The organism is Microbacterium sp. LWH3-1.2 (assembly GCF_040675855.1).
Lineage (GTDB): Bacteria > Actinomycetota > Actinomycetes > Actinomycetales > Microbacteriaceae > Microbacterium.
This window is the reverse complement of record NZ_JBEGIK010000001.1, coordinates 2,150,067-2,262,634: the sequence shown is the minus strand read 5'-3', so window position 1 is coordinate 2,262,634 and position 112,568 is coordinate 2,150,067. Positions and strand designations below refer to the sequence as shown.

Sequence of the window (112,568 nt, the reverse complement as noted above, 5' to 3'; positions counted from 1 at the left end):
GACGACGGCGTGGCTCGGGGTGAAGGGCATTCGTCAGCCGTCTACCCGCCGAGCCACGCCGGTCGTCACGGGGCGTCAGCCGACGAACACGCCCGCGAGGGTCTTCTTGCCGCGCCGCAGCACCGAGACTCCGCCGGGAAGCGCGCCCGACACGGTCGCCGATTCGTCCTCGACCTTCGCTCCGTCCAGCGACACACCGCCCTGCGCGATCGCACGGCGGCCCTCCGAGAGACTCGAGACGAGCCCCGTGTCGACGAGCGCCTGCACGACGTTGGTACCCGTCGCGACCGTCGCGTTGGGCAGCTCCTCGAGCGCATGGCGCAGCGTCGTCGCGTCGAGCGCTGCGAGGTCGCCGTGGCCGAAGAGAGCCTCAGAGGCGGCGATCACGGCGGCGGCAGCATCCGTGCCGTGCACGAAAGCCGTGACCTCGAGAGCCAGGCGCTTCTGCGCGGCGCGACGGAACGGCTCGTCGGCGACGAGGCGCTCGTACTCCTCGATCTCGGCGCGCGTCAGGAACGTGAAGATCTTCAGGCGCTGGATCACGTCGGCGTCATCCGTGTTGAGCCAGAACTGATACATCCGGTACGGGCTGCACATCGCGGCATCCAGCCAGATCGCATTGCCCTCGCTCTTGCCGAACTTCGTGCCGTCGCTGTTGGTGATCAGCGGCGTGCCGATCGCGTGCACCGAGACGCCCTCGACGCGGTGGATGAGATCGGTTCCGCTGGTGAGGTTGCCCCACTGGTCGCTGCCGCCGGTCTGCAGCACGCAGCCGTACTGGCGATAGAGCTCGAGGTAGTCCATCCCCTGCAGGATCTGGTAGCTGAACTCGGTGTAGCTGATGCCGGCCTCGGAGTTGAGGCGCGCAGCGACCGCGTCCTTCTTGAGCATCGTGCCCACGCGGTAGTGCTTGCCGATCTCGCGCAGGAAATCGATCGCGCTCATGGGCGCGGTCCAATCGAGGTTGTTGACGATGCGTGCCGCGTTGTCGCCCTCGAAGCTCAGGAACCGCTCGACCTGCGAGCGCAGGTAGCCGACCCATTCGGCGACCGTCTCGCGCGTGTTGAGGGTGCGCTCCGCAGAAGGACGCGGGTCGCCGACGAGGCCGGTCGAGCCGCCGACGAGGCCGAGGGGTTTGTGGCCGGCCAGCTGCAGGCGGCGCATGGTCAGCAGCTGCACGAGGTTGCCGAGGTGCAGGCTCGGGGCGGTCGGGTCGAAGCCGCAGTAATACGTGATCGGGTCCCCGGCGAGAAGGGCGCGCAGCGCCTCCTGATCGGTGGACACATGTACGAGCCCACGCCACACGATCTCGTCCCACACATTCTCGAACGCGGGGTCGATCGCGGGCGCGGTCGCGCTCACGACGGTTTCAGACACGCCCGCCAGGCTATCAGCGACGGATGCCTCGTCCCGCCTGTGCCGAGCCTGCTCGCTCCTCCGGCGCTGGCAGCAGACACACGCCAACACAGTTCAAGCCTCAGGACTTAATGCTGCCCTTCTTTAGCTTCCAAGCTTGTTCGACTGAAGTGTGTAGGCTAAACTAGGCCACACTTAAGTTCTCACACATAAGGATCGCCGATGTTCGTCATCACCAGCGACCAGCGCGACAGTCGCAGCGGCGCAGACCTCGTGCCCGCCGCCGTGGCCTCCGTCCACGCGCACGGGAGTCAGGGGATCGCACTCGCCCCCGAGCGCACCGCGGGCGATGAGGTGCAGGTCGCGGTCGCTGACGCCGAGGCGTTGCTGGCGATCGTGCTCGATTTGACCCGTTCGGGCCAGTGGAGCGTCGGCGTCGGCGTCGGGGAGGTCGAGTCGCCCCTGCCCGACAGCGTCCGGGCCGCGCGCGGCGAGGCCTTCGTGAACGCCCGCGACGCCGTGGACCGCGCGAAGAAAGCCGCCACCCGCATCGCGATCACGGCGCCCGACGGCGGGGCCGACGCCGAGGCGCTCGTGCGTCTGCTGGTGGAACTGCGCGATCGGCGCACTGCCGAAGGATGGGAGGTATACGACCTGCTCGCCGAAGGGATCACGCAACGCGAGGCCGCCGCACGCCTCGGCATCTCGGAGGGCGCCGTGAGCCTCCGTGTGAAGTCGGCAGGCCTGCGCACCGAGGAGGCCGCTCTGCCCGCGCTCGCCCGCGTGCTCGCCCGGCTGAGTCCGCGGCCCGTGCCAGACTGACGCCATGGTCTCCCCGGACGTGATCCTCGTGGCCGCGCTCACGATCTTCCTGCTCCTCGCGCTCTGTGGGGCGCTCGTACTGGTGGTGATCAGTCTTCGCAAGCCGACGACCATCCCCCTCATCGTCGCGGCCGTGCTGGTCGTCCTGTGCCTGCTCGCCGTGACGGTGTCGCCGGTGAACGTGCCGCTCCTGCTCGGCCTGGGCATCGCCATGCTCGGTACAGCCCTCGGCGTGCTCGGCGGCAACCCGATCACCCGCCGCATCCTCGAGATCGCGAGCCACGGGCGCGTCGAAGAGGGCGACAACGGCGGCATCCTCCTGCGCGCTCCCGCAGTCCCGGGAGCCGTCGCCGGCGAGGGCGCGGTGCGCGAGGTGATGCGCGGCGGAACCACGATCGGCTACCTCGAGCGCGTGGCGGTGACGCTCGGCATCGTCGCGGGGTTCCCCGAGGCGATCGCCGTGGTCGTGGCGGTCAAAGGCATCGGCCGGTTCTCGGAGCTCGCGACTGCCGAAGCGCGTGAGCGCTTCATCATCGGCACACTCGCGAGCCTGGTGTGGGCGTGCGTCGTCGCGGCCCTGGTGCGTCTCGCGATCTGGTGATCGCGAGGCACCATCGCGGCTGAGACTAGAGACCGAGGGAGTGCGCGGCGTCCTGCACGCGCTGGACCAGTTCCGCCCGCTGTTCGGCGACCCGGACGGGAGCGGTACCGCCGGCGCCGGTGCGACTCGCGACCGAGCCCTCCACGCTCAGCACCTCGCGCACCTCGGGCGTGAGGTGAGCCGAGACGCCCGCCAATTGAGCGTCTGAGACCTCGTCCAGCTCGAGGCCGTTCTCCTCGCACACCCGGACCAGGTGGCCCGAGATCTCGTGCGCGTCGCGGAACGGGACGCCCCGCTTCACGAGCCACTCGGCGACGTCGGTCGCGAGCGAGAAACCCTGCGGCGCGAGCGCCGCCATCCGCTCGGTGTGGAAGCGCATCGTCGCGACCATGCCTGCGAACGCAGGCAGCACGGTCTCGAGGGTGCGCACCGAGTCGAACACCGGCTCCTTGTCCTCCTGCAGGTCGCGGTTGTACGCGAGAGGGAGTGCCTTGAGGGTCGCGAGCAGTCCGCTGAGGTTGCCGATGAGCCGCCCCGTCTTTCCGCGCGCGAGCTCGGCGATGTCGGGGTTCTTCTTCTGCGGCATGATGCTCGAACCCGTCGAGTAGCCGTCGTCGAGCGTCACGAAGCCGAACTCTCGCGTGTTCCAGAGGATGATCTCCTCCGCAAACCGCGAGACATCGATGCCGATCATGGCTGTGACGAACGCGAACTCGGCGACCACGTCGCGCGAGGACGTGCCGTCGAGCGAGTTCTCGGCGGGACGATCGAGTCCGAGCTCGCGCGCGACGAGCTGCGGATCGAGCCCGAGGGTCGAACCGGCGAGCGCGCCGCCGCCGTACGGCGACACCGCCGCGCGTGCCGACCAGTCGCGCAGGCGCTCCAGGTCGCGCACGAGCGGCCACGCGTGGGCCTGCAGGTGGTGGGCGAGGAGCACGGGCTGCGCATGCTGCAGGTGGGTACGGCCCGGCAGGATCGCGTCGGGGTGCGCGTCGGCCTGCGCCACGAGCGCATCGACGAGGCGGAGGATCTCGCGGGCGATCGTGCGCGAGTGGTCGAGCAGGTACATGCGCACCAGCGTCGCGATCTGGTCGTTCCGGCTGCGGCCGGCGCGCAGCTTGCCGCCGAGTTCAGCGCCGACGACACCGATCAGCGCCTGCTCGAGTGCGCCGTGGACGTCTTCGTCCGATTGCGCGGGCCGAAGCGTCCCCTCGGTCACGCCCCGCGCGAGCTCATCGAGACCCTCGTGCATGGCTCTCTCTTCGTCGACGGTGAGATACCCCGCCGCGGCGAGCGCCTTGGCGTGCGCGTGGGAACCGGCGATGTCATACAGCGCGAGATCCCAGTCGAAATGGGTCGATCGGCTCAGTTCCGCCAGCTCCGGGGACGGTCCCGTCGAGAAACGGGCTCCCCACAGTGCGCCTTCGTTGGTGCCGTCGCCCTTCGATTCACTCACTCGACCAGCCTACCGACGCGTCACCGACCACGACGCCGCCGTGTCATCGCCGTCGATCGGCAGGGACGGCGAAGCGCGAGGCGGTGTCGAGCAGCGTCTCGAGCGGGCCGCGGCCGACGAGGAGAGCCCACGCCGTGCACAGCGCTACGGTGCCGATGGTGAGCGGCCAGAACGGCTCGAGAGCGCGGAAGCCGACGAGGTCGCCGACCCGGTCGAGCACCGCCGCGGCGACGACGGCCCACACCACGAGTTGCAGCGTGTAGGCGGTGAGCGGCATCGCGCCGACCGCCCGAAGGGGCAGCGCGACCCACACGAGCACGGTCCGGCAGGCGAGAAGGCACAGCCCCAACACGGCGAGCGCGAAGCCGCCGGAGCCGATCACCTCCAGCAGGCCGGTCGAGTGCGGCCGCACGGTCCAGAGCGCCCCGAGGTACGACGCGGCCTCGGCATCGGGATCCGAGCCGTTCGCCGCGCCGAGCCCGTACCCGACTGCCGCGAGCAGGACGCCGGCGACGACGAGCCAGACCTGCACCCGCAGCCGGGTGACGCCGGCACGGGCGACGCCGAGGCCGGCGACGACGAAGGCGATCCAGGTCAGGAACGGGTAGTGCCAGCCCAGGCCGAGAGACACCGGCTCTCCGAGCGGGGAGCTCCAGAACGGGAGGGCGTCGAGGACGACCTGCACGAACGGCAGGAAGAGGGCCAGCGCGCCCGCGAGCGGGAGGAGAACGCGCGCCGGAAGCGACGTCAGCGGGAGCGCCAGGAGGAACATGAGGGCGTACGCCGGAAGGATCACGAACACCGGCACGCCCGTGGCGATGAGCAGGATGCCGAGGACCCAGAGCAGTCCCGCCCGGACCGCGAGCCTGCCCCGCGCGGTGTTCATCGCGTCGCCCGTGAGCGCGGAGCGCCCGCCGGTCACGAGCCCGATCGAGACGCCCGCGAGCGTCGCGAACAGGATCGAGGAACGGCCCGACACGACGGCGACCCACGTTCCGGGGTCGAGCACGGCGAAGGGCTCGGTGATCCAGAGCAGGTGGGCGGCGAACATGCCGAGCACGGCCAGCCCGCGGGCGAGATCGACGCCGCCGATGCGGGCGGGGCCGTTCAGACGCTCCCAGCGCGTGGTGAGCCAGCCGTCGGCGGGTGGCGTGATGCGCTGTGTCTCGCTCGCCCCTCGCCCGCTCACCGACCCGGTGCTCTCAGTCCTGGCGGAGGAGCCACACGAGCAGGGCCTTCTGGGCGTGGAGGCGGTTCTCCGCCTCGTCCCACACGACGCTCTGCGGACCGTCGATCACCTCGGCGTCGACCTCGTAGCCGCGGTCGGCGGGGAGGCAGTGGATGAAGATCGCGTCGTTCTTCGCGAGCCCCATCAGCTCCTGGGTCACCTTGTACCCGCCGAGGTCGCGCAGGCGCTCGAGCTTCTCCTCCTCCTTGCCCATCGACACCCATGTGTCCGTCACGATGACATCGGCACCGGCCGCCGCCTCGTTCGCGTCGGTGTAGAGGGTGACCGATCCGCCCGTCTCGGCGGCGCGGCGGTCCGCGTCGACGAGCACGTCGTCGCGCGGCGCGTAGGCCTCCGGTGACGCGACGCGCACGTGCATCCCGGCGGTCACGCCGGCGAGCACGTAAGAGTGGGCCATGTTCGACTTGCCGTCCCCGAAGAACGCGAGCGTCAGACCGGTCAGGTCGCCCTTGTGCTCCTTGATGGTGAGCAGGTCGGCGAGCAGCTGGCACGGGTGGAAGTCGTCGCTCAGCGCGTTGACGACGGGCACCCGCGTGCCCTCCGCCATCTGCTCGAGCCCCGCCTGAGCGTACGTGCGCCAGACGATGGCCGCCACCTGGCGCTCCAGCACGCGGGCCGTGTCGGCCGGCGTCTCCTTGCCGCCGAGCTGGCTGTTCGCCGTCGAGATGATGAGCGGTGAGCCGCCCAGGTCGGCGATGCCGACCGCGAACGACACGCGCGTGCGAGTGGACGACTTGTCGAAGATCACGGCGACCGTCTGCGGGCCCTCGAGGGGCTTGAGCTTCCAGCGGTCCTTCTTGAGCGACACCGCGAGGTCGAGGATCTCGTCCTGCTCGGCCTGAGTCAGGTCGTCGTCGCGCAGCAGATGGCGGGTCATGCGGGAACCTCCGTCGGAGCATCGAGCACGAGCGCGTCCTCGACGGTGCGCAGCGAAGCGGTGAACAGCTCGATGAACTCGTCGATCTCGACGTCGCCGATCGTGAGGGCGGGGACGAGGCGGATCGTCTCGTCGTTCGGGGCGTTGATCACGAGTCCGTGCTCCTGCGCGGCGGCCACGAGGGCCTTCGAGACAGGATGCTTCAGCCCGATGCCGATCAGCAGGCCCGAGCCGCGGCATCCGTCGAGCAGATCCGAATCGATGCCCTCGATCGCCGCGCGCAGCTGGGCGCCGCGCTCCGCGGCGTTGCGCACCAGCTCTGCCCGCTCGATCTCGCCGAGCACGGCGCCCGCGACGGCGGTGCCGAGTGCGTTGCCGCCGAAGGTCGAGCCGTGGGTGCCCGGATAGAAGAGCTCGCTCGCGCTGCCGAAGGTGATCAGCGCACCGATCGGGAAGCCGCCGCCGATGCCCTTGGCGACCGTGATCGCGTCGGGGGTGATGCCGTCGTGCTGGAAGGCGAACCACTCCCCCGTGCGACCGGCGCCCGTCTGGATCTCGTCGATGATGAGCAGCGCACCGTGGCGCTCGGTGATCTCGCGGGCCGCGGCCAGGTAGCCCTCCGGCAGAGGCAGCACGCCGGCCTCGCCCTTGACGGGCTCGACGAACAGCGCCGCGACGCGGTCGTCGATCGCGGCCTCCAGTGCCTCGACGGTCGAGTCGATGAACTCGACGCCCGGAGTCATCGGCAGGAAGGGCTCCTGCATGTACGGCTTGCCGGTGAGGGCGAGCGTGCCCATGGTCCGGCCGTGGAAGGCATCGGTCAGCGCGAGGATGCGGGGCCGCTCGGTTCCGCCGTGGAGGCGAGCGAGCTTGAACGCCGCCTCGTTCGCCTCGGCGCCCGAGTTTCCGAAGTACACGCGGCCGGAGTCGCCTGTGCCGGCGAGTCGCTTCAGGGTCGCGGCGAGCGCGAGCTGCGGCGGTGTCGCGAAGTAGTTCGACACGTGCGCGAGCGTCGCGGCCTGCGTCGTTATCGCGTCGACGAACACCGGGTGCGCGTGGCCGAGCGAGTCGACCGCGATCCCGGCGAGAAAGTCCAGGTAGCGCTTGCCCTCGGCGTCCCACAGGTAGGACCCCTCACCCCGCACGAACATCTGCATTCGAGCTCCGAAGCTCTTCACGAGGTCGCGCCCCGCATCGTCCTGCCACGTCATCCGAGCACCACCTCTGTTCCGATTCCCTTGCTGGTGAAGACCTCCACGAGCACCGAATGCGGCACCCGCCCGTCGATGATGGCCGCGGTCTCGACGCCGCCTTCGACGGCCTCCAGGCACGCCGCCATCTTCGGGATCATGCCCGACTCGAGCGTCGGCAGCATCGCCTTCAGCTCCGTCGAGGTCAGGTGCGACACCAGCGAGTCGCGGTGGGGCCAGTCGGCATACAGCCCCGCGACGTCGGTGAGCACCACGAGCTTCGCCGCACCGAGTGCGACGGCGAGAGCGGATGCTGCGGCATCCGCGTTCACGTTCAGGGAATGTCCCGGGTGGTCGAGGTCGGGGGCGATGCTCGAGACCACGGGGATGCGGCCCGCTTCGATCTGATCGAGCACCGGCTGGGGGTCGACCTCGACGACGTCGCCGACGCGGCCCAGGTCGTGCTCGACGCCCTCGATGACGACGCCGCGGCGGCGGCCGCCGAAGAGGCCGGCGTCCTCACCGCTGAGTCCGGTCGCGACCGGGCCGTGGGCGTTGATCTTCGACACGAGCTGCGGGTTGATCTGCCCGGTGAGCACCATGCGCACCACCGAGATCGCCTCGGTCGAGGTGACGCGGTAGCCGCCCTTGAACTCGCTCGGGATCGCGAGACGGTCGAGCATCGACGAGATCTGCGGGCCGCCGCCGTGCACGACGACGGGCTTCACCCCGACGTACCGGAGGTAGGCGATGTCGGCGGCGAAGGCATCCTGCAGCTCCTCCGACACCATCGCGTTGCCGCCGTACTTCACGACGACGATCTGGTCGCGGAAGCGCTTGAGCCAGGGCAGCGACTCGATGAGAGTCACCGCCCGGGCGCTGGCTTCGCCGGGATCGGTCTCTTGCAGGTCGGTCATGAGGAGTAGGCGCTGTTCTCGTGGACGTAGTCGTGCGTGAGGTCGTTGGTGAGGATCGTCGCCGTCGCCGCGCCGACCTTCAGGTCGATCACGAGGTGCGTCGCCCGGGGCGTGAGGTCGACGGCTTCGCGCGGGGCGTCGGGGCCTCCGGCGCTGCACACGCGGACGCCGTTCATCCACACGTCGACGTCGTACGGGTCGAACGCGGCTGCGGTCGTGCCGATCGCGGCGAGCACGCGGCCCCAGTTCGGATCGTTGCCGAAGATGGCGGCCTTGAAGAGGTTGTTCCGGGCGACCGACCGGCCGACCTCCACCGCGTCGTCCTCCGAGGCGGCGTTGATGACCTCGATCGTGATGTCGTGGCTCGCGCCCTCGGCGTCGCCCTGCAGCTGCCGGGCGAGGTCCTGGCAGACGTCGGCGAGCGCGGCGGCGAACGCGTCGGGGTCTGGGGTGACGCCCGATGCCCCGCTGACCATGAGCGTGACCTGGTCGTTCGTCGACGTGCAGCCGTCCGAGTCCAGTCGGTCGAAAGTGCGACCCGTGGCGGCGCGCAGCACGGCGTCGGCCTGCGCCGCGTCGAGGACGGCGTCGGTCGTGATGACCACCAGCATCGTCGCGAGGCCGGGCGCCAGCATCCCGGCGCCCTTCGCCATGCCGCCGATCGACCAGCCGTCGCCGGTCGCGACGGAGCGCTTCGGCTTCGAATCCGTGGTCATGATGGCGAGGGATGCCGCTTCCCCGCCGTCCGCGGAGAGCTCGGCGATGCCCTGCTCGGTGCCCGCGAGCACCTTCGCGCGGAACGCCTCGTCACCGGTGCCGATCAGCCCCGTCGAGCACACCAGGATGTCGCCCGCGCTCACGGCCAGGAGCTCGGCGGCCCTCTCGGCCGTCTGGTGCGTGGTCTGGAAGCCGAAGGATCCGGTGAAGCAGTTGGCTCCGCCCGAGTTGAGGACGACCGCCTCCACCACGCCGTCGCGGACGACCTCCTGCGACCACAGGATCGGGTTCGCCTTCGCGCGGTTGCTGGTGAACACCGCGGCGCCGACCTTGAGCGGTCCGCGGTTGACGACCACGGCCACATCGGGCTTGCCGGTCGACTTGAGTCCGACGGCGACGCCGGCCGCCTCGAATCCCTGGGGCGCTGTGACGCTCACGGCGCGACTCCGTTCACGGTCAGCGCGGTGCCCTCGGCGAGCCCCAGCGCGATGTTCATGGACTGCACGGCGGCTCCGGCCGTGCCCTTGACGAGGTTGTCGACCGCCGTCACGACGGTCACGCGGTTCGCCGCGCGGTCGATCGCGAGACCCATCAGCGCGGTGTTCGCGCCCAGCACATCGGCGGTGCGCGGGAACTGGCCGGCGGGCAGCAGCTGCACGAAGGTCTCGTCGCCGTACGCCGACTCCCACGCGCCGCGGATCTCGTCGTCGGTCGCCCCCGGCGCGATCGGCGCCGTGGAGGTCGCGAGGATGCCCCGCGACATCGGCACCAGCACCGGGGTGAAGGAGATGCGGATGCCCTCGTCGGCGGTGGTGCTCTGTTCGGCGTCCGACGAGCGTGCGGCGGCAAGCGCTTGGCGGATCTCGGGGATGTGCCGGTGGGAGCCGCCCACGGCGTAGGGGTTGGCGGACCCGAGGATCTCGGCAGCCAGCAGATTCGTCTTGAGACTCTTGCCGGCGCCCGAGGGCCCGACCGCCAGCACCGTCACGATGTCGGAGGGGTCGATCACGCCGGCGGCGACACCCGGCGCGAGCGACAGGGAGACGGTGGAGGCGTTGCAGCCGGGCGCGGCGATGCGGGACGCCCCGACGAGCCGTTCGCGCTGCGTCGCACCTGCCACCGGAAGCTCGGGGACGCCGTAGACCCACGGCTCGTGGAAGTCGCCGCCGTAGAAGCGATCCCAGTCGGCCACCGACTCGAGCCGGTGGTCGGCGCCTGCGTCGATCACGAGGGGCGTGTCGCCGAGAGCGTCGGTGTACTGCCCCGACTGGCCGTGCGGCAGCGCCAGGAAGACGATGTCGTGACCGGCGAGCACCTCGGGCGAGGTCTCGGCGAGGGTCAGGTGGGCGAGGGAGCGCAGGTGGGGCTGATGCTGGATGAGCGGCTGTCCCGCGTTGGAGTGCGCGGTCACGGTGCGGATCTCGACGTCGGGATGCGCGGCGAGGATCCGCAGGATCTCGCCGCCCGCATAGCCGGATGCGCCGGAGACGGCGACCGAATATGTCATGGATTCCACCTTAGAGTCTGGGGCTGAGGGCCGGAGACGGCGACGCCCACTCGCGACGGTCCATGACAGGACGGCGTGCGGGGGTCGCCTAGAGTCGGCGCTCGCCCAGACGGCGTCGGCGCGCGGGAACGGCGCTCGGAACGAGCGTCGGGAGTCCCTGGGTCGCCGAAGGCATGCGCCGACGATAGCGGCCGGGCCGCGGCATCCGCAAATCGCTCGTCAGTGTCGAGGTCACGGGCGCGACCGCGAGCCGCGCAGGCGATGACATCGTGCGCTGCGAATGGCGGGGACTGCGGCCTCCTCATCGCCGCTGTTCATCGCCGCGAAGAGCTCCGCGCCCAGCGCCGGAGCGACGCCGCCACGGCTGAGGATGCCGGGCGCCGCGACCAGCCAGCCCTCGGTCGCGAAACGGTCGGCCACGTCAAGATATGTCCGACAGAAATGTCCGACCAGACCCCAGATCTCGTGGATGAGGACCAGTCCGCCGATCGGCGCGCCCGCCGGACGGGGGATGTAGACCTCGAGGACCTCGCCGTCGGCGAGCGGAACCGTGATCATCTCGGACATGGTGCCCTCCGATACGGATGCTACTCGCGCAGCGTCGCCCCGAAACGCTCGGTCGCCACTGCCACGCCCGCGAGCTTCGCCTCGGTCGCCTCGGCGGCCGTGAGCGTGCGGTCGGGGGCGCGGAAGCGCAGCGCGAACGTCAGGCTCTTCTCCCCCTCGGGCACGCCCCGTCCGCGATAGTCGTCGACCAGCCGGACGGACTCGAGCAGCTCCCCCGCACCCGTGACGAGCGCGGCGCTCACCTCGGCTGCCGGGACGTCGACGCCGAGCACGAGCGACACGTCCTGCGTCGCGGCCGGGAAGCCCGACAGCGACGCCGCGACGACCTTCTCGCCCGCGAGCGAGAGCACGAGGTCGAGATCGAGCTCGGCGACGAGGACGCGTCCCGGGAGATCGGATGCCTCGGCCACCGCGGGGAGCAGCTCACCGACGTAGCCGACCTCGGTGCCGTCGACGGACAGCACGCCGGCACGGCCAGGGTGCAGCGCGGCGCGCTCACCCTGCGCGACGTCGATCGTGACGCCCGCGGCCGCCGCGATCGTGCGGACCGCGTCGAGGGCGTCGGCGAGCTCCGCCGTCACGGGCGCGACACCGGGCTGCTTCGCGACGAGGCTGCCCGTGAGCAGGACGGCGACGTGGCGGTGCTGGGGCGGAATCGAGGCGTCGAGCTCCGCCAGGGTCGCCGCATCCGGTCGCACGGCCAAGGGCGGCACGAACGGGGTGCCGTACTGCGCACCCGGCTTCGGAAGGAACACCACGCCGGTCTCGAAGAGCGTGAGATCCGTGAAGCCGCGTGCCACGTTGCGATGCGCGACCTGCAGCAGACCGGGCACGAGCGAACGACGCAGGAACGGCGCCTGCCCGTCGAGGGCGTTCGCGAGTCTGACGCTCGGCAGGTGCTGCCCCGAGGCCGAGCCGTGCAGGTCGTTCTGCTCCTCGGTGGTGAACCCGAACGACGGTGTCTCGACGAACCCGGCGGCGGCGAGCGCGTTCGCCACGCGACGGCGGCCCTGCTGCGCGGCGGTGAGGCCGCGGCCCGACGGCGGCGTGGGCAGCACCGACGGGATGCGGTCGTAGCCCTCGATTCGGGCGACTTCCTCAGCGAGCGTCCACTTGTCGGTGAGGTCGGGACGCCACGACGGCGGGATGACCTGCCATCCGGCGGCGTCGTCCTCGGCCTCCACGACCTCGCAGCCGATCAGCCGCAGCGCGGCCTCGATCTGGTTCGGCGTGTAGTCGACCCCGATGAGGTGCTGCACGAACGTCGGCGGCAGATCGATGCCGGGGATGAACACCTCGGCGAACAGCGCGGCGCCGTATTCATCGTCGCTCGTGCCGCCGGCGTACTCGACCATGAGGTCGGCCACGCGACGCGCGGCGACGAACGGCACGAGCGGGTCGACGCCGCGTTCGAAGCGACGGGATGCCTCGCTCGGCAGCTTATGCCGGCGAGCCGTGCGCGCGATCGACACGGTGTCGAAGGTGGCCGCTTCGATGAGCACGTTGCGGGTCGCGTCGCCCATCTCCGTGGTGCCGCCGCCCATGACGCCGGCGAGGCCGATCGGCCCCGACTCGTCGGTGATGAGCAGGTCCTCGACATCGAGAGCGCGGACCTTGCCGTCGAGCGTCTCGAGCTTCTCACCGCGGGTCGCACGGCGCACCGTGATGCCGCCCTGCAGCTTGTCGAGGTCGTAGCCGTGGATCGGCTGGCCGAGTTCGAGCATCACGTAGTTGGTGATGTCGATGAGGATGCCGAGCGAGCGGATGCCCGCGAGCGAGAGTCGCGCGATCATCCAGGCGGGGGTGGGCTTGGTGGGGTCGACGTCGCGCACCACGCGCGCGACGAACTCGGTGACGCCGGCGCGGCCGCGGATCGGCGCGAGGTCGTCGGCGCTGACCGGGAATCCGGAGCCCGGAGCGAGCTCTTCCCACGCGCGATCGGCGGGGTCACGGAACGCCGCACCGGTCGAGTGCGAGTACTCACGCGCGACACCGCGGATCGACAGCGCATAGCCGCGGTCGGGGGTCACGTTGATCTCCACGGCGACGTCGTCGAGACCGAGAAGGCCGATCGCGTCGGTGCCGACCGGCGCGTCGATGCCGAGCTCCACGAGGCGCAGGATCCCGTTGTGCTCTTCGCCGAGACCCAGCTCGCGGGCCGAGGCGATCATGCCGTCCGATACATGGCCGTAGGTCTTGCGCGCGGCGATCGGGAACGGGCCGGGGAGCACCGCGCCGGGCAGCGTCACCACGACCTTGTCGCCGACGAAGAAGTTGCGCGCACCGCACACGACGCCGTGCACCGCGTCGCCGCCGTCCGCGGCGGTCTCGCCGTCGGGCGCGACACGCACCTGGACCCATCGGATCGTCTTGCCGTTGGACTGCGGCTCCTCCACGAACTCGAGCACCTCGCCCACGACGATCGGCCCCTGCAGCTCGAAGCGGTGCACGTCCTCCTCTTCGAACCCGACGCGCACGAGCGCCGCGAGGACGTCCTCGGGCGCAGCATCCGCAGGGACGTCGACGTACTCACGAAGCCATGAGAGCGGGACGCGCATCAGACCACCATTCCGAACTGCTCGCTGAAGCGGACATCGCCCTCGGCCATGTCGCGCATGTCCTGGACGTCGCTGCGGAACATCAGCGTCCGCTCGATGCCCATCCCGAACGCGAAGCCCGAGTACTCCTCCGGGTCGATCCCCGCCGCCCGCAGCACGTTCGGGTTGATCATGCCGCAACCGCCCCACTCGATCCATCGGGCGCCGCCCTTGAACGTGGGGTGCCACAGGTCGAGCTCTGCCGACGGCTCGGTGAAGGGGAAGAAGTTCGCGCGGAACCGCGTCTTGGCCTCCGCACCGAACAGCACCTTGGCGGCGTGGTCGAGCGTTCCCTTCAGGTGGGCCATCGTGATGCCCTTGTCGACGACGATGCCCTCGAACTGGGTGAAGACAGGCAGGTGCGTCGCGTCGAACTCGTCCGTGCGGTACACGCGTCCCGGGCACAGCACGTACAGCGGCAGATCGCGCTCGAGCATGGAGCGCACCTGGACCGGACTGGTGTGGGTGCGCATCACGAGGTGACGCTCCACCGGGTCGACGAAGAAGGTGTCCTGCATCTGGCGCGCGGGGTGGTCGACGTCGAAGTTCAGCGCGTCGAAGTTGAACCACTCGTGCTCGAGCTCGGGGCCTTCTGCGATCTCCCAGCCCATCCCGACGAAGATGTCGGCGATCTGCTCCTGCAGGAGGGAGATCGGATGCCGCGCCCCGACGCGCGCGCGGGCGGCGAGGGCTGTGATGTCGACGCGCTCCGCCTCGAGCTTGGCGGCGGTCTCGGCCGCGGCGAGCTCCTCCTCGCGGGCGGCGAAGGCCTGGTTCACGCGGCCGCGAGCCTGGCCGACGAGCTTGCCGAACTCGGCCTTCCTGTCGTTCGGCACGTCGCGCAGCCGAGCGTTGAGCTTCGCCAGCGGCGAGCCCTCGGCGGAGTGCGCGGAGCGGGCGGCCTTCAGAGCTGCGGTGTCGCCTGCAGCCGCGATGGCCTCGAGAGCGGCGTCGACGGCGGCGTTCACCGCCTCAGGCGTGATCTCGGTGGTTTCGGGAGCGTCGGACACGAGAGACGAGTCTACCGACGGCGCGCCGCCCCTCGCGGCCGGCGCGTCACCCGCCGCCGGTCTTGGGATCGTCGGGACCGAGAGCGCGCTGGGCGACGATGAGCTCGGTGTCGGTGCCGCCTTGGGGCGCCGCGCCCGCGCCGGCAACCGCGACGGCACGCGGCGATCGCCGCAGCCGCTTCTCGACGGTGTACGCCACGTAGGACAGGGCAAGGCACAGGGCCACGTAGATCGTTCCGGCGACGAGTGCGGCTGGGATCAGCGGCGATCCGAGCACGGCGTTCGACCCCAGCAGACGTGCGAAGTACAGCAGCTCGGGGTACGTGATGATGAAGCCCAGGGCGGTGTCCTTCAGCGTCACCACGAGCTGGGCGATGATGACGGGCATCATGGCGCGGATGGCCTGCGGCATGAGGATCAACCGCATGACGCCGGCCTTGCGGAGGCCGATCGCGTAGCCTGCCTCTCGCTGCCCCCTTGGCAGCGATTCCACGCCGGCGCGGATGACTTCGGCCAGCACCGAGCCGTTGTAGGCGATCAGCGCGATGACGACCGCCCAATAGGACGACATCTTTATCCCGATCACGGGGAGCCCGTAATACAGCAGGATCATGAAGATCAGCACCGGGATAGCGCGGAACACCTCGGTGATGCCGGTGATGGGCATCCGCACCCACGCGTGATCCGACAGCCGGCCGATCGCGAGGAGGAAGCCGAGGATCATCGCACCCACGGATGCCACGGCGAACGCGGCGAGCGTGCGCAGCGTCGCGAGCCCGAACTGCTCCCAGATGCGCGTGAAGGTGAACGCGTACCACTTCTCGGGGGTGAACTGGCCGGTCACCCAGAAACGCCACAGCACCCAGCCGAGGACCGCGAGCACGACGAGCACCGTGATCGCGCCCAGTATGCGGTTGCGGATGACCGCCCGTGGACCCGGGACGTCGTAGAGCACCGAACTCATCGCGCCACCCTCCATCGGTTCTCGAGTACTCGCTGCAGCCAGGCGAGCAGCAGCACCATCACGACGAAGAACACCATGACCCACACGATCGTGAGCAGCTGGTTCTCACCGTTCTCGCTCATCTCCGCACGGATGTTGCCGAGATTCACGACCGAAAAGCCGGCAGCCACCGTCGTGTTCTTCAGCAGCGCGATGAACACGCTCATCATGGGCGGGATGACCGAGCGCGCCGCCTGCGGAAGCACGATGAGCGACATGACCTGACCGAAGGTCAGCCCGAGAGCGCGGGCCGCCTCGGCCTGGCCGACCGGCACGGTATTGATGCCGGAGCGGATCGTCTCTGCCACATAGGTGGCCGTGTAGATGCCGAGCGCCCAGACCGCCAGCACGAGGAAGTTCGCGCGACCGGGCAGGAGGAGCGGCACGCAGAATGCGAAGAAGAACATCACGAGCGTGAGCGGGGTGTTGCGGATCCAGTTCACGTACACGGTGCCCACCGCCCGCGCCACCGGGATCGGCGACACCCTCATGGCGCCCACGATGACCCCCAGGATGAGCGCGATCACCGCGCCGCCGAAGAACAGCACGAGAGTGCCCACGAGAGCGTCGCGCCACAGATCCGGATAGTCCGTGATGATGTTCACCGACGCGTCCTCCTCCTCCTCGGATGAGGTGGCGGCACCCGGATGTCACACCGGATGTCGCCACCATCCGTTCTCAGTCGACCGGGTCGACGTCCGGCTGCTCACCCTCGACACCCGCGGCGCCGAGGTTGTTCTCGAAGATGGCTTGCCAGGTGTCGCCGCCGTCGGTGAACATCGTGTTGACGAACTCGACGAACGCCGTGTCGCCCTTCTGGATGCCGACGCCGTAGCGCTCCTCGCTGAACACGTCACCGACGACCTTCAGGTTGTCGGGATCCTGCGCGGCGTAGCCGATGAGGATCGCCTCGTCGGTGGTAACCGCGTCCACCTGGCCGCTCTTGAGCTGCTCGACGCACTGCGAGTACGTGTCGAACTCGGTGGTGGTGGCTTCCGGGTACTCGTCCTTGATCCGCTGGATCGAGGTCGATCCGGTCGCCGAACAGACGTTCTTGCCGGCGAGGTCGTCCGGACCCTCGATGTCGTCGTTGTCGGCGGCGACGAGGAGACCCTGGCCGGTGATGAAGTACGGCCCGGCGAAGGAGATCTGCTCCTTGCGCTTGTCGGTGATCGAATAAGTGCCGACGTAGTAGTCGATGTCGCCGTTCACGATGGCCTGCTCACGGTTGGCCGACGGGATCGCCGTGAACTCGATCTGGTCCTCGTCGTAGCCGAGCGACGCGGCGATCCAGCGCGCGATGTCGACGTCGAAGCCGGTGCGCTCGCCGGTGGTGGGATCGAGGTAGCCGAGACCCGGCTGGTCCTCCTTCACGCCGACTTTGACCGAGCCGCGCTCCGAGATCGCGTCGAACGTCGGGCTGCCCTCGATACTGACGTCGGTGGCCACCTCCCAGGGCGTGCTCGAGGTCTCCTCTTCGCCGGCGTCGCCCTCCTCCGTCGACGTTGCGCCGGGGGTGCCGCTGTTGCACGCCGTCAGCGCGAGCGCCGCGATCGCGATTCCCGCGAGCGCCCCGCCCATCCTGAGCTTTCGCATGTGATCCTCCAACTCCGTTGCGTGTGTTTCTTCGTTCGCCGCGCCGGTGCAGGCGCGGACATCAATGGGTGAGGAGTTTCGACAGGAAGTCCTTCGCGCGATCCGAACGCGGGTGGGTGAAGAACTCCTCCGGTGTCGACTCCTCCACGATCTGGCCGTCGGCCATGAAGACCACGCGGTCGGCCGCCTTGCGCGCGAATCCCATCTCGTGGGTGACGACGATCATCGTCATGCCGTCCTGAGCCAGGCCGACCATGACGTCGAGCACCTCGTTGATCATCTCCGGGTCGAGGGCGCTCGTCGGCTCGTCGAAGAGCATGACCTTCGGCTCCATCGCGAGCGCGCGTGCGATGGCGACGCGCTGCTGCTGACCGCCCGACAGCTGGGCCGGCAGCTTCGCTGCCTGATGACCGACGCCCACGCGATCGAGCAGACGCTTGGCCAGCGCCTCGGCCTCGGCCTTCTTCATGCCCTTGACCTTGATCGGGCCGAGCGTGACGTTGTCAAGGATCGTCAGGTGCGCGAAGAGGTTGAACGACTGGAACACCATCCCGACGTCCGCGCGCAGCGCGGCCAGCCCCTTGCCCTCCTTCGGCAGCTCCTTGCCGTCGATGGTGATCGTGCCGCTCGTGATCGTCTCGAGCCGGTTGATGGTGCGGCACAGGGTCGACTTTCCGGATCCTGAGGGACCGATCACGACGACGACCTCGCCGCGGTTGACGGTGAGGTCGATGTCTTTCAGCGCCTGGAAGTCGCCATAGTGCTTCTGGACGTTGGTGATCTGAACCAGCGGGTCGCCGCGACGGACGTTGATGTTCGACGTCTTCGGCGTGCTGTCATCGGGCGTCGTCATACCGTCACCCTAGGACCGGCGAGGACCGCACTGCCAGTAGCGTGCCGCGTCTTTACCGTGTTGTAACAGCGCAGGAACGAGCACTGTTCAGCCTGCGGCCCGCTGGGCGAAGGCGGTCTCGTACAGGCAGACACTCGCCGCGGTGGCCAGGTTCAGCGACTCGGCCGCACCGTAGATCGGGAGCCGCAGCGACAGGTCGGCCAGTGCGAGCGCGTCTTCCTCAAGACCGCGCGCCTCGTTGCCGAAGAGCCACGCCGTGGGCTCGGCGAGCACGTCGCGCGAGGCGAGGAAGTCCCCGCCCCCGACATCGGCGGCGACGACCCGGACGCGGGCCGCGTGCGCCTTCTCGACGGCTGTGGCGAGATCGACTCCGACCGCGACCGGCACGTGGAAGAGCGACCCTGTCGTCGCACGCACGACCTTGGGGTTGTACGGGTCCACGGTGCGCCCCGTGAGCACGACGGCATCCGCCCCGGCGGCATCGGCCGCGCGGATGATGGTGCCGAGGTTGCCCGGGTCGCGCACCTCCTCGCAGATCGCGACGAGGCGCGGCGAGGCGGCGAACACGTCGCGCAGGGATGTGGGCGACTGGTGGGCGACCGCGACGATGCCCTGCGGCGTCACCGTGTCGGCCATCGCGTCGAGGACTGCCTCGGTCGTGTAGACGACCTCGAGTCCGGCTGCCTTCGCGGCGTCGCGCACATCGTCGTGCTTCTCGAGCGCGCTCGGCGTGGCGAAGATCTCGACGAGCGTGTCGGGCCGGTACGCGAGCGCCTCGCGCGCGGCCTGCGGACCCTCCAGCAGGAACAGGCCGGTCTCCTGACGGGCGCTGCGCTTCGTCAGCTTCGCGACGGCGCGGACACGCGGAGAGCGAGGGTTCTCGAGCACGGCTCTCAGTCTAGAGTCGCGGCATCCGGTCTCCGGCATGCGTTTCTCGCCGTGCGCCGCCGGCGAACATGCGAAAGGGACGCCCTCGTGAAGGAGGGCGTCCCTTTCGAGGCGACGGATGCCGCGGGTCAGGCGCTCTTGGGAGCGTTGACGTTCTCGGGCAGGGCCTTCTTGGCGGTCTGGACGAGCGACGCGAACGTCTTGGGCTCGTTCACCGCGAGCTCGGCGAGCATGCGGCGGTCGACCTGCACGCCTGCGAGGCCGAGGCCCTGGATGAAGCGGTTGTACGTGATGCCGTTCTGACGGGCCGCGGCGTTGATGCGCTGGATCCACAGGCGACGGAAGTCGCCCTTGCGCTTGCGACGGTCGCGGTACGCGTAGACGAGCGAGTGGGTGACCTGCTCCTTCGCCTTGCGGTACAGGCGCGAACGCTGGCCACGGTAACCCGAGGCGCGCTCGAGGATGACGCGACGCTTCTTGTGGGCGTTGACGGCCCGCTTGACTCTAGCCATTTCTTGATGTTCCTAACTTGCGTCGGCGCGCGTCAGCGGCCGAGGAGCTTCTTCGCGACCTTGGCGTCGCCCGGGGCGAGGACCTGCTCCTGCGACAGGCGGCGGGTGCGGCGGCTGGGCTTGCCCTCGAAGTTGTGGCGAAGGTTCGCCTGCTGCTTCATGAGCTTCCCGCTGCCGGTGACCTTGAAGCGCTTCTTGGCGCCCGAGTGGGTCTTCTGCTTCGGCATCTCTTCTTCCTTCGTTTCACTTCCCGCCCAGGCGGGAGTCGGTATCCCGCGGTGCGGGAGTCTGTGGGGCCTACTCGGCCGGGGCTGCCTCGGTGGCGGCGGCCGGGGCGTCGGCTGCAGGTGCCTGTGCCGCTGCAGCCGGAGCGTCGGCCTGCGCCGCCCCGCCGCTGCGGGCGGAGCGGGCAGCTTCCTTGTTCGCGGCGCGCTGAGCGTTCTGCTCGGTCTTCACCTCGGACTTGTTCTTGTGCGGTGCGACCACCATCACCATGTTGCGGCCGTCGATCGTGGGGTTCGATTCGACGGTGCCGAACTCGGCGACGTCCTCCGCGAACTTGCGGAGCAGGCGCACACCCTGCTCGGGACGCGACTGCTCGCGACCGCGGAACAGGATCATCGCCTTGACCTTGTCGCCGGACTGGAGGAAGCCCTCGGCGCGCTTGAGCTTGGTGATGTAGTCGTGGGCCTCGATCTTCAGACGGAACCGGACCTCCTTGAGGACGGTGTTCGCCTGATTGCGACGCGCTTCCTTGGCCTTCTGCGCAGCCTCGTACTTGAACTTGCCGTAGTCCATGATCTTGACCACGGGCGGCTTCGAGTTCGGGGCCACCTCGACGAGATCGAGGTCGGCCTCCTGGGCCAGGCGCAGCGCCACCTCGATGCGGACGACGCCGACCTGCTCTCCGTTCGGGCCGACGAGGCGGACCTCGGGCACCCGGATGCGGTCGTTGGTGCGGGGATCGCTGATGCGGAACTCCTTGGGTATGTGGGCTGGACCACCGCGACACGCAGTCGTGTCGCGGGCGGAGGAAGATCCACTCCACCCGTCAGACGCTTCGAGCGCCGACTTCCTGCACCCTCTCCGGTGACGGAGTTCCCGCCCGGTCGCCCGGCCGGCTACCCCGGCCGCGGAACGGTCGGGGCGGAGTGCATGACCCGGTAGCCTGGAACGGCAAGCGCGGGTGGGATGTGATCCACTTTCCGATCCGGTGCAGAACGCACCGGAGACCGCAGCAGTCTATCAGAGAGAACGGCGTGGACACGATTCGAGACCAGGACGGCGATCCGACGAGCACGACGGCAGTGGATGCTGAGCGTCAGGCGCGCTGGGAAGAACAGGAGCGGGCGGCCGCCTCCGCCTCGCGCGACATCGCCGACGTGCCGGCCGTCGAGGTCATCACCACGGCCGCCGTGCACCTCATGAGCGCCGCCGCCGTCAAGGTCGGACTGGCCGATGACCCCGCGACGCAGACCGACCTCGACGAGGCGCGCAAGCTCATCAATGCGCTGGCCGGACTCATCACCGCCGGCGCGCCCGAGATCAGCGACATGCACGCCCGCTCACTCCGCGACGGACTGCGATCGGTTCAGCTCGCGTTCCGCGAGGCATCCGTCATTCCCGATCCCATCGGCAAGGGGCCGGGCGAGAAGTGGACCGGCCCGGTCACCTGACGCGCTGAAGCCCGCACACCTTTCGCGCCTCACTCGTCGACGCCGACCTCGGCCGCCCCGCGTGCCACGGCGTCGATCGTGCGGCGGACGGCCTCATCGTCGGTACCGTGGTTGCTCACCGCGAAGCGCACGACCGTGCGGCCGTGCCAGGTCGACGAGGACGCCCAGACCGTGCCCTCCGCGCGAAGCCACTCCCCCAGCGCGGCGGTCGACGCGTCGTCCCCCGCCGCGAGGCACACCTGCGTGAACACGACGTCATTGAGCACTTCGAGCCCCGGAATCGCCCGGAATCCGGCAGCAAGGGCGGTGGCAGCATCCGTCAGCCCGTCGATCAGTCGGACGACCCCTTGACGGCCGAGCGACCGCAGCGCCGCCCATACCGGCACTCCGCGCGCACGGCGCGACATCTCCGTGACGTGGTCGTACGGATCCCTGACGCCCGGCATCGCGGGGAGATACGCCGCACGCGCACCCAGAGCTGCCGTCATCGCCGCGTCGTCACGGACGATCGCGACCCCGCAGTCGTAAGGGACGTTGAGCGTCTTGTGGGCGTCGGTCGCCCACGAGTCCGCGTGCGAGACGCCCTCGACCAGGTGCCGCGTCCGCGGACTCGCTGCAGCCCACAGACCGAATGCACCGTCGATGTGCACCCATGCGCCCGCCAGGTGCGCCACCTCCACCGCAGCGACGAAGTCGTCGAACGCGCCCGAGTGCACGTCGCCCGCCTGCAGGGCGACGATCGCGGGGGCATCGCCGTGCTCGTGGAGCGCTCGCGCGAGCCCGTCGACGTCGATCCGGCCCTGCGCGTCCGCGCCGACGGTTCGCGGGGCGCCCAGCCCCGACATCCGTCCTGCCAGCACGACCGAGGCGTGCACAGCGTCGCCCGCGAGGAAGCGGATGGGCGGCGCGTCGTGCACTCCCCGAGTCGGGTCGCCCCCACGTTCGCGGATGACGGCGTCGCGGGCGGCGATGAGGCAGCCCAGATTCGCACTCGTCGCGCCGGTCGAGAAGCCGACCCCGCTGTCGGGCGGCAGCCGGAGGACGTCGAGGAGCCACCGCGCGGCGGTCTCCTCAACGGCGGCCGTCGCGGCGGCCGCCTGGCGCGGCCCGGTGTTCTGATCCCACGCCGACACAAGCCAGTCGGCTGCGAGCGCGGCAGGATAGGTGCCACCGGTCACAAGACCGTAGAAGCGCGGCGAGCCCATCGCCATGAGACCCGGTTCCGCTGCGGCGACGAGCTCCTCCACGACATCGGTCACATCCCCGGCCTCGTCGGGCAGTTCGGCTCTCAGCCGGACGAGTATCGCGTCGGCACCGAGCTCGGGGCGGATCGGGCGCTCGTCGAGCGAGTCGAGCCACGCCATCGCGTGGCGATGCGCCGCGTGCAGCGCCCGCCCGTAGTCACTCCTGGCACCGTGCTCCATCCGGCCACCTCCGCGCAGCCGATCCTTCACCGGCCGGCCCGGCGCCGCAAGGGCTCGAGCGTCAGGCGCGGACGAGCTTGACGGTGAGGGAGTCCACGAGCACGGCGATGCGGTCGTCAGCGGCCCAGCGCTTCGCGAGGCGCGCGAGCACGGCGTCGAGCTCGGCCTTCTCGAGGCCGTCGATGAGGTGCAGGCGCACGACGAGCTCGGGGCCGCGCAGGCGTGCGTCCGGGTCGCCCGCCTCCACGGCGAGGTCGATGACCGAGAGCTCGCCGCCGATGCTCGCCTGCAGACCCGCGTACACCTCGGGCGAGAGGAAACTCGGCTCCCAGGGCTGGCCCTGGCCGATAGCCCATACGGCGGGGCGCCGGATGACGAACTCGGTCTCCGACGCCGGGTCGACCACGATGAGGTCGGTGTCGTCGGCCGCCGCGGACAGGGCGGTGCGCACGCCGTCCGCCGGAACCGGCCGGGCCGCAGCATCCCATCGCCTCATCGTTTCGACGGACGTGAACACCGGCAGCACGCGGCGGCCGTCGGGGGCGGCCACCGTGACGATCGAGAGCTCCTGCGTCTTGTCGACCTCGAGGCCGTGCGCCCCGATGCCGTGGTCGCCCTTCTCGGCGACGAGCGGGATCAGCAGGCGCGCCGCACGGTAGGCGTCGACGACCTCGCGCTGCCCGCCGGTGCCGGCGCGGAACCCGGTGAGGGCGGCCAGGAGCGCCGGGTCGGCGGACCCGTCGTCGGCGGCGTGCGAATTCGCCTGGAAGCTGCGCCCCTCCCACGGAACGCCCGCGGAGTCGCCGCCATGCCCATGGCCGTGGTGGGCGGCGTGCGGGTCAGTGTCCGGCGACATCCAGCGCCTCGGCGAGCGTGAACGCACCGGCGTAGAGCGCCTTGCCCACGATCGCGCCCTCGACGCCGAGCGGGACCAGGTCGCGCAGCGCCGCGATGTCGTCGAGGCTCGACACACCACCCGAGGCGACGATCGGCTTCGGTGTGCGGGTGGTCAGCTCGCGCAGCAGATCGAGGTTCGGGCCCTTGAGGGTGCCGTCCTTGGTGACGTCGGTGACGACGTAGCGGCTGCAGCCTGCCGACTCGAGGCGGTCGAGCACCGTCCACAGGTCGCCGCCCTCGCGCGTCCAGCCGCGCGCGGCGAGCGTCGTGCCGCGCACGTCGAGTCCGACGGCGATCGCGTCGCCATATCGGCCGATGACGTCCGCCGCCCACTCGGGGTTCTCGAGTGCGGCCGTGCCGAGGTTGATGCGCGACGCACCGCTCTCGAGCGCGGCCTCGAGCGTGCGGTCGTCGCGGATGCCGCCCGAGAGCTCCACCTGCACGCCGCGGACCTGCTTGATGACCTTGCGCAGCACGCCGGCGTTGCTTCCGCGACCGAACGCGGCGTCGAGATCGACGAGGTGGATCCACTCCGCGCCCTGACGAGCGAAGTCCAGTGCGGCATCGACGGGGTCGCCGTAGCTGGTCTCGGTGCCGGCCTCGCCCTGCGTCAGACGGACGGCCTTGCCGTCGGCCACATCGACGGCGGGCAGGAGGACGAGCTTGGGTGTGGACGCGAAATCGTTCATGGATCCTGACTCAGACGTGGGGAAGCTGTGGGGCGGATCACGGGAACACGCGCTCCCGTGGACGGCACGGTCTCAGAGGGTAGCCCCGCCGAGCCCGTCGATCCAATTCGTGAGGAGACGGATCCCGGCATCCCCCGACTTCTCCGGGTGGAACTGTGTGGCCGACAGCGGCCCGTTCTCGACCGCCGCAAGGAACGGCGTGCCGTACTCGCACCACGTCAGGACGGGCTCGGGGAAGGGCGGCTGCACGTCGAGCAGCCACTTCTGCGCGCCGAACGAATGGACGAAGTAGAAGCGCTCGTGCTCGATGCCGCGGAACAGGCGTGAGCCCTCGCCGGGCTCGACCGTGTTCCAGCCCATGTGGGGCAGCACGGGGGCGTCGAGCTCGGTCACGACACCGGGCCACTCGCCCATTCCCTCGGTGTCGACGCCGCGCTCGACACCGCGCTCGAAGAAGATCTGCATGCCGACGCACACGCCGAGCACCGGACGTCCGCCCGCGAGCCGACGCTCGATGAGTTCGTCGCCGCGGCTCGAGCGCAACGCCTCGACCACGGCGCGGAACGCGCCGACGCCGGGCACGAGAAGCCCGTCCGCATCCATGATGAGGCCGCGATCGGAGGTCAGTCGGGCGTCGGCGCCGGCCGCGACGAGTGCCTTGACCGCGGAGTGCACGTTACCCGACCCGTAGTCGAGCACGGCGACGAGCGGCTTCTCCTGTTCGGAGGGAGCGCTTGCGGTCACAGGGCGCCCTTCGTGCTGGGGATACCGTCGACGAGCGGGTCGAGCACCTTCGCCTGCCGGAACGCGCGGGCGAACGCTTTGTACTCCGCTTCGGCGATGTGGTGCGGATCACGACCCGACAGCACGCGGACGTGCACGGTGAGCGCCGAGTTGAACGCGATCGCCTCGAACGTGTGGCGCACGAGCGAGCCGGTGAAGTGGCCGCCGATGAGGTGGTGCTCGAAGCCGGCGGGCTCGCCGGTGTGCACGAGATAGGGGCGGCCGCTGATGTCGACCACGGCCTGGGCGAGGGCCTCGTCGAGAGGGACGAGCGCGTCGCCGTAGCGCGAGATGCCCGACTTGTCGCCGAGCGCCTCGCGGATCGCCTGGCCGAGCACGATCGAGATGTCTTCCACCGTGTGGTGGGCGTCGATGTCGGTGTCGCCCGACGCGCGGACTGTGAGATCGGTGAGCGAGTGCTTCGCGAACGCGGTCAGGAGGTGGTCGAAGAACGGCACCGTGGTGTCGATGCGGCTGCGGCCGGTGCCGTCGAGGTCGAGTTCGAGTTCGACCGTCGACTCGCTCGTCGCCCGGCGCAGCGAGGCGGTACGTGGTGCGGCGCTCATGCCGCCGATCCTACCGAGGCGAGGGCGTCGAGGAACGCGGTGGTCTCTTCCGCGGTACCCGCGGTGACCCGCAGGTGCGACGGGATTCCGACGTCGCGGATGAGCACGCCCTCGTCGTAGAGCGCCTTCCAGATCGCGGCCGGATCGGCCACGCCGCCGAACAGCACGAAGTTCGTCCACGACTCGTGGGGCGTGTACCCGAGTGCCTCGACCGTGGCCGAGATGCGGTCGCGCTGGGCGACGATCTCGTCGACCATGCCCAGCATGACGGGCGCGTGGCGCAGCGCCGCGGACGCCGCCGCCTGGGTCAGCGCGCTGAGGTGGTACGGCAGGCGCACGAGGCGCAGCGCGTCGATGAGGGCGGGGTCCGCGGCGAGGTAGCCGACACGGGCACCGGCGAACGCGAACGCCTTGCTCATGGTGCGCGAGACGACGAGGCGCTCGCGCCCGGGCAGCAGAGTCAGCGCCGAGCGCTCGTCGTGCGGGGCGAACTCGAAGTACGCCTCGTCCACGACGACGACGCCGTCGGTGGCCTCGTACACGGCTTGAACGACGTCGAGCCCGAGCGGGGTGCCGGTCGGGTTGTTCGGCGAGCACAGGAAGATCACATCGGGCGAGGCATCGGAGATCTGGGATGCCGCGTCCTCCGCGTCGATCGCGTAGTCGGCCGATCGGGTGCCGGAGATCCACTCCGCTCCGGTGCCGCGCGTGAGCAGCGGGTACATGGAGTAGGTAGGCGTGAAGCCGAACGCGGTGCGCCCCGGCCCCGCGAACGCCTGCAGGATGTGCTGCAGCACCTCGTTCGACCCGTTCGCGGCCCAGATCTGATCGCGGGTGAGACCGTGGCCGAGATAGTCGGCGAAGCCTTCGCGCAATGCGGTGAACTCGCGGTCGGGGTATCGGTTGACGTCACGCAGTGCGAGGGCGATCGAGTCCAGGATGTCGTCGGCGACCTCAGCAGGAACGGGATGCGTGTTCTCGTTGACGTTGAGGGCGACCGGGAGCGGTGCCTGGGGGGCGCCGTAGGGCTTCTGCCCTCGGAGATCGGCGCGTAGGGGGAGGTCTTCGAGACGTGCACTCACCCATCCCATGGTAGGCCCGACCGTCATGACCCCCTCGCCGCGTGACGTCGCGCGACGCACCGCGCGATCAACGGTCGTACGCCGCCGGAATCGCGAGGCGCTGTCCCGCCTGGACGAGAACCGTGTCGAGCGCGTTCAGTCGCACGAGCTCATCGACGACGTCGCGCGGATCGCGGTCGGGCGCGACCTCTTCGGCGATCGTCCACAGCGATTCACCGGGCGCCACGGTGACCGTGGTGAACGAGCCGGCAGGTGCGCCCGCGTCGCGCGACGCGAGCGCCGAGCCTCCCCCGAGCACCGCAACGCTCAGTGCGATGACCGCAGGAAGGGAGGCCAGCACGGCGAGTACGCGACGACCGCGCACGGTCAGGCGCAGACGCGTGGATCGCCCGGCGACGGCGCGCGTGGCGCGGTGGGCTGCGGCGCCGGCGACGCGCGCCGGCGACGGGACGGACGTCGTGAAGTCGATCGCGGTCATGCTCGTCTCCTCCTGATGGGGAGAGATTCGCATTCTCCACTCGGCCGGGAGTGGAGAATGCGAAGCTCTCTTCCGAAGCTATCTTCGAGTCTGTACGATGTCAACACCGGGTTCGGGCGTCGATCTCTCGAACGCGACACGCGGTGCGGTTGCCACCTCATCGCGTGGGATCCGGATACGGTTTCGATACGAGAACCCCACCACGGGCCTCCGACATTCGAAGAAACAGCGCTCGGAGGCCGAGCGCAGGACGGAGCCGGAAGATGAGCGACGCGGCCGGGCGAGAGAAGCCCCAGACCCGCCGGCGCAAGAGCCTGAGCGACAAGCAGCTCGCGATCCTCGAAGTGATCCAGCGCTCGATCGCCCGTCACGGCTACCCGCCCAGCATGCGCGAGATCGGCGATGCCGTCGGACTCAAGTCGCTGTCGAGCGTCACGCACCAGCTCAACCAGCTCGAGCTGAGCGGCTATCTGCGGCGCGACGCCGGCAAGACCCGCGCGATGGAAGTGCTCATCGATCTGCCCGGCACTGCCACCGAGAGCCCCGCCGACGCCGCGCCGTCGGTCGGCGACGCCGCGCTCGTCCCGTTGGTCGGCCGCATCGCCGCGGGCGTCCCGATCACGGCCGAGCAGCAGGTGGAGGAGATCTTCCCCCTCCCCCGCCAGCTGGTCGGCAAGGGCGACCTGTTCATGCTGAAGGTCTCCGGCGAATCGATGATCGACGCCGCGATCTGCGACGGCGACTGGGTCGTGGTGCGATCGCAGGCCACGGCCGACAACGGCGACATCGTCGCGGCGATGCTCGACGGCGAGGCGACCGTCAAGACGTTCCGCCAGCGTGATGGTCACACGTGGCTTCTCCCCCGCAACTCCGCGTTCGAGCCGATCCTGGGCGACGACGCCACCGTGCTCGGCAAGGTCGTCGCAGTGCTGCGCGCGGTCTGACCCGGCTCTTCCCGGCGTCCAGCCGCCCTCTGGGTCGGTGAGCGTTCAGGCACGGTTCGACACCAACTGGTGCGGTGGGTGGCGGTGGATGACGAGCAGGCGCTATAAGGGGGGAATGACCGCCGCAACGCCCTCGCCAGACGTTCCCGACCTCCAGGCCCGTCTGGACGCGCTCGAGGCCGAGAACGCCCTCCTCAAAGCGGGCACCGCTCCTGCTCCGTCGAGCGGGAGGACGGCGAACCGTCCGACGGGCAGCGGATGGCGGGCGTTCTTCTCGGCGCTGTGCATCGTGATCGCGTCGATCCTCGTCCCTATCTCGATCGTGACCGCGTGGGCGCGGCTGGAGCTCGTGGACGAATCGGCGTTCGTGCAGACTCTCGCTCCGCTCGCCGACGATCCCGCCGTCCAGCAGATGATCATCGATGAGACGGTCGAGGCCGTCCAGGCGCAGGTCGACTTCGAGCAGCTCACGGCGAACGTGTTCGAGGGGATCGACCAGCTCGGACTGCCGCCGCGGGCCTCGCAGGCGCTCCAGCTGCTCCAGGCACCGGCGGCGCAAGGTCTGGAGAGCCTCCTCACGCAGACCGTGACGCGCGTCGTCGAGTCGGACGCATTCGCCGACACCTGGACGGCGACCACGCGTGCGGCCCACCGCGCCCTCACCGCCGCGGCGACCTCCGACGGCGGCGGCATCGTCGTCATGAGCGACGAGGGTCTCGGCATCCAGCTCGGCGCGATCGTCGAGCGCGTGAAGCAGAACCTCATCGATCGCGGGGTGGGCATCGCCCAGCTGATCCCGGCCGTCGACAAGGTCGTCATCATCGGCACCGGCGACACCCTCGTGACGATCCGCACGACGTACGCGCTGGCCGCGGCGCTCGGCTGGTGGCTGCCGATCATCACGATCGGCCTCTTCGTGCTGGGAATCCTCATCGCGCGCCGCCGGAGCACCGCCGTGCTCGGCTCGGGCATCGGCTTCGCGCTCGGCGGCGGCGTCCTGGCGCTGGCGTTCGCGGTCGGCTACCCCATCGTCGGCCAGACAGCCGTCCAGCTCGGGCTGTCCGCTACCGCTCTCGACGTCGTCTACCAGAGTCTCGTCGGCGCGATGCAGCAGACCGCCGCCATCGCGGTGCTTCTCGGGCTCGTCATCGCCGTGCTGGGCTGGTTCGCGGGCCGCTGGTCGCCGGCCGCACGGTCTCGGCAGGCGATCGGCAGCCTCAACTCGTCGGCGCGCCGTCAGCTCTCGAGCCACGGCTTCCGCACCGGGCGCTTCGGGATCTGGCTCTCCCGCTACCGCACGCTCGTCCGCACGTTGATCATCGTCATCGCCGTCATCTGGCTGTTCGCGCTGCGACCGCTGTCGGCGGGCGACATCTTCCTGGTGCTCATCGTCGCGCTGGTGGTGACGTGGATCCTCGAGCTGCTGCAGGTCCGTCCCGACGAAGTGGTGGCGGCAGACGAGCCGGTACTCGAAGACGCCGGCCTCTACGGCAGCGCCGACACCCCGGTGATCGACGCCGACACGGTCGTCGTCGACGACACGAACGACACCGAGGTCATCCCCGCGACGACGGATGCCTCGGCCGACGCGTCCACGCCGGCCGAGGCATCCGCGAAGAAACCCCGCGCTTAGAGGCCCGCCTCCACGCGCTCGCGCACGAGTCCGGTCGCCTCGACGAGGTTCTTCAGGGAGGCGACGGTCTCGTCGTACCCACGGGTCTTGAGCCCGCAGTCCGGGTTGACCCAGACGCGTCGCAGCGCCAGCTCGGCGACCGTGCGGTCGAGGAGCTCGGTGATCTCGTCGACCGACGGCACCCGCGGCGAGTGGATGTCGTACACGCCGGGGCCGATGCCGGCCGCGAAGCCCGACGCCCGGATGTCGCCGATCACCTCGCCGCGGCTGCGGGCGGCCTCGATCGAGGTCACGTCGGCGTCGAGCGCTGCGATCGCGTCGATGACCACATCGAACTCGGAGTAGCACAGGTGCGTGTGCACCTGTGTCGCCGGTGCGGCCCCCGCGGTCGCGAGGCGGAACGAGCCGACCGACCACTCGAGATAGGCGGCCTGGTCGGCTCCCTTGAGCGGGAGCAGCTCCCGCAACGCCGGCTCGTCGACCTGGATGACGCGGATGCCGGCGTCCTCGAGGTCGGCGATCTCGTCGCGGAGGGCCAGTGCCACCTGGTTGGCGGTCTCACCGAGGGGCTGGTCGTCGCGCACGAACGACCACGCCAGGATCGTCACCGGCCCGGTCAGCATCCCCTTCATGGGCTTGTCGGTGAGCGACTGCGCGAACGTCGACCAGGCGACGGTGATCGGCGCCGGGCGTGACACGTCGCCCCACAGGATCGACGGGCGCGTGGCGCGCGAGCCGTACGACTGGACCCAGCCGTTCTCGGTCACCGCGAACCCGTCCAGGTTCTCGGCGAAGTACTGCACCATGTCGTTGCGCTCGGCCTCGCCGTGCACGAGGACATCGAGGCCGATGTCCTCCTGCAGCGTCACGACGCGCGCGATCTCGTCGCGCAGGAACCGCTCGTACTCGTCGACGCCGAGTTCGCCGCGGCCGTGCCGAGCTCGGGCGCGGCGGATGGCGCCGGTCTGCGGGAACGAACCGATCGTGGTCGTCGGCAGTACGGGGAGTGCCAGCTCTGCATCCTGCGCCGCGACGCGGGCGCCGTAGTCTCCACGGTCGAAGTCGCCGGCGCCGAGCACCGCAGCCCGCTCGCGCACCACGCCGTCGCGGACGCCGGGCGCGCTCCGCCGGTCGGCCAGGGAGGCGGATGCTGCGGCCAGCTCGCCGGCGATGGCCGCTCGCCCGTCGACCAGACCGGTTGCGAGTGTCACCACCTGCCCGACCTTCTGGTCGGCGAAGGCGAGCCACGAGGCGAGCCGCGGGTCGAGCGCGGACTCGTCCGCGACGTCGTGCGGCACGTGTTGGAGCGAGGTCGACGTACCCGCGCTGATCTCCGAGGCCCCGAGGACGCTCAGCGCCTGCAGGCGCTCCCACGCGGCGTCGAGATCACCGCGCCACACGTTCCGGCCGTCGACGACGCCACCCACGAGGGTCTTGCGGTTCAAGCCCGGCGCGGGCGCGGGCACGGCGCCGCGGGTCAGGTCGATGGCGACGGCCTCGATCGGGGCCGCGGCGAGCGCCGTCCACGCCTCGGGCGACAGCTGCGCGTAGCCGGCGCCGACGAGGATCGCCGGCCGGTCCGCGCGAACCCCCAGTGCGGCATAGGCACGCGCGGCGGCATCCGCCAGGGCCGCCGGGTCGGCCGGCAGGCTCTCGCTCACCAGCGCGGGCTCGTCCAGCTGGACCCACTCGGCGCCTGCGGCGCGGAGGGCGGAGAGCAGCTCGGCGTACACCGGCAGCAGGTCGTCGAGACGAGTGAGCGGGTCGAAGCCCTGGGGCGCAGCATCCGTCGCCTTCGCGAGAGCGAGAAGCGTCACCGGACCCACGACCACAGGGCGAACGGTGAAGCCGTCGGCCTTCGCCTCGGCCACCTGGCGCGCGAACCGGTCGCTCGAGAGCGCGAAGGCCGTCTCAGGGCCGATCTCGGGCACGAGGTAGTGGTAGTTCGTGTCGAACCACTTGGTCATCTCCAGGGGCGCGTCCTCCCCCGCACCGCGCGCCGCGGTGAAGTACGCTTCCAGGCCGACGGCGCCGTCGATCTCGCGCAGCGCGGCGAACCGCTCGGGCAGCGCACCGACCGTGACGGCCGCGTCGTGCACCTGGTCGTAGAACGAGAAGGATTCGGGGATCGACGAGTCGTCGCGGCCGAGGCCGAGCGCGGCGAGGCGCTCGCGCGTGGCGCGTCGCAGGCCGGTCGCAGTCTGCTCCAGGGTCTCGGCATCGATGTCGCCGGACCAGAACGCCTCGACGGCGCGCTTCAGCTCGCGGCGGCGTCCGATCCGGGGGTAGCCCAGGATCGTGCCGTGGGGGAAGGTGGCGCGGGGTTCGGTCATCGTGCTCTCTCTTTCGCTTCGTTGTTCATCTCGGAGTGGGGTTTTCGGGTCGCCGAAGAGACCCGTCGGGCATCCGACGGATCGCGGCGTCCGCGTCAGCGGACCGCGTCGGGCATTCGCGTCGCCGGGTCCAGCACCCCGGCTTCACGCAGCACGTCGAGAACCGTGTCGTGGTTGTTGAAGGCGTACAGGTGGACTCCGGGGGCGCCGCCGTCCACGACCTCGCGGGAGAGGCGTGCCGCGTGCGCGACGCCGACCACCCGCTGCCCCTCCGCGGTCGGCTCGATCTCGAGCGCGATCGCGAGGTCTGCCGGCAGCTGCTCCCCTGTCAGCTCGAGCACGCGCCGCAGTCGCGTGGGCGAGGTGATCGGCATGATGCCGGGGAGGATGGGGATCGTGACGCCGGCCTCGCGCGATCGCTGCACGAAGGCGAGGTAGTCGTCCGCGTGGAAGAAGAGCTGCGTGATCGCGAGCGTGGCACCAGCCGCCTGCTTCGCGAGCAGCGCGTCGATGTCTTCGAACGGATGCCGCGACCGCGGATGGCCGTTGGGGAACGCGGCCACGGCGATGTCCACCCTGGGACGCTCCGCGAGTCGCACGGCACCCGGCACACCGGGGATCGGCGCCTCGCTGTAGGGCTCCCGCTCCGCCTGGACCCGGTCGATGAGCTGCACGAGCTGCGCCGCGCTGTCGAGGTCGCCGAGGAAGACGTCGTCTTCCGACACACCGGCGGGCGGGTCGCCGCGGAGTGCGAGGAAGCTGGTGATCCCGGCGTCCAGGAACTCCCGGATCAGGGCGTTCGCGCCGGCGTAGGTGTTCCCGACGCAGGTGAGGTGTGCGAGCGGCTCGACATGGGTCTCGCGCAGGATGTGGGTCAGAAGCTCGAGCGACCGTCCGCCGGTGGAGCCGCCGGCGCCGTAGGTCACCGAGATGAACCTCGGATCGACCGATGCCAGGTGGCGGATCGTCTCGTGGAGGGCGGCGACGCCCGCGTCGGAGCGCGGCGGGTACACCTCGAAGGAGATCGGCACGGGAGGAATGCTCAGGTCGATCGACATGGCCTGCTTCTCAGGGATCGGCGGACAGGGCTGAGCCGAACGGGGGGCCCGGGCGGCCGCGGCACCTCACCTCCACCGGACGGCGGAAGGGGTGTCAATGCGGGCGGGTGCCGGGCTCGGCTGTCGCACCTGCCCGGTGCCCCGAGGTTCGGGGCGTCCGTGAGGACGACCGGGCGACGATGGCTCCACGGTAGCGGAGCCGGGCGCCCCGTGCGCCGCCTGTGACGTTCTGTGTCATCGCGCCGACAGCCGGCTTCGTCGTAGCGTGGTGTGCGTGACGACACCCGACGTGCTCCCCTACGGCAGCTGGCCATCCCCGATCTCGGCCGTCGACGTATCCGCGGCCTCGCCGCGCCTCGAGGGCGCGCGTTTCGTCGGCGCGGACGACCCGGAGGTGTGGTGGGGCGAGTCGGTGCCCGAAGAGGGGGGCCGCTCCGCAGTGCGCCGGAAGTCAGCATCGGGAGCCGTCGTCGACGTGCTCCCCGCACCATGGAGCGCGCGATCGCGCGTGCACGAGTACGGTGGCGGCGCGTGGACGGCCGACGACGACGGCGTGCTGTACTTCGTCGAGAAGTCGGACCAGCGCGTGTGGCGACTCGACCCGGGCAGTGAGCCGCGCCCGCTCACGCCGGACGCCGGTCACGTCCGCTTCGGCGGCCTGACGCTTCAGCAGGGCCGTCTGCTCGCGGTGCGCGAGGACCACACCCGCGGCACCGCCGTGCCGGTTCGCGACATCGTGCGCATCCCCCTGGACGGCACGGCAACGGATGCTGCGCGCCTGATCCCTCTCGCCGGCGGCAGCGACTTCGTCGCCCACCCCGCGCTGTCGCCCGACGGCACGCGTCTCGCGTGGATCGCATGGGATCACCCGCACATGGCCTGGGACCGCGCGGAGCTCCGCATCGGCCGGCTCGAGGGCGGCGACGGCCCGGAGTGGACCACCGTCGCGGGCGGCGGCTCCTCGCCGCTGCAGCCCGCGTGGATCGACGATGACGACCTGGTCTACGCCGACGATCCCACCGGTCGCTGGAACCTGTGGCGGTTGCGGCTCACCGCCGACCTCCGACGCGAGCCGGTCGCTGCGGCGGACGCCGACACCGGCGGGCCGCTGTGGGTGCTCGGCACACGATGGTTCTCCCTGCTCGGCGACGGGCGCATCGTCGCGGTGCAGACGAACGGATCCGACGAGCTCGTGGTGCTCGACACCGCCGGTGGATGCCGCACGCTGCCTGTCGACGCGGTCACGCGCCTGTCGATCGAAGACGCCCGCGGCACGCGCGTGCTGGTCTCGGGCGCCGGCTCCGGCGGCGCCGGGCTGTGGGAGATCGATGTTGAAGACCCCGCGGCGACGCGGCTCCTCGTCGGCGGCGGGTCACCGTGGGCAGCCGAGTGGATGCCGCGCTCCCGCGCGGTCACCGTGCCCGGTCCCCACGGACCCGTGCACGCCTTCGACTATCCGCCGACGAGTCCCGGCGTCGTGGGCCGCGACGGCGAGAGGCCCCCCTACGTCGTGTTCGTCCACGGGGGGCCGACCGATCACGTCGGGGGCGCCGCATCCGGGAAGATCGCCTACCTGACCAGCCGCGGCATCGGCGTGCTCGACGTCAACTACGGAGGCTCGAGCGGCTACGGCCGCGCCTACCGCGAGCGCCTGCTCGGGCAGTGGGGAATCGTCGACGTCGACGACGTCGTCGCCGCCGCGCGCGGGCTGGCGGACGCCGCCGCGGCCGACGGGCGCCGGCTCGCGATCGCAGGCGGCTCGGCGGGCGGCTGGACGGTGCTGTGCGCGCTGACCAACTCCGACGTCTTCGGCGCAGGCATCAGCCGCTACGGTGTCGCGGACCTCCGCACGCTCGCCGAGGACACGCACGACTTCGAGGCCCGCTACCTCGACGGCATGGTGGGGCCGCTCCCCGAGGCGGAGGCGCTGTACGTCGAGCGGTCGCCGTTGACCCACCTCGATCGGCTCAAGACGCCGCTGCTCATCGAACAGGGGCTGGACGACCTCGTCGTGCCGCCATCGCAGTCCGAGGCGGTGCGGGACGCCCTCGCGGCGAACGGCGTCGCGCACGCCTACCTCGCGTTCGAGGGCGAAGGGCACGGGTTCCGTAGCGCAACGACACTCGTGCGGACGATGGAGGCCGAGCTCGCGTTCCTCGGCCAGGTGTTCGGCTTCGAGACCCCGGGCGTGCCGCCGCTCGAGCTCGCGTAGCGGCTCGAGCGACGGCTTGCGGATCTCAGACGGTGAAGGGAGCGAGTCGCGCAGCGAGGTGCTCGCCGACGCGGACATGCACGGCGGTGCCGCCCTCCTCGTGCTCCTGCGACAGGATCATGCCCTGTTCGTGGATCGCCGACACCAGGTCGCCGCGGTCGTAGGGCACCAGTGCCCGAACCTCGACAGCCGGCAGCGGCAGTGTCTCCTCGATGAGCGCCCGGAGTTCGTCGATCCCCTCGCCCGTGCGGGACGACGCGAAGACGGCCTTCGGCTCGAGTCCACGCAGCAGCAGACGGGCATCGTCATCGATCAGGTCGGCCTTGTTGAAGACGATGATCTCGGGGATGTCGCGCGCCCCCACGTCACCGATCACGTCGCGCACCGTCGCCAGCTGGGCAGCCGGGTCAGGATGCGAGCCGTCGACGACGTGCACGATGACGTCGGCGTCGCCGACTTCTTCGAGCGTCGAGCGGAAGGCCTCCACCAGCTGGTGCGGCAGGTTCCGCACGAACCCGACGGTGTCGGTGAGCGTGTAGATGCGGCCGTCGCCGGTCTCGGTGCGCCGTACGGTGGCGTCCAGCGTCGCGAACAGCGCATTCTCGACGAGCACGCCCGCACTGGTGAGGCGATTGAGCAGCGACGACTTGCCGGCGTTCGTGTAGCCCGCGATCGCGACCGACGGGATCGTGTTGCGCTTGCGCTCGGCGCGCTTGGCGTCGCGCGCCGGCGCGAAGTCGCGGATCTGCTTGCGCAGCTGCGCCATGCGCGTGCGGATGCGGCGACGATCGAGCTCGATCTTCGTCTCACCGGGACCACGCGAACCCATGCCGGCGCCGCCCGCACCCACCTGGCCACCGGCCTGACGGCTCATCGAGTCACCCCAGCCGCGCAGGCGCGGCAGCAGGTACTCGAGTTGTGCGAGCTCGACCTGGGCCTTGCCTTCGCGGCTCTTCGCGTGCTGGCTGAAGATGTCGAGGATCACCGTCGTGCGGTCGATCACCTTGACCTTGACGACGTCCTCGAGCGCGCGCCGCTGGCTGGGCGCGAGTTCGGTGTCGGCGATCACGGTGTCGGCTCCGACCGCGACGACGATGTCGCGCAGCTCCTCCGCCTTGCCACGGCCCACGTAGGTCGCGGGGTCGGGGTGCGGGCGCCGCTGCAGCACGCCGTCGAGCACGACGGCACCGGCGGTCTCGGCCAGTGCGGAGAGCTCGCGCAGCGAGTTCTCGGCGTCCTCGGTCGCGCCCTGCGCGTGCACGCCGACGAGGACGACGTTCTCGAGCCGCAGCTGCCGGTACTCGACCTCGGTGACATCCTCGAGCTCGGTGGAGAGCCCTGGGACGCGCCGGAGCGCCGCGCGCTCCTCGCGATCCCACTGCTCGCCGTCGGTGTCGGCACGCCCGATCGTGGCCTCGTCCTGGAGCGCCTGAGCGGCTCCGAAGACGTGCACCCCCGAGCGCGCTTCGGCGCGCGCCAGCACGCGATCCACCGGGTCGACCGGCGTCTCGTCGGTGCTCTGGGGTGTCGTGGTATCCGTCATGTGTTCCTTCGCTCATTGCCGGGGATGCCGTTTTCCGCCGCTCATCGGCCGGTTCGCGGCATCCGTGAATTCTAGCTTCCCGCCATGCCGGGCGCCTCCGCTAGGCTCATCCGTCATGGGGAGTGACCACTATTTCAGTGCGACGCCCGCCAGCCCCGAGAATCTGCGCCGCATCCGGGTCACACTCGCCGGTCGCGATCTCGAGGTCACGACCGCCGGGGGCGTTTTCAGCCCCGATCACGTGGACTCGGGAACCGCGGTGCTGCTGTCGAACACTCCCCCGCCTCCGGCGGGCGGGAGCTTCCTCGACCTCGGGTGCGGGTGGGGGCCGATCGCGCTCAGCCTTGCGCTCGATGCGCCTCACGCGACGGTCTGGGCCGTCGACGTGAACGAACGAGCGCTCGACCTGGTGCGTCGTAACGCTTCGGCACTCGGGCTCACGAACGTGAACGCCTCGCTGCCCGACGATGTTCCCGACGACATCGTGTTCCGCACGATCCGGTCGAATCCACCGATCCGCGTGGGCAAGAACGAGCTGCATGGTCTGCTCGAACGCTGGCTTCCCCGGCTCGACGAGCGGGCGGACGCGTGGCTCGTGGTGCAGCGCAATCTCGGGTCCGACTCGCTGCAGCGGTGGCTCGCCGCGACGCTCGACCGGCGCTTCAGCGTGCACCGCGCCGCGACCGCTCGCGGCTTCCGCGTACTCAAGGTTCGCCGTCACGGCTCGCCGCCGAGCGAGCCGATCGACCTGCCCGCGCTCTGACACCCGCTACGCGAGCGTGACCTCGCCCGTGTAGACGAGGGTCGCGGGGCCCGACAGCAGCACGTGCCGCTCACCGTCGACCTCGGGCATCCGCACGCCCAGCGTGCCGCCCGGCACCTCGACGACCCAGTGGTCCGGTGCCGCGGGGCCGGCCCAGTGGCGCACCGCGAGCGCCGCAGCGGCGACGCCGGTCCCGCAGCTGAGCGTCTCGCCGACGCCGCGCTCGAACACGCGCATGCGGATCGAGCCGACGCCCTCGTGTACGAGCGGGTCGCTCGGCACCACGAACTCGACGTTCGCGCCGTGGGGCGGCTCAGGCTGGAGCAGCGGCTGCGCGGCGAGGTCGAGCCCCTCGAGCTCCGCGTCGTCGGGCAGCGCCACGACGACATGCGGGTTGCCCACATCGATCCCGACCCCCGGCCTCGGTGCGCCTCCGCCGCGCGTGCGGACGAGCACACCGGAGTCGTCGACGACGAACGGGCCGAGGTCGACCTCGTACCCGCGGTCGCTTCGGGTGACCGTCTTGACGCCGGCGCGCGTGCCGACGTTGAGGGGCGCGCCGTCGAGATCGGCCCAGCCGACATCGACGAGGTAGCGCACGAAGACCCGCACGCCGTTGCCGCACATCTCCGCCTTCGAACCGTCGGCGTTGCGGTAGTCCATGAACCATTCCACGGTGCCCGATGAAGGTGTGGATGCTGCCAGCAGCTCTCTGCCCTCGTCGATCGCACTCGCACGCACCACACGCAGGATGCCGTCGCCGCCGATGCCGAAGCGCCGGTCGCACAGCACCGCGACCTGGTCGTCGCTGAGGTCGAGCGTTCCATCGGGGTCGGGAACGATCACGAAGTCGTTGCCGGTGCCGTGGCCCTTGGTGAACGCGATCGTCTGCGGCATCGCACCAGTCTACGGGCGCGATCGGAGGCGCCGGCCAGGCGCGACACCGTCGGCGACAGGCGCTGTCACACTCTGCCGCCTGCCGGTGTCCTATGGGTGAGAGCGACATGAGGAGGCGGCGTGCACGGCAGCGAGATCGAGACGGATCCGCACCACGGCGGGAGAGGTCGGAGGCGCTCAGCGACCGACCGGCTGGCCGACCGGATCGCGCGGACCACCCTGTTCGGCCATCGCATCGATGATGTCTGGGCCGGGCTGCGGCGGCGTCGTGCTGCTGCCCACTGGACGAGTCTCTTCGGGGTGGTGTCCGCCGCAGCGCTCGTCGTGGTGACGCTGACGGGCGTGATGCTCATGTTCTTCTACACGCCCTCGGGCGCGCCCACCACCTACGCGGGGTCCTCTGCGCCGCTCTACGGTGCCGAGGTCTCCGAGGCGTTCGCATCGACGATGCACGTCACGTTCGACGTGCCCGGCGGGAAGCTGCTCCGGCAGTCGCACCACTGGGCGGGGCTCCTGCTTCCCGCGTCCATCGTCCTGCAGCTGGTGGCGACCTTCTTCACCGGCGGATTCCGCCGGCCGCGCCGCGGCATGTGGGTGCTGCTGCTGCTCGCGTTCATCGCCGTGCTCGCGACGGGGTGGAGCGGCTACGCCCTCCCCGACGACATGCTCTCGGGAACCGGCCTGCGCATCGTCGAAGGCATCATGCTCGGTATGCCGGTCGTCGGCACCATGCTCAAGACGGTGCTCTTCGGCGGGTCGTTCCCGGGACGCATCATCGAGAACCTCTATCCGCTCCACACCGCGGTTCTGCCCGGGGCGCTCCTGCTGTTCGTCGCCCTGCGGGCCGTCGCGTCTTGGCGGCACGGCGCCCCGCGATTCCCGGGCGGTCACGGTGCGGCGCGCGACGGAGTGCCGCTCATCCCCACGGCAGCCGCCCGCTCAGGAGGACTGTTCCTCGTCGTGACCGCCCTGCTCGTGCTCATGGCGGCCACTGTGACGGTGAGCCCGATCTGGCTCTACGGTCCCGCGGATCCGGGCAATGCCGGCGCGGGCAGCCAGCCCGACTGGTACACCGGCTTCCTCGACGGCGCGCTGCGACTGGTGCCGCCCGGGTGGGAGGTCGTGTGGCTCGGTCGGACGTGGACCCTCGCGATCCTGGCACCGCTGGCCGTCGTCGGCGCCTTCTTCGCGGTCGTCGCGACCTACCCGTTCCTCGAGGCGTGGGTGACCGACGACCGCCGCGAGCACGACGTCCTCGATCGGCCGCGGGTCGCGCCCACGCGCACTGGGATCGGCGTGGCCGGCCTCGTGTTCGTCGGCGCGCTGTGGGCGGCAGGCGGCGCCGATGTCATCGCGCGCGCCTTCAGCATGAGCATCGAACACGTGATCCTGTCGCTGCAGTCCGCCCTCGTCATCGGACCCTTCATCGCGTTCTCCGTCGCGCGACGCGTCTGTCTGGGCCTGCAGCGCAAGGACCGCGAACTTCTGGACCACGGCTACGAGACGGGCCGCATCGTGCGGCTGCCCGGCGGTGAGTATGTCGAACTGCACCACCCGCTCGACGACGCGGAGCGGGCGCGCATCGCGCTGACCCCCGCACCGCTGCCGCCCGACCTCGGCCCGGACCGGCGCGGCACGCGGAGCGTCGCCCGGCGTGTGCGCGCACGCCTCTGGGCGCTCTACGCGCAAGACCGCGTCGACGCCGCAGCGCCGCACGCGGACGCCGCCCAGCTTCCCGTCAGTCGGCGATGAGGCGCTTGCCGGTGTTCCACGTCTCGAACGGCTCGTAGCCGAGCGCGTCGTAGAACCCCTGGGCGATTCCGTTCTCGGGTCGCACCATCAGCTGCACCTTCGGGCAGCCCATCTCGGTGAGAAGCTCCTCCGCTTCGGCGACCAGCTTGCGCGCGATCCCCTCGCCACGCCGTTCGGGGGCGCTCGCGAGGTAGTAGAGCCAGCCGCGGTGGCCGTCGTAGCCCGCCATGACCGTGCCGACGATCGTCCGGTCGTCGACGGCGACCAGGAAGAGCTCCGGCTGCACGGAGAGCTTGCGGCGGATGTCCTGGTACGGGTTGTTCCACGGCCGCGTGAGCCCGGTCTGCTGCCATAGCGAGACGACGGCCTCGGTGTCGGGGAGGTCGAAGGCCCGGATCGAGATGCTCATGACCACGAGTCTGCCAGGGCCGCAGCATCCGTTGCCGGATCCACCCAACGAAGATCGTCATACCGCTTGAACCACGACACCTGGCGCCGCGCGTAGCGGCGCGTCAGGGCCTGCGTCTCGGCGATCGCCTCGGCCTCGGTCATCTCGCCGGTCAGCTGCGCGAGCGCCTGCGCGTAGCCGATGGCGCGGCGCGCGGTCACGCCGCGCTCGAGGCCGCGCTCGCGCAGTGCCCGCACCTCGTCGAGAAGCCCGTCCCGCCACATCGCCTCCACGCGCGCGTCGAGGCGGACCACGAGTCGATCGCGCGGCACCGCGACCCCGATGATGCGCGTGTCGCCGTGCCAGACCACGGGTTCGTCGGGCAGTGTCGCGCCGTGTGTGCGTTCACCGAGTTCGAGCACCTCGAGGGCACGCACGATGCGGCGCCCGTTGCGCGGGTCGACCTTGGCGGCCGTGGCGGCATCCAGCTCGCGCAGGCGGGCGTAGAGGGCTCCGGGGCCGTGCGCGTCGAGCTCCGCCTCGAGCCGGGCACGGAGCTCCTCGTCCCGTGGCGGGAAGCGGAAGTCGAAGAGCACGCTCGACACGTACAGCCCCGAGCCGCCGACCAGCACGGCGTCGGCGCCGCGGCCGTGGATCTCACGGATCGCGGTACGCGCTGCGCCTTGATACCAGGCGACCGCAGCGTCGTCGGTGACATCGAGCACGTCGAAGAGGTGATGACGGATGCCGCGTCTCGCGGCCTCGGGAAGCTTCGCGGTGCCGATATCCATGCCGCGGTAGAGCTGCATGGCGTCCGCATTCACGATCTCGGCCGGGCGGCCACGCGCCGCGAAAGCTTCGGCGAGCTCGAGCGAGAGCGCGGTCTTGCCCGTCCCCGTCGCGCCGACCACGGCCCACAGGCTCGGGGTCGGAGCACCGTCGACGGTGGTGCTCACGGACGGATCAGACGCCGATGCGCAGCGTCGGCAGACCCAGCGAGACCGCGCGCGGCGCGCCGGACTCCCCCGCAGGCGCCGGGATGCCGCACGACTCCGCCTGCGAGCGATCCCAGGCGTCGCCGGAGCGTGTGCGACGGATGCGCAGCGGCGCGCCGTCGGTGGCGTCGGCGAGCAGGTGGAACGGAGCGGCGTGCGTCACGACGACGGAGACGACGTCTCCGGGGCGCGGCTTGTCGCACCCTGCAGGCACCTCGAAGTGCACGAGCCGGTTGTCTTCGGCGCGGCCGGTGAGACGGTGGGTCTCGGCGTCTTTCTTGCCCTCACCCGTCGAGACGAGCACCTGCAGCTCGCGCCCGAGCTGCTTCTGGTTCTCCTCCAGCGAGATGCGCTCCTGCAGCGCGACGAGACGTTCGTAGCGCTCCTGAACGATCTCCTTGGGCACTTGGTCGGACATGGTCGCCGCCGGGGTGCCCTCGCGGATCGAGTACTGGAACGTGAAGGCGCTCGCGAACCGCGCCTGCTCGACGACCCGCATGGTGTCTTCGAAGTCCTCGTCCGTCTCGCCGGGGAAGCCGACGATGATGTCGGTCGAGATCGCCGCGTCGGGCATCTTCTCGCGGACGCGATCGAGGATGCCGAGGAACCTCTCGCTGCGGTACGACCGGCGCATCGCCTTGAGGATGCGGTCGCTGCCCGACTGCAGCGGCATGTGGAGCTGCGGCATGACGGCCCGGGTCTCGGCCATCGCATCGATGACGTCGTCGGTGAACGCGGCGGGGTGCGGGCTCGTGAAGCGGATGCGCTCGAGGCCCTCGATCTCACCGGCGGCGCGCAGCAGCTTGCCGAACGCCTGACGGTCGCCGAACTCGACGCCGTACGAGTTGACGTTCTGGCCGAGGAGCGTGACCTCCATGGCGCCGTCGTCGACGAGGAGCCGGATCTCGTTCAGGATGTCGCCGGGACGGCGGTCCTTCTCCTTGCCACGCAGGCTCGGCACGATGCAGAACGTGCAGGTGTTGTTGCAGCCGACCGAGATCGAGACCCAGCCGCTGTAGACGCTGTCGCGCTTGGTGGGCAGCGTCGAGGGGAAGATCTCGAGAGCCTCGAGGATCTCGAGCTCGGCGTCGCCGTTGTGACGCGCACGTTCGAGAAGGCCAGGCAGGGACCCCATGTTGTGGGTGCCGAAGACGACATCCACCCACGGCGCCTTCTGCTGGACGACGTCCTTGTCCATCTGAGCGAGGCAACCGCCGACGGCGATCTGCATTCCCTCGTGCTTGTCCTTGCGGGACTTGAGATGGCCGAGCGTGCCGTAGAGCTTGCCGGCCGCGTTGTCGCGCACGGCGCAGGTGTTGATGACGACGACGTCTGCCTCCTCGCCCGCCTCGGCGCGGACGTAGCCGGCGCTCTCGAGCGAACCGGAGAGGCGCTCAGAGTCGTGCACGTTCATCTGGCAGCCGAACGTGCGCACCTCGTACGTGCGCGCACGCCCGTCGACATCGTGCGCGGCCGCGGAGGACGCGATGAGAGTCGGGGTGGCGGAAGGGGAAGACATGGTACCGCCATTCTACGAGCCGCCAGGATGCGCGGAGGCTGCGCGTGGATCAGTCGAACCTCACGCGTCCTGAGGGACGCATCGATTCGTCCAGCGCCTGCCGCGCGGCGTTGAGGGCCGCCGACCCGCCGTAGCCGCGGCGTGCGAGCTGGCCGGCGAGCCGGCGAAGGGCGACGTCCCGCTCGAGCCCGCGCATGGAGCCCGCCTTGGATCGCGCGAACTCGAGAGCGCGGTCGGCGTCGTCGTCGGGCAGCTTCGCGAGCGCCGCATCGGCGATGTCGCGCGGCACGCCCCGCTTCGCGAGGCTTTGCGAGATCGCCTGGCGTCCCTGACCCTTGCGGTCGATGCCGGCGTGCACGAGCTGCTCCGCGAGCCGGGCGTCATCGAGGTAGCCGCGCGCGAGGAAGGTGTGGAGGATCGCCTCGACACCCTCGCTGCCGAGTTCGAACTGGCCGAGGTACGTCTTCGACTCCGAGACGGAGAGCTGACGCGCCCGCAGCTTCTTCAGCAGGCCGAGCTCGGCCGCATCGGCTGAGCCGGCCGAGTCGGCGCCGTCCCGTCCGCTCCCTCGGCGCCCGCCGGAGCGGGTTCTGCCGGCCCGCTCGGTTTCGAGGTCGATAGGGCGGGCATCCCGCTCAGGCTCGCGGCGTCCGCCCCGAGCGTCGTCCCATTCAGTCCGCCGTTCAGCCGCAGCAGGCGCCGACGGCGCCGAGGCAGGTGCGCCCCAGGAGTCGGAGGTGGTCCGCCTCTCGGGAATGCGGTCTTCCAGCTGCTGGCGCACGTCGGCCGCGGTTCTCGGATACGCCCTCGCGCTCCGGTCGCCGAAGAGCGAGGTCACGGGGGCGAGCCCGGCGTCGTTCTCGAAGCCGGACTCCTCTCCCCCGCTGTCGACGAAACGGACCATCAGGCCGGGCGGCGCGCCGCCAGCTCGTCCGCGACCTCGCCCGTGGCCTTGGGCACGCCGATGCCGAGCTTCGTCTTGATCTTCGTCTCGATCTCGGCCGCGACATCCGCGTTCTTGAGGAGGAAGTTGCGGGCGTTCTCCTTGCCCTGCCCGAGCTGCTCGCCCTCGTAGGTGTACCAGGCGCCGGACTTCTTGACGATGCCGTGCTCGACCCCGAAGTCGATGAGGCTGCCCTCGCGAGAGATGCCGACGCCGTACAGGATGTCGAACTCGGCCTGCTTGAACGGCGGCGCCATCTTGTTCTTGACGACCTTGACGCGCGTGCGGTTTCCGACCGCCTCGGTGCCGTCCTTGAGGGTCTCGATGCGACGGATGTCGAGGCGCACCGACGCGTAGAACTTGAGCGCCTTACCGCCGGCGGTGGTCTCGGGCGAGCCGAAGAACACGCCGATCTTCTCGCGCAGCTGGTTGATGAAGATCATCGTGGTGTTGGTCTGGTTGAGGCCACCGGTGAGCTTGCGCAGCGCCTGGGACATGAGGCGCGCCTGCAGACCGACGTGCGAGTCGCCCATCTCGCCTTCGATCTCGGCCTTGGGCACGAGGGCGGCGACGGAGTCGATCACGATGAGGTCGATCGCGCCGGAGCGCACGAGCATGTCGGCGATCTCGAGCGCCTGCTCACCCGTGTCGGGCTGCGAGACGAGCAGCGCGTCGATGTCGACGCCGAGCTTCTGTGCGTAGTCGGGGTCGAGCGCGTGCTCCGCATCGATGAATGCCGCGATGCCCCCGGCGCGCTGCGCGTTGGCGATCGCGTGCAGGGTCAGCGTCGTCTTACCTGACGACTCCGGTCCGTAGATCTCGATGATGCGGCCGCGCGGGAGACCGCCGATGCCGAGCGCGACATCGAGGGCGATCGAGCCGGTGGGCACGACCTCGACGGGAGCGCGCTCGTCGCTGCCGAGCCGCATCACCGAGCCCTTCCCGAACTGCCGGTCGATCTGGGCGAGGGCCGATTCCAGGGCCTTCTCGCGGTCAACGGGTGATGGCATGACGTGCTCCTCTATGCTCGCGTTCCGTCGCCTGTAGGCTGTCGCGCTCCACCCCGGTGGGACGGATGCTGCGACAAGGCGTGAGGTGTCGTTCGACGCTGTTCACGTTAGGGAGGGGCTCCGACATCGGCCTTCGCTCCATCCCCCTACGTGGAAAACACGCTCTCGACACCTGCTGTGCAGGAGCCTACGCGGGTCTCGAACACTTCTTCGATGACACGCCGGGACCACGGCCACGCAACGCGTGCGCCCGCCGTCAGCGGTGACGCGGCTCTAGTCGTCCGACGCCGTAGCGCCGCTCAGCGGGAACGTCCAGCTCCTCGCACAGCGCGATCCACACCTCGCGCGGATCGACGCCGGCTTCGATCGCCTCGGCGGCCGTGCGACCGCTCACCTTCGACAGGTACAGATCGTTCACGACGGCGTTCGCGCGCGGACCGAACTCGTCGCTCACCGCACGGTTGAACTCACTGCGACGCATACGGAGAAAGCGGCGCGATCAGCGCAGCGACAGCTCGGCGTCGACCGACGCCACGAGGTCGTCGGGGACCACGTCGGGGAAGGTCTGCAGGCCCTCGAGGACCGAGATGCGGTCGCCGACCTCGCGCATGATGATCGAGATCGGAACATCGAGCGCCTCGGCCACCGACGCGAGGATCTCGCTCGAGGCCTCCTTCTGGCCGCGCTCCACCTCGCTCAGGTAGCCCAGCGCGACACTTGCGCGGCTGGCCACCTGGCGGAGGGTGCGCCCCTTCTGCTGGCGGAAATCACGAAGCACTTCGCCGATCTCTTGACGTACCAGGATCATCAGGGCCCCTCCTCACTTCTGATTCCACCGTCGTCCGGGTGGCCAACAGTACAGCACCGGATGATGTCAATCTAATCCCGTGGACTGGGCAATGGGTGGGAATCTCCGAATGTAACCGAGACGAAACACCATCTGTTCCCGGACCCGATGTCACGCACGACGCCTGCCTCACAGCAGCGTGCGCGTCAGCTCCAGCACTTTCTGCACCGTCATGGCGCGGATGTCGTCGCGCGAGCCCGTCAGCGCCAGTTGCGAGACCACCGTCGTCTCGGGTGTCGCCACGGCGATGTAGACCATGCCGACGGGACGGCCGTCCTGGGGATCGGGTCCGGCGACGCCGGTGGTCGCCAGGCCGACATCCGCGCGGAGCACGCGGCGCACGCCGTGGGCCATCTGCTCCGCGACCGTGGGATCGACGGCTCCGCGCGCGGCGAGCAGGTCCGCCTCCACACCGAGGGCCGTGGTCTTGAGGTCGGTGGCGTATGCGACGATCCCGCCCCGCACGGATGCAGAGGCGCCGGGAACGTCGACGAGTGCAGCCGTCACGCGACCGCCGGTCAGCGACTCCGCGGCCGCGATCGACCAACCGCGGACGTGAAGCGCCCGCAGCACGGCGGCTGCGGCATCCGTTGCGTTCGACGCCTCGTCCTTCACGCGTCGCGCCGCTTCGCGCGGGCGGCGCGCACCTCGGTCACGATGTAGTCGATGCCGCTCGCGATCGTGAGGATCACCGCGATGGTCATGAGCACGCCGTTGACCCAGAAGATCCCGTCGCCGACGACGGTCCACAACGGCAGCAGGGCCAACGAGAGCGCAAGCGCCTGGGCGAGCGTCTTGAGCTTGCCCATCCAGGCGGCCGCCAGCACGTGGTCGCTCACCACCACGAACCGGTAGACGGTGATGCCGATCTCGCGGATGAGGACGACGATCGTGATCCACCACGGAAGCTCGCCCAGGATCGACAGCCCGATGAAGGCGAAGCCGGTGAGAACCTTGTCGGCGATCGGGTCGAGGAGCTTGCCCAGGTCGGTGACGATCTCGTGCTTGCGGGCGAGATAACCGTCGATCCCGTCGGTCGCGATCGCCACGATGAACAGCACCGCGGCCCACCACCGGAGGGCCCCGTCCGCTCCCCCATCGGCCAGGAGCATCCACAGGAAGACCGGTGCGCACAGGATGCGCACGATCGTGATCGCGTTGGGCAGTTGCCGGGGGATCGCCATGGCCCGAGCCTATCGGCGCCCTCGTCCCGGGGCGGCCGTAGCGGTCCCACGCCGTGGGTCAGTCGCGACCCGTGAGACCCCAGGCGTCCTCGGAGCCGTCGTCGTCGCTCTCGACGACGGGGTAGCCGTCGTACTGCGAGGCCACGGCATCCGTCCCGTAGCGATCTTCCGCAGCCGCGGCGGGCGCCGCCGGAGCGGCGGGCGCCACGTCGGGCACATCCTCACCGCGCAGGCGCGCGAGCACCGACGGCAGCTGCTCGACCGTCACCAACACGTCGCGGGCCTTCGACCCCTCGGACGGGCCGACGATCTCGCGAGATTCGAGGAGGTCCATGAGGCGGCCGGCCTTCGCGAAGCCGACGCGCAGCTTGCGCTGGAGCATCGACGTCGAGCCGAACTGACTCGACACGACGAGCTCGGCCGCCGCGAGCAGCAGCTCGAGGTCGTCTCCGATGTCGGCGTCGATCTCCTTCTTCTCGGCCACCGCCGCCACATCGGCGCGGTACTCCGGCCGCGCCTGGTGCGTGACGTGCTTGACGACCTCTTCGATCTCCTTCTCGCTCACCCACGCACCCTGCACGCGAAGCGCCTTCGAGGCACCCATCGGCAGGAAGAGGCCGTCGCCCTGACCGATCAGGCGGTCGGCGCCGGGCTGATCGAGGATGACGCGAGAGTCGGTGACGCTCGTCACGGCGAACGCCAGGCGCGACGGCACGTTGGCCTTGATGAGACCCGTGACGACGTCGACCGAAGGCCGCTGGGTCGCGAGCACGAGGTGGATGCCCGAGGCGCGCGCGAGCTGAGTGATGCGCACGATCGAGTCCTCGACGTCGCGAGGCGCCACCATCATGAGGTCGGCGAGCTCGTCGACGACGACGAGCAGGTACGGATACGGCTTGAGCACCCGCTCGCTGCCCGGAGGCAGCGTGATCTCGCCCGCGACGACGGCCTTGTTGAAGTCGTCGATGTGGCGGAAGCCGAACGATGCGAGGTCGTCGTATCGCATGTCCATCTCCTTCACGACCCACTGCAGCGCCTCTGCGGCCTTCTTCGGGTTCGTGATGATGGGCGTGATGAGGTGCGGCACCCCGGCGTACGACGTGAGCTCCACGCGCTTCGGGTCGATGAGCACCATGCGGACGTCCGCGGGCTTCGCCCGCATCAAGAGGCTCGTGATCATCGAGTTCACGAAACTGGACTTGCCCGAGCCTGTGGAGCCGGCGACGAGGAGGTGGGGCATCTTCGCGAGGTTCGCCACGACGTAGCCGCCGCCGACGTCCTTGCCGACGCCGATCGTCATGGGGTGCGTCTGGCTGGTCGCGGTCTGCGAGCGCAGCACGTCGCCGAGCGTCACGATCTCGCGATCCGTGTTCGGGATCTCGACGCCGATCGCGCTCTTGCCGGGGATGGGGGCGAGGATGCGCACCTCGTTCGAAGCCACCGCGTAGGCGATGTTGTTGGTGAGCGCGGTGATGCGCTCGACCTTGACGCCGGGGCCGAGCTCGATCTCGTACTGCGTCACGGTGGGCCCCCGGGAGAAGCCCGTCACGCGCGCGTCGACGGAGAACTGGTCCAGCACGCTCGTGATGGCCCGCACGGTGTCGTCGTTGGCCTGCGAGCGCGCCACGTGGGGCGAGCCTGCGGCGAGCGAGTTGACCGAGGGCAGCCGGTACGGCACGGACGGCGAGTCGACCGTCGCGACGGAGCCGATGCCGTCGAGCCCGGGAAGCGTCCCGTCGTCTTCGATGACCTCGGCGTCGTCGCGCAGCGATGTGCGCGACGACGCCGTCGCCTTCGCCGCCGACAGCACCGCAGCGTCGATGACCTCGGTGAGCGCGTCCGCCGGCGGTGCCGGCGCCGGCGCGACGGGGGCGATGGCCTGCTCGAAGCCGCCCTGCGATGAGCCCGCCGGCAGCAGCTCGGTGAGGTCCTGCGAGCCGAGCCCGCCCTCCGGATCCTTCTCGCGCCCCGTCTTGTTGCGGCGCCAGAACGGCAGCGAGGAGTCGCCCTCGTCGTCCGCACCGGCCGCGGCCGCCGCATCCGCCGTCGTCTTCTCTTCCCGGAGCTCAGCGCCGAACATCCAGGCGTACAGCTCGCCCAGGCGGCGGCCGATGCGGTTCGGGGGCGTCTTCGTGATGATCAGGATGCTGAGCACCGCCAGGAGCGAGAGCACGATGTACGCGCCGACGTCGGTGAGCACGAGCGCGAGCGGCTCGCCGAGCATCCAGCCGAACAGCCCGCCCGCCTCGCTCAACGCGGGAAGCCCCTGGTTCGGCTGAGGCCGACCGCCGGCGACGTGGCAGAATCCCGCGATCGTGAGGACGAGCAGGCCGAAGCCGATGCCGACGCGGCCGTTGTCGTGCACCGACGACGGATGCCGGAACATCCAGCCCGCGAGCATGAGCAGCAGGACGGGGAGCACGAACGCCTCGCGGCCGATGAGGCCGCCCACGGTGTACGCGCTGATGGTCTTGGCGACCTCGTTGCCGATGAAGAACCACTCGTTCACGGCGCCGGCGATCGCGAGCAGCACGAGGAGGAAGGGGAAGCCGTCGCGGCGCTGGTCCTTCTCGAGCGCCTCGGGACCGAACGCGCGGAAGAGGCCGCCGATGGCGTGCGCGAGGCCCATCCACGCCCGCACGACGACGGGCGGGCGCTCGGGTTGATCGACGTAGCGCTTGGGTGCAGGTGCCGGCTTCGCGGCCGCGGGCTTGCGCGCCGACGAGGACGCGCTTGAACGCGCGTTCGTCGACGCGCTCGAAGACGCGCGCGACCGGCTGGTCGGGCTTGAGCTCCTGGCCATTCCCCCACGGTAGGCCGACACCCCGACATTTCCCCGTAACCACGCCGCCGCGCGATCGCGGGCCGGGCGCGTCGGGCAGATCGCAGGCCGGAGGATGGATCCGTCAGCGCAGGCGCTTGACCATGGTGTCGCGGCCCGATCCGCTCTGCGTGACCGCGAAGCCCTCGCTGCGGTACAGCGTCGACGCGAAGTTCCCGCGCTCGACGCTCAGGCTGATGCGCGCGAAGCCCTGCGCTCCCGCATGCTCGCACAGCCGCTGCAGAAGCGCCCGGCCGACGCCGTGGGCACGCCAGATCGGGCGGACGCCGATGATGAGCTCGGGAACCCCGGTGCCGACGTAGCCGAAACCCGGGTCGTCCCGCGGCAGCATCCGGTACCAGGCGGCGCCGACCGACTCGCGGTTGGTGTCCTCGGCCACGAAGCCGGCGTCGCCCGGCCGCATCCAGCCGGCCACGTAGCGCCGGTGGTCGGCGCCGCCGAGCACCTCGTGACGGGGCCGCGCGCCGCCCTGGCGCCAGTTGGCCGCCTCGACGACCATGTCACCGAGGAAGGCGCCGTCCGCCGACACGGCGGGGCGGATGCGGAACGAGGAGGCCACGACGCCGATCGTACGGCCCGCGTGTTACGCCTCGATGACGAGGGGCACGATCATCGGCCGGCGGCGCAGCGACTGGTTGACCCAGCGGCCGATCGTGCGGCGCACCACCTGCGACAGCGCGTGCGAGTCGCGGACGCCGGACTTGGCGGCCTCGGCGAGCGCGGCGGCGATCTTCGGCTTGACGTCCTCGAACACGGCGTCGTCCTCGGCGAAGCCGCGCGCGTGCACCTCGGGGCCGGAGATGACATTTCCGGTCGAGGCGTCCACGACGACGATCACCGAGATGAATCCCTCTTCGCCGAGGATGCGGCGGTCCTTGAGGTCGGCATCCGTGATCTCCCCGACGGTCGATCCGTCGACGTAGACGAAGCCGAGGTCGAGCTGGCCGACGATGTGCGCGACGCCGCCCTTGAGGTCGATCACCGTGCCGTTCTCGGCGAGGATCGTGCGCTCGGGCTCGATGCCGGTGTCCTGCGCGAGACGCGCGTTCGCCATCAGGTGGCGGTACTCGCCGTGCACCGGGAGCACGTTCTTCGGCTTCAGGATGTTGTAGCAGTAGAGCAGCTCGCCGGCGGCGGCGTGGCCCGACACATGCACCTTGGCGTTGCCCTTATGCACCACGTTCGCGCCCAGTTTCGTCAGCCCGTCGATCACGCGGTAGACCGCGTTCTCGTTGCCCGGGATGAGGCTCGACGCCAGGATGACGGTGTCGCCAGGACCGGGCTCGATCGCGTGGTCGAGGTTCGCCATCCGACTGAGCACGGCCATCGGCTCGCCCTGCGAGCCCGTCGACATGTAGACGATCTGGTCGTCGGGCAGGTCGCGCGCCTTCTTGTAGTCGATGAGCACACCCTCGGGCACATGCAGGTAGCCCAGGTCCTCGGCGATCGTCATGTTGCGGAGCATGCTGCGGCCGAGGAGGGCCACGCGGCGCCCGTGTGCTGCCGCGGCGTCCAGCACCTGCTGCACGCGGTGGACATGGCTCGAGAAGCTCGCGACGATGACTCGCCGCGGGGCCTTTCCGATCACCTGGTCGAGCACCGGACCGATCGAGCGCTCGAGGGGGGTGAAGCCCGGCACGTCGGCGTTGGTGGAGTCGACGAGGAAGAGGTCGACGCCCTCCTCCCCCAGCCGCGAGAACGCACGGAGGTCCGTCAGCCGGCCGTCGAGCGGCAGCTGGTCCATCTTGAAGTCGCCGGTCGCGAGCACGAGACCGGCGGGAGTGCGGATCGCGACGGCGAGAGCGTCGGGGATCGAGTGGTTCACCGCGACGAACTCGAGCTCGAAGGGCCCGAGGTTCTCGCTCTGGCCCTCTGCGACCGTCAGGCTGTAGGGCTTGATGCGATGCTCTTTGAGCTTCGCCTCGGTGAGCGCGAGCGTCAGGCCGGATCCGATGATCGGGATGTCGCTCTTGAGCTTAAGCAGATAGGGCACCGCGCCGATGTGGTCTTCGTGACCGTGCGTGAGCACGACGCCGACGATGTCGTCGAGCCGCTTCTTGAGCGGCTCGAAGTCGGGGAGGATCAGGTCGACGCCCGGCTGGTGCTCCTCGGGGAACAGCACGCCGCAGTCGACGACGAGAAGCTTGCCCCCGTACTCGAATACGGTCATGTTGCGGCCGACCTCACCGAGGCCGCCGAGCGGGATGACCCGCAGGGTTCCTGCCTCGAGCTCGGGCGGGTCGTACGGGGTGGTGGGCATTGCGAAGCCTCCTCCGGGCGCTGGCACACCCGTCATCTGCGCGCCGTCACCCGTTCGGCGACGGCGCGATTCGTCATCTCGTGGTGCCCGAGACCTTCGGCAGTGCGCCGCCGGCGGCGGCGTTGCGGTCGGGGCGGAAGTTCGAGAAGTCGGCGCCGGGAACATGGCTCACGAGAGCGAGCTCGTCCTCGATCTTGGCGGCCTCCCACTCCTCCGGTCCGACCAGTGGCAGCCGCACGCGCGGGCTGCCGATGCGGCCGAGGCCGTGGAGGATGTACTTCGTCGACACCGTGCCGGGCACGTGCGTCATCACGGCGCGCACGAGCGGCTCGAGCTGCTGGTGCGCGGCGGTCGCGGTCTTCAGGTCGCCGGTGTTCACGGCGTCGACGATGGCGCGGTACGGCTGGGCCGCGATGTTCGCGGTGACGCCGATGAGGCCGGTCGCGCCGATCGCGAGGTGCGGCAGCACGTTGGCGTCGTCGCCCGAGAAGTACATCAGGTCGGTCTGGTTGAGCACGCGGCTCACCTCGCTGAAGTCGCCCTTGGCGTCCTTGATGGCGAGGATGTTCGGGTGCTTGGCGAGGCGCAGGATCGTTTCGTAGCGGATCGGCACGCCGGTGCGGCCCGGGATGTCGTACAGGATCACCGGCAGATCGGTCGCGTCGGCGACCAGGCGGAAGTGCGTGAGGATGCCCGCCTGCGTGGGCTTGTTGTAGTACGGCGTGACGATCATGATGCCGTCGGCGCCGACCTTCTCGCTGGCCTTGTAGAGCTCGATCGCGTGCGCGGTCTCGTTCGACCCGCCGCCCGTGATGATCTTGGCGCGGCCGGCGGCGACATCCTTTCCGACCTCGACGAGGCGGATCTTCTCCGCATCGGTGAGGGTCGACGTCTCGCCCGTGGTGCCGGTGACGACGATGCCGTCGGCCCCCGCGGTGATGACGTCATCGATGTGCTTCTCGACAGCGGGCCAGTCGACCTCGCCGTCGGCCGTCATGGGGGTGACGAGCGCGACGAGCACCTGTCCGAAGGGATTGCCCGTATGCGTCATGCACTCAGGTTATCGGGATGCCGCGCCCCGGCGCGCCCGGTGACGCCCGCCCCACCTCCGCCACCCATTCGCCGAAAGACGGGTCGGTCACGCAACACGCCGGGTCGCAGCATCCGTCACCGGCGTGTCCGGATGACTCACCCGTCCTTCGGCATTCGGACGGAAGCAGGGGACGGATGCTGCGTGCCGCGACGGGCGGAGACGGCTCGTGGTCGCCACGTCAGGCCGGCCGGGCTCCGGTGCAGGTTCCGGGAGACCGCGGCCAGGATCGCGGCTTCGACGGCCTCCCAGTCGTGGACGATGAGCGCGTAGTCGAAGCGAAGCGTGACGAAGCCGAGCGCCATCGCCACGGCGTCGCGTACGCGGTCACGATGCCGGGACGGCCCGTCGTGAGTGTCGCCGTCGGCCTCGACGATCAGGCAGTCGCCGATGACGAAGTCGACCACTCCGACTCCCGGAACGGCGACCTGCGGGGTCAGCGCGAGCCCGTGCGTGCGGAGCCGGAGCCGAACGAGGGATTCGAGCCCGCTGTCGGCGTCGGAGCGCGCGAAGTCGACGAGCCAGCGCGATGCAGCGGGGAGGGTGAGCTTCAGCCGCTCCCGGGAGGCATCATCGAGCATGCCCTGCCGCAGTGCTGACTCGAGCGCCGCGAAGAACGCCTCATCGCCCCGGCACCCGAGGATCTGCCGGAGACAGTGGAGGATGCCGACGGACGCCAACGTCGGATCGTCGACGGCGATGTCGCAGTGGAATGCGCAGCATGCGCCTTCTTCCGGCGCGGGGTGAAGGGCTATCCGCACCGCGTGGTGCTTCTGGTCGATCCAGGTGTGGACCGGCTCCTGCTCCCCGTCGTCGAGAAGCCACAGTCCGTAGGCGCGTCCTGCGCTCACACATGCGATCCGTCCGCGATGGCTCAGCGCCTCCACGATGGCTGGTGGGGTCGAAGGCAAGGCGTACACGCCGACCCGAGGTCGCATGAGAAGGCCCTCGGCGTGTGCGCGAGCGAGGTCACTCTTCCGGACACTCTGCTGAACGATGTCGCGGGTGCGCGCGACACCCCCCAGCAGCTCCACGGCTGTGACGGCGGATTCGACGTTCATGCCTCACGATTGCGCGACCCTCTCGCCGCGCAGACCGAGGGGGGTCGGTCGGTGGAGAACCTCGGGAATGAGCCATGTGGGGAGGAACCTCCGGTGGTTCACCCCCGCCTGCCGCCAGGCCAGCCTCCCGGGCGCCGAAACACGGGTTGATCACACAACACGCCGGGCCGCAGCATCCGTCACCGGCGTGTCGTCGTCACCGACCCGTGTTTCGGCCAGGAGAGGCTGGGGGGTCGACGGCGGGAGCTGGGAACCCCTCGACCCCGTCCATCCGAGGTCAGTGGAGCCCGACCCGGGCGCCGAAACACGGGTTGATCACACAACACGCCGGGCCGCAGCATCCGTCACCGGCGTGTCGTCGTCACCGACCCGTGTTTCGGCAGCGGGAAGGACCCGTGTTTCGGCAGCGGGAAGGACCCGTGTCTGGGCAGCGGGAAGGAGGTGCGGCGGCCGGGCGGTCAGCGACCGCGCTCTCCGAGACGGGCGGCCAGCGACGGGGGCGCGAACCGCGCGAGGGCGACGAGCACCCTGTACCGCCGCGAGGGGATCGACACCGCTCTGCCGCGGGCGGCGTCACGCAGGGACTCGTCCACGACATCGCGGGCGTCGAGCCACATTCCGTCGGGCACGCCCTCCTGCCCCGGGGGCAGTCCGAGGCGCTGGTGGAAGTTCGTGTGGGTGTACCCGGGGCACACCGCGGTCACCGTCACTCCGCGCGGGCCGTAGCGACCGTTCGCCCACCGGCTGAAGCTCACGAGCCACCCCTTGCCGGCGCCGTAGGTGGAGCGCGGGATGAACGCCGCGACCGATGCGACGTTGATGATGCGCCCGTGCCCTCGCGCGAGCATCGCGCCGAGCGCGGCGTGCGTCAGGCGCATGGGCACCTCGACGTGCAGTTCGAGGTGGCGCACCTCGTCCTCGATGTCGTTGCGCTCGAACGCCAGCGGCAGCCCGAACCCCGCGTTGTTCACGAGGATCTCGACGGGCCGGGCCTCGTCGGCCACGCGCGCCTCGACCCGCTCGCGCTGGCGGCGCTTGAGCAGGTCGGCGCCGAGCACCTCGACCTCGACCCCGTAGGTCGACCGCAGCCGGACGGCGAGCTGCTCGAGGGCCTGCCGGTCGCGGGCGACGAGCACGAGATGCGCGCCCTTCGCCGCGAGCTGGCGCGCGTACTCCGCGCCGAGACCCGAACTCGCACCGGTGATGAGCGCCGTCTTCGCCATGCGCGCCAGCCTATTGGCGCGTCAGTGTGCGCTGCGCTGCGCCGGTCGCACCAGTCGCAGGAAGCGGTAACGGATGCCGGAACCGGAGGTATGCCAGCCGTCGACCGGGTCCGTCGTGACCGTGACCCACCCGGCTCGGTCGGGCGCGACGGTGTCCCCCTCGACGGCGACGTCGAGCTCGGTGACCTCGAGGAGGTCGGCGAGGTCGATGGCTTCGCGGAACAGCTGCCCGCCGCCGATCACCCAGATGCGTTCCGGCTGCCCGTCGTCTGCCAGAGCCAGCGCAGCCTCGAGCGATCCGCAGCGGTCGGCGCCGGCATCCGTCCAGTCGTCCTGTCGGGTGATCACGATGTTGCGCCGCGCGGGCAGCGGGCGGAAGCGCGCCGGGAAGGACTCCCACGTGCGGCGGCCCATGACCACCGGCGCGCCGAGGGTGAGCGCCTTGAAGTGGGCGAGGTCTTCCGGCACGTGCCATGGCATCCCGCCGTCGGCGCCGATCACCCCGCCGTGCGCCTCGGCCCAGATCAGGCCGATCGGAGCCGTCATACCGCGACCGCCCCGCGGATCGCGGGGTGGTGCTGGTAGTCCTCGAGCACGAAGTCGTCGTAGCGGTAATCGAAGATCGACTCGGGCATCCGCGCGATGCGCAGCGTGGGGTACGGGTACGGCTCGCGGGTGAGCTGCTCGCGCACCTGCTCGACGTGGTTGTCGTAGATGTGACAGTCGCCGCCGGTCCACACGAAGTCGCCGGGCTCGAGCCCCGCCTGCTGCGCGACCATGAGCGTCAGCAGCGCGTACGACGCGATGTTGAAGGGCACGCCGAGGAAGAGGTCGGCGCTGCGCTGGTACAGCTGGCACGAGAGCTTGCCGTCGGCCACGTAGAACTGGAACATCGCGTGGCAGGGGGCCAGCGCCATGTCGGGGATGTCGGCCGGGTTCCACGCCGACACGATCAAGCGGCGGGAATCCGGGTTCGCGCGGATCTGGTCGATCACGAGCGCGATCTGATCGATGTGCTCGCCCGACGGAGTCGGCCACGACCGCCATTGCACACCGTAGACGGGGCCCAGCTCGCCCGAGGCATCCGCCCATTCGTCCCAGATGGTGACGCCGTTCTCCTGCAGCCACGCCACGTTGGACTCGCCGCGCAGGAACCACAGCAGCTCGTACGCGATCGACTTGAAGTGCACGCGCTTGGTCGTGATGAGGGGGAAGCCCTGCGAGAGGTCGAACCGGATCTGACGGCCGAACGCACTCGTCGTGCCGGTGCCGGTGCGGTCGTCCTTGTGGGTGCCGTGCTCGAGCACGTCACGCAGAAGGTCTTCGTACGGGGTCGGGATCGGCGTCGTCACGGCTGCCACGATACCCGCGCTCGGCGACATCGCGCCCGCGCCCGCGCCGCCGTCGCCCTCACGCCGTCGCCCGCCATCTGTTACATCGATCGCGTCATATTCACCGATTCGGCCTCCATTCAGGTGAAAGGGGTTAGCGTGATCTGCTGTGAACCTCGTCGGCGCCCTCATCACCCTCGCCGTGCTCCTCGCGGCGACGGTGGCGCTCGGTGTCTACCTGAACTGGCGTCAGTCGCGGGCCCGCCGCGATGTCGCGCACGAGGTCATCGAACCTCACCGCCTCGGCGCCGACGGGCTCGGCGAAGTCGCCACCCTGCTGCAGTTCAGCACCGAGCTCTGCGCGCGCTGTCCCGGCGTGCACCGGACGCTCGCGGCCATCGCCGCCGACCACGAGGGCGTGCGCCACCTCGATGTGGACCTCACGCACCGTCCCGACATCGCCAAGCACTTCCACGTGCTCCAGACGCCGACCACCCTCGTGCTCGACCGCAGCGGCGTGGTGCAGACCCGCTTCGGCGGGGCGCCCGGGCGCGACGTGCTCGAGCTCGAGCTGAACCGCCTGATCGCGGAGGACGCGAATGTCTGAACGAACGGATGCTGCAACCCCGCGCGGTATCGATCCCCGCGGTCTCCGCTTCGCGGCCGGCATCACCGCCGTGCTGCTGCTCATCGTCGTGTTCCTCGGACTCACCGGGCTGTCGACCGCGCAGACTGCGCAGGGCTGGGCGATCACGTCGGCGAGCGCCGCCGAGCGGTTGCTCGACCCCGCGTTCCTGCTGCTGCTCGTGACGACCCTCCTTTTCCTGTGGGGCGTCCTCTCCCCCCGCACCGCGCCGTGGGGCGTGCTTTTCCGTACGGTCGTCGCTCCGCGCCTCGCTCCGCCGACTGAGCTCGAGGACCCGCGCCCGCCGCGCTTCGCGCAGGGCGTCGGCCTCGTCGTCTCGGCCCTCGGCCTCGTGCTGCAGCTGTTGGGTGTGCCGTGGGCGCTCACCATCGCCGCCGCGGCGGCGTTCATCGCGGCGTTCCTCAACGCCGTCTTCGGGCTCTGCCTCGGCTGCCAGCTGTACCTCCTGCTGCAGCGCGCCGGCATCGTGGGCCGCGCGCGTCCCGCGTCGGCCTGAGGCCACGTCGGCCGTCCGCGGGCCGAGGGGCGCAGCATCCGGTGTCAACCCATCGCGGTACGGCAGCGGGACGCCATAGGCTGGCGCGAGACGCCCGGGATGCGGGCGCCCCGCCATCGAGGAGGCCCACATGACCGTTACCAGCGAAGCCACCACGCTCTGGAAGGGCGGGCTGTTCGACGGCTCCGGTGAGACCACCTTCGTGTCGTCGGGCATCGGCACCTTCCCCGTCAACTGGAAGGCGCGCAGCGAGGGGTCCACGTCGGTCACGACGCCCGAGGAGCTCATCGCCGCCGCGCACGCGTCGTGCTTCAGCATGGCGTTCTCGCTCGCTCTCGCCGAGAACGGCACTCCCCCGGAGTCGATCGACACGACCGCCTCGGTCACGTTCAAGCCGGGCACGGGCATCACCGGCAGCCACCTGAACGTCAACGCGGTCGTCCCGGGACTCGGGCCCGAGGACTTCGAACGTCTCGCAGAGGCCGCGAAGCGCGGCTGCCCCGTCTCGCAGGCCCTCGCGGGCATCGAGATCACCCTTGAGGCGACGCTTGCCTGAAGGCCGTCCGGCGGGTGACGACGGTCAGCGGGTCGTCGTCGCCGGCGCGTCCGGCCTCATCGGCCGGGCGCTGGTCGACAGTCTGCGCGCCGACGGTGTCGATGTGACGACGCTCGTCCGTCGGCCCCCGGAGAGCGCGCACGAGGTCGAATGGCTCACGACGCGCGAGCCGCTGGATCCGGCGATCCTCCAGGGCGCTCGTGCGGTGGTCGGTCTCAACGGCGCGAGCATCGGGCGGTTCCCGTGGACTCCGTCGTACAAGGGCACCCTGCTGTGGTCGCGCATCGCGCCGACGCGGGCGCTCGCACGCGCGGTGCGTGAGCTGGGCACGGATGCCCCGCATCTCGTCTCGGCATCGGCGGTCGGCTACTATGGCTCGCGACCCGGCGTCCGCCTCACGGAAGTGGCGTCGCGCGGCGAGTCGTTCCTCGCGGACCTCTGCGGCGAGTGGGAGGCCGCGGCGTACGGCGCGGGGACGGATGCTGCGGTGTCGGTGCTCCGCACGGCGCCCGCCGTGCACACCCACGGCGTGCTGAAGCCCCTGATGCTCCTGACGAAGCTCGGTCTCTCGGGACCGATCGGTCGTGGGACGCAGGCGTGGCCGTGGATCTCGCTCGAGGACGAGGTTCGAGCGATCCGCCACGTCATCGACGCCCGGCTCACCGGTCCTGTGAACCTGTCGGGGCCCACGCGCGCCACAGCGAACGACCTCGGATTCGCGCTCGCGGTGCGGATGAACCGCCCGTTCCTGCTGCGCGCGCCGGTGTGGGGCATGAAGCTCGTGCTCGGCGCGGACGCCACGGAGGCGATCCTCACCGCCGACGCCCACGTGGTGCCCGACGCCCTCGAGAAGTCGGGGTTCGTGTTCTCGCACCCGACGGTGGAGGACGCGGTCGTCGCAGCCGTGCCCGCGGCATCCTGACCCGCCCCGCGGGTTCAGGCCGCGCGGTCGGTCTTCTCGAGGCGGATGGCCGCCCGCACCGCCTCGCGCGCGCGCCGGCGGTCGCCGGCGGCGTCGTACGCGAGTCCGAGCCGGTACCACGCCCGCCAGTCGTCGGGGTGCGCCTCGACGTCGGCGCGGTACGCGGGGAAGACGGCGTCCCCGTCCTCGCGCATGACGCGGCCGCTCGGGCGCACCGCGACCTGCTCCTGCGGCAGCGCACCCTCGGCCTCGAGCCGCTTGCCGACCTGCTGCGCGCGCACACCGAACCACAGTTCGCGCCCGAGCGCCCACGCGGCGATGAGGGGAATGACGACGAGCGCTGCGCCCATGGCGATGCCGACGGGGTCGCCGCTCACGAGCAGCAGCCACGCACGCTGCCCGACCAGCGCGATGTACAGCGCGAGCAGCACCGCCATGACGGCGACGCCGATACGAGCGCTCATACGCCGGTCGCGCGGGCGACCTGGCCGGGCACTCCGCCCTCGTCGACGGGTCGCCCGTCGGGCTGAGCGGTGCGGCGGCCGATTCCGATGTCGATCAGGCTGTCGAGGCCGACGGTGACACCCGAGGCGTCGCGTGCGGCGGCGAGGGCGAGACGGATGCCGGGACCGTAGGCCTGCGCAGGCTCGACCGTGTCGTGCACGATCGCGAGCGACTCCCCCGCCCCCGAGAGGATCGTCTCCTGGCGGGCGACGACGCCCGGGCGGCGGAGCGAGTGGATCGGCACGCTCGCGACCTGCTGACCGCGGGCGCGCTGGTCGACGTGGGGCGACTCGACCGGGCCGACGCCGTCGCGCGCCGCGGCGATGAGCTCGGCCGTGCGCACGGCCGTGCCGCTCGGCGAGTCGATCTTGGTCTCACGATGCGCCTCGACGATCTCGATCGACGGGAAGAACGGCGCCGCCGCGGCGGCGAGGGCCGAGCCCAGCACAGAGCCGAGAGAGAAGTTGGGGATGAAGACCGCGCCCGTGCCTGCGGCCTCGACGAGCGGGCGTACCAGTGCGATGCGCTCGGCCGACCACCCCGATGTGCCGACGAGCACGTTGATCCCGCGCTCGATCGCGGCGCGTACGACCTCGATGGAGACCGCGGGCGTCGACGCGTCGACCACCAGATCGGCGCCCTCGAGTTCCGACAGCTCCGACCGGGACGAGAGGACCGCCGAGACCTCGAAGCCGGGTTCGGCCTCGACCACGTCGCGGATGATCGCGCCGAGCTTGCCGGTGCCGCCGACGATGGCCACGCGTGTCGTCATGCCTCCATCCTAGGCGGCGTTCCCGCGGCCAGCCGGGCCGGCCGGCGGTGACGTACGCCTACGCTGGAGGCGTGGTGACTCTCCGCCAATCCCCCGTCGACGCTCCCGACGCGCACGCCCTCCTGGCCGAGTACTTCCGGATCCGCACCGAGGGTTTCGCCGACCAGGGCGTCGCGTACCGCACGACCTTCCCCGACCCGGCGGCCTTCGTGCCGCCCGCCGGCGTCTTCGTCGTGCTCGACGATGACGAGGGCCAGGCACAGGGTTGTGGAGGCGTACGCCTCGTCGCTGAAGGGCCGCTCGGCACGCGGTACGAGCTGAAGCACCTGTACCTGCGGCCGGTCACGCGCGGGCGCGGATGGGGGCGACTGCTCGTCGAGGATCTCATGGAGCGCGCCCGCGAATTCGGCGCCGCCGAGCTCGTCCTCGACACGCACCACTCGCTCGAGGCCGCCGGCGCGCTCTATGCGCGCACCGGATTCGTCACGATCGAGCCGTACAACGACAATCCCAACGCCTCGCGGTGGTACGGGCGACCGCTTTGACCGCGCGGTCAGACGGGGTAGACCTCGGGAAGGCCGGTCCGCAGTTCGACGGGCAGGTGCGCGAGGTCGTTGTGCGACAGCAGCGTCCACGGACGGCCCTGCTTCTGCCCGATGACCGTCAGCCCGCAATGCGCCTGGTTGAGCGTCATCCAGCGCCAGTCGGGCGCCTGCAGCACCTCGCGTACGAACCACGCGATGACGAAGTTGTGCGTGATCAGGAGTTCGTGCACCTCGCCGCGCTTGCGCGCCAGGAACTCGCTCACCGCGTCCGACATCTGCGCGCGCCCGGCCTCGACCTCTGCCTCGGTGACCGAGCCGAAGAACGGCTCGAAGGCGGCCGGCGTCTCGTCGGTCATCCCCGTCGGCACGCAGTCGAACAGCAGCGCGGACGGCTCCGGGGTGAGCGACGGCATCCGCTCGGCGACCGCGCGAGCGGTCTGGCTGGCGCGCTCGAGCGGTGAGTGCCACAGGGCGTCGAACGGCACTCCCGAGAGCCGGTCCGCCAGCAGTGCGGCCTGACGACGACCGCGCGGCGACAGGGGTCCGTCGACGAGTCCGTGCTCGGCGTCCTGATGCTCGCCATGCCGCACGAGGTAGATGTAGTGCGTCACGCAGCTCACTCCGTCGGGGATCGCGTGCCCGGGGCAAAGGCACGTCCTCCACCCTACGATACGTCGTCGGGGCGCTTCACTGACTGTGGACGGCGAGTCCCATGTGGCGCGCGACTACTCCGAGGCGCGGCCGATCTCGGACAGCTGACCGCGGCTCAGGCGGACGCCGACGCCCTGGACGAGCTCCTCGACGTGCTGCGGCGCGTAGGCGTTCACGATCGGCGCCGTGACGAGCTTCTGGGACAGCAGCCACGCGACGGCGACCGCCGCGTCGGGCACCCCGAGCTCGGCGCCGACGCCGTCGAGCGCGCGCAGGGTGCGGCTCCCCCGGCGGTTGAGGTTGGCCGCGAGCTGCGCGCCGCGCACCGAGAGGGACCCGCGGATCTTCGAGCGCTGCCGTCCTGCGAGGAACCCGTGCTCCAGCGCGTGGGACGGCGTCACCGCCATGCCCTGCGCCCCCGCGACGAGGCGAAGATCGGCATCGAACTCATGACGGCGCAGCACGTTGAACGGGACGTCGAGCACCGCGATGCGGGGGTAGCCCGCCGACGCGAAGATGCGTGCCTCGACGAGCTGCGCGGCGCTGTAGCCGATGGCGCCGAGCGCCCGCACCTTGCCGGTCTCGACGAGCCACTCCGCCGTCGCGAGCGTGTCTTCGAGCGACGAGGCGCGATCTGTCGTCGCGTCGAGGTACAAGACGTCGATGCGGTCGGTGCGCAGGCGGTTCAGCGAGGCCTCGACCGCCCGCACGAGGTTGACCGGGCCGAGACCGGGATTATCGGCGTGGCCGCCGACTCGGACTGCCAGCACGATGTCGTCGCGGAGACCGCGGGACTGCAGCCATTGGCCGATGATGTGCTCGCTGCGACCACTCGAGTAGCTGTCGGCGGTGTGCACGGCGTTGCCGCCCAGCTCGGCATATGTGTCGAGGATCGCGTGGCTCGATTCGAGGTCGACGTTCCACCCGAACTCGGCCGCGCCGAGGATCAGCGGGAAGATGTGCGAGCCGCTCTCGCCCAGGGCGACGCGCACGTTGCTGCCGATGGACGGGCCCTGCACCGGGATCGGGGCGGAGGGGTGCGGTCCGCGCACGACGGCGCCGACCTGCGCGGACGCGGCATCTGGACTCGACGACGGGAGCGTCGAGTCAACGCCGAAGTAAGCCATGTGCCACCCCCTCACGAATCCCTTGGGGGATGCCGTGATCACTGTGCGCGCCCCCCGGCGCTTACACACAGGGTAGGCCAGTGCGGACAAGGCGCCGTTCACTGAGGCGAACTATGGACAAACATTACATAACGCTTTGGTCACGACGAGCCGATCCCCAGGGCTCATGTCCCCTGTTCGGCGGACAGTCTTCGTGCAGCGCCTAACGGACGACCTACGCCAGATGCCCGCCCCCTCGTGGGGACGGGCATCTGTCGTTCCTCGACCGGCAGACCGGAGGGGGAGAAAGGGGGTTCAGCCCTCGGCGGGGGCCTCCGGGCCCTCGCTGGCCGCTGCGCGACCCTCCTGGTCGGCGGCCTCCTCGAGGACCGGCTCGAGCGAGAGCTTGCCGCGGTCGTCGATCTTCGTGATCTTGACCAGCAGCTTCTGGCCGACCGAGAGCACGTCCTCGACGTTCTCCACGCGCTTGCCGCCGGCGAGCTTGCGGACCTCGCTGACGTGCAGCAGGCCGTCCTTGCCGGGCAGGAGCGAGATGAACGCGCCGAACGTCGCGATCTTGACGACCGTTCCGAGGAACTGCTCGCCGACCTCCGGGTTGGTGGGGTTGGCGATCGCGTTGACCTGGGCGCGGGCGGCCTCGGCCGAAGGGCCGTCGGTCGCGCCGATGTAGACGGTGCCGTCCTCCTCGATGGAGATCTGCGCGCCGGTCTCGTCCTGGATCGCGTTAATCGTCTTGCCCTTCGGGCCGATCAGCTCGCCGATCTTGTCGACCGGGATCTGCACGCTGATCACGCGCGGGGCGGTCGGCGCCATCTCGTCGGGGCCGTCGATCGCCGCGTTCAGCACGTTGAGGATCGTGAGGCGCGCGTCCTTGGCCTGCGTCAGCGCGGCGGCGAGGACCGACGACGGGATGCCGTCGAGCTTCGTGTCGAGCTGGATCGCGGTGACGAACTCGCTCGTGCCGGCGACCTTGAAGTCCATGTCGCCGAGGGCGTCCTCGGCGCCGAGGATGTCGGTCAGCGCGGCGTAGCGCGTCTGGCCGTCGACCTCGTCGGACACGAGACCCATCGCGATGCCGGCGACGGGGGCGCGCAGCGGCACACCCGCGTTCAGCAGCGAGAGCGTCGAGGCGCAGACCGAGCCCATCGACGTCGAGCCGTTGGAGCCGAGCGCCTCGGACACCTGGCGGATCGCGTACGGGAACTCCTCGCGGCTGGGCAGCACCGGGACGAGCGCGCGCTCGGCCAGGAAGCCGTGCCCGATCTCGCGACGCTTCGGGCTGCCGACACGGCCGGTCTCACCGGTCGAGTAGGGCGGGAAGTTGTAGTGGTGCATGTAGCGCTTGCTCGTCACAGGCGACAGCGAGTCGATCTGCTGCTCCATCTTGAGCATGTTCAGCGTGGTGACGCCCAGGATCTGGGTCTCGCCGCGCTGGAAGATCGCCGAGCCGTGGACACGCGGGATGACCTGCACTTCGGCGTCGAGCGGGCGGATGTCGGCCAGGCCGCGCCCGTCGATGCGGACGCCCTCGGCGAGGATGCGGCCGCGGACGATCTTCTTGGTGACGGACTTGTATGCGGCGCCGAACTCGAGCGTCGCGACCGCAGGGAGCTCGCCTGCCTCGACGGCCGCGAGCAGCTCGGCCTTGACGGCGTCCTTGATCGCGTCGTCGGCGTTCTGGCGCTCCTGCTTGTCGGCGATCTGGTAGACCGGCACGAGCTGGTCGTAGGCGCGACCGGCGACGAAGTCGTAGGTCTCCTGCGCGTAGGGGGGAAAGACCGGGTACGGCTGGATCTCCTTCGCGGCGGTGTTCGCCACGACGTTCTGCGCCGCGACGAGCTCCTTGATGAACGGCTTCGAGGCCTCGAGGCCCGCGGCGACGATCTCTTCGCTGGGCTTGGTGGCGCCGGCCTTGATGAGGTTCCAGCTGTGCTCGGTCGCCTCGGCCTCGACCATCATGATCGCGACGTCGCCGTCGGGCAGGACGCGACCGGCGACGATGAGGTCGAACACGGCCTCCTCGAGCTGCGTCACGGTCGGGAACGCGATCCACTGGTCGGCGTGCTCGCCGTGGCCCGGGATGAGCGCGAGGCGCACACCGGCGATCGGGCCGGAGAACGGCAGGCCCGAGATCTGGGTCGACAGCGACGCCGCGTTGATCGCGAGCGCGTCGTAGAACTCGCCGGGCGCGATCGAGAGCACCGTGACGACGATCTGCACCTCGTTGCGGAGGCCGTCGACGAACGACGGGCGCAACGGACGGTCGATGAGTCGGCAGACGAGGATCGCCTCGGTCGAGGGGCGGCCCTCGCGACGGAAGAACGAACCGGGGATCTTGCCCGCGGCGTACGAACGCTCTTCGACGTCGACAGTCAGCGGGAAGAAGTCGAAGCCCTCACGAGGCGACTTGCCGGCGCTGGTCGCCGACAGGAGCATCGTCTCCTCGTCGAGGTACGCGGCGACGGCACCCTGTGCCTGCTGCGCGAGTCGTCCGGTCTCGAACCGGACGGTACGGGTGCCGAAGCGGCCGTTGTCGAGAACGGCTTCAGCGGCGGTGATTTCAGGACCTTCCAAGAGGTCTCTCCTTCTTTGTTTAGGCTCGCACGCGCGTTTCGCGCACGAGCTTGTGCGAAGGAGCAGGAACAGGCAGATCTCGGCGCGCGGGAGTGCCGCGGGGTTCGCCAGCGCTGGTCACCAGTAGAAGAGCACCCGACGTCGACCGGCGGGGAATCCACCACAGGGGACCAGCTTCCTGCCGGCCTGCTCCACAGTGCCCATATGAAGCACAGTGCTCACATGTGGAATTGGGCGGTTGCCACACGGCAACCTTCCCAAGCCTATCAGCAGGGTTCCCGATAACCCCCCACCCTGGCGAGCGTCGGATGCCGCGCCTAGGGTGGGGGCATGAGCACCGACGAGAAGCCGGCGTCTGCGGCATCCGATGAGATGAAGCGAAAGTTCAAGGAAGCACTCGACAAGAAGAACGCGAACCACCGTCAGGGCGAGTCGCACATGGACGGCGATTCGGCCATCCACGGCACGCACGGGGCGGTCACGAAGCGCGAGTTCCGTCGCAAGAGCGGATAGGAGGAGGTCATGGTCTTCGACCCGACCTTCCACGAGATCTCGAACGAGGCCGAAGAGCTGCCCCACCTGGACGGCTCGGACGCCCCTCCTCTGGAGGGCGAGATCGAGGAAGACGAGCTGCCGCCGTACGGCGAGGACTGATCGTGAGTCGGCCATGAGCGACTTCCGTGAGCGCATCCCCGACGATGAGCGGGACGTGCCCGTCGACGACAGCGTGGAATTCGAGTTGCCGCCGCCGACGATCGATCCGCTCGAAGCGGTGGAGGACGACGTCGACGACCTCGAGTTCGAGGAACGCCAGGCGGCGATCGAAGCGGGCGAGATCAGCCCGGGCGAGTGAACGGGCGGGCGCGGGTTCGAGGACCCACGCCCGCCCGGCCTTCGCGCTCAGCGCGAGACCAGCTCCTCGCGCTCGCGAGCGCGGCGCTCCTTGGCCTCCGCCTCGGTGATCGCAGCCTCCTCGAGACCCTGCACGCCGACGGCGTCCGCGGCGGGCGACATCCCGTCGTGGCCGTCTCCCGACAGCGTCGTCTCGTCGAACGGCAGCTCGCCGGCGAGCACCCGGCGCGCGCGGGCGCCGTCGAACTCCTTCGTCCACCTGCCGATCAGCACCGTGGCGACGGCGTTGCCGGTGAAGTTCGTGAGTGCGCGGCCTTCCGACATGAACCGGTCGATGCCCACGATGACGCCCACGCCGTTCACAAGGTCGGGCCGGTACGCCTGCAGACCTCCCGCGAGGGTCGCGAGGCCCGCGCCGGTGACGCCCGCCGCACCCTTGGACGCGATGATCATGAAGACGAGCAGGCCGATCTGCTGGCCGATCGACATCGGGGCGCCCATGCCGCTCGCGATGAACAGCGACGCCATCGTCAGGTAGATGGCGGTGCCGTCGAGGTTGAACGAGTAACCGGTCGGCACGGTGATGCCCACCACGGGCTTGGAGACCCCGAGGTGCTCCATCTTCGCGATGAGGCGCGGCAGCGCCGACTCGGACGACGACGTGCCGACGATGAGCAGGTACTCGCGCGCCAGGTACTTGATGAGGCTGAAGATGTTCACGCGGGTGACGACGTAGAGCAAGGTGCCGAGGACACCCACGATGAACAGCACGCACGTGATGTAGAACGCGATCATCAGTGTGCCGAGGGCCCAGATCGCGGCGATGCCGGTGGTGCCGACGACCGCGGCGATGGCGCCGAACGCGCCGATGGGCGCGAGCCACAGGATCATGCCCAGGATGCGGAACACCAGCGCCTGCAGGTGCTTGACGGCGTTCATGATCGGCGCGCCCTTGTCGCCCATCTGCTGCAGCGCGAAACCCACGAGAAGTGCGATGAAGAGGACCTGCAGCACGCTCTCGCCGGTGAAGGCCGAGAAGAAAGTGGTCGGAATGATGCCGAGGATGAACTCCTGCGTGGTCTTGGCCTCGGAGGTCGCCTCGTACGTGGCGTTCGCCATGTTGAGCCCCTCGCCCGGGTGCAGCAGGTTGCCGACGACGAGGCCGATGGCCAGCGCGAACGTCGACATGACCATGAAGTACAGCAGCGCCAGGCCGCCGATCTTGCCGACGGTCGCCGCCTTCGCGATCGACCCGACGCCCACCACGATCGTGCAGAAGATGATCGGCGCGATCATCATCCTGATGAGGGCGACGAAGCCTTCGCCGAGCGGCTTGAGGGCGACGCCGACGTCGGGCCAGACCAGGCCGACGATCGCTCCCAGGACGACGGCGGCGATGACCGAGAGGTAGAGCCAGGTGTGCTTGTCCCACGCCTGCTTGCCGCGCCTCCAGTTGAAACCGGGGAGCGTGAACGACGTGGTGCGGGTCGAGAGAGCCATCATTGCCTCCTGCGGGATGAAACGGCGGTGTTCCTCGGTGCCGCTCGAGAGTGCGGCGTGTGAGACAGCGTGCTCGCCCCGCGCGTCGGCCGCGATTTACGGTCGTATTGGTCGCGCGTCCCGACGCCCCTGCAGCGCCGTCCACGGCGAGGATGGATGCGGCGGCATCGACGAGGAGAGCCATGGCAGCGAGGACGACGCAGGGCAGCGCGGCATCGCGCGTGTTCGTCGTCGTCGCCCTCACGGCTGCCGTGATCGTCGCCGCCCTCGCAGCGGTGCTCGTCGTCGACGCGGAGCGCTCCGAGCGGAATGAGGCGGAGGAGGTGACGCGGGCCGTCGCGTCGTCGCTGGCGTCCCTGCCGGATGTCGCGGAGTCCCTCCGCGCTCCGGCCCCCTCCGAGACCCTGCAACCGCTCGCCGCGGACGTGATGGCGCGGACGGGCCTCGACTTCGTGACGATCATGACCCCGGACGGCACCCGCGTCAGCCACCGCGACCCCGCCGAGATCGGCCGGCACTACCTCGGCACGATCCCTGCCTCGCCGCGCGTGTTCACGGAGGAGTTCACCGGCACCCTGGGCCCGTCGGTGCGGACGATCGTGCCGGTGACGGCCGACGGCGAACTCGTCGGGTGGGTCTCGGTCGGCGTCACCATCGGCAGCATCTGGTCGAAGATCCTGCCGCGACTGCCTTTCGTCGTATCCATCGCGCTCGCGCTGCTCGCGGCGGGCCTGGTCGGCGCGTGGCTCGCACGACGCACGACGCGGCGCGTGGCGGGCGACCTGCCTGCCGGCACGATCCGCGACGCCGTCGCGTCATACGAATCGGTGCGCACGCTCGGTGAGGCCCTGCGCGCGCAGACCCACGAGCACGGCAACCGCATGCACGCCGCGGTGTCGCTGCTCGAGCTCGGCCGCACCGGCGAGGCGATCGAGATCCTGACCGAGACGTCACGACAGTCTCAGGCGCTCGTCGATCAGGTCGCCGCACGTCGCGGCGGCGACCCCGCGGTGGGGGCGCTGCTGCTGGGCAAGGCGGCGCAGGCGCGCGAGCGCGGCATCGAGTGGTCCGCCGAGATCGACCCGGACGCGCCCCGCAGCGTGCTGACGCCGGTCGACGCGGTCTCTGTAGTCGGCAACCTCATCGACAACGCGATGGATGCGGCGGCCGCCGGCGGCGCGCCGCGCTGGGTGCGCGTCGTGTTCGGCACGACGGCCTCCTCCCCGGGGGCCCTGCGGATGGAGGTGTCGGACAGCGGCACCGGGGTTCCGGAGGCGCTGCGTGAGCGAATATTCGAACACGGGTTCTCCACCAAGCCCGGCGGAGCCGAGGGGCGAGGCGTCGGCCTCGCGCTGGTCCGCTCGATCGTCACGAGTGCGGATGGCGCGGTCGAGCTGCACCGGGAACCCACCGCGTTCGTGGTGACCGTGCCGGCGAGGGCGACATGATCCGGGTCCTCCTCGTCGATGACGACGCGCTCACCCTCGAGCTGCACCGTGACTACCTCGCGCGCTTGGACGGCTTCGAGGCCGTCGGCGAGTGCACGGGTGCGCGCGCGGCGATCGACGCCGTGCTGGAGCGCGCTGACGAGATCGACCTCGTGCTGCTGGACGTCACGATGCCCGACGGCACCGGCCTCGATGTGCTGCGTCACGTGCGCGCGCGCGGCGCAGCCGTGGACGTCATCGCGATCACAGGAGTCCGGGACGCCGACGTCGTGCGCCAGATGGTCTCGCTCGGGGTCGCACAGTACCTCGTGAAGCCGTTCACCTTCGCGGTCTTCCGCGAGCGCCTGGAGCAGTACAGCGAGTTCCGGCGACGTGCGGCGCAGGCCGCGGGGGCGCCGACGCAGGCCGAGATCGACGCCCTCCTCGGGGCGCTCCGCCCGGCGACGCCGGTCGCGCTGCCAAAGGGCCTCTCGGCGGACACGCTCGCCCGCATCAGCGACGAGGTGCGCGAGCGCGGGCCGGTCTCGGCTGCGGAGGCCGCGGAACGGCTGGGCATGTCACGCGTGGCCGCGCGCCGCTACCTCGAGCACCTGGTGACCGAGGGCCGCGCGCAACGCGCAGCCCGCTACGGCACGCGCGGACGACCGGAATCCGAGTACGCGTGGGCGCAGCATCCGTCCGTTCCCTAGGCGAACAGACACGGAACATCCCGCTCTCACGCGAACTGAGGGATGACGGCGCGTCCTCCGCGGTATAGCTTCGGCACCGAAGGGACCGACCGGGGGTGCGGTGAATCGCACACTCCGACGCGCACCCGCGCGTCTGGTCCGCCCACCGATGGAGGATGCATGTACCAGGACGAGGCACTCCAGCCCACCTTCACCCGAGCCGGCGAGGCGACGACCGCGAGGTACAACGTCATCCCCGAGGGGGAGATGCTGCCCGAGACGGCGTACCGCGTCATCCGCGATCAGACGATGCTCGACGGCAACGCACGGCTGAATCTCGCGACGTTCGTCGGGACGTGGATGGACGACTACGCCAACCGGCTCGCCGTCGAGTCCGCCGACAAGAACATGATCGACAAGGACGAGTATCCGGCCACGGCCGCCATCGAGGAGTGCTGCTGGCGCATCCTCGGCGACCTGTGGAACGTGCCCGACAACGACGATGTGATCGGCACGTCGACGATCGGGTCGTCGGAGGCGTGCATGCTCGGCGGCCTCGCGCTCAAGCGTCGTTGGCAGCACGCTCGCCGCGCCGCGGGGAAGTCCACGGAGAAGCCGAACCTCATCATGAGCTCGGCGGTCCAAGTCTGCTGGGAGAAATTCTGCAACTACTTCGACGTCGAGATGCGGCTGATCCCGGTGACAGAGGCGAACCCGCTCATGGACGGCACGGGGCTCGAAGACTACGTCGACGAGAACACGATCGGCGTCGTCGCGATCGTGGGTGTCACGTACACCGGCGCCTACGAGCCGGTGAAGGCCATCGCCGCGAAGCTCGACGAGATCCAGGCGAAGACCGGGCTCGACATCCCCATGCACGTCGACGGGGCCTCGGGAGCCATGATCGCGCCGTTCCTGCAGCCCGACCTCGAGTGGGACTTCCGGGTGGAGCGCGTGCAGTCCATCAACACGTCGGGCCACAAGTACGGACTCGTCTACCCGGGCGTCGGGTGGGTGGTGTGGCGCAACGCCGCGGCACTGCCCGACGACCTCGTCTTCAAGGTCAGCTACCTGGGCGGATCCATGCCCACGTTCGCCCTCAACTTCTCGCGCCCCGGCACCCAGGTGCTGCTGCAGTACTACCGGTTCCTCCGCCTCGGCCGTGCCGGCTACACCGCGATCCAGCAGGCTTCGCAGGACGTCGCCGTGTACCTGTCGTCGGCGATCGCCGGGCTCGATGCCTACGAGCTCCTGAGCGACGGGACCGACATCCCCGTGTTCGCCTGGCGGCTCACGCCGGGCCACACCGACAAGTGGACGCTCTACCACCTGTCGGAGCGGCTGCGGATCAAGGGATGGCTCGTCCCCGCCTACCCGCTGTCGGGCGAGCTGTCGGATCAGACCGTGATGCGCATCGTGTGCCGCAACGGGCTCAGCCGCGACCTCGCCGAGGACCTCCTGAAGGACATCAAGAGCGAGACCGAGTTCCTCGACTCGCTCGGCAGCCCCATGCCCCATCCCGGCATCGGTCCCAGCTTCCACCATTGAGCGCGCGACGACCTGTCGATCCGGCCGCGCGGCGGATCCGGCGTCTCCGACGGGAGTCCTGGGGCTTCGCGGTCGGCTCGGCGCTGTTCTTCCTGGGGGTGGTGCCGCCCTACGCCGCGTGGGCGGGTCCGGTCGGCGCGAACATCACGTTCTTCGCCGGCTCGATCTTCTTCACCACGGCGGGGCTCATCCAGCTCCTGCTGAGCGGGCGCACGACGCCCGACGCGCGCATGAACCGGGCGGATCGCGCGGACTGGTGGGCGGCGGCGATCCAGTTCGCCGGCACGCTCCTGTTCAACGTGTCGACCGCGGCCGCCCTGATCGCCGCGATCGTCGACCCGGACTACGTCGGCGCCGGGTGGCGGCCGGACGCGTTCGGCTCGGTCGCCTTCCTCGTCTCCAGCGTGCTCGCGGTGGTCGCGACGAAGGACCGCGGAACGCTGTGGGACCGCGACGCCCGCACGTGGCACGGCACCGGCCTCAACCTCCTGGGGTCGATCGCGTTCGGCATCTCGGCGGTCGCGGCGTTCGTCGTGCCATCCACCGGCGAGCTGCTGAGCCCACTGTGGGCGAACCTCGGCACCGGCGTCGGCGCGCTCTGCTTCTTCGCGGCGGCCCTCCTCGCCCGCCGCACGATCGGCGAGGCGGAGTGAAGGTGCGGAACGGATGCCTCAGCCGGCGTGCACGCGAGCGGGTACGTCGCCGGGGCCGCCGATGAGCACGTAGTGGGCGTGCTTGGCGACGAGCCCGTCGCCGGCCGTGCGTCCGTGCAGGCGCCGCCACACCCACGGCAGGGCGTCGCGCCGCAGCCACGTGCCGGGCAGCACCTCATCGTCGTCGGCGTGCAGGCTCGCGTCGAGCTCCCCGAGGGCCTCGGCGTCGGGTACTCCGAGCGCCTCGGCCGCGCGGTACGCGAGGTACCGGTGACCGCGCGGGCGCAGGTGCACCTTGTCGTCGGCCCAGAGATCGAGGTCGCCGATCGCGGGGAGCCCGCTCCCATCGAGGAACGCGTCGGTGTCCAGCAGCACCGCGCCCGTCGCCGCGGCGATGCGACGCAACTCCGACGAGAACACCGCGAACCGGCGCGCGAACAGCAGCGCCGGCCGCCGGCGCGGAAGGAACGGCGTCACGAGGAGCACATCGATGCCGGCCCCGCGCAGCGCCCGGACGGCGTGCTCGAGGTCGCCGGCCACGGCGATCGGGTCGACGCGGCGAGCGACGAGGTCGTTTGCCCCGATGAGGATCGAGACCAGCTGCGGCCGAAGGGCGAGGGCGTGTGGGAGCTGCTCGCTCACCACGTGCCGCACGCGGCGGCTCCGCACGGCGAGGTTGGCGTAGCGGAACGGCTGGCCGGAGCCACCGGCGTGCGCGAGCAGCTGCGCGAGTCGGTCCGCCCAGCCGCGGTACCGCCCTGCCGGCATGCGGGAGGCGTCGCAGAGTCCCTCGGTGATCGAGTCCCCGAGCGCGACGAACCGCGACCACTCGCGCCGCGGTGCGGGCATCGGCACTGCCGGCCGGGTCCCCCCGCGCTGGGGTTGCGCGTCGTCGATGGGGCGCAGCATCCGTGCCTCGTCGTAGTGCTCGACCAGGCGGCCGCACAGCGCGTCCCACGTGCGCTCGCGCACCGATTCGCGGGCCGCCGCCGCGAAGGCGCGTCGCTTGCCGTCGTCGCCGACGAGGTCGGCCACCCGCGCGCGCAGGTCCGCGAGGTCGCCCGGGCGGTAGAGCCAGCCATCGACGCTGGAACGCACCAGGTCGACCGGGCCGCCCACGCCGGTCGCCACGACGGGCACGCCGCTCGCCAGTGCCTCCTGGATCGTCTGGCCGAACGTCTCGCTCTCTCCGGGGTGCACGAACACGTCGAAGCTCGCGAGCGCCTCGGCGAGCGCGGGCCCGGTGAGGTGCCCGGTGAAGACGGCGTCCGGCAGCGCGCGCTGGAGTGCGGGGCGCGCCGGCCCGTCGCCGACGATGACGAGGCGGGTGCCGGGCAGCCCGGCGAGCACGGCGAGATCCTCGACCTGCTTCTCCGGGGCGAGGCGGCCGACGTAGCCGACGATCGTACGGTCCGGCGCGATGCGCGTGCGCCACTGGTCGCTGCGCCGCTCGGGGCCGAAGCGTTCGATGTCGACGCCGCGGCCCCATCGACGCAGGCGATCGACGCCGAGGCCTTCCAGCTGCCGCACCGACGCGGACGACGGCGCCAGGGTGAGGGTCGCGCGCCGGTGCAGGCGCCCGATGTGGCGGCCGACGAGCGCGGCGGCCTGCGGCATCCCATACTTCTGCGCGTATGCGACCACGTCGGTCTGGTACACGGCGACCGTCGGCACGCGGAGCGCGTCGGCGGCCGCGAGGCCCTGCCAGCCGAGCAGGAACGGCGAGGCCAGATGCACGACATCCGGTCGGAACTCGCGGAGGATCGCCGTCAGCCGCGCAGCGCGCGCGAACACGACGCGGACCTCCGGATACGACGGCAGCGGCGCCGAGCGCAGCAGCTCGGTACGGGCGCCGTGGAGATCGGCGGTGATCTCACCGGCGCGCGGTGCGATGACGAGCGTCTCGTGTCCTTCGGCGGCGAGGTGCCGGAGGACGTGGAGCACCGACCCCGTCACCCCGTTCATGTGGGGCAGGAACGATTCGGCGAGCAGTGCGACTCTCACACCTCCAGGGTGACGGGACGGACGGGGACGGATGCCGCGATCCGGCGTCCCCGCGAAAGAGTTCACCGGATGCACCGCGGCGGGTCACCGGACGTGCCCCGTTCGGTCGCCGTTCACCCCGGGCGGCTACCAAGAGGACATGGCCGAGGACCTGCTCACCACGGTGGCGTCGAGCGCGTGGGCGCTGCCACTGCTGTTCGTGCTCGTGCTGGGCGACGCGTTCCTTGTGGTGATCCCGGGCGAGGCTGCGGTCACCGCGCTGGGTGCCCTGGCCGTGTCGCAGGGCGAGCCGGCGCTCGTGGCGATCGTGCTCGTCGCCGCTGTCGCCGCGCTCACGGGCGACGCGGCGTGCTACGTCGTCGGCCGAACCATCGACCTCGAACGATGGCGCTGGATGCGTACGTCACGCGTCCAGACGGCCTTCGCGTGGGCGCGGCTGCGTCTGGAGCGTCGCGCGGCCCTGGTGCTGTTCACCGCCCGGTTCATCCCGTTCGCGCGGCTCGCGGTCAACCTGACGGCAGGAGCGACGCGACTGCCGGCGCCCCGATATCTCGCGGTGGCGGGACTCGCAGCGCTCGCGTGGGTGATCTACCAGGCGCTCGTCGGAGCCGTCGTCGCGACGCTGGTCCCCGGCGGCCCTGTCGTCGCCGTCGTGGTGTCGGTGTCATTCGCGGTCGGACTGGGTCTCGCCATCGACGCCGTTCTCGCCCGGCGGCTGGGCGCCAGGAGGGCGACCGAGGGTGAGTGACCGAGCGCGTCGCGTGATGTCGCCCGGTGGCGACATGATGGGGCTGTGGCAGATGTGACCTCGGACGCATACGACGACGCCTTCCTCGGCATCCCACTTCCGCTCCCCCGTCCCGCTGACGGGCGCGACGTGCGAGAGCTGACCTACCCGCGGTTCACCGTGCTGCTCGATCCCGAGCGCCGGCTCGCGGCCGTGACGGGAGTGAACATCGACGGCGCGGCTCTGCAAGATCCACCGCGGACCGGAGATTGGAATCTCGATCCTCGGATCCCCGCGGCGGAGCAGGCGGGGCCAGGGGTCTACTCCTCGAACGATCTGGATCGCGGGCACCTGGTGCGCCGCCGCGATCCCGGCTGGGGCACGGAGCAAGAGGCCCGCCGGGCGACGGAGGCGACGTTCACGTACCCGAACGCGGCGCCGCAGGCGAGCGGGTTCAACCAGTCGAAGCAGCTGTGGCTCGGCCTCGAAGACCACGTGCTCGAATTCGCCGACACCACCGACGAGCGGATCAGCGTCTTCACCGCACCGGTGCTGAACGACGACGACCCGCCGTACCGCGGCATCCGTGTCCCGCGCCGGTTCTTCAAGGTCGCCGCGTGGACGACGCGGGAGGGCGGGGTGCCGCGCCTCGCGGCTGCGGGGTTCGTGCTCGACCAGTCGGAGCTCATCGACCTTCGTGAGGGCGTGCTCGATGTGCCGACACTCGGCGCCTTCCGCACGTTCCAGGTGCGGATCGCCGACATCGAGGAGATGTCGGGCGTCGATCTCGGAACCCTCGTCGACGCGGACGTGCTGGCGACGACAACGGTTCGCGGAGGGAGCGCGTGGCGCCCCCTCCGCGAACCGGAGGATCTCGTTCTCGGCTGAGGGCTACTCCCCCGCGAGACCGCCGAGCAGATGGCCGAACGAGCGACCCTCGCCGAGGTAGTTGGCGGGGTCGAACGGGTCGGCGTCGGAGGCCGGCTCCCGACGCGCGATGGCGTCGGCGAGCTCCCGGGCACCGCGGTCGATGCGCTCACCCAGCGGGGCGACGTTGTCGGCCGACGCACCCCAGTCGCTCGACGCCGCGAACACACCGGTCGACACGGGCTCTGCGTGCAGGTACGTGAACAGCGGCCGGATCGCGTAGTCGATCGCCAGCGAGTGGCGAGCGGTGCCCGCGTTCGCGCCGATCAGCACCGGCTTCCCGGTGAGGGCCTCGGGGTCCAGCACGTCGACGAACGACTTGAAGAGGCCCGAGTAGCTGGTCGAGAAGATCGGCGTGACGGCGATGACGGCGTCGGCCGATACCACCGCGTTGATCATTGATTCGAGCGCCGGCGGGGCGAATCCGGTGAGGAGGTTGTTCGTGATGTCGTGCGCGTAGTCGCGCAGCTCGAACACGTCGACCTCGATCTCGATGCCGCGTTCCGACAGCTGCTTCACCGTTGCGGCGGCGAGCCGGTCGGCGAGCATGCGGGTCGACGACGGGTTCGAAAGTCCGGCTGAGATCACCGCGATGCGGCGTGCGGAGTTCGTCATGTCACGCCTCCTTCCGGCCGAGGCCGAACGCGGCGCCGGCCGGGGCCGGGCTGTCCTGGTACGGGCTGGCGCCCACGAGGTTGTCGCCCCGGTTCGCACCCGGGATGGCCTGCCGCGGCGCCTCGTCACCGTACTTGGCGGCCACGAGGTTCGTATGGGTGGGTGCGTCGGGCACCTCCGCGGGGCGGTTCTTCTGCAGCTCCTTGCGCAGCACCGGAACCACCTCGCCGCCCAGGATGTCGAGCTGCTCGAGCACGGTCTTCAGCGGCAGGCCGGCGTGATCGATGAGGAACAGCTGGCGCTGGTAATCACCGTACGTCTCGCGCATCGCCGCGTAGCGGTCGATCACCTGCTGCGGCGAGCCCACCGTGAGCGGCGTCATCTCGCTGAAGTCCTCGAGCGACGGGCCGTGGCCGTAGACCGGGGCGTTGTCGAAGTACGGGCGGAACCGCGTCACCGCGTCCTGCGAGTTCGCCGCCATGAACACCTGGCCACCCAGGCCCACGATCGCCTGCTCGGGCGTGCCGTGCCCGTAGTGCGCGTAGCGCTGACGGTACAGCTGGATCAGGCGCTGGTAGTGCTCCTTCGGCCAGAAGATGTTGTTCGCGAAGAACCCGTCGCCGTAGTACGCGGCCTGCTCGGCGATCTCGGGGGTGCGGATCGACCCGTGCCACACGAAGGGCGCCACGCCGTCCAGCGGACGGGGTGTGGAGGTGAAGCCCTGCAGCGGCGTGCGGAACTGCCCCTCCCAGTCCACGACGTCCTCCCGCCAGAGGCGGTGCAGAAGATTGTAGTTCTCGATCGCCAACGGCAGGCCCTGGCGGATGTCCTTGCCGAACCACGGGTACACCGGGCCGGTGTTGCCACGACCCAGCATCAGGTCGGTGCGACCGCCCGACACGTGCTGCAGCATCGCATAGTCCTCGGCGATCTTCACCGGGTCGTTCGTGGTGATCAAGGTCGTCGCGGTCGACAGGATGAGACGCTCGGTCCGCGCCGCGATGTACGCGAGTGTCGTCGTGGGCGACGAGGACCAGAACGGCGGGTTGTGGTGCTCACCGAGGGCGAAGACGTCCAGGCCCACCTCCTCGGCATGCTGGGCGATCCGCAGGGTCGCCTGAATCCTCTCCGCCTCACTGGGTGTCGTCCCGTCCGTCGGGTCCTCGGTGATGTCGCTCACCGTGAAGATGCCGAACTGCATCCCCGCCCACGTGGTGCTCTCGCTCACGATCGCTTCTCCGCTCCTTCGCCGTGCGGGTTCTCCGTCGTGCGAATCCATGCAAATGAATGTATCTCGTGCAACGTGTGCGCACCAAGAATATTCCGGGCCGATTCGAAACGGATGCCGCGCGGCACGAGGGGGCGGACGGATGCCGCGGCCCGCGGCATCCGTCCCCTCATCGCGTGTCGGCGAAGAGCTGCAGCATGTCGCGCGCGAGCTGGTGCGGTGCGGTCTCACAGGGCGCGTGTCCGGTGGAGTAGGTCGCGACGCGGGCGCCGATGCGCGCCGCGTAGGCGTCGTGCTGCGCCTGCGGCCAGAGGTCGTGGTCGCCGACGGCGATGAGCTTCGGGATGTCGATCGCCGCCACGGCGTCGGCGACGTCGGGCGTCGTCATCATGAGGCCGACGACGTCGTCGATGCAGGCGCGCCCCGTCACACCGAGCCGCTCGCGCACGAAGGCGATGCGCCCCGGCGGCGTGCGATTGAGGTTGTACCGGATGCCCCACAGGATGAGCCCGGCGGCGCGGTGCGCAGACATGTCGGAGATCGGCCCGATGTGCTTGACGCCGCGGAACACCTGTCCCGTCGCGGGCGGCGCGGCCATCAATGTGAGGCTGCGGAACAGGTCGGGTCGCGCGGCGAGCGCGAGCTCGGTCACGAGGCCCGCGAAGCTGTAGCCGAGGACGTGCGCCGAGCCGGCGTCCTCGAGGATCGCGACGAGGTCGTCGACGAACAGCGGGTAGTCGTAGGAATCCCGTGGCGGGTCGAGATGCTGCGGTCCGGCCCCGGCCGACTCGTAGTGGCCGGCGATGTCGTACGACTCGACACGGTACCCGGCCGCCGCGAGCAGCGGGAACAGCAAGACGAAGTCCTCCTTGGATCCCGCAACCCCGGGCACGAGCACGACCCGCGGCGCGTCGGGGTCGCCAAGCCGCACGCGCGCGAGACCGCCGCTCGGGGCCGAGAAGACGTCGCGCTCGGTGCCCGCCGGGAAGACATGCCAGTCGAGGTCGGGGATGGCCTGGTCGCGCTCGAGCGCGTCATCGATCGTCGTCATCGCGCCTGAGAGACTACCGCCGGGGACGGCCGTCGAGCTCGTCCTGACGCGGCGCGTAGTCGATGTGCCCCCCCGGTCTGCGTCGAACGCGTGCACGGGCCGCCGCTGCGACCATGCCGAGCGGCCCGCGCTATGCCGGATCGGCCGGTTCGGGCACAGCCTCCCGGTCGGCACGCTCGCACTCAGACTCAGGCAGCGTGGGACTCGGTGTCAACCGACAGCGCGGCGGGGCGCACGCGGCTAGTCTGGTCTGCGCCCCGGCGAGAGGTGACGATGACCGGCAGCAGCGTTCCGCCCACGGCGACCACCCCCACCCCGACGGGTTCCATCGCCCGTCCGCGGCGGCGCACGCCGTTCTGGGACAACGCGCGCTTCGCGTGCATCGTGTTCGTCGTGCTCGGCCACGCCGTGCAGCGTCTGACGTACGACTCCGACATCGCGCTGGGGCTGTACCTGGTGATCTACGCATTCCACATGCCGGCGTTCGCGATCATCTCGGGCTACTTCTCGAAGTCGGATGCCCCGACCAAGACACAGATGGCACGCGTGATCACCGACATCCTGGTGCCGTACATCGTGTTCGAGGGACTGTGGACCCTGACCAAGTGGCTGGTCGAAGGACAGGCGAACCCGAACATCACTCAGCCCTCGTGGACCCTCTGGTTCCTGCTCGCGCTCGGCATCTTCCGGCTCGTGCTCCCCTACCTGGCGCTGCTGCGCTGGCCGCTGCTGTGGACGGTCGTGATCTCGATCAGCGCCGGCTACCTGCCCAACATCGGCTCGACGTTCTCGTTGTCGCGCACCCTCGGCCTGCTGCCGTTCTTCACCCTCGGCTGGTGGCTGCACGAGCACGATATCGTCGCCCGTCTTCGGCTGCTCGACCGCCGGCCCTGGTGGGTGCTCGCCGGCGGCCTCGGGCTCTTCGCCGTCGCCGGCTGGGCGGCGTGGTTCTTCGTCGACGACTGGCGCGCGATGAACCTCCGCGAGTGGCTGTTCTACGACGAGAACTATGCCTCGATCGGCGGCACGCAGTGGTGGGCGGGGGGCGTGCGCCTCGCGCTGATGGTCGTCGCCGTCGTGCTGTCGACCGCGTTCTTCGCGCTCGTGCCGCGCGAGACCCACTGGTGGACGCACTTCGGCCAGTACACGATGTACGTCTACCTGCTGCACTCCTTCGTGCTGTACCCGTTCCGCGAGAACGGCCTGCTGCGCAACGCCGAGCCGACGTGGCTCTGGCTGCCGCTCGTGACCGTCGGGTCGGTGCTCATCGCGCTGGGACTGGCGACGAAGCCTGTGCGCCGCATCCTCCGCCCGCTGGTCGAACCGCGGCCGACGTGGCTGTTCGCCGATCCCACCCTCGCGCGCCGCGAGGGGCGGCGCAACGACCCGACCGGATCGCGGCGGCCGCGAGAACGACCGCGGATGCCCCGGCCCGATCCGCGCCAGAACGGCTGACCCGATCCGGAACCCGTGGACATCAGGAGGTCGTGCAGGGCCGTCCGGTCTCAGGGTCGCGGCGAGGGGAACTGCGTGCGCAGCACGCGCTCGAACGCCCGCTCCGGGAGGGCACGGCGAAGCGCCAGCATCATCGTCGCCGACGGCGCGACCCGGTACCGGGCGCGCGGCCGCGGCGACTCGACCGCGCGCACGACGCGCTGCGCGACATCGCGGGGCGAACACGCGAGGCGGGCGCGCGGTCCCGCATCCCAGGTCAATGTCAGCTCGGCCACGCGGGCGGTGAAGTCCGCCCACTGCGGGTCGTCGATGGCGTCCTCGCTGCGCCGTGCAGCGGTGTGGCCGAAACCCGTCGTCACCATGCCCGGCGCGATGAGCGACATCTGTATGCCGAACGGCCTGAGTTCGTAGCGGAGGGCATCGCTGAACGCCTCGAGCGCGTGCTTGGTGGCGGCGTACGAGCCCATGCCGGGCATGATCCAGCGGCCGTTCATCGAGCCGATGTTCACGATGCGCCCGGCGCCGCGGCCGCGCATGCCGGGGACGACGAGCTGCGTGAGGCTCAGCATGCCGAACACGTTGGTCGCGAACATCCGCTCGACGTGCGCCACCGGCATGGCCGCCGTCGCCCCGAGCTCGCTGATGCCCGCATTGTTGACCAGCGCCCCGATCGCGCCCTCGGCCGCGACGACCGCGTCGACGGCGGCGGCGCGCGAGGCCTCGTCGGTGACGTCGAGCTCGAGGAGGCGGCATCCGTGCCGCTCGAGATCCGCGACCGCGTCGAGGCGCCGCGCCGTCGCGTAGACACGCCAGCCGCGCAGGGCGAGGACGGACGCCGTCTGGCGGCCGATGCCGGTGGAACAGCCGGTCACGAGCACGCTGCGTGGAGGACGCGTCATTCGTCCAGCACACCGGACGAACCGCGCGGATGCAACGGGTGCGCGGCGTCGACCTCCGGTCACGCCAAGAGGGCTGCTCCCACGTACGAGCCCGGTTGCACGCCACCCGGGACCGCCCACAGGCCGGACCCGACGTGGCGGATGTACTCGTTCATGGTGTCGGTCGAGAGCGATCGCTGCAGCCGGACGAACTGGTCGGGTGAACGCTGGAACGACAGGAAGAACAGCCCGGCGTCGAGGCGGCCGAGCGCGTTGTTGCCGTCGACGAAGTTGTATCCGCGGCGGAGGATCCGCGTGCCGTCGTTGAGCTCCGGGTGCGCGAGGCGCACGTGGCTGGTGAGCGATATCGCCGGCTGGCCGTCGGCACCCCTCGCCGCGAAGTCGGGCTCGGTGAACTCGTCACCGCCCGAGAGCGGTGAGCCGGCGCCCTTGGACCGGCCGATGATCGACTCCTGCTCCGAGAGGCGCACACGATCCCACGTCTCGATGAGCATGGCGATCTTGCGCGCCACGAGATACGAGCCGCCCGCCATCCACGCCGGCTCGTCGGATGCCGCGACCCAGACGTGGCCGTCAAGCGCCCCGTCGTCGGTGGCGAGGATGTTCGCAGTGCCGTCCTTGAACCCGAACAGGTTGCGCGGGGTCGCCTGCGAGGCCGTGGTGCGGGAAGTGCGCCCGAATCCCAGCTGCGACCAGCGCAGCCGCGCGCGCCCGAACGCGATGCGGCTGAGGTTGCGGATCGCGTGCACGGCCACCTGCGGGTCGTCGGCGCACGCCTGAATGCACAGATCGCCGCCCGACAACGCCGGGTCGAGGTCGTCGCCGAGGAAGGGCGGCAGCTTCTCGAGCTGAGCCGGGCGCTGCGCGGCGAGGCCGTAGCGGTCGCCCTCGTCGTTCAGAAAGAGTGTCGGACCGAAGCCGAAGGTGAGCGTGAGCCCGCTCGCCGCAAGGCCGAGTGCCTCCCCGGTGTCGTCCGGCGGCGCCTCCGGAGATCCGCCGACCGCCCCGGTCGCGCTGACGTCGAGTCCCTTCGTCATGCGCGCCGCAGCGTACGACCAGTCCTGCAGCAGCGCGATGAGATCGTCGCGGTCGGTGCGGGCCATCATGTCGAACGATGCGAAATGCATGTGGTCCTGGACGGGCGTCGTGATGCCGGCCTGATGGGGACCGTAGAAGTCGTAGACGGATGCCGCGGCGTCCTGCTCGCGCGCACGGCCGACCGCCGCACCGGCCGTCGAACCGGCACCGGCGCCGATCGCCAGGCCGGCAGCGCCCGCACCCAGGGCGAGCCCGAGCACCCCGCGGCGAGACAGGCCGGAGGACGCGGGCGGCACCGCCTCCGCCGACGCGGAGAGAGTGCCGTTCACGGCATTCGAAGAGTCCGACGGAGCGGCCACGTCAGGCCAGGACCGTATTCGTGAGCTGAGCGAGCGGCTCGGCGAGGGCGTTGATCAGGTCGGTGAGCTCGCGCTTGTCGTCATCGCTGAGCTGGCTGTACGCCACGAAGCCCGCCGAGAGCGAGCCGTACTGCGCGAGCGCGCCCTCGAGGTCGGCATATCCGCCGTCGATCTCGGCCGCGAGGGCCTCGCCGTCGGCACCCTGCGACACGGCGAAGTCGCGCACCAGCGAGAATGCCATCTTCGAGCCCTCGACGTTGGCGGCGAAGTCCGAAAGGTCGGTGCCCGACCACCAGTCCTCCTCGCCCTGGATCTTGCCGGTGGCGACCTCGTCGAGGAGCGCGATCGCGCCGTTGGAGATGCCGGCGATGCCCTGCGCGTCCAGCGATGCCTGGAAGTCGTCCGAGTGCACGTAGTCGTACAGCTCCTGGACGTCGGCGATGAGCTGATCGCCGAACGCTGCGCGCTCCTCGGTCGTCGAAGGAGCCCAGTCCTGCCACGCGGGCGTCTCACCGTCGGCGTTGAGCGCGTCGGCCGCCGGCACCCAGAGGTCCTTCTCGATGCGGTGGAAGCCGGTCCAGTCCAGCTCCTCGGCGACGGCGTCCACCTCGCGGTAGTCGATGCGCGGATCGAGGTCGCCCAGCGCCTCGGCGACCGGCTCGATGCGCTCGTAGTAGGCGCGCACCGCGGGGAACTGCATGCGCGCGGCCTCGTCGTCGCCCGACTCGTACGAGCCGACGAACTCCGACACGGCGGGCGCGAGCTGTCCGACCTGGTCCTTGACGAACGCGGCGTAGAGGTCCACGGCATGCTGCTTCTGCTCGGCGTCCTCGCCGGAGAGTTCGACGGCCTCGCCCGACACGGTGAAGGCGGCGCGGCCGACTCCGTCACCGATCATGCCCGGCTTGCACAGGGTGTAGTAGTCGCCCGGCTGCGCAACCACCGTGAGGGTGCGCGACGCTCCGGGCGCGATGTTCTCGACCTCGCCGACGATCCGCAGGCCGTCGTCAGCGAGCAGGTAGAACTCGGTGACGTCCTCACCGTCGTTGCTGACGTCGAACGTCAGCGTGCCGCTGGTCGCTGAGGCGCCCGAGACGTCGCAGCCGGCGGCCGTCGACGACACGGTCAGGGCGTCCGAGGCCGCGACGTCGCTCTTGGCGACGCAGCCGGACAGGACGAGTCCGCCGACGCCGGCGACGGCGAGGGCCGAGATGAGACGACGGGAGGTCATGCTTCTCCTTGCGGGGACGGGACGGGAGAGGATTCGGGAAGAACAGATGCGCCCGCGGCCCGGACGGAAGCGGGCTGGACCGTCGATGAGGAGCGGACGGATGCCGCTTCCTGCACGGCTGGTGCGACCGCGGGTCTTCGTGGCGCGAACTGACCGCGCGTCCACACCGCACCGACGATCGCGGCGTAGAGGACCCAGGCCAGGACCTGGAGCCACGACATCTGCGGCATGAAGCCGATGGTCGCCTGCAGCACCGTCGCCAGGATGGAACCGGGCGGGATGGCGGCCGTGACATCGAACGCCCAGCCGAAGGGGAAGGCGGCCCAGCCGACCAGCACGGCGCCGGTGGCCGGGTCGACGGGAGCGGCGGCGGTGAAAGGGCCGGGCAGGACGCCGGCCTCCTGGAGGTCGTGGATCGCGTACGCGAGCACGCCCGCGGCGACGATGATGAGGAAGGCGCCGGTCCAGGTGAAGAAGCGGCGCAGGTCGAGGCGCAGCATCCCGCGCGCGAGCAGCCACCCGAGCACGACGGCCGCCGCGAGTCCGAGCAGCGCTCCGGCGAGTGCCGCCGGCGCGTCCCCGAAGGACTGCACCATCGACCACAGCAGGAGCGTCGTCTCCACGCCCTCGCGGGCGACCGAGACGAACCCGATGGCCACGAGAGCCCACAGGCCCCCCACCGCCAGCGCACGGTCGAGCCCGCTTTCGAGGGACCGCTTGAGGGTGCGCGCGGTGCGCTGCATCCAGAAGATCATCCACGTCACCATGGCGACGGTGACCAGCGACAGCGTGCCGCCGAGGATCTCCTGCCCCTCGAAGGTCAAGGTGTACGCGCCGAACGTGAGCGCCGCGCCGATGGCGACGGCGAGCGCGATGGCCAGACCGATCCCCGCCCAGAGTCGCGGCAGCACATCGCGGCGGTCGAGGCGGGTGACGTACGCGATCAGGATGCCGACGACGAGCGCGGCTTCGAGGCCTTCACGCAGGCCGATGAGGAAGGTGGCGAGCAACGGGATTCCCAAGATGGTGCGGACGACTCGGCGCTCCGTTGCACCTCGGCACTCCTCGGATCCCGTGCGCGGGGTATGAAACGTAAGGTGAGCCTTACCTTCGACGGTACCCGACGTGATATCGGGTTGTCCATTCGATGACGCCCGGGTCGGCGATCGCGAGCGCTAGCCTGCCGCTCGCGCATAGCGTTCGGACAGACGGAGCAGATGAGGCACGAGCTCGGCCGGCGAGTCGACAGTGAAGTCCATGCCCAGCATGCCGATGTAAGCCGCGATCGTCTCCAGGCTGTCGGCTCCGGTGACGAGCACGGATGTCGTGCGGTCGACCGCCTCCACCACCCCGACCGTCGGGTTGATGCGGGCGATCACGTCCTCCGCGGGAGCCGCGATGCGCAGACGCGCGTGCACGCTCCAGCCCCCCGCGGCGATCGACCGCAGCGCGAAGGAGGTGAAGTCGCCTCCGGGGACGGGCACCGGCTCGAAGCGGCGCCTGGTGGCCATGCGCGGCCGGATCCAGTCGAGACGGAACGTCTCCCATTCCCCGGTGTCGGGGTCCCGGGCGACGAGGTACCATCGGCGCTGCCAGCTGAGCAGCCGGTACGGCTCTACGCGCCGCGGCGCACCGCGATCGTCGAAGCGGAGCCATTCGCCCGCATGCACGGCTTGGGCCACGGCGCTCAGCACCCGCGGATCGACCTCGGGATCCGGCGCATCCGTGCCGACGTTCTCGGGACCAGCGTCGACCGTCGCGGCGACGGCGTCGACGGTCGGGCGCAGGCGCTCCGGCAGCACCTGCAGCAGCTTCGCGAGCGCGCGCGCCCCCGCCTCGTCGACCCCGGCCACGCCGCGCGTCACGCGCAGTCCGATCGCGACCGCGACGGCCTCGTCATCGTCGAGCAGCAGCGGTGGCAACTTGCCTCCGGCCGCCAGGCGGTAGGAGCCCGCACGCCCGCGCTCGGCCTCCACCGGGTAGCCGAGTGCGCGGAGGCGCTCGATGTCGTTGCGAATCGTCCGCACGGAGACGTCGAGGCGAACCGCCAGCTCCGGCCCCGGCCAGCGCGGCCGGCTCTGCAGCAGCGCCAGGAGCGCCAGCATTCGCGCCGAGGTGTCGGCCATCGCACCTCGATCCGGAAGCATTCGAATATCAGGAAGATAATGTGCCTGTTTCGACCGTAGCGTCGAAGACATGAACACCGCAACCACCGCAGCCCCCGGCATCCGTCCCTTCCGCATCGACATCGAGCAGTCCGCTCTCGACGATCTCGCCGTGCGCCTCGCCCGCACGCGCCTCCCCCAGCCGGCGCCCGCCGACAGCTGGGAGTCGGGCACACCCAACGCCTACCTCGCGGATGCGATCGCGCGCTGGCGCGACGGCTTCGACTGGCGCGCAGCGGAGGCCCGCATGAACGAGTTCCCGCACTTCACCACCGACATCGAGGGGCAGACGATTCATTTCGTGCACGTCCGCTCGCCGCACGAGGGGGCGACGCCGCTGCTTCTCGCCCACACGTATCCGGGCTCGTTCGTCGACTATCTCGACATGATCGGGCCCCTCGTCGATCCCGTCGCGCACGGCGGGCGTGCCGAGGACGCATTCGATGTGGTCGTGCCCGACGCACCGGGCTTCGGCTTCAGCCAGCCTGTCGCCGACAGCGGCTGGACCACCGCCCGCGTCGCCGCAGCGTACGACACCCTCATGCGGCGCCTGGGGTACGACTCGTACGGCATCCACGGCAGCGACAACGGCGCGATGGTCGCCCGGGAACTCGGGCTCCTCGACCCCGAGGGCTTCCTCGGGCTGCACGTGCTGCAGCTCTTCTCGTTCCCCTCGGGCGACCCGGCCGAGTTCGAGAGCCTCACGCCGCAGGACTACGCCGGGCTCGAGCACATGCAGTGGTTCCAGTCGGTCGGCGCATACAACACGATGAACGCGGCCCGCCCGCAGACGATCGCCGCCGCACTGTCGGACTCCCCCGTCGGGCACCTCGCCTACGCCGAGCTCTTCAACTCGTTCGGCAACGGCACGAGCCTGGTGCCGCTGGACGCGATCCTCACCGAGGTGAGCGTCGCGTGGTTCGCCAACGCCTCGGCCGGCATGAGCCGCGCGTACCGCGACAACGCACGGGCGGATGGCGAGCCGCGCGTGAGCGATGCCCGCACCGGCGTCGCGGTGTTCAAGGACGACTTCCAGACGATCAAGGTGTTCGCCGAGCGCGACAACACGAACATCGTGCACTGGAGCCGCTTCGAGCGCGGCGGCCACTATGCCGCGCTCGAAGTGCCGGAGCTGGTCGTCGGCGACATCCGGGCGTTCTTCGCCCGCGCCTGAGGCGACTCGCAGCCGGGGCCGCGGACACTCCCGCGGCCCCGGCTTAACCGTGCGCAACAATCGGGCGGATGCTGCGGCAGCCGCCTACTCTCGCAGCATGACCGACCTCAACCTGCCGATCCTCGACCTCTCCCGGCTCGACGCTGGCCCGGAGGCCGCCGCGCAGTTCCGCGACGACCTGCGCGCCGCGACCCACGATGTCGGATTCTTCTACCTGACGGGCACGGGGGTGTCCCCCGAGCTCGAGGCGCGTCTGCACCAGGTCGCGCGCGACTTCTTCGCCCTGCCCGAGGCCGACAAGCTCGCGATCGAGAACATCAACAGCCCGCATTTCCGCGGCTACACGCGCATCGGCGGCGAGCGCACGCAGGGCAGGGTCGACTGGCGCGAGCAGATCGACATCGGCCCCGAGCGCGAGGCGATCGCCGACGCCGACGCCCCCGACTTCGCGCGGCTCATCGGCCCGAACCTGTGGCCTGAGGCCCAGCCGGAGCTCCGGGAGGTCGTCTCGGAATGGCATGACCATCTGTCGGGTGTCGCGCGCAAGCTGCTGCGCGCGTGGGCACTATCGCTCGGCGCCGCCGAGAACTACTTCGACGAGCACTTCGGCGAGCCCTCGACGCTCGTCAAGATCGTCCGCTACCCCGGCAAGGAGGACCCGACGCCGCAGCAGGGCGTCGGCGCCCACAAGGACTCCGGCGTGCTGACGCTGCTGTGGGTCGAGCCCGGAAAGGGAGGACTGCAGGTCGAGCGCGAAGGTCGGTGGGTGGACGCCCCGCCGGTGCCGGGCGCCTTCGTCGTCAACATCGGCGAGCTGCTCGAGTACGCGACGCAGGGCTACCTCATCGCGACGAAGCATCGCGTCATCTCGCCGCGCTACCCCGACGACCGCATCTCGGTGCCGTTCTTCTTCAACCCCGCCCTCGACAAGCGCCTCCCGCTCATCGAGCTGCCCGACGAGCTCGCGGCGCAGGCGCGCGGCGTCACGCAGGATCCGTCCAACCCGATCCATGCGCTGTACGGCGAGAACGCGCTCAAGTCGCGCCTTCGCGCGCACCCCGACGTCGCCGAGATCCACCACGCGGATCTCGTCGCGGCGCGGGCGGAAGCATCCGCCTGACCGGATGCACCACCCCGGCGGGGCCGCACGGGGGTCGCCGCCGCAACGGTGGCCCGCCCAGCGTCGAAACATGGCATGTGCCCCTCGGCTTCGCCGGTACCGCAGCATCCGCTCGCCGAGAAAGGTGAAGGCCTCCCCACACCGTGGGGAGGCCTTCCAAGAATGTTTTGCGCGATTGAACGCTGGCCGATGCCTTATCGACGGAGACCGAGGCGCTCGATGAGCGAGCGGTAACGGTTGATGTCGATGTCCTGCAGGTAGCCCAGCAGGCGGCGGCGCTGACCGACGAGCAGGAACAGACCACGACGCGAGTGGTGGTCGTGCTTGTGCTCCTTGAGGTGCTCGGTGAGGTCCTTGATGCGCTGCGTCAGCATCGCGACCTGCACCTCGGGGGATCCGGTGTCACCGGGGTGCGTCGCGTACTCTTCGATGATCGCCTTCTTGACGTCTGCTTCCAGTGCCATAGGTGATCCCCTCTCTGCTTGTTGCGCGGTGCCCGTCACCCGATGTGCGAGCTCTCTTTCTCCGCGGCCGATCCAACGGCAACCTGAAGAGTCTACCAGCGAACGGATGCTGCGGCGAAACCGTAGCGGGACCGCCGCACATCGGCGGATTTCGGACGTCGCATCCCGTCCCGGGCTGCGCCGTAGGCGGGCGAGCGTACCGTGGCCTGCGTGACATCGACTCGAACTCCTCCCCCGGCCGTGCGGGCAGAAGGGCAGCCCTCCCCGCGCTGGATCACGGTGCAGTTCGTGCTCGCGGGGATCGTGTGGGGTGCGAGCTTCCTCTTCATGAAGGTCTCGCTCACCGGCATCTCGCCCGCGCAGGTCGCGTGGACCCGCATCCTCCTCGGAGCCCTCACGCTCGGCGCCCTCGTTCTCCTGCGGCGCGAGCACCTGACCCGCAGCCTCAAGGCGTGGGCGCACCTCACCGTGCTGGGACTCACGTTCTGCGTCATCCCGTTCCTGCTGTTCTCGTGGGCGCAGCAGCATGTCAGCTCGGGCGTCGCGAGCATCTTCAACGCGACCACCCCGATCATGACCGCGATCATGGCGTGGCTCGTCTTCCGCGTCGAGCGTCTGAAGGCGCTGCAGGTCCTGGGGATCGGCGTCGGCATCCTGGGTGTCGTCGTGATCATCGCTCCGTGGCAGGGCATCGCCCTGGACGGCAGCCTCGCCGCTGAGCTCGCCATCCTCGGCGCGACCGCGAGCTACGGCTTCAGCTTCGCCTACATGCGGCGCTTCGTCTCGAACACCGGGATGTCGGCGCTGGCGTTCACCTTCGGCTACATCGCGATGGCGGGCGTCGTGATGGCGCTGCTGACGCCGTTCCTCGTGCTCACGCCGGTGCGCCTCGACATTCCGATCGTGGTGAGCCTGCTGCTGCTCGGATGTCTCGGCACCGGCATCGCGTACGTGTGGAACCAGAACACGGTGCGTGCGTGGGGGCCGACTCGCGCCTCGACCGTGACCTACATCACTCCGGTGGTCGGGGTGATCCTCGGCATCGCGATCCTCGGCGAGACGGTGACGTGGAACGAGCCGATCGGCGCTCTCGTCGTGTTCCTCGGCATCCTGCTCGCTCAGGACCGGCTGCGCCGCCGGCCTCGGGCCGTTCCACTACCGTGAGTGCAAATCACTGGGGAACCCCTGGGGACGACGGAGGGGACGGATGCCGCAGCATCCGTCCCCTCCGGACGATCGAGGCGTCGCGATCAGGCTTCGACCCGCTCAGCCGACCTTGATGAGGTCGATGACGAAGATCAGCGTCTTGCCGCCGAGGAAGTGGCCACCGGCCGGGCCATAGGCGAGGTGCGGCGGGATCACGAGCTCGCGACGACCGCCCTCCTTCATGCCCGGAATGCCGTCCTGCCAGCCCTGGATGAGGCCACGGAGCGGGAACTGGATGCTCTCGCCGCGGTTCCACGATGAGTCGAACTCCTCGCCGGACTCGTACTCGACGCCCACGTAGTGGACGGTCACGGTGTCGCCGGGCTTCGCCTCGGCGCCCTCGCCCACGACGATGTCGCGGACGACCAGGTCGGCCGGCGCCGGGCCGGCGGGTGCGTCGATCTCGGGCTTGGTGCGGTCGTCAGTCATGCGTCCATCCAACCACCCGGAGCGCGGGCGCGCCGATCGAGTTCGCCGTCAGGGGAACCGCCGGGCTTCTCTTGACACCCGCGCAGCCCTCCCTGCATGCTGGGGAAGGACCAACTCAGCGCTCGGTTGACACGCAGGCATCGCCGCGGCACCGAGCGCTGAGTCTTGGTATGTGCGGGTAGCACCGCCGCTCGGGGCTACGGCGCGAACATCGCCGCACGGGTCGCCGCGGTCTTCGCCAGCAGGTCCCGCTCTTCCGCCGCGGCCTGCGGGTCGCGCCCCGTGATCGCCCGCTGACGGGTCGCTGCCAGGGCCGCAGCATCCGCGATGAAGGTCTTCATGAGCGTCGTGCGGTCTCCTCGCAGAGTCCGTGCCCACGCGAGCGCGGCCTTGCGTCCGGCGGAGGTCGCGAGCATCTCGACCTCCTGCGGCGTGAACCATCCGGCGGCGGCGTACTCGCCCAGTCGGCGCCGGGTGAGCCGCGACTCCTCCCGTCGGAGCGCGACGATCCCGAGGATGAATCCGATGAACAGCGGCACCTGCAGCGTCAGGTAGAGGAAGAAGAAGTCGCCGAACATCGCCGACCCGTTCCAGAACGCGTGCAGCGCGATGGCACCGGCGAGCCCGAGCAGTCCGGGCCCGATCGCCTGCCCGGCCGAAAGACCCCGCCGCGCGGCGAGACCGAGAGCGAAGCCGGTGACGCTCGTGAACATGACGTGCGCGAACGGCGACAGGATGCCGCGCAGGAAGAACGTCGTGGTCGTCTCGGCCGCGCCACCCTCGATGAAGCTCACGGCGAAGTACTGGATGTTCTCGGTGAAAGCGAATCCGGCGCCCACGAGTGCGCCGTAGACGATGCCGTCGACCGGGCCGTCGAACGCGCGCCGGGCCGTCGCGAAGATGAGGAAGACGCCGAGCCCCTTCGCGAACTCCTCGACGACCGGGGCCTGAACGACGGTCTGCAGCACCTCGCGAGCCCCGGTGGCCGGCCCGAAGACCATCGACAGCAGCAGGTCGACGCCGAGCGTGATGGCGACGGCGGCGATCGCCCCCCACGCGATCGCGAGAACGAGCAGTCCGCGGGGCTCGGGTTCCCAGCGATCGACGATCCGCACCGCGAGCAGCACTCCCACGAGCGGCACGACGGCGAGCACCATCCCGATGAGCGACGCCGCCGGGCCGAGCGCGTTGAGGAAGTACGCCACCAGCACGATCAGAGCGAGCACCAGGACGCCGATGATCCAGATCGACCCGCTGCGTCCGCGGCGCGATGCGGCGGCGGCGGGGAGCTGCACGGGGGCGGGCGAGGTCGCGGGCGGCGTTATCGCCGCGGGCGCGGCGACGCGCGGCTGCGCGAGCGCGGAGGCGAACTCGGGCGGCGTGAGCGAGGGCCGGGGACGGGAGGCACCGGGGTCGAGCGTCATGCGCACAGCCTATGGGTGCAGAACCCTCACCCGTCATGCGGGCTGTGGACGGCCCGCTCGCGCAGCCCGGCGGCTAGGTTGGGGGCATGCGCTTCGCCCATGTCGTGCCACCGGAGTCGGGCGAGCCGAGACTCGCACTCGTCGAGGGCGACGAGGTGGCGATCGTCGAGGAGTTGTTCGACGGAGCACCCCGCGTACTCGAGGAGCTCATCGCGGGCGGCGACGGCCTGCTCGCACGCGTGCGGGATGCCGCGGGGCAGGGGACGCGGCATCCGCTGGACGGAATGGGTTTCGCGTCTGCCGTCCTCGCTCCCCCGGTCATCCTCGCGGTCGGGCTCAACTACGCGGCTCACTCCAGCGAGCTCGGCCTGACGACGGACTCGACGCCGACCGTGTTCGTGCTCTGGCCGAACTCGCTCTCCGGTCACCACCACACGACGATCTGGCCGCGATCGCTCAGCGAGTCGGTCGACTACGAGGCCGAGCTCGGCGTCATCATCGGCACCCCTGCGAAGGACGTGGCCCCCGAGGACGCCCTCGACCACGTCTGGGGATACACGGTGGTCAACGACATCACCGCGCGTGACATCCAGTACTCCGAGGCGCAGTGGTCGCGCTGCAAGTCCTTCGACGGGTTCACGCCGACGGGCCCGTTCGTGGTCACCGCGGACGAGATCCCCGACCCGCAGGACCTCCACATCTGGACGGTGCTCGACGGCACCACGCTGCAGGATGCGACCACCGGCCAGATGGTGCGGTCCGTCGCGACGCTGATCTCGCATCTGTCGAAGTCGGCGACGCTGCTGCCGGGAACGCTCATCTCCACAGGCAGCCCCGGCGGCGCCGGCTACTCGCGGGACCCACAAGTGTTCCTGCGCGACCGTTCCACCGTCACCGTCGGGATCGACGGCATCGGCGCGCTCACGACGCACTGCCGCATCCTCGGCTGAGCCGCGTCTCCCGACGCCGAGGGGCGGGCCCGCGCTGCGGACCCGCCCCTCGATGTCGATGCCTGCGTCAGTTGGATACGGTCGAGCAGTCGACCGGCAGGCCACGAACATCGACCACGCCGGAGAAGTCGACCGCCTGGCAGGCTTGCAGCACCTCCGATGAGAAGGTCAGAAGCGGGACGACGATCGCGAAGAACAGAATGATCCCGAGGAGCATCAGCACCGCCGAGATGATGATGGCAGCGAGGGCGAAGCCGTTCTTGACGCCGGCCTTGCGGCTCTGCACGAGCGCGACGATGCCGAGGATCAACGCGATCAGCTGCACGAAGAACGAGAGGATGAACGCCACGATGCCGAGCGTCTTGCCCGGGACCGGTGCGTCCGCCGGCGCACCGTACGCCGCGGGCGGTGCGGCGCTGTAGGCGGGCGCGCCCGCGGAGTACGCCGGTGGCGCGGCCGCGTACGCCGGCTGAGCGGCCGGTGCAGCGGGAGCGCCGTAGTCCGGCGTGGGGGCGGCGGGCGCGGCCGAGGACGGGGCCGGCGCATCGGCGGACGGCTGAGGCGCAGCGGGCTGCGACGCGGGCTGCTGCGGCGGCTCGGGTGCGGCCGGGTTCTGCGGATCGGTCATTTCTCGCCTTTCGTTCGAGTCTCCCTGACGTTATCGATCGGGAGCCGCGCGCGGCAACCGCCTCAGCGCGTGTCCGCCGGAGCCTCCTCGATGATCTCCTCGGGCGCCGCCACGACCGGGATGGCGGCGGTGATCGTCTCGAGCCCCGACAGGCGGGCGGGCGAGAGCTGCTTGGTGACCTCGTCGCGCGACATGAGCCCCGCCTCGACGACGAGATCGGCGACGCCGCGGCCGGTGAGCAGAGCGGTCTTCGCGAGCGCCGCGGCAGCCGCATAGCCGATGAACGGAGTGAGGGCGGTGATCACGCCGACCGACGAGCCGACCATGGCGCCGAGCCGCTCGCGGTTCGCGGTGATGCCGTCGACGCAGTTGACGCGAAGCGTGTACATCGCCTGGCGCAGCCAGGTGATGGACTGGAAGATCGAGTGCGCGATGACCGGCTCGAACGCGTTGAGCTGCAGCTGGCCGCCTTCGACCGCCATCGTCACGGTGAGGTCGGCGCCGGCGACGGAGAACGCCACCTGGTTGACGACCTCCGGGATGACGGGATTCACCTTGCCGGGCATGATGCTGGAGCCCGCCTGCCGCGCGGGCAGGTTGATCTCGCCGAACCCTGCCTGCGGACCCGACGAGAGCAGGCGCAGATCGTTGCAGATCTTCGACAGCTTGATCGCGTTGCGCTTCAGCGACGCCGAGAAGGACATGAAGGAGCCGGTGTCGCTGGTCGACTCGACCAGGTCGGTCGCGGTGGCGAGGTCGAGTCCCGAGATCTCGCGCAGGTGGCGAAGCACGGCGGACGCGTACGACGAGTGAGTCGTGATTCCGGTGCCGATCGCCGTCGCGCCCATGTTGACCTCGTACAGGAGGTAGGCGTTCTCGGTGAGGCGCTGGTGGTCGTAGCCGAGGGTCGTCGCGAACCCGTGGAACTCCTGGCCGAGCGTCATCGGCACGGCATCCTGCAGCTGCGTGCGCCCGACCTTGAGCACGTCGTGGAACTCGACGGCCTTCGCGAGGAACGCGCGGCGGAGCAGATCGAGCTCCTCGAGCAGGGTCTTCAGGTCGAGACCGAGGCCGACCTTGATGGCGGTCGGGTACACGTCGTTCGTCGACTGGCTGCGATTGGTGTCGTCGATCGGCGACAGGAAGGCGTAGTCGCCCTTGGGCCGACCCGCCAGCTCGAGCGCGATGTTGGTGATGACCTCGTTCGCGTTCATGTTGGTCGACGTGCCGGCGCCGCCCTGGATGACGCCGACGACGAACTGGTCGTGGAAGTCGCCGTCGATGACGAGCTGCGCGGCACGGTCGATGAGGTCGGCCTTGGCGGGGTCGAGCACGCCGATCTCACGGTTCGCGCGGGCCGAAGCCTGCTTGACCATCGCGAGGCCCCGCACCAGATCGGGGTAGACCGAGATCGGCCTCTTCGAGATCGGGAAGTTCTCGAGCGCGCGGGCGGTGTGGATGCCCCAATACGCGTCGGCGGGGATCTCCAGGGATCCCAGGGAGTCGGTCTCGATGCGGGTTCGCGTCATTGCGTCCAGAGCCATGTGTTGAAGTCCTCGTGGGTCGTTCACAGCGGTGTGCGGGGTGCTTCGAGCCTACCCGCGGCGCCCGCCGGCCGGGGTGTACACCGCGTACACCACGCCGGGCCTTTCCGTACACCGCGGCGGTCGCGGCGGCGATGAGAACACCGTCAGCGCCGTTTGCGCGAGAACGCCTCGAGCCGCTCCTCGGGCGTGAGCCGCGACATCCGCTCGACCCATTCCGCGGAGAACACGTCGCCGGTCGGCGCCGCCGCGACGGGTACGACGGCATGGGTGATGGTGTCGTCGTACACGTGCACGAGGTGGAACGACTGGCCGGCATCCATGCCGTTGACGTCCACCGCGGGGCGCGCGAGGTTCATCGTGTAGCAGGTGGCCGCGGCAACGCTCACCGGGACGCCCGCGAAGGTGCCGCTCGTCGAGTAGTGCAGATGCCCCGCGAGGATCGCGCGGACGTCGGTGCCGGCGATCACGTCGGCGAGTCTCCCCTGGTCCCGGAGCTCCAGGATGTCGAACAGCGGCACATGCGACGGCAGCGGCGGATGATGCAGCGCGAGGATCGTGCCCAACGGCGCCGGCGTCGCCAGCTCGTGGCGCAGCCACTCGAGCTGCCCGTGATCGAGATCGCCGTGGTGCCAGCCGGGGACGGTCGAATCCAGGCCGATGAGCCGGAGTCCGTCGAGGTCCCAGACGCCGGTGACGGGTTCCTCGGTCGGTTCCAGCCCGAGGAGGTCCCGGCGCAGGGCGGGCCGCTCGTCGTGGTTGCCGGCGAGCCACACCACCGGGGCGCCGAGTCGCTCCGCGACCGGCTCCACTGCAGCGCGCAACGCCGAGTACGCCTCCGGCTCACCCAGATCCGTCAGGTCGCCGGTGAACACGATGGCGTCGGGACGGATGCCGGTGGCCTCGGCTGCCTCGAGAGCACCGGCAAGGTTGGCCGCGGTGTCGAAACGGCCGCCGAGCGGCACGTTGCCCGCCAGGAGATGCGTATCGCTCACGTGCAGCAGGGTGCGCCGCGCCGGCGGATACTGACCGAACTGGACGGATGCGGCGGTGGCCATGCGGCCGAGTCTATTCGGGCAATGCGGACGAAGCGTCCTTCGCGCAGGCGAGGCACCGGCATCCGTCCCGGGACCGCCCGCACGGCGTGCCGCTGCAGATCCTCGAATGCACGGTCGAGCTCCTGCTCGCGACCGAAATACCGTTCCGCGTCATCCACCCCCGCGGGCGGAAGGCCGAAGTACGGGCACTCGGCGCTTCCTGCGCGGAACGCCGCCGCCGACTGCAGTGCGGGATCCTGCCGGAGGATCGCCTGCTCGAGTGTGGCGAGCTCGATGCAGGGGTCTGACACCCGCGCCGGTCCTGCCGATATCAGGCTTCGGATACTGCGCGCGTGATGAGGATGCGGGGACCGCCACCGGCATCGGTCGCTCAGTGGTTGAAGAGGATGAGCAGCAGTCCGCCGAGCACCGCCCCGGCACAGACCGCGAAGCACGCGTAGGCGCCGATGAGGGCGAATCGCTTCTGGCTGTCGGTGAGCGGACTGCGCTTGGCGGCCTTCGCGGCGGCCTTCTCGGCCCGCCGAGCCTCCTTCTCGGAGATGACCGTGATGGCGTCGGTGAACTCCGCCGGAGCGACCACCGGCGCACGGCCGGCACGCACCAGCAGCCGGAGACCCATCGCGTAGAACGAGACGACCACGACCGCCGAGAGGAATGCCGCGACGAACACCTGGACGAATGCGAGCCAGTTGATGGTCATCGCGCGCCACCGTCCTTCGGTCCGCTCTCGGATCGATGGGGGGCCTTCGCTGCTTTGGCGGCCTTCTTCGCCGCCGCCTGCGCCGCGGACACGCGACGCGCCTCTTCGCGCGCGATGGCGCGCTGGCGACGCGTGGGCGGCGGGTTGCGCTTGACCTTGACGGCGCGGCCGGAGTCGGCGACTTCGCTCATCGCGTTCGATGCGGTGACCTCGTCGCGACGCGAGCGCATGAACAGGAAGAGGATGATGACGACGGCGAGGACAGCGTCGATGATGACGCCCCACACGGGCAGCCACACGACGATGAGGGCCGCGACGGCGCCGACCGCACCGGCCGCCGGCAGCGTGAGGATCCAGCCCACCATGATCCGGCCCGCAGTGCGCCACCGCACCTGCGAGCCGCGGCGTCCGAGGCCTGATCCGATGACCGAACCCGATGCGACCTGCGTCGTCGACAGCGCGAAGCCGAGTGCGCTGGAGGCGAGGATCGTCGATGCCGTCGATGCCTCGGCCGAGAAGCCCTGCGCCGGCTTGACCTCGGTGAGGCCCTTGCCCAGGGTGCGGATGATGCGCCAACCGCCCATGTAGGTGCCGAGCGCGATCGTGATCGCACACGCGAACACCACCCAGGTCTGCGGCTCGGGGTTCGAGGTCGACTGCAGGCCCGCGGTGATGAGGAGGAGCGTGATGATGCCCATCGTCTTCTGCGCGTCGTTCGTGCCGTGGGCGAGCGCCACCAGCGACGACGTGAAGATCTGACCGAACCGGAACCCGTCGCGTCCGTCGGGCTTGCTGTCGTAGCGCCGTGTGAGCACGTAGGCGAGTTTCGTGGCGGTGAACGCGATGACGCCTGCCGTGACCGGCGCGATGAACGCCGGCAGGATCACCTTCGACATCACCACGCCGAAGTTCACCGCGGTCACGCCGACGCCGACGATGGTCGCGCCGATGAGCCCGCCGAACAGTGCGTGGGATGATGAAGAGGGAAGACCCAGAAGCCACGTGAGCATGTTCCACGTGATGGCGCCGATGAGGCCGGCGAGGATGATCTCCGGGAAGATGTCGTGAGAGATCTGATCCTCATTGATGATGCCGCCCGAGATCGTCTGGGCGACCTCCGTCGACAGGAAGGCGCCGACCAGGTTGAGGACGGCGGCGAGGAGCACGGCGGTCTTGGGCTTGAGCGCGCCGGTGGCGATGGGGGTCGCCATCGCGTTCGCGGTGTCGTGGAAGCCGTTCGTGAAATCGAAGAACAGCGCCAGCGCGATCACCAGAACGATGATGAGGGTTGCGGTTTCCACCGTTCGCTTTCGGGGAGGAGGAGTGGAGAGGGGTGTGCCGACGAGATCGGCGCGACGAACGAACAGTTCACCAAGAGTTCAGGAACCGGCAACCGGCCAGGAAGAATCCTACATCGGCGACCCTGACGGTCAACTCGGAGGCGACTAGCGTGGAACGGTGACTCTCAGCGACTCCGCACCCTCTTCGTCCACCCCTGTCTCCGGCATCCGTCCGCCCGTCGCCGACAGCAAGATCACCGTCCGGTCGCACCACGGCGACGACGTCGAAGACCGCTACGAGTGGTTCCGCGAGAAGGAGGACGCCGCCGTCCTCGCGCACCTCGAAGCAGAGAACGCGTACACGCAGCAGCGCACCGCCCACCTCGAGGGTCTGCGCGATCGCATCTTCGGCGAGATCAAGGGCCGCACGCTCGAGACCGACCTCTCGGTGCCCACTCGCCGCGGCGCCTGGTGGTACTACGGTCGCACCCTCGAGGGCAAGCAGTACGGCATCCAGTGCCGCGCCCCGCTCGCGTCCGCCGAGGACTGGACGCCGCCGGAGCTCTCCCCCGACGTCGAGGTGGCGGGCGAGCAGATCCTCCTCGACGGCAACGTCGAGGCGGAGGGTCACGAGTTCTTCTCGCTCGGCAGCTTCGAAGTGTCCAACGACGGCACGCTCATGCTCTACGGCGTCGACGTCGCGGGCGACGAGCGCTACACCGTGCGCGTGCGCAACCTCGTGACCGGTGAGCAGCTCCCCGACGAGATCCCCGACACGTTCGCCGGCGCGACCTTCTCCCCCGATGGCCGCTTCATCGTCTACACCACCGTCGACGACGCGTGGCGGCCCGACACCGTCTGGCTGCATGAGCTCGGCACACCCGTCGCCGACGACGCGAAGCTCTTCCATGAGCCCGACGAGAAGTACTGGGTCGGCGCCGGGTTCACCCGCAGCGACCGCTTCCTCGTCATCGGTCTGGGTTCGTCCATCACGTCGGAGGAATGGCTCCTGGATGCTGACGATCTCCGTGGCGAACCGCGCGTGGTGTGGCCGCGCACCGAGGGCGTCGAGTACGACTCCGAGCACGCCGTCGTCGACGGTGAGGACGTCCTCTTCATCCTCCATAACGACGGAGCCCTGGACTTCGAGCTGGTGCGGGTGGCAGCATCCGATCCCTCCGGCGACCGTTCCGTCGTGATCCCGCACCGTCCCGGCGAGCGCCTGCTGGGCGTCTCGACGTTCCGCGACTGGGGCGTCGTAGGCTACCGCCGCGGCGGCCTCGCGCGCCTCGGCATGCTCGACTACGCGACGGGCGGCGTCGACGAGATCACGTTCGACGAACCGCTCTACTCGGTGGGCACCGGCGGCAACCCGGAGTGGGCTCCTCCCCTGCTGCGGCTCGGGTACGGCTCATTCGTCACGCCCGGTACGGTCTACGACCTCGACGTCGCCACACGCGAACTGCACCTGCGCAAGCGTCAGCCGGTGCTCGGCGGCTACGAGCCTTCCGAGTACGCGCAGGAGCGGGTGTGGGCCACGGCGCAGGACGGCACGCAGATCCCCATCTCGCTCGTCTACAAGAGGTCGTTCGGCGACGCGGGCGTCGCACCCCGCCCCGTGCACCTGTACGGGTACGGCTCGTACGAGCACTCGATCGAGCCCGGTTTCTCGGTGCCGCGGCTGTCGGAGCTCGAACGCGGCGTCGTCTTCGCCGTCGCGCACGTGCGCGGCGGCGGCGAGATGGGCCGCCAGTGGTACGAGGACGGAAAGCTCCTCAACAAGCGCAACACCTTCACCGACTTCGTCGACAGCGCGCTTCATCTGATCGACCACGGCTACACGACGCCCTCCCAGCTCGTCGCCGAGGGGGGTTCTGCCGGCGGCCTGCTGATGGGCGCGGTCGCCAACATCGCGCCCGAACTGTTCGCCGGCGTGCTCGCGGACGTCCCGTTCGTCGACGCGCTGACCACGATCCTCGACCCGTCGCTGCCGCTCACCGTGATCGAGTGGGACGAGTGGGGCGACCCGCTCCACAACGCCGACGTCTACGCCTACATGAAGTCGTACTCGCCCTACGAGAACGTGCGGACCGATGCCGCGTACCCGAGGATCCTCGCGGTCACCTCGCTCAACGACACCCGCGTGCTGTACGTCGAGCCGGCGAAGTGGGTCGCGCGCCTGCGCGAAGTCGGCGCCGACGCCCTCCTCAAGTGCGAGATGGTCGCCGGTCACGGCGGCGTCTCCGGCCGCTACAACGCCTGGCGCGAGCGCGCGTTCGAGCTGGCGTGGCTCCTGGACGTGCTCGGCGTCGCCGACGCCTGAGCGGGCGGGGCGTCGAAGCAGAGGATGTCGACTGAGACCGGGGACCACGCCCCCGGTCTCAGCCGGACCGCTCGGGTTCGACGCGATCGGCGGGCCCGATGACGTCAGGGACGGGCGCAGCGGGCGACGGGCGTCCGATCACCCGAACAGCGCGGCGGCCTCTTCGTAGCGGTACAGCGGAACGGTGTTGAGTTCGCCGAGGGCGTCGGCGAAGGGGACGCGGACGATGTCGGTGCCGCGCATCGCGACCATCTGACCCCACGCGCCGTCGACGACCGCGTCGGCGGCGTGCAGTCCGAGGCGCGTCGCGAGGACGCGGTCGAAGCCCGAGGGAGAGCCGCCGCGCTGGATGTGGCCCAGGACCGTGGAACGGGTCTCGATGCCGGTGATGCGTTCGATCTCGGGCGCGAGGATCTCGCTGATGCCGCCCAAGCGCGGGCGGTTGAAGGCGTCGAGGCCCTTATCGCTGTAGGCCTCGTCCATGCCCTCGAGGGTGAAACCCTCGGAGACGACGATGAGCGGGGCACGACCGCGGTCGTGGGCACGGGAGACGAGCGCGGCGATCTCGTCTATGGACATCGGCACCTCGGGGATGCAGATCGCGTGCGCCCCCGCGGCCATGCCGGCGTGCAGCGCGATCCAGCCGACGTGGCGGCCCATCACTTCGGCCACCATGCACCGCTGGTGCGAGTCGCCGGTGGTGCGCAGGCGGTCCATCGCGTCGGTGGCGATGTTGACGGCGGTGTCGAAGCCGAAGGAGTAGTCGGTGGCGCGGAGGTCGTTGTCGATCGTCTTCGGGACGCCGAGCACGTTGATGCCGTCGTTCGAGAGGCGGTTCGCCGCCGCCAGGGTGCCCTCGCCGCCGATCGCGATGATGCCGTCGAGGCGGTGCCCGTACATCGTCTTGGCGATGTTCTCCGCGCCGCCGCGCGGGCCCTCGTAAGGGTTCGTGCGGGAAGTGCCGAGGATCGTGCCGCCGACCTTGGACAGACCCTTGACCTCGTGGCGCGTGAGCGGGAAGAAATCGCCGTCCACCACGCCGCGCCAGCCGTCGCGGACGCCGACGAACTCGAGGTCGTAGGTGGTCGTGCCCTTGAGCACCACACCGCGGATGACCGCGTTGAGCCCGGGGCAGTCGCCGCCGCTCGTCAGGATGCCGATCTTCATTGCTGTGTTCCTCGCTGTCGGGTCGGTGAAGAGGGTCGGCGTCGCTGCCTCCCCCGACACTAGTGCCGGAAGCCGCGCCCTGCCACACGCGGCCGCCTCGCTGGGCCAGGGTCAGTCCGGGAGGCGCTCCCAGACCTCGCCTCTCGCGCCGCCACCGCTGCGCACCGGCGGGGCGTGCCGACGTCGCCCGGAACCAGAACGTCTCATCCGGGTTCCACCCGGCGACCCGCACCGCCCTCGTCGGAGCCGATCGTTATGCGGCGCCGAGCGCCTGACGCAGCACGTGCATGAGCGCAGACAGCTGCACCGAGTCGCTCGACTGCGGGTCGACGGCCTCGCCGTCGAGCGCACGGGCGGCGAGGCCCTGCTTGGAGTCGATGAGCTCGGCGATCTTCGTGTCGATCGTGTGCGCGGCGATGATGCGCCACGCGGTCACGGGCTCGTCCTGGCCGATACGGTGGACGCGGTCGATCGCCTGCGTCTGCTCGGCGGCCGTCCACGACAGCTCAGCGAGCACGACGTTCGACGAGGCCTGCATGTTCACGCCGACACCCGCTGCGGTGAGCGAGCAGACTGCGATGCCGACGTCGGGGTCGTTGTTGAACGCGTCGATCGCCTGCTGGCGCGCCGTGGTGGCCTGATCGCCTCGCAGCGACACCGTCTTGAGTCCCGCGGCGGCGAAGTGCGCCTCGGCGGTGTCCATGACGTCGATGTGCTTGGCGAAGAACACGACCTTGCCGACCGAGCGCTGCAGCTGCACGGCATAGTCGGCGGCGAGCACGGCCTTGGCCTGGCCGATCTTGCGCACCATCGTGAAGACGTTCTCAGACCCGGTGCCGGCGGCCTTCGACTCCTCGAGCTCGTTGTGCGCCACCAGACGGACGATGTCCTCGTCGATGTGGCCCGGGCCGTGGCCGCGCTCGCCGCGCGCCTCGATGATGCGGCGGTACTTCGCGGCGAGCCGCTCGCCGAGCTCGCGCTCGGCCTGACGGATCGACCGGCCGAACTCGTCGTCGAGCTCCACGGGGAGGTCGGCGATGAGCTTGTCGGGCAGGTCGGCGGCGACATCCTTCTTCTTGCGCCGCACGATGCCCATCGAGATCACCGCGTCGCGCGCTTCGGGATAGAACGACTTGTCGGCGGGGGTCAGCCCCGTCTCGTCGAGCTTCTCCATGAGCACCGGACCGGGCTTCTCACCGGTGGTCCAGCCGAGGAATCGCCAGATCGCATCGAAATCCTCGACGTCGTTGATCAGGGGCGTGCCGGTGAGGGCGAGCAGCAGCGGGTCGGGCACCTGCTCTCGGATGCGCGTCGCGAGCGCCAGCACGTTCTGCGAGCGCTGCGACGTGAGGTTCTTGATGAAGTGCGCCTCGTCGACGACCATGCCCTTCAGGCCGATCGAGCCGAGCCACGAGAGGTGACGGTCGAGGATCTCGTAGTTGACGATGAACACGTCGGCGAACGCGTCGATGCCTTCGCCGTCACCGTGGATCACCGTCGCACGCCGCTGCGGCGTCCAGCGCTCGACCTCGCGCGCCCAGTTCATCTTGACGACGTTGGGCACGACCGCCAGGAGCGGGTACGCGTTCGCGACGGATGCTGCGAGCACCGACTCCGCCGTCTTGCCCAGGCCCGGCTCGTCGGCGAGGAGGAACGTGCGGTGACCGGCGCGAACGGACTCGAGGAACCGCGACTGGTGCGGCATGACCTCGAGGCCCTTGGGCGACAGGCGATCGAACTCCGGCACGGGCGGGAGCTCCATCGAGGCGGTCGCACCGCCGGCGCCGGTCTCGAACGCCTTGTACAGCGGGCCCATGAGCTCCCAGCTGTCGAGGCGGCGGCGCGGCGTCTGCTTCGGGGCGCGGACCGTGAGGTCCGGCGCGAGGAAGGGATTGGAATCGCGACGTGCCTCGACCTGCGGCGGCACCACCTGGCGCTCGGCGAGCGCTGCGGGCACGACGGTCGCGACGACGGGGGCGACGTCGGTGATGATGAGCTCGTCCGGCGCCAGCTCGGCACCCGACTCGAGCAGCCAGTCGCGCCGCATGCGGCGCGCGACGGGAGAGGTGGCCTGGTCGACCTCGAGCAGCTGGATGAGCGACGTGTCGCGCGCCGCAGTCTTCGCGAGGATGGTGGCCACGCCGTCGAGCCGCTTGAGCAGCTCGGCGCGCGCAGCATCCGTCAGCTCCGTGTCGCTCTTCACACGCGCGCGCTCCTCGCGGACGAGGAAGGCGATGACCTGGAACTTGACGCGGTTCGTGGGCCCCAGCTTGCCGCGCTGGGCCTTCGCCTCGACCTCGCGCACCTTACGGGCGAGGATCGGGATGATGGGGGCCTCGTCGTCGCGGCGCGCGGACGAGGACTTGCGGCGACGCTGCGCCGCCTGGGTGGGTGCCGTGGTCGGCATGCTCCTCCTGAGCGTGAATGCCGGATAGGGAGTCCGGCGGGGATCGGGTGATACCGATGGTTCTGCGTGCTCCCGCGGGCGGCGCGAACGCCGTCGCGAACGCGGGATCAGGGATTCGCCGCCGACGGTCGCGGGCACTCGCTTCTGCGAGCTGCGACATCGTCAGCGGGTTTCCCGTGCACCATTCTAGGGGAACCGGCCCCTGAACGGGGCAACCCGGCGCGGGAGAACCCGGGACTCAGCCCCACAGGGTCGCGACGATGTCTTCGGTGTACCCCTCCGGGGCGAAGTTGATCCACGCGGTCGTCACGAGTCCGCCGCCCCCGATGTAGTGCGTCTCGCCGCGCGTGTACTCCTCGTCGTCGAGCGTGATGCCCTTCTGCTCGATGCGGCACACGGTGCCGTCGCCGAGTTCCTCGCATCCGAAGCCCGCCTGCGGCAGCGCCGCAAGCGCGGCTTCCTCCTGGCCGGCGTCGATCGCGGTCACGTTGGTCGCGAGCCCGTACTCGCTCGGCTGCCCCCACGAGCAGCGCAGTGTCGGCGCTCCACCGTGGATGATCTCGAGCAGGTCGGCGTTCTCGGTCGACAGCATCGTCACGCCGGGGTCGTTGAGGGGCGGGTTCGCCGACTGCAGCTGCGTGAGCATGGCGGCGGAGTAGATCTCCTCGCACGCCCCCGGAACCTCGAACGACGTCTGAGGCGTCTCGGTCTCGACCGGCGACGCGGACGGGTCGGGCGTCTGTTCCTTCACCGTGCTCGAAGGGCTGCTCGAGGGGGTCGCCTCGGATTCCGGACGGCACCCCGTGACAACCGCGGCCAGGGCGGTGAGCGCGACGCACCCGATCACGATCCGCGTCAAGCGGCTTTGCACGACCATTCCCTCGCCACCTCTCGCGCGCCGCAGCGGGCAGAAGGGCGGCGCGCCTTCGACCCTAACGAGGCGGGCGGACGGATGCTGCGGGCCACGCCGCGCGCACGAGCACAGCTGTCACGGGCCCGCGTACGCGCTCTGCCATTCCGACAGAGTGTGCGGGTCGTCGGTGACGATGCCGTCGACGCCGAGGGCCGTCACCTCATCCCACTGCGAGTCGTCGTTGAGCGTGTAGACGACGACGCGGGCACCTACCGCGTGCAGCTCGTCGACGATGCCCGGGCGAGCGAGCACGGCCTTGCGGTTCACGACGACGCCGCGCGCGCCGGCCTCGGCGACCGCGCTCACGACATCCGACGGGAGCTGCTTGAGGATGAGCAGCCGCGACAGCACATCCGACCCGGCCGCGGCGAGCGCGAGCGTCCGCGCATCGAAGCTCGCGAAGACGATGCGGCGTTCGAGGCCGCGCGCGGCGACCTCTGCGACGGCCGCATCGACGGCCGCGGCATCCCATTCGCCCTTCATCTCCACGATCGCGCGGCCGTCGGTCGCGACGAGGGCATCGAGGAACTCCACCAAGGTGGGGACCGGGGTGCCGGCATAGGTGCGGTCGAACCAGGAGCCGGCATCGAGCGCCCTCACCTCGGCGAGCGTCAGCGAGGCCAGCCGGCCGTGGCCGTCGGTGGTGCGGTCAACGGTCTTGTCGTGCATGAGCACGGGATGACGATCGGCGGTGAGGGCCACGTCGACCTCGACGTAGTCGAACCCGTCGGCGAGAGCCGCGGTGACGGCCGGCAGCGTGTTCTCCGGTGCCGTCGCGGCTCCTCCGCGATGACTGGCGATGAACGCCGCCTCGCCGGGCGTCCGCTCGTCCCCCATCAGCTCCCGCGAACTCACGCGGGCAGGAGTGGCGCCGAGGAAGGCGACCACCAGGCTCGCGATCGCGAGGACGCACATGACGGGCAGAGCGTGGATCCGGTCTCGGGCTCGATCTGATGCCGCGGACTGGGGCATCGGGCATGTCCTCCGGGGGTCGTTGCCACGTCCTCGTCGACGTGGTGCGGACCACTCTACATGCGCCGTTACGTATTCGTTACTTTGCTTTCGCTTGGCTTTCGCGCACCATCAGGACCGCATCCCAGACGGCTTCCGCCACGTCGTCCTTGCCCCCCCGCCGGGCCCCGATGACCTCGCCGTCGGCACTGATGATCGTGACGGCGTTGTCGGCGGCCTCGAATCCCTTGGACCAGCCGACCTCATTCACCGCCAGCAGGTCCGCACCCTTCCGCGCCGCCTTGCGGCGCCCGCGGTCGAGCAGCGTCGCTCCGTCGCCGGGGGTCTCGGCCGCGAAGCCGACGATCGTCTGCCCCTCGCGCCGACCCCGGACCAGCCCCGCGAGGATGTCGTCGTTCTCTATGAGGTCGAGGGTGATCCCGCCGACCGGCGCGGACTCCTTCGCACGCTTGAGCGGCGACACCTCGGCCACGCGGTAATCGGCGACGGCCGCCGCCATCACCACCACATCGGCTGCTCCGGCCTCAGCCTCGACGGCCTCGCCGAGCTCTGCCGCGGTGCCCGCGCGCACGACCCGCAGACCCGGACGAGCGGATGCTGCGGCCAGCACCCCGTCGTCGACATGGGCCGCGACGAGCACGACGTCGGCTCCGCGCTCCGCGGCCGAAAGCGCGACCGCGACGCCCTGCCGACCGCTCGAGCGGTTGCCGATATAGCGGACGGGATCGATCGGCTCACGGGTGCCGCCGGCGCTCACGACGACGCGCAGTCCGCGCAGGTCGCCGGCACCACCCTCGACTGCGGCGAGTGCGGCCTCGAAGATCGCCTCGGGCTCCGTCATCCGTCCCGGCCCGCTGTCGCCGCCGGTCAGCTCCCCCTCCTCGGGGCCGACCACGATGACGCCGCGCTCACGCAGGACCGCCATGTTGTGGACGGTCGAGGGGTGCCGCCACATCTCGGTGTGCATCGCCGGCGCCACGACGACCGGTGCCGTGGTGGCGAGTAGGGTCGTTCCGAGGAGGTCGTCCGCGAGTCCCGCGGTCATCTTCGCCAGGGTGTTCGCCGTCGCGGGCGCCACGATCACGAGGTCGGCCGCCTGGCCGAGCGCGACGTGACGCACGCGTGCGACGTCGTCGTGGACGGAGGTCGTCATGGGGTGGCGGCTGATCGCCTCCCAAGTCGGCATCCCCACGAAGCGCAGCGCGTCCTCCGTGGGGACGACGTGGACCTCGTGACCCGCTTTGACCAGCAGGCGCACGAGCTGAACCGTCTTGTAGGCGGCAATGCCACCGGTGACCCCGACCACGACGAACACCCTCCGATCTTGGCACGACTGCCCGACACCCGGCCCCGCCGGACGACACCACCACAGGAGCCCCGCATGTGCACCGTCGTGATCCGCGTCCCCGAATCGGCGGACGAGCCCACGCGCGTGCTCGCCATCCGCGATGAGGACCCCGCCCGGCCGTGGAACCCGCTCGGCCGCTGGTGGCCCGAGGCGCACGACGGCGTCGTGGGCGTGCGCGACGTCCGCGCGGGCGGCGCCTGGCTCGCCGCGGACCCGACGGCCGGACGCCTCGCGGTGCTCCTCAACCGTGCCGACGAGTCGACGCGCCCTGAGTCGGAGCTCGTGTCGCGCGGCGGCATCGTGCTCGACGCGGTCGCGGGCCGCTCTCCCGCCGGCGAACCGGCGACGCACGGCTTCAACCTCGTCGAGGTCGAAGGAGCCCACGCCCGCGTGCTCACGTGGGACGGCGTCACCCTGCGCACAACGGAGCTCGAGCCCGGGACGCACATGGTCGCCCACGACGACGTCGACGACAGCGGCACGCCGCGCATCGTGCGGTGGCTGGGCGAATTCCAGTCGACGGAGCCTGCCGTCGACGGGCGATGGTGGATGCCGTGGATCGAGGTGCTCGAGCGCTCGGCCGAGCTCCCCCCCACAGACGACGGCGCCATCATCCGCGACAACCGCCCGCTCGGCTATCCGACCCTGTCGCTCCTGGCGTGCGTGGCCTCGGTGTCGGCTGACGACGTCGACGTGCACTACGGCGAGCTGGCGCGCCCGGGCGAGTGGGGCGGCCTCGAGCTTCGCTGACGCCGCACCGCGCTTGGGACACTCAGTCCCCGCAAGGCGTGACCCATCCACCGCGAAGGGCCGGCCCTCCCTTGTCCGGGGAGGACCCTTCACGGTTCCCCGCTACACCAGGCTCTTCGGGTGCCAGACGGTCTTCGTCTCGGTGAACGCGGTGATGCGGGCGAGGCTCGGGGCCGCGGCATCCGTTCCGTTCTCGGGAGGCAGCACCCGCATGAGCGTCTCGGCCGCGGCGATCTGCAGGTCGATCCAGTCCAGGTCGCCGGCGCCGACGAGGTCGAGCGCGTGCACATCGGGGTGGGAGGCGAGCCACGGGGCGATCTCGGCGGGCGAGCCGGTGAGCACGTTGACGACTCCGCCGGGGACATCGCTCGTGGCGAGCACCTCGGCGAGCGAGATCGCCGAGAGCGGGTAGCGTTCGGAAGCGACCACGACGACCGAGTTGCCCGTCACGAGCGCGGGCGCGATGGCCGACACCAGCCCGACGAGCGCGGTGTCCTGCGGGGCGACGACGCCGACCACGCCGGTCGGCTCAGGCACCGAGATGTTGAAGTACGGGCCCGCCACCGGGTTGCCGTTGCCGGCGACCTGGCCGAACTTGTCGCACCACCCGGCGTACCAGACCCAGCGGTCGATCGACTCGTCGACCTCGGCGCCGGCGACCGCGGCGGAGACCCCGGTCTGCTGCACGATCTCGTCCACGAACTGGGCGCGACGACCCTCGAGGATCTCGGCGACGCGGTAGAGCACCTGGCCGCGGTTGTACGCGGTGGCACCCGACCATCCCTTGACGGCGCCGCGGGCCGAGACGACGGCATCGCGGGCGTCCTTGCGGGACGCGAGCGCGGCGTTCGCGAGAAAGTCGCCCGTCGGGGTGGTGACCTCATACGTCCGGCCCGACTCGCTGCGCGGGAAGGCGCCGCCGATGTAGAGCTTGTACGTCTTGGGAACGGTCAGCCGCTTGCTCATGCCGAGACCTCCTTCTTCGATCGGCCGGCTTCCACTCGGCGTGCGGCGTCGCCCGCCGATGCACCCTTGAGGTAGGCGGCGAGGCCGTGGCGGCCGCCCTCACGGCCGTAGCCCGACTCCTTGTAGCCGCCGAACGGCGACGACGGGTCGAACCGGTTGAACGTGTTCGCCCAGACGACGCCGGCGCGCAGGCGGTCGGCGACGGCGAGGATACGCGAGCCCTTGTCGGTCCAGATGCCGGCCGACAGACCGTACGGCGTGTTGTTGGCCTTCTCGATCGCTTCGGCGGGCGTGCGGAAGGTCAGCACCGAGAGCACGGGGCCGAAGATCTCGTCGCGCGCGATGCGGTGCGACGCCTGCACGTTCGTGAAGATCGTCGGCGCGAACCAGAAGCCGTTGTCGGGGATGACGCAGTCGGCACTCCAGCGCACCGCCCCCTCTTCCTCGCCGACCCTGCTCAGCTCCTTGATGCGCTGCAGCTGATCGGCCGAGTTGATGGCGCCGATGTCGGTGTTCTTGTCGAGCGGGTCACCGAGGCGCAGGGTCGACAAGCGCGACTTGAGCCTTTCGACGACCTCGTCGTGGATCGACTCCTGCACGAGCAGCCGGCTGCCGGCGCAGCACACGTGCCCCTGGTTGAAGAAGATGCCGTTGACGATGCCCTCGATCGCCTGGTCGATCGGGGCGTCCTCGAACACGATGTTCGCGGCCTTGCCGCCGAGCTCCAGTGTCAGCTTCTTGTCGGTGCCGGCGACGGCCTTCGCGATCTCGCGACCGACGGCCGTCGAGCCGGTGAAGGCGATCTTGTCGACATCCGGATGCCGCACCACGGCCGCGCCCGTCGCGCCGGCGCCCGTCACGATGTTGACGACGCCGGGCGGGAGGTCGGCCTGCTGCAGGATCTCGGCGAAGATGAGCGCCGACAACGGCGTCGTCTCGGCGGGCTTGAGCACGACGGTGTTGCCGGCGGCGAGCGCCGGGGCGATCTTCCATGCGAGCATGAGCAGCGGGAAGTTCCACGGGATGACCTGACCGGCGACTCCAAGGGAGCGCGGATCCGCGCCGAGTCCGGCGTAGTCGAGCTTGTCGGCCCAGCCGGCGTAGTAGAAGAACCACGCGGCCACCAGCGGCACGTCCACGTCGCGGCTCTCCTTGATCGGCTTGCCGTTGTCGAGGCTCTCCGCCACGGCGAGCTCGCGTGCCCGCTCCTGGACGAGGCGCGCGATGCGGAAGAGGTACTTCCCACGGTCGCGGCCGCTCATCTTCGACCACGTCTTGTCGTACGCGCGGCGCGCGGCGGCGACGGCGGCGTCGACATCCGCTTCGTTCGCCGTGGCGATGGTGGCGATGTGCTTCTCGTCGGCGGGCGAGATCGTGACGAACGACTCGCCCGAGCCCGGGCGGAACTCGCCGTCGATGAACAGCCCGTACTCGTCGCGCAGGTTCAGGATCGCGCGGGACTCGGGGGCCGGTGCGTATTCGAGGAAACTCATGTCTTCTCTCCCGGGTCAGTCGATGGTCACGTAGTCGGCGCCGGAGTAGTGCCCGGTCTTGAGCTTCTGGCGCTGCAGCAGCACGTCGTTGAGGAGGCTGGAGGCCCCGTACCGGAACAGGTGCGGCTGCAGCCACTCCTCGCCCACCGTCTCGGCGACGGTGACGAGGTACTTGATGGCGTCCTTCGACGTGCGGATGCCGCCCGCAGGCTTCACACCGACCTTTTCGCCGGTCGCACGGTGCCAGTCGCGCACGACCTCGAGCATGAGGAGCGTCACCGGCAGCGTCGCCGCCGGCTGGACCTTGCCCGTCGAGGTCTTGATGAAGTCGCCGCCGGCGAGGATCGCGAGCCAGGACGCGCGCTTGATGTTGTCGTAGGTGTTGAGCTCGCCGGTCTCGAGGATCACCTTGAGCGATGCGTACGTGCCGTCGGCGCGGCGGCACGCCTGCTTGACGCGGGCGATCTGGTCGAACACGAGCCCGTACCGGCCCGCGAGGAATGCGCCGCGGTCGATGACCATGTCGATCTCGTCGGCACCGTGGGCGACCGCCTCGGCGGTGTCGGCGAGCTTGATGTCGAGCGAGGCGCGGCCGCTCGGGAACGCGGTGGCGACGGCGGCGACGCTCACTCCCCCGTCGTCGGGGTCGCCGTGCGCGGCGCCGAGAGCCTCGACGGCGTAGGGCACCATGTCGCCGTAGACGCAGACGGCGGCCACGCGCGGGCACGTCGGGTCGGAGGCATCCGGATTCAGCGCCTTCGCGACCAACGAGCGCACCTTGCCGGGCGTGTCGGCGCCCTCGAGCGTGGTGAGGTCGATGAGCTCGATGATCTTGTCGAGCGCCCACGCCTTCGACGTCGTCTTGATCGAGCGCGTACCGAGCGCGGCGGCGCGCTGCTCGAGCCCGACGGCGTCGACGCCGGGGAGTCCGTGGAGGTAGCGCCGCAGCGTGGTGTCGTCGGGCTGCCCGCCGAGCAGCTCGACGGCCCGCTCGGGCAGCGTCACGATGGAGGTGCCTGACATGTCCTGACCTGGCTTTCGTTGTGATTCGGAGGTGGGATGCCGACGTCGCTGTTCACCCGCCGAGCAGGTGCTGCGCCGTGGATTCGTCGGTGACGAGCACGGTGCACAGGCCCGACGCGACCACCGCGGAGGCGATCGCGCGTTTGGGCGTGCCGACGATCGCGGCGATCGCGACATCGGCGCGACGCAGGTCGTCGAGCGAGACCCCCACGGTGCGTGCATCGAGTTCGTCGTCGGCGATGCGTCCGTCGGCGGCGATGTACCGCCCGACCACGTCGCCGACCGCTCCTGCCTCGACGAGCCGGTCGATGTCTGCCGTCGTGAGGTAGCCGCTGTCGACGTGGACGGAGCCGTGGTCGGCGGGACCCGCGCTGAAGAGATACGCGTTCGCCGAGCGCGCGGCGTCGAGCACGCCGGCAACGACGCGGTCGGCCTCGATCGCCTCCTTGGTCGCACGCCGCTCGAGAATGGCCGGGCTCGGCAGCAGCGCCGCCGTGCCCCCGCCCTTCTGCGCGATGCTGACCGCGGTCGCCGCCGCGGTGCCCGGTCGCTGACTCATGCTGACGCCGCCGTTGATCTGCACGACATCGGTGCCTCGCGACCACCCGTCGCGGAGGTGATGTGCGATGTCGGACAGCGTGCGCCCCCAACTGACACCGAGCACGCGCGGATGCGGCCGCATCGCTGCCAAGTAGTCGGCGGCGGCCTGCGCCACTCGCTGCTGGAGTTCGTCTTCGCTGCGGACGCCCGCGCGTGAGACCACGACGGCGTCCGTCAGACCGCGCTCATCGCGCAGGCGTCGTTCGAGCTGCGGTCGGCGCGCTCGGGAATGGAGGATCTCGATGCGGACGAAGCCCTCCTCCTTCGCCTGGGTGAGCAGGCGCCCGACCTTCCAGCGGGTGATCTGGAGGTTTCGGCCGATCTCCT

General features: G+C 70.3%; 110 protein-coding genes (2 of these 110 cut by a window edge). 29 read left to right on the top strand and 81 right to left on the bottom strand.

Annotation, left to right across the window (positions count from 1 at the left end; translation table 11 throughout):
• Together MRBLWH3_RS10425 and tyrS are read right to left on the bottom strand one after the other, a co-directional pair.
• Window positions 1-30 carry the start of a DUF4184 family protein gene (locus MRBLWH3_RS10425; protein WP_363431426.1) on the bottom strand. The gene continues 534 nt to the left of window position 1, outside the view, so only the first 30 of its 564 coding nucleotides appear in the window; it begins with the start codon at window positions 28-30; its stop codon lies beyond the left edge, outside the window.
• Window positions 31-75: 45 nt separating this feature from the next.
• Window positions 76-1,377: a tyrosine--tRNA ligase gene (tyrS, locus tag MRBLWH3_RS10420; RefSeq protein ID WP_363431423.1), complete on the bottom strand. Its 1,302-nt coding sequence runs from the start codon at window positions 1,375-1,377 to the stop codon at window positions 76-78.
• 201 nt (window positions 1,378-1,578) lie between these two features.
• On the opposite strand from tyrS, the gene MRBLWH3_RS10415 reads away from it, so the two are divergent.
• Entirely contained in the window at window positions 1,579-2,178 is a 600-nt protein-coding gene (locus tag MRBLWH3_RS10415; protein WP_363431420.1) for a DNA-binding protein, read from the top strand.
• A gap of 4 nt (window positions 2,179-2,182) precedes the next feature.
• Entirely contained in the window at window positions 2,183-2,779 is a 597-nt protein-coding gene (locus MRBLWH3_RS10410) for a hypothetical protein (RefSeq protein WP_363431417.1), read from the top strand.
• A gap of 25 nt (window positions 2,780-2,804) precedes the next feature.
• Here the strand turns inward: MRBLWH3_RS10410 and argH are convergent, their stop codons facing one another.
• The 18 genes from argH to infC all read right to left on the bottom strand — a co-directional run bounded on the left by argH (window position 2,805) and on the right by infC (window position 20,657).
• Complete coding sequence (gene argH / locus MRBLWH3_RS10405) at window positions 2,805-4,235, bottom strand: argininosuccinate lyase (RefSeq protein ID WP_363431414.1); 1,431 nt, start codon at window positions 4,233-4,235, stop codon at window positions 2,805-2,807.
• 43 nt (window positions 4,236-4,278) lie between these two features.
• Entirely contained in the window at window positions 4,279-5,424 is a 1,146-nt protein-coding gene (locus MRBLWH3_RS10400; RefSeq protein ID WP_363431411.1) for a heparan-alpha-glucosaminide N-acetyltransferase domain-containing protein, read from the bottom strand.
• Window positions 5,425-5,437: 13 nt separating this feature from the next.
• Entirely contained in the window at window positions 5,438-6,361 is a 924-nt protein-coding gene (gene argF, locus MRBLWH3_RS10395) for an ornithine carbamoyltransferase (RefSeq protein ID WP_363431408.1), read from the bottom strand.
• On the bottom strand, window positions 6,358-7,572 hold the full coding sequence (locus MRBLWH3_RS10390) for an acetylornithine transaminase (protein WP_363431405.1): 1,215 nt from the start codon (window positions 7,570-7,572) through the stop codon (window positions 6,358-6,360). The genes argF and MRBLWH3_RS10390 overlap by 4 nt, the downstream gene beginning before the upstream one ends.
• Window positions 7,569-8,468 (bottom strand): acetylglutamate kinase, encoded by a 900-nt coding sequence (gene argB, locus MRBLWH3_RS10385; RefSeq protein WP_363431403.1) that lies wholly within the window; start codon window positions 8,466-8,468, stop codon window positions 7,569-7,571. Before argB ends, MRBLWH3_RS10390 begins: the two co-directional genes overlap by 4 nt.
• On the bottom strand, window positions 8,465-9,622 hold the full coding sequence (gene argJ, locus MRBLWH3_RS10380) for a bifunctional glutamate N-acetyltransferase/amino-acid acetyltransferase ArgJ (protein WP_363431400.1): 1,158 nt from the start codon (window positions 9,620-9,622) through the stop codon (window positions 8,465-8,467). Before argJ ends, argB begins: the two co-directional genes overlap by 4 nt.
• Complete coding sequence (gene argC, locus MRBLWH3_RS10375) at window positions 9,619-10,692, bottom strand: N-acetyl-gamma-glutamyl-phosphate reductase (RefSeq protein WP_363431397.1); 1,074 nt, start codon at window positions 10,690-10,692, stop codon at window positions 9,619-9,621. The genes argJ and argC overlap by 4 nt, the downstream gene beginning before the upstream one ends.
• 231 nt (window positions 10,693-10,923) lie before the next feature.
• Entirely contained in the window at window positions 10,924-11,259 is a 336-nt protein-coding gene (locus MRBLWH3_RS10370) for a dienelactone hydrolase family protein (RefSeq protein ID WP_363431394.1), read from the bottom strand.
• A 20-nt stretch (window positions 11,260-11,279) separates the two neighbouring features.
• Complete coding sequence (gene pheT / locus MRBLWH3_RS10365; protein ID WP_363431391.1) at window positions 11,280-13,817, bottom strand: phenylalanine--tRNA ligase subunit beta; 2,538 nt, start codon at window positions 13,815-13,817, stop codon at window positions 11,280-11,282.
• Window positions 13,817-14,866: a phenylalanine--tRNA ligase subunit alpha gene (gene pheS / locus MRBLWH3_RS10360; RefSeq protein WP_363431388.1), complete on the bottom strand. Its 1,050-nt coding sequence runs from the start codon at window positions 14,864-14,866 to the stop codon at window positions 13,817-13,819. Before pheS ends, pheT begins: the two co-directional genes overlap by 1 nt.
• A 46-nt stretch (window positions 14,867-14,912) precedes the next feature.
• Complete coding sequence (locus tag MRBLWH3_RS10355; RefSeq protein ID WP_363431386.1) at window positions 14,913-15,830, bottom strand: amino acid ABC transporter permease; 918 nt, start codon at window positions 15,828-15,830, stop codon at window positions 14,913-14,915.
• Window positions 15,827-16,474: an amino acid ABC transporter permease gene (locus MRBLWH3_RS10350; RefSeq protein WP_363431384.1), complete on the bottom strand. Its 648-nt coding sequence runs from the start codon at window positions 16,472-16,474 to the stop codon at window positions 15,827-15,829. Before MRBLWH3_RS10350 ends, MRBLWH3_RS10355 begins: the two co-directional genes overlap by 4 nt.
• Window positions 16,475-16,547: 73 nt before the next feature.
• Complete coding sequence (locus MRBLWH3_RS10345; RefSeq protein ID WP_363431381.1) at window positions 16,548-17,465, bottom strand: glutamate ABC transporter substrate-binding protein; 918 nt, start codon at window positions 17,463-17,465, stop codon at window positions 16,548-16,550.
• 61 nt (window positions 17,466-17,526) lie between these two features.
• Window positions 17,527-18,318, bottom strand: coding sequence for an amino acid ABC transporter ATP-binding protein (locus tag MRBLWH3_RS10340; RefSeq protein ID WP_414685353.1), 792 nt, complete (start codon window positions 18,316-18,318; stop codon window positions 17,527-17,529).
• Between the two features lie 87 nt (window positions 18,319-18,405).
• Window positions 18,406-19,206 (bottom strand): TrmH family RNA methyltransferase, encoded by an 801-nt coding sequence (locus MRBLWH3_RS10335; protein WP_363431378.1) that lies wholly within the window; start codon window positions 19,204-19,206, stop codon window positions 18,406-18,408.
• A gap of 128 nt (window positions 19,207-19,334) precedes the next feature.
• Window positions 19,335-19,718 carry a 50S ribosomal protein L20 gene (gene rplT, locus MRBLWH3_RS10330; protein WP_045297244.1) on the bottom strand — a complete coding sequence of 128 codons (384 nt, stop codon included), beginning with the start codon at window positions 19,716-19,718 and terminating at the stop codon, window positions 19,335-19,337.
• Window positions 19,719-19,750: 32 nt separating this feature from the next.
• On the bottom strand, window positions 19,751-19,945 hold the full coding sequence (rpmI, locus tag MRBLWH3_RS10325; protein WP_045297246.1) for a 50S ribosomal protein L35: 195 nt from the start codon (window positions 19,943-19,945) through the stop codon (window positions 19,751-19,753).
• Window positions 19,946-20,015: 70 nt separating this feature from the next.
• On the bottom strand, window positions 20,016-20,657 hold the full coding sequence (infC, locus tag MRBLWH3_RS10320; RefSeq protein ID WP_414685352.1) for a translation initiation factor IF-3: 642 nt from the start codon (window positions 20,655-20,657) through the stop codon (window positions 20,016-20,018).
• Window positions 20,658-20,977: 320 nt separating this feature from the next.
• Here infC and MRBLWH3_RS10315 point away from each other — a divergent pair, with 320 nt between their 5' ends.
• A complete protein-coding gene (locus MRBLWH3_RS10315; protein WP_378903483.1) occupies window positions 20,978-21,394 on the top strand; it encodes a DUF1844 domain-containing protein in 417 nt (138 codons plus the stop codon).
• Window positions 21,395-21,423: 29 nt separating this feature from the next.
• On the opposite strand, the gene MRBLWH3_RS10310 is transcribed toward MRBLWH3_RS10315, so the two are convergent.
• The 7 genes from MRBLWH3_RS10310 to MRBLWH3_RS10280 all read right to left on the bottom strand — a co-directional run bounded on the left by MRBLWH3_RS10310 (window position 21,424) and on the right by MRBLWH3_RS10280 (window position 27,313).
• Window positions 21,424-22,818: a pyridoxal phosphate-dependent decarboxylase family protein gene (locus MRBLWH3_RS10310; RefSeq protein WP_363431374.1), complete on the bottom strand. Its 1,395-nt coding sequence runs from the start codon at window positions 22,816-22,818 to the stop codon at window positions 21,424-21,426.
• A gap of 61 nt (window positions 22,819-22,879) precedes the next feature.
• On the bottom strand, window positions 22,880-23,674 hold the full coding sequence (locus tag MRBLWH3_RS10305) for an SseB family protein (RefSeq protein WP_363431371.1): 795 nt from the start codon (window positions 23,672-23,674) through the stop codon (window positions 22,880-22,882).
• Window positions 23,658-24,404 carry a bifunctional 1-(5-phosphoribosyl)-5-((5-phosphoribosylamino)methylideneamino)imidazole-4-carboxamide isomerase/phosphoribosylanthranilate isomerase PriA gene (gene priA, locus MRBLWH3_RS10300; RefSeq protein WP_342000436.1) on the bottom strand — a complete coding sequence of 249 codons (747 nt, stop codon included), beginning with the start codon at window positions 24,402-24,404 and terminating at the stop codon, window positions 23,658-23,660. Before priA ends, MRBLWH3_RS10305 begins: the two co-directional genes overlap by 17 nt.
• Window positions 24,405-24,476: 72 nt before the next feature.
• On the bottom strand, window positions 24,477-25,148 hold the full coding sequence (hisH, locus tag MRBLWH3_RS10295; protein ID WP_363431368.1) for an imidazole glycerol phosphate synthase subunit HisH: 672 nt from the start codon (window positions 25,146-25,148) through the stop codon (window positions 24,477-24,479).
• Window positions 25,145-25,753 (bottom strand): imidazoleglycerol-phosphate dehydratase HisB, encoded by a 609-nt coding sequence (gene hisB / locus MRBLWH3_RS10290; RefSeq protein WP_363431365.1) that lies wholly within the window; start codon window positions 25,751-25,753, stop codon window positions 25,145-25,147. Before hisB ends, hisH begins: the two co-directional genes overlap by 4 nt.
• Window positions 25,750-26,844 carry a histidinol-phosphate transaminase gene (locus MRBLWH3_RS10285; protein ID WP_363435445.1) on the bottom strand — a complete coding sequence of 365 codons (1,095 nt, stop codon included), beginning with the start codon at window positions 26,842-26,844 and terminating at the stop codon, window positions 25,750-25,752. The genes hisB and MRBLWH3_RS10285 overlap by 4 nt, the downstream gene beginning before the upstream one ends.
• A gap of 58 nt (window positions 26,845-26,902) precedes the next feature.
• Window positions 26,903-27,313: a LysM peptidoglycan-binding domain-containing protein gene (locus MRBLWH3_RS10280; RefSeq protein WP_363431362.1), complete on the bottom strand. Its 411-nt coding sequence runs from the start codon at window positions 27,311-27,313 to the stop codon at window positions 26,903-26,905.
• A gap of 263 nt (window positions 27,314-27,576) precedes the next feature.
• On the opposite strand from MRBLWH3_RS10280, the gene lexA reads away from it, so the two are divergent.
• Together lexA and MRBLWH3_RS10270 are read left to right on the top strand one after the other, a co-directional pair.
• Window positions 27,577-28,257, top strand: coding sequence for a transcriptional repressor LexA (lexA, locus tag MRBLWH3_RS10275; RefSeq protein ID WP_045297256.1), 681 nt, complete (start codon window positions 27,577-27,579; stop codon window positions 28,255-28,257).
• A gap of 115 nt (window positions 28,258-28,372) precedes the next feature.
• Window positions 28,373-29,890: a hypothetical protein gene (locus MRBLWH3_RS10270; protein WP_363431358.1), complete on the top strand. Its 1,518-nt coding sequence runs from the start codon at window positions 28,373-28,375 to the stop codon at window positions 29,888-29,890.
• On the opposite strand, the gene metE is transcribed toward MRBLWH3_RS10270, so the two are convergent.
• Both metE and MRBLWH3_RS10260 read right to left on the bottom strand, forming a co-directional pair.
• Window positions 29,887-32,223 (bottom strand): 5-methyltetrahydropteroyltriglutamate--homocysteine S-methyltransferase, encoded by a 2,337-nt coding sequence (gene metE / locus MRBLWH3_RS10265; protein ID WP_363431355.1) that lies wholly within the window; start codon window positions 32,221-32,223, stop codon window positions 29,887-29,889. The two genes, MRBLWH3_RS10270 and metE, sit on opposite strands and share 4 nt — an antisense overlap.
• 95 nt (window positions 32,224-32,318) lie before the next feature.
• Window positions 32,319-33,281, bottom strand: a complete 963-nt coding sequence (locus MRBLWH3_RS10260) for a methylenetetrahydrofolate reductase (protein ID WP_363431352.1) — start codon at window positions 33,279-33,281, stop codon at window positions 32,319-32,321.
• A gap of 274 nt (window positions 33,282-33,555) precedes the next feature.
• Here MRBLWH3_RS10260 and MRBLWH3_RS10255 point away from each other — a divergent pair, with 274 nt between their 5' ends.
• Complete coding sequence (locus tag MRBLWH3_RS10255; protein WP_363431350.1) at window positions 33,556-35,493, top strand: S9 family peptidase; 1,938 nt, start codon at window positions 33,556-33,558, stop codon at window positions 35,491-35,493.
• Window positions 35,494-35,518: 25 nt separating this feature from the next.
• Here MRBLWH3_RS10255 and hflX read toward each other — a convergent pair whose 3' ends face one another.
• Window positions 35,519-37,036 carry a GTPase HflX gene (gene hflX, locus MRBLWH3_RS10250; protein WP_363431347.1) on the bottom strand — a complete coding sequence of 506 codons (1,518 nt, stop codon included), beginning with the start codon at window positions 37,034-37,036 and terminating at the stop codon, window positions 35,519-35,521.
• 115 nt (window positions 37,037-37,151) lie between these two features.
• Here hflX and MRBLWH3_RS10245 point away from each other — a divergent pair, with 115 nt between their 5' ends.
• Complete coding sequence (locus MRBLWH3_RS10245; RefSeq protein WP_363431344.1) at window positions 37,152-37,799, top strand: class I SAM-dependent methyltransferase; 648 nt, start codon at window positions 37,152-37,154, stop codon at window positions 37,797-37,799.
• A gap of 6 nt (window positions 37,800-37,805) precedes the next feature.
• On the opposite strand, the gene dapF is transcribed toward MRBLWH3_RS10245, so the two are convergent.
• Entirely contained in the window at window positions 37,806-38,696 is an 891-nt protein-coding gene (dapF, locus tag MRBLWH3_RS10240) for a diaminopimelate epimerase (RefSeq protein WP_363431341.1), read from the bottom strand.
• Window positions 38,697-38,816: 120 nt separating this feature from the next.
• On the opposite strand from dapF, the gene MRBLWH3_RS10235 reads away from it, so the two are divergent.
• A complete protein-coding gene (locus MRBLWH3_RS10235) occupies window positions 38,817-40,448 on the top strand; it encodes a cytochrome b (protein WP_363431339.1) in 1,632 nt (543 codons plus the stop codon).
• Here the strand turns inward: MRBLWH3_RS10235 and MRBLWH3_RS10230 are convergent.
• The 17 genes from MRBLWH3_RS10230 to MRBLWH3_RS10145 form a co-directional block, all read right to left on the bottom strand.
• Entirely contained in the window at window positions 40,435-40,857 is a 423-nt protein-coding gene (locus MRBLWH3_RS10230; RefSeq protein WP_363431336.1) for a GNAT family acetyltransferase, read from the bottom strand. The genes MRBLWH3_RS10235 and MRBLWH3_RS10230 overlap by 14 nt on opposite strands.
• Complete coding sequence (gene miaA, locus MRBLWH3_RS10225; protein WP_363431333.1) at window positions 40,854-41,792, bottom strand: tRNA (adenosine(37)-N6)-dimethylallyltransferase MiaA; 939 nt, start codon at window positions 41,790-41,792, stop codon at window positions 40,854-40,856. The genes MRBLWH3_RS10230 and miaA overlap by 4 nt, the downstream gene beginning before the upstream one ends.
• A gap of 7 nt (window positions 41,793-41,799) precedes the next feature.
• Window positions 41,800-43,350, bottom strand: coding sequence for a tRNA (N6-isopentenyl adenosine(37)-C2)-methylthiotransferase MiaB (gene miaB / locus MRBLWH3_RS10220; RefSeq protein WP_363431330.1), 1,551 nt, complete (start codon window positions 43,348-43,350; stop codon window positions 41,800-41,802).
• A 49-nt stretch (window positions 43,351-43,399) separates the two neighbouring features.
• Window positions 43,400-44,254: a regulatory protein RecX gene (locus MRBLWH3_RS10215; RefSeq protein ID WP_363431327.1), complete on the bottom strand. Its 855-nt coding sequence runs from the start codon at window positions 44,252-44,254 to the stop codon at window positions 43,400-43,402.
• Window positions 44,254-45,303 (bottom strand): recombinase RecA, encoded by a 1,050-nt coding sequence (recA, locus tag MRBLWH3_RS10210; RefSeq protein ID WP_363431324.1) that lies wholly within the window; start codon window positions 45,301-45,303, stop codon window positions 44,254-44,256. The genes MRBLWH3_RS10215 and recA overlap by 1 nt, the downstream gene beginning before the upstream one ends.
• Before the next feature lie 256 nt (window positions 45,304-45,559).
• The gene (locus tag MRBLWH3_RS10205) at window positions 45,560-45,784 is read right to left on the bottom strand and encodes a DUF3046 domain-containing protein (RefSeq protein WP_363431321.1); all 225 of its coding nucleotides are present in this window, start codon (window positions 45,782-45,784) and stop codon (window positions 45,560-45,562) included.
• 18 nt (window positions 45,785-45,802) lie between these two features.
• A complete protein-coding gene (locus MRBLWH3_RS10200) occupies window positions 45,803-46,111 on the bottom strand; it encodes a helix-turn-helix domain-containing protein (protein ID WP_018172206.1) in 309 nt (102 codons plus the stop codon).
• 168 nt (window positions 46,112-46,279) lie between these two features.
• Window positions 46,280-46,765, bottom strand: coding sequence for a CinA family protein (locus MRBLWH3_RS10195; RefSeq protein WP_363431318.1), 486 nt, complete (start codon window positions 46,763-46,765; stop codon window positions 46,280-46,282).
• Window positions 46,762-47,334 carry a CDP-diacylglycerol--glycerol-3-phosphate 3-phosphatidyltransferase gene (gene pgsA, locus MRBLWH3_RS10190; RefSeq protein WP_363431316.1) on the bottom strand — a complete coding sequence of 191 codons (573 nt, stop codon included), beginning with the start codon at window positions 47,332-47,334 and terminating at the stop codon, window positions 46,762-46,764. The genes MRBLWH3_RS10195 and pgsA overlap by 4 nt, the downstream gene beginning before the upstream one ends.
• Window positions 47,335-47,392: 58 nt before the next feature.
• On the bottom strand, window positions 47,393-50,137 hold the full coding sequence (locus MRBLWH3_RS10185; protein WP_363431314.1) for an FtsK/SpoIIIE family DNA translocase: 2,745 nt from the start codon (window positions 50,135-50,137) through the stop codon (window positions 47,393-47,395).
• A gap of 103 nt (window positions 50,138-50,240) precedes the next feature.
• Window positions 50,241-50,735, bottom strand: a complete 495-nt coding sequence (locus tag MRBLWH3_RS10180; RefSeq protein WP_363431311.1) for a GNAT family N-acetyltransferase — start codon at window positions 50,733-50,735, stop codon at window positions 50,241-50,243.
• Window positions 50,736-50,759: 24 nt separating this feature from the next.
• Entirely contained in the window at window positions 50,760-52,436 is a 1,677-nt protein-coding gene (locus tag MRBLWH3_RS10175; protein WP_363431309.1) for a ribonuclease J, read from the bottom strand.
• 73 nt (window positions 52,437-52,509) lie between these two features.
• A complete protein-coding gene (dapA, locus tag MRBLWH3_RS10170) occupies window positions 52,510-53,487 on the bottom strand; it encodes a 4-hydroxy-tetrahydrodipicolinate synthase (RefSeq protein WP_363431307.1) in 978 nt (325 codons plus the stop codon).
• A 137-nt stretch (window positions 53,488-53,624) separates the two neighbouring features.
• Window positions 53,625-54,377 (bottom strand): endonuclease domain-containing protein, encoded by a 753-nt coding sequence (locus MRBLWH3_RS10165; protein WP_363435442.1) that lies wholly within the window; start codon window positions 54,375-54,377, stop codon window positions 53,625-53,627.
• Between the two features lie 668 nt (window positions 54,378-55,045).
• The gene (locus MRBLWH3_RS10155) at window positions 55,046-55,810 is read right to left on the bottom strand and encodes an SDR family NAD(P)-dependent oxidoreductase (RefSeq protein ID WP_363431304.1); all 765 of its coding nucleotides are present in this window, start codon (window positions 55,808-55,810) and stop codon (window positions 55,046-55,048) included.
• Between the two features lie 21 nt (window positions 55,811-55,831).
• Window positions 55,832-56,356, bottom strand: coding sequence for a dihydrofolate reductase (locus tag MRBLWH3_RS10150; protein WP_363431301.1), 525 nt, complete (start codon window positions 56,354-56,356; stop codon window positions 55,832-55,834).
• A complete protein-coding gene (locus MRBLWH3_RS10145; RefSeq protein ID WP_363431298.1) occupies window positions 56,353-57,192 on the bottom strand; it encodes a thymidylate synthase in 840 nt (279 codons plus the stop codon). The genes MRBLWH3_RS10150 and MRBLWH3_RS10145 overlap by 4 nt, the downstream gene beginning before the upstream one ends.
• A gap of 118 nt (window positions 57,193-57,310) precedes the next feature.
• Between MRBLWH3_RS10145 and MRBLWH3_RS10140 the strand changes: the two genes are divergently transcribed.
• From MRBLWH3_RS10140 to MRBLWH3_RS10125, 4 genes are all read left to right on the top strand, one after another.
• The gene (locus MRBLWH3_RS10140) at window positions 57,311-57,748 is read left to right on the top strand and encodes a TlpA family protein disulfide reductase (protein ID WP_363431296.1); all 438 of its coding nucleotides are present in this window, start codon (window positions 57,311-57,313) and stop codon (window positions 57,746-57,748) included.
• Window positions 57,741-58,283 carry a DUF4395 domain-containing protein gene (locus MRBLWH3_RS10135; protein ID WP_363431294.1) on the top strand — a complete coding sequence of 181 codons (543 nt, stop codon included), beginning with the start codon at window positions 57,741-57,743 and terminating at the stop codon, window positions 58,281-58,283. Before MRBLWH3_RS10140 ends, MRBLWH3_RS10135 begins: the two co-directional genes overlap by 8 nt.
• Before the next feature lie 130 nt (window positions 58,284-58,413).
• Window positions 58,414-58,839: an OsmC family peroxiredoxin gene (locus MRBLWH3_RS10130; RefSeq protein WP_363431291.1), complete on the top strand. Its 426-nt coding sequence runs from the start codon at window positions 58,414-58,416 to the stop codon at window positions 58,837-58,839.
• Window positions 58,832-59,761: a TIGR01777 family oxidoreductase gene (locus MRBLWH3_RS10125; protein ID WP_363431288.1), complete on the top strand. Its 930-nt coding sequence runs from the start codon at window positions 58,832-58,834 to the stop codon at window positions 59,759-59,761. Before MRBLWH3_RS10130 ends, MRBLWH3_RS10125 begins: the two co-directional genes overlap by 8 nt.
• A gap of 14 nt (window positions 59,762-59,775) precedes the next feature.
• Here MRBLWH3_RS10125 and MRBLWH3_RS10120 read toward each other — a convergent pair whose 3' ends face one another.
• Window positions 59,776-60,225 carry a hypothetical protein gene (locus MRBLWH3_RS10120; RefSeq protein WP_363431285.1) on the bottom strand — a complete coding sequence of 150 codons (450 nt, stop codon included), beginning with the start codon at window positions 60,223-60,225 and terminating at the stop codon, window positions 59,776-59,778.
• Window positions 60,222-61,037 carry a 4-hydroxy-tetrahydrodipicolinate reductase gene (locus MRBLWH3_RS10115; protein WP_363431283.1) on the bottom strand — a complete coding sequence of 272 codons (816 nt, stop codon included), beginning with the start codon at window positions 61,035-61,037 and terminating at the stop codon, window positions 60,222-60,224. The genes MRBLWH3_RS10120 and MRBLWH3_RS10115 overlap by 4 nt, the downstream gene beginning before the upstream one ends.
• Before the next feature lie 71 nt (window positions 61,038-61,108).
• On the opposite strand from MRBLWH3_RS10115, the gene MRBLWH3_RS10110 reads away from it, so the two are divergent.
• Window positions 61,109-61,582, top strand: a complete 474-nt coding sequence (locus MRBLWH3_RS10110) for a GNAT family N-acetyltransferase (protein ID WP_363431280.1) — start codon at window positions 61,109-61,111, stop codon at window positions 61,580-61,582.
• A gap of 8 nt (window positions 61,583-61,590) precedes the next feature.
• On the opposite strand, the gene MRBLWH3_RS10105 is transcribed toward MRBLWH3_RS10110, so the two are convergent.
• The 3 genes from MRBLWH3_RS10105 to MRBLWH3_RS10095 form a co-directional block, all read right to left on the bottom strand.
• Complete coding sequence (locus MRBLWH3_RS10105) at window positions 61,591-62,193, bottom strand: histidine phosphatase family protein (protein WP_363431277.1); 603 nt, start codon at window positions 62,191-62,193, stop codon at window positions 61,591-61,593.
• Between the two features lie 114 nt (window positions 62,194-62,307).
• Window positions 62,308-63,360, bottom strand: a complete 1,053-nt coding sequence (locus tag MRBLWH3_RS10100) for an aldo/keto reductase (RefSeq protein WP_363431275.1) — start codon at window positions 63,358-63,360, stop codon at window positions 62,308-62,310.
• Window positions 63,361-63,654: 294 nt separating this feature from the next.
• Entirely contained in the window at window positions 63,655-65,934 is a 2,280-nt protein-coding gene (locus MRBLWH3_RS10095; RefSeq protein ID WP_363431272.1) for a polyribonucleotide nucleotidyltransferase, read from the bottom strand.
• Between the two features lie 330 nt (window positions 65,935-66,264).
• Between MRBLWH3_RS10095 and MRBLWH3_RS10090 the strand changes: the two genes are divergently transcribed.
• Genes MRBLWH3_RS10090 through MRBLWH3_RS10080 form a run of 3 tightly spaced genes read left to right on the top strand, consistent with a single transcriptional unit; the run spans window position 66,265 to window position 66,787 of the window.
• A complete protein-coding gene (locus tag MRBLWH3_RS10090; RefSeq protein ID WP_342000495.1) occupies window positions 66,265-66,447 on the top strand; it encodes a DUF5302 domain-containing protein in 183 nt (60 codons plus the stop codon).
• Between the two features lie 9 nt (window positions 66,448-66,456).
• Entirely contained in the window at window positions 66,457-66,588 is a 132-nt protein-coding gene (locus MRBLWH3_RS10085) for a hypothetical protein (RefSeq protein ID WP_363431270.1), read from the top strand.
• Between the two features lie 13 nt (window positions 66,589-66,601).
• Window positions 66,602-66,787: a hypothetical protein gene (locus tag MRBLWH3_RS10080; RefSeq protein ID WP_363431267.1), complete on the top strand. Its 186-nt coding sequence runs from the start codon at window positions 66,602-66,604 to the stop codon at window positions 66,785-66,787.
• A 47-nt stretch (window positions 66,788-66,834) separates the two neighbouring features.
• Here MRBLWH3_RS10080 and MRBLWH3_RS10075 read toward each other — a convergent pair whose 3' ends face one another.
• Window positions 66,835-68,286 carry a cation:dicarboxylate symporter family transporter gene (locus tag MRBLWH3_RS10075; RefSeq protein ID WP_363431264.1) on the bottom strand — a complete coding sequence of 484 codons (1,452 nt, stop codon included), beginning with the start codon at window positions 68,284-68,286 and terminating at the stop codon, window positions 66,835-66,837.
• A 182-nt stretch (window positions 68,287-68,468) separates the two neighbouring features.
• Between MRBLWH3_RS10075 and MRBLWH3_RS10070 the strand changes: the two genes are divergently transcribed.
• The 4 genes from MRBLWH3_RS10070 to MRBLWH3_RS10055 all read left to right on the top strand — a co-directional run bounded on the left by MRBLWH3_RS10070 (window position 68,469) and on the right by MRBLWH3_RS10055 (window position 72,603).
• Window positions 68,469-69,734 carry a sensor histidine kinase gene (locus MRBLWH3_RS10070; protein ID WP_363431261.1) on the top strand — a complete coding sequence of 422 codons (1,266 nt, stop codon included), beginning with the start codon at window positions 68,469-68,471 and terminating at the stop codon, window positions 69,732-69,734.
• On the top strand, window positions 69,731-70,423 hold the full coding sequence (locus tag MRBLWH3_RS10065; RefSeq protein WP_363431258.1) for a response regulator: 693 nt from the start codon (window positions 69,731-69,733) through the stop codon (window positions 70,421-70,423). Before MRBLWH3_RS10070 ends, MRBLWH3_RS10065 begins: the two co-directional genes overlap by 4 nt.
• Before the next feature lie 159 nt (window positions 70,424-70,582).
• Entirely contained in the window at window positions 70,583-71,950 is a 1,368-nt protein-coding gene (locus tag MRBLWH3_RS10060; RefSeq protein WP_363431255.1) for a glutamate decarboxylase, read from the top strand.
• On the top strand, window positions 71,947-72,603 hold the full coding sequence (locus MRBLWH3_RS10055) for a hypothetical protein (RefSeq protein ID WP_363431252.1): 657 nt from the start codon (window positions 71,947-71,949) through the stop codon (window positions 72,601-72,603). The genes MRBLWH3_RS10060 and MRBLWH3_RS10055 overlap by 4 nt, the downstream gene beginning before the upstream one ends.
• 18 nt (window positions 72,604-72,621) lie before the next feature.
• Here MRBLWH3_RS10055 and MRBLWH3_RS10050 read toward each other — a convergent pair whose 3' ends face one another.
• Window positions 72,622-74,607, bottom strand: a complete 1,986-nt coding sequence (locus tag MRBLWH3_RS10050; protein WP_363431249.1) for a glycosyltransferase — start codon at window positions 74,605-74,607, stop codon at window positions 72,622-72,624.
• Window positions 74,608-74,746: 139 nt separating this feature from the next.
• On the opposite strand from MRBLWH3_RS10050, the gene MRBLWH3_RS10045 reads away from it, so the two are divergent.
• A complete protein-coding gene (locus MRBLWH3_RS10045; RefSeq protein ID WP_363431246.1) occupies window positions 74,747-75,355 on the top strand; it encodes a DedA family protein in 609 nt (202 codons plus the stop codon).
• Window positions 75,356-75,409: 54 nt separating this feature from the next.
• Entirely contained in the window at window positions 75,410-76,222 is an 813-nt protein-coding gene (locus MRBLWH3_RS10040) for a DNA/RNA non-specific endonuclease (protein ID WP_414685400.1), read from the top strand.
• A gap of 3 nt (window positions 76,223-76,225) precedes the next feature.
• Here the strand turns inward: MRBLWH3_RS10040 and MRBLWH3_RS10035 are convergent, their stop codons facing one another.
• From MRBLWH3_RS10035 to MRBLWH3_RS10025, 3 genes are all read right to left on the bottom strand, one after another.
• Window positions 76,226-76,876 (bottom strand): FMN reductase, encoded by a 651-nt coding sequence (locus MRBLWH3_RS10035; RefSeq protein WP_363431240.1) that lies wholly within the window; start codon window positions 76,874-76,876, stop codon window positions 76,226-76,228.
• 1 nt (window position 76,877) lies between these two features.
• Window positions 76,878-78,077 (bottom strand): LLM class flavin-dependent oxidoreductase, encoded by a 1,200-nt coding sequence (locus tag MRBLWH3_RS10030; RefSeq protein WP_363435439.1) that lies wholly within the window; start codon window positions 78,075-78,077, stop codon window positions 76,878-76,880.
• Window positions 78,078-78,273: 196 nt separating this feature from the next.
• Window positions 78,274-79,155, bottom strand: a complete 882-nt coding sequence (locus tag MRBLWH3_RS10025) for an alpha/beta fold hydrolase (protein ID WP_363431238.1) — start codon at window positions 79,153-79,155, stop codon at window positions 78,274-78,276.
• A 273-nt stretch (window positions 79,156-79,428) separates the two neighbouring features.
• Between MRBLWH3_RS10025 and MRBLWH3_RS10020 the strand changes: the two genes are divergently transcribed.
• Window positions 79,429-80,610 (top strand): acyltransferase family protein, encoded by a 1,182-nt coding sequence (locus MRBLWH3_RS10020; RefSeq protein WP_363431236.1) that lies wholly within the window; start codon window positions 79,429-79,431, stop codon window positions 80,608-80,610.
• Window positions 80,611-80,660: 50 nt separating this feature from the next.
• Here the strand turns inward: MRBLWH3_RS10020 and MRBLWH3_RS10015 are convergent, their stop codons facing one another.
• The 5 genes from MRBLWH3_RS10015 to MRBLWH3_RS09995 form a co-directional block, all read right to left on the bottom strand.
• Entirely contained in the window at window positions 80,661-81,509 is an 849-nt protein-coding gene (locus MRBLWH3_RS10015; RefSeq protein WP_363431233.1) for an SDR family oxidoreductase, read from the bottom strand.
• A 59-nt stretch (window positions 81,510-81,568) separates the two neighbouring features.
• On the bottom strand, window positions 81,569-82,876 hold the full coding sequence (gene efeB / locus MRBLWH3_RS10010; RefSeq protein WP_363431230.1) for an iron uptake transporter deferrochelatase/peroxidase subunit: 1,308 nt from the start codon (window positions 82,874-82,876) through the stop codon (window positions 81,569-81,571).
• A gap of 31 nt (window positions 82,877-82,907) precedes the next feature.
• A complete protein-coding gene (gene efeO, locus MRBLWH3_RS10005; RefSeq protein ID WP_363431227.1) occupies window positions 82,908-84,137 on the bottom strand; it encodes an iron uptake system protein EfeO in 1,230 nt (409 codons plus the stop codon).
• Window positions 84,134-85,147, bottom strand: a complete 1,014-nt coding sequence (gene efeU / locus MRBLWH3_RS10000; RefSeq protein ID WP_363431225.1) for an iron uptake transporter permease EfeU — start codon at window positions 85,145-85,147, stop codon at window positions 84,134-84,136. Before efeU ends, efeO begins: the two co-directional genes overlap by 4 nt.
• A gap of 165 nt (window positions 85,148-85,312) precedes the next feature.
• Entirely contained in the window at window positions 85,313-86,263 is a 951-nt protein-coding gene (locus tag MRBLWH3_RS09995) for a helix-turn-helix transcriptional regulator (protein WP_363431222.1), read from the bottom strand.
• A 70-nt stretch (window positions 86,264-86,333) separates the two neighbouring features.
• Here MRBLWH3_RS09995 and MRBLWH3_RS09990 point away from each other — a divergent pair, with 70 nt between their 5' ends.
• Entirely contained in the window at window positions 86,334-87,476 is a 1,143-nt protein-coding gene (locus tag MRBLWH3_RS09990) for an epoxide hydrolase family protein (RefSeq protein WP_363431219.1), read from the top strand.
• A 97-nt stretch (window positions 87,477-87,573) separates the two neighbouring features.
• Window positions 87,574-88,596, top strand: coding sequence for an isopenicillin N synthase family dioxygenase (locus tag MRBLWH3_RS09985; protein WP_363431216.1), 1,023 nt, complete (start codon window positions 87,574-87,576; stop codon window positions 88,594-88,596).
• A gap of 194 nt (window positions 88,597-88,790) precedes the next feature.
• On the opposite strand, the gene rpsO is transcribed toward MRBLWH3_RS09985, so the two are convergent.
• Window positions 88,791-89,060 carry a 30S ribosomal protein S15 gene (gene rpsO, locus MRBLWH3_RS09980; RefSeq protein WP_005048780.1) on the bottom strand — a complete coding sequence of 90 codons (270 nt, stop codon included), beginning with the start codon at window positions 89,058-89,060 and terminating at the stop codon, window positions 88,791-88,793.
• A gap of 210 nt (window positions 89,061-89,270) precedes the next feature.
• Between rpsO and MRBLWH3_RS09975 the strand changes: the two genes are divergently transcribed.
• Complete coding sequence (locus tag MRBLWH3_RS09975) at window positions 89,271-90,224, top strand: DMT family transporter (protein WP_414685348.1); 954 nt, start codon at window positions 89,271-89,273, stop codon at window positions 90,222-90,224.
• 102 nt (window positions 90,225-90,326) lie between these two features.
• On the opposite strand, the gene MRBLWH3_RS09970 is transcribed toward MRBLWH3_RS09975, so the two are convergent.
• Together MRBLWH3_RS09970 and MRBLWH3_RS09965 are read right to left on the bottom strand one after the other, a co-directional pair.
• The gene (locus tag MRBLWH3_RS09970; protein ID WP_159845091.1) at window positions 90,327-90,695 is read right to left on the bottom strand and encodes an FKBP-type peptidyl-prolyl cis-trans isomerase; all 369 of its coding nucleotides are present in this window, start codon (window positions 90,693-90,695) and stop codon (window positions 90,327-90,329) included.
• Window positions 90,696-90,892: 197 nt separating this feature from the next.
• Window positions 90,893-92,119 carry a PrsW family intramembrane metalloprotease gene (locus MRBLWH3_RS09965; RefSeq protein WP_363431212.1) on the bottom strand — a complete coding sequence of 409 codons (1,227 nt, stop codon included), beginning with the start codon at window positions 92,117-92,119 and terminating at the stop codon, window positions 90,893-90,895.
• 86 nt (window positions 92,120-92,205) lie between these two features.
• On the opposite strand from MRBLWH3_RS09965, the gene MRBLWH3_RS09960 reads away from it, so the two are divergent.
• Window positions 92,206-93,069: a fumarylacetoacetate hydrolase family protein gene (locus MRBLWH3_RS09960; RefSeq protein WP_363431209.1), complete on the top strand. Its 864-nt coding sequence runs from the start codon at window positions 92,206-92,208 to the stop codon at window positions 93,067-93,069.
• A gap of 67 nt (window positions 93,070-93,136) precedes the next feature.
• On the opposite strand, the gene MRBLWH3_RS09955 is transcribed toward MRBLWH3_RS09960, so the two are convergent.
• The 6 genes from MRBLWH3_RS09955 to MRBLWH3_RS09930 form a co-directional block, all read right to left on the bottom strand.
• Window positions 93,137-93,697 (bottom strand): DUF4190 domain-containing protein, encoded by a 561-nt coding sequence (locus MRBLWH3_RS09955; RefSeq protein ID WP_363431206.1) that lies wholly within the window; start codon window positions 93,695-93,697, stop codon window positions 93,137-93,139.
• A 62-nt stretch (window positions 93,698-93,759) separates the two neighbouring features.
• The gene (locus tag MRBLWH3_RS09950; protein WP_363431204.1) at window positions 93,760-95,241 is read right to left on the bottom strand and encodes an aspartate ammonia-lyase; all 1,482 of its coding nucleotides are present in this window, start codon (window positions 95,239-95,241) and stop codon (window positions 93,760-93,762) included.
• A 146-nt stretch (window positions 95,242-95,387) separates the two neighbouring features.
• On the bottom strand, window positions 95,388-96,299 hold the full coding sequence (locus MRBLWH3_RS09945; RefSeq protein WP_363431201.1) for a metallophosphoesterase: 912 nt from the start codon (window positions 96,297-96,299) through the stop codon (window positions 95,388-95,390).
• Window positions 96,233-96,589, bottom strand: coding sequence for a hypothetical protein (locus MRBLWH3_RS09940; protein ID WP_363431198.1), 357 nt, complete (start codon window positions 96,587-96,589; stop codon window positions 96,233-96,235). The genes MRBLWH3_RS09945 and MRBLWH3_RS09940 overlap by 67 nt, the downstream gene beginning before the upstream one ends.
• Before the next feature lie 80 nt (window positions 96,590-96,669).
• Complete coding sequence (locus MRBLWH3_RS09935; protein ID WP_363431195.1) at window positions 96,670-96,999, bottom strand: peptidase; 330 nt, start codon at window positions 96,997-96,999, stop codon at window positions 96,670-96,672.
• Complete coding sequence (locus MRBLWH3_RS09930) at window positions 96,996-98,300, bottom strand: inorganic phosphate transporter (RefSeq protein WP_363431193.1); 1,305 nt, start codon at window positions 98,298-98,300, stop codon at window positions 96,996-96,998. The genes MRBLWH3_RS09935 and MRBLWH3_RS09930 overlap by 4 nt, the downstream gene beginning before the upstream one ends.
• 157 nt (window positions 98,301-98,457) lie before the next feature.
• On the opposite strand from MRBLWH3_RS09930, the gene MRBLWH3_RS09925 reads away from it, so the two are divergent.
• Window positions 98,458-100,602, top strand: coding sequence for a S9 family peptidase (locus tag MRBLWH3_RS09925; protein ID WP_363431190.1), 2,145 nt, complete (start codon window positions 98,458-98,460; stop codon window positions 100,600-100,602).
• A 138-nt stretch (window positions 100,603-100,740) separates the two neighbouring features.
• On the opposite strand, the gene MRBLWH3_RS09920 is transcribed toward MRBLWH3_RS09925, so the two are convergent.
• The 5 genes from MRBLWH3_RS09920 to coaBC form a co-directional block, all read right to left on the bottom strand.
• The gene (locus tag MRBLWH3_RS09920; protein WP_363431187.1) at window positions 100,741-101,769 is read right to left on the bottom strand and encodes an ATP-dependent 6-phosphofructokinase; all 1,029 of its coding nucleotides are present in this window, start codon (window positions 101,767-101,769) and stop codon (window positions 100,741-100,743) included.
• Window positions 101,770-102,022: 253 nt separating this feature from the next.
• Entirely contained in the window at window positions 102,023-104,176 is a 2,154-nt protein-coding gene (locus MRBLWH3_RS09915; RefSeq protein WP_363431184.1) for a DEAD/DEAH box helicase, read from the bottom strand.
• Between the two features lie 238 nt (window positions 104,177-104,414).
• The gene (locus MRBLWH3_RS09910; protein ID WP_363431182.1) at window positions 104,415-105,053 is read right to left on the bottom strand and encodes a hypothetical protein; all 639 of its coding nucleotides are present in this window, start codon (window positions 105,051-105,053) and stop codon (window positions 104,415-104,417) included.
• Between the two features lie 111 nt (window positions 105,054-105,164).
• Window positions 105,165-106,004 carry a glycerophosphodiester phosphodiesterase gene (locus MRBLWH3_RS09905; protein WP_363431179.1) on the bottom strand — a complete coding sequence of 280 codons (840 nt, stop codon included), beginning with the start codon at window positions 106,002-106,004 and terminating at the stop codon, window positions 105,165-105,167.
• 136 nt (window positions 106,005-106,140) lie between these two features.
• A complete protein-coding gene (coaBC, locus tag MRBLWH3_RS09900; protein ID WP_363431177.1) occupies window positions 106,141-107,376 on the bottom strand; it encodes a bifunctional phosphopantothenoylcysteine decarboxylase/phosphopantothenate--cysteine ligase CoaBC in 1,236 nt (411 codons plus the stop codon).
• Between the two features lie 66 nt (window positions 107,377-107,442).
• On the opposite strand from coaBC, the gene MRBLWH3_RS09895 reads away from it, so the two are divergent.
• Entirely contained in the window at window positions 107,443-108,159 is a 717-nt protein-coding gene (locus MRBLWH3_RS09895) for an NRDE family protein (protein ID WP_363431174.1), read from the top strand.
• Between the two features lie 102 nt (window positions 108,160-108,261).
• Here MRBLWH3_RS09895 and MRBLWH3_RS09890 read toward each other — a convergent pair whose 3' ends face one another.
• The 4 genes in view from MRBLWH3_RS09890 to MRBLWH3_RS09875 are tightly spaced (at most 52 nt apart) and all read right to left on the bottom strand, a layout consistent with a single transcriptional unit that may run on beyond the window.
• Entirely contained in the window at window positions 108,262-109,125 is an 864-nt protein-coding gene (locus MRBLWH3_RS09890) for an aldehyde dehydrogenase family protein (RefSeq protein WP_363431171.1), read from the bottom strand.
• Window positions 109,122-110,618, bottom strand: a complete 1,497-nt coding sequence (locus MRBLWH3_RS09885; protein WP_363431169.1) for an aldehyde dehydrogenase family protein — start codon at window positions 110,616-110,618, stop codon at window positions 109,122-109,124. Before MRBLWH3_RS09885 ends, MRBLWH3_RS09890 begins: the two co-directional genes overlap by 4 nt.
• A 15-nt stretch (window positions 110,619-110,633) precedes the next feature.
• Window positions 110,634-111,641, bottom strand: coding sequence for a deoxyribose-phosphate aldolase (deoC, locus tag MRBLWH3_RS09880; protein ID WP_363431166.1), 1,008 nt, complete (start codon window positions 111,639-111,641; stop codon window positions 110,634-110,636).
• Window positions 111,642-111,693: 52 nt separating this feature from the next.
• Window positions 111,694-112,568, bottom strand: partial view of a sugar-binding transcriptional regulator gene (locus MRBLWH3_RS09875; RefSeq protein WP_363431163.1) — the 3' portion only. Its footprint extends 70 nt past the window's final position; only the last 875 of its 945 coding nucleotides appear in the window; the start codon falls outside the window, past its right edge; the stop codon is at window positions 111,694-111,696.

Coding starts and splice junctions, on each gene's coding strand:
- MRBLWH3_RS10415 (WP_363431420.1), top strand. CDS start 1,579: ATGTTCGTCATCACCAGCGACCAGCGCGACAGTCGCAGCGGCGCAGAC.
- MRBLWH3_RS10410 (WP_363431417.1), top strand. CDS start 2,183: ATGGTCTCCCCGGACGTGATCCTCGTGGCCGCGCTCACGATCTTCCTG.
- argF (WP_363431408.1), bottom strand. CDS start 6,361: ATGACCCGCCATCTGCTGCGCGACGACGACCTGACTCAGGCCGAGCAG.
- MRBLWH3_RS10390 (WP_363431405.1), bottom strand. CDS start 7,572: ATGACGTGGCAGGACGATGCGGGGCGCGACCTCGTGAAGAGCTTCGGA.
- argB (WP_363431403.1), bottom strand. CDS start 8,468: ATGACCGACCTGCAAGAGACCGATCCCGGCGAAGCCAGCGCCCGGGCG.
- argC (WP_363431397.1), bottom strand. CDS start 10,692: ATGACATATTCGGTCGCCGTCTCCGGCGCATCCGGCTATGCGGGCGGC.
- MRBLWH3_RS10370 (WP_363431394.1), bottom strand. CDS start 11,259: ATGTCCGAGATGATCACGGTTCCGCTCGCCGACGGCGAGGTCCTCGAG.
- pheT (WP_363431391.1), bottom strand. CDS start 13,817: ATGCGCGTCCCGCTCTCATGGCTTCGTGAGTACGTCGACGTCCCTGCG.
- MRBLWH3_RS10355 (WP_363431386.1), bottom strand. CDS start 15,830: ATGAGTTCGGTGCTCTACGACGTCCCGGGTCCACGGGCGGTCATCCGC.
- MRBLWH3_RS10345 (WP_363431381.1), bottom strand. CDS start 17,465: ATGCGAAAGCTCAGGATGGGCGGGGCGCTCGCGGGAATCGCGATCGCG.
- MRBLWH3_RS10340 (WP_414685353.1), bottom strand. CDS start 18,318: ATGACGACGCCCGATGACAGCACGCCGAAGACGTCGAACATCAACGTC.
- rplT (WP_045297244.1), bottom strand. CDS start 19,718: ATGGCTAGAGTCAAGCGGGCCGTCAACGCCCACAAGAAGCGTCGCGTC.
- rpmI (WP_045297246.1), bottom strand. CDS start 19,945: ATGCCGAAGCAGAAGACCCACTCGGGCGCCAAGAAGCGCTTCAAGGTC.
- MRBLWH3_RS10310 (WP_363431374.1), bottom strand. CDS start 22,818: ATGGAGCACGGTGCCAGGAGTGACTACGGGCGGGCGCTGCACGCGGCG.
- MRBLWH3_RS10305 (WP_363431371.1), bottom strand. CDS start 23,674: ATGTCGCCGGACACTGACCCGCACGCCGCCCACCACGGCCATGGGCAT.
- priA (WP_342000436.1), bottom strand. CDS start 24,404: ATGAACGATTTCGCGTCCACACCCAAGCTCGTCCTCCTGCCCGCCGTC.
- hisB (WP_363431365.1), bottom strand. CDS start 25,753: ATGAGCGCCGCACCACGTACCGCCTCGCTGCGCCGGGCGACGAGCGAG.
- MRBLWH3_RS10285 (WP_363435445.1), bottom strand. CDS start 26,844: ATGGGATGGGTGAGTGCACGTCTCGAAGACCTCCCCCTACGCGCCGAT.
- MRBLWH3_RS10280 (WP_363431362.1), bottom strand. CDS start 27,313: ATGACCGCGATCGACTTCACGACGTCCGTCCCGTCGCCGGCGCGCGTC.
- lexA (WP_045297256.1), top strand. CDS start 27,577: ATGAGCGACGCGGCCGGGCGAGAGAAGCCCCAGACCCGCCGGCGCAAG.
- MRBLWH3_RS10270 (WP_363431358.1), top strand. CDS start 28,373: ATGACCGCCGCAACGCCCTCGCCAGACGTTCCCGACCTCCAGGCCCGT.
- metE (WP_363431355.1), bottom strand. CDS start 32,223: ATGACCGAACCCCGCGCCACCTTCCCCCACGGCACGATCCTGGGCTAC.
- MRBLWH3_RS10260 (WP_363431352.1), bottom strand. CDS start 33,281: ATGTCGATCGACCTGAGCATTCCTCCCGTGCCGATCTCCTTCGAGGTG.
- hflX (WP_363431347.1), bottom strand. CDS start 37,036: ATGACGGATACCACGACACCCCAGAGCACCGACGAGACGCCGGTCGAC.
- MRBLWH3_RS10245 (WP_363431344.1), top strand. CDS start 37,152: ATGGGGAGTGACCACTATTTCAGTGCGACGCCCGCCAGCCCCGAGAAT.
- dapF (WP_363431341.1), bottom strand. CDS start 38,696: ATGCCGCAGACGATCGCGTTCACCAAGGGCCACGGCACCGGCAACGAC.
- MRBLWH3_RS10230 (WP_363431336.1), bottom strand. CDS start 40,857: ATGAGCATCTCGATCCGGGCCTTCGACCTCCCCGACACCGAGGCCGTC.
- miaB (WP_363431330.1), bottom strand. CDS start 43,350: ATGTCTTCCCCTTCCGCCACCCCGACTCTCATCGCGTCCTCCGCGGCC.
- MRBLWH3_RS10215 (WP_363431327.1), bottom strand. CDS start 44,254: ATGGTCCGTTTCGTCGACAGCGGGGGAGAGGAGTCCGGCTTCGAGAAC.
- recA (WP_363431324.1), bottom strand. CDS start 45,303: ATGCCATCACCCGTTGACCGCGAGAAGGCCCTGGAATCGGCCCTCGCC.
- MRBLWH3_RS10205 (WP_363431321.1), bottom strand. CDS start 45,784: ATGCGTCGCAGTGAGTTCAACCGTGCGGTGAGCGACGAGTTCGGTCCG.
- MRBLWH3_RS10200 (WP_018172206.1), bottom strand. CDS start 46,111: ATGATCCTGGTACGTCAAGAGATCGGCGAAGTGCTTCGTGATTTCCGC.
- pgsA (WP_363431316.1), bottom strand. CDS start 47,334: ATGGCGATCCCCCGGCAACTGCCCAACGCGATCACGATCGTGCGCATC.
- MRBLWH3_RS10185 (WP_363431314.1), bottom strand. CDS start 50,137: ATGGCCAGGAGCTCAAGCCCGACCAGCCGGTCGCGCGCGTCTTCGAGC.
- MRBLWH3_RS10175 (WP_363431309.1), bottom strand. CDS start 52,436: ATGCCCACCACCCCGTACGACCCGCCCGAGCTCGAGGCAGGAACCCTG.
- dapA (WP_363431307.1), bottom strand. CDS start 53,487: ATGACGCATACGGGCAATCCCTTCGGACAGGTGCTCGTCGCGCTCGTC.
- MRBLWH3_RS10155 (WP_363431304.1), bottom strand. CDS start 55,810: ATGGCGAAGACGGCGCTCATCACCGGTGCGAGTTCGGGTCTCGGCGCG.
- MRBLWH3_RS10150 (WP_363431301.1), bottom strand. CDS start 56,356: ATGACGGCTCCGATCGGCCTGATCTGGGCCGAGGCGCACGGCGGGGTG.
- MRBLWH3_RS10145 (WP_363431298.1), bottom strand. CDS start 57,192: ATGTCGCCGAGCGCGGGTATCGTGGCAGCCGTGACGACGCCGATCCCG.
- MRBLWH3_RS10135 (WP_363431294.1), top strand. CDS start 57,741: ATGTCTGAACGAACGGATGCTGCAACCCCGCGCGGTATCGATCCCCGC.
- MRBLWH3_RS10130 (WP_363431291.1), top strand. CDS start 58,414: ATGACCGTTACCAGCGAAGCCACCACGCTCTGGAAGGGCGGGCTGTTC.
- MRBLWH3_RS10120 (WP_363431285.1), bottom strand. CDS start 60,225: ATGAGCGCTCGTATCGGCGTCGCCGTCATGGCGGTGCTGCTCGCGCTG.
- MRBLWH3_RS10115 (WP_363431283.1), bottom strand. CDS start 61,037: ATGACGACACGCGTGGCCATCGTCGGCGGCACCGGCAAGCTCGGCGCG.
- MRBLWH3_RS10100 (WP_363431275.1), bottom strand. CDS start 63,360: ATGGCTTACTTCGGCGTTGACTCGACGCTCCCGTCGTCGAGTCCAGAT.
- MRBLWH3_RS10090 (WP_342000495.1), top strand. CDS start 66,265: ATGAGCACCGACGAGAAGCCGGCGTCTGCGGCATCCGATGAGATGAAG.
- MRBLWH3_RS10085 (WP_363431270.1), top strand. CDS start 66,457: ATGGTCTTCGACCCGACCTTCCACGAGATCTCGAACGAGGCCGAAGAG.
- MRBLWH3_RS10080 (WP_363431267.1), top strand. CDS start 66,602: ATGAGCGACTTCCGTGAGCGCATCCCCGACGATGAGCGGGACGTGCCC.
- MRBLWH3_RS10075 (WP_363431264.1), bottom strand. CDS start 68,286: ATGGCTCTCTCGACCCGCACCACGTCGTTCACGCTCCCCGGTTTCAAC.
- MRBLWH3_RS10070 (WP_363431261.1), top strand. CDS start 68,469: ATGGCAGCGAGGACGACGCAGGGCAGCGCGGCATCGCGCGTGTTCGTC.
- MRBLWH3_RS10065 (WP_363431258.1), top strand. CDS start 69,731: ATGATCCGGGTCCTCCTCGTCGATGACGACGCGCTCACCCTCGAGCTG.
- MRBLWH3_RS10060 (WP_363431255.1), top strand. CDS start 70,583: ATGTACCAGGACGAGGCACTCCAGCCCACCTTCACCCGAGCCGGCGAG.
- MRBLWH3_RS10045 (WP_363431246.1), top strand. CDS start 74,747: ATGGCCGAGGACCTGCTCACCACGGTGGCGTCGAGCGCGTGGGCGCTG.
- MRBLWH3_RS10035 (WP_363431240.1), bottom strand. CDS start 76,876: ATGACGAACTCCGCACGCCGCATCGCGGTGATCTCAGCCGGACTTTCG.
- MRBLWH3_RS10030 (WP_363435439.1), bottom strand. CDS start 78,077: ATGCAGTTCGGCATCTTCACGGTGAGCGACATCACCGAGGACCCGACG.
- MRBLWH3_RS10025 (WP_363431238.1), bottom strand. CDS start 79,155: ATGACGACGATCGATGACGCGCTCGAGCGCGACCAGGCCATCCCCGAC.
- MRBLWH3_RS10020 (WP_363431236.1), top strand. CDS start 79,429: ATGACCGGCAGCAGCGTTCCGCCCACGGCGACCACCCCCACCCCGACG.
- MRBLWH3_RS10015 (WP_363431233.1), bottom strand. CDS start 81,509: ATGACGCGTCCTCCACGCAGCGTGCTCGTGACCGGCTGTTCCACCGGC.
- efeO (WP_363431227.1), bottom strand. CDS start 84,137: ATGACCTCCCGTCGTCTCATCTCGGCCCTCGCCGTCGCCGGCGTCGGC.
- MRBLWH3_RS09995 (WP_363431222.1), bottom strand. CDS start 86,263: ATGGCCGACACCTCGGCGCGAATGCTGGCGCTCCTGGCGCTGCTGCAG.
- MRBLWH3_RS09990 (WP_363431219.1), top strand. CDS start 86,334: ATGAACACCGCAACCACCGCAGCCCCCGGCATCCGTCCCTTCCGCATC.
- MRBLWH3_RS09985 (WP_363431216.1), top strand. CDS start 87,574: ATGACCGACCTCAACCTGCCGATCCTCGACCTCTCCCGGCTCGACGCT.
- rpsO (WP_005048780.1), bottom strand. CDS start 89,060: ATGGCACTGGAAGCAGACGTCAAGAAGGCGATCATCGAAGAGTACGCG.
- MRBLWH3_RS09970 (WP_159845091.1), bottom strand. CDS start 90,695: ATGACTGACGACCGCACCAAGCCCGAGATCGACGCACCCGCCGGCCCG.
- MRBLWH3_RS09965 (WP_363431212.1), bottom strand. CDS start 92,119: ATGACGCTCGACCCCGGTGCCTCCCGTCCCCGGCCCTCGCTCACGCCG.
- MRBLWH3_RS09960 (WP_363431209.1), top strand. CDS start 92,206: ATGCGCTTCGCCCATGTCGTGCCACCGGAGTCGGGCGAGCCGAGACTC.
- MRBLWH3_RS09955 (WP_363431206.1), bottom strand. CDS start 93,697: ATGACCGATCCGCAGAACCCGGCCGCACCCGAGCCGCCGCAGCAGCCC.
- MRBLWH3_RS09950 (WP_363431204.1), bottom strand. CDS start 95,241: ATGGCTCTGGACGCAATGACGCGAACCCGCATCGAGACCGACTCCCTG.
- MRBLWH3_RS09945 (WP_363431201.1), bottom strand. CDS start 96,299: ATGGCCACCGCCGCATCCGTCCAGTTCGGTCAGTATCCGCCGGCGCGG.
- MRBLWH3_RS09935 (WP_363431195.1), bottom strand. CDS start 96,999: ATGACCATCAACTGGCTCGCATTCGTCCAGGTGTTCGTCGCGGCATTC.
- MRBLWH3_RS09920 (WP_363431187.1), bottom strand. CDS start 101,769: ATGAAGATCGGCATCCTGACGAGCGGCGGCGACTGCCCCGGGCTCAAC.
- MRBLWH3_RS09915 (WP_363431184.1), bottom strand. CDS start 104,176: ATGCCGACCACGGCACCCACCCAGGCGGCGCAGCGTCGCCGCAAGTCC.
- MRBLWH3_RS09910 (WP_363431182.1), bottom strand. CDS start 105,053: ATGGTCGTGCAAAGCCGCTTGACGCGGATCGTGATCGGGTGCGTCGCG.
- MRBLWH3_RS09905 (WP_363431179.1), bottom strand. CDS start 106,004: ATGTGCGTCCTCGCGATCGCGAGCCTGGTGGTCGCCTTCCTCGGCGCC.
- MRBLWH3_RS09895 (WP_363431174.1), top strand. CDS start 107,443: ATGTGCACCGTCGTGATCCGCGTCCCCGAATCGGCGGACGAGCCCACG.
- MRBLWH3_RS09890 (WP_363431171.1), bottom strand. CDS start 109,125: ATGAGCAAGCGGCTGACCGTTCCCAAGACGTACAAGCTCTACATCGGC.
- MRBLWH3_RS09885 (WP_363431169.1), bottom strand. CDS start 110,618: ATGAGTTTCCTCGAATACGCACCGGCCCCCGAGTCCCGCGCGATCCTG.
- deoC (WP_363431166.1), bottom strand. CDS start 111,641: ATGTCAGGCACCTCCATCGTGACGCTGCCCGAGCGGGCCGTCGAGCTG.